Consider the following 114,079-nt stretch of genomic DNA (forward strand, 5'->3'; position numbering starts at 1 on the left):
GCTGCAAGGCGGCCGGGTTCGCCCATAGCGGAGCTATGGGCGGATTCGGCCAACGCGGCAGATGTGCGTGCCAGACGCCGGGAGCCCAGCATGATCGCCCGGACAGGACCTAAGTGGGCGAGCCGGACGAGAAGCGCCGCAGCAGCGGCGAGAGCACCAGTACCGACTTGGTGCGCTCCACGTACGGCTCGCCCGCGATCCGCTCCAGCACCCGCTCGAAGTGCCGCATGTCGGAGGCGAAGACCTGGACGACGGCGTCCGCGTCGCCGGTGACGGTCGACGCGGACACCACCTCCGGATAGCGCGACAGACCGCGGCGGATGTCCTCGGGCGAGGTGTTGTGGCGGCAGTAGAGCTCGACGAACCCCTCGGTCTCCCAGCCCATCGCCGCCGGATCCACCCGTACGGTGAAGCCGGTGATCGCGCCTTCGGCGCGCAGCCGGTCGACCCGGCGCTTGACGGCGGGTGCGGAGAGGCCGACCTCGGAGCCGATGTCCGCGTACGAGCGGCGGGCGTCCTCTGCGAGGGCGTGCACGATGCGTTCGTCGAGTTGGTTCAGTCGCACTGCGGGTGGATCACTTCTCTGCTGTGGCCAGTCGGGAGCGGCGCATGCCGTAACCGAAGTAGAACACGAGGCCCGCGACCATCCAGCCTCCGAAGACCAGCCACGTGGCGCCCGGCAGGCTGTACATCATGTAGGCGCAGAACGCGAAGCCCAGGATCGGGGTCACCGGGAACAGCGCGACCCGGAAGGTGCGCGACATGTCGGGCCTGGTGTACCGCAGGATGACGACGGCCACGTTGACCAGCGCGAACGCGAAGAGCGTGCCGATGCTGGTGGCGTTGGCCAGCTCGCCGAGCGGGATGGTGGCGGCGAGCACACCGCAGAAGACCGAGACGATCACGGTGTTGGCGCGCGGGGTTCCGGTGCGCGGGTCGACCTTGGCGAAGACCTTGGGGACCAGGCCGTCGCGCGCCATGGCGAACAGGATGCGGGTCTGGCCGTAGAGGACGGCGAAGACGACGCTGGCGATGGCCACGACCGCGCCGGCGGCCAGGACGACACTCCAGAAGCTGTGGCCGGTGACGTCCTTCATGATCTGGGCCAGGGCGGCCTCGGTGCCTTCGAAGTCCTGCCACGGCATTGCGCCGACGGCGATCAGGGCGACCAGGCAGTAGAGGACCGTGACGATCAGCAGCGACAGCATGATCGCGCGCGGCAGGTCCTTCTTGGGGTTCTTGGCTTCCTCACCGGCGGTGGAGGCCGCGTCGAAGCCGATGTACGAGAAGAACAGCGTGGCCGCGGCGGCGCTGATTCCGGTGATGCCGAGCGGGGCGAGGGGGGCGTAGTTGCCCGCCTTGATGCCGAGGAATCCGATCGCGCAGAAGAGCACCAGCGTGGCGATCTTCACGACGACCATGATCGTGTTGACCCGTGCGCTCTCCTTGGCTCCGCCCATCAGGAACACCATGGCGAGCATGATGACGACGAGGGCCGGGAGATTGATGAAGCCGCCTTCGCCGAGCGGGGCGGAGACGGTCTGCGGGATGGTGACGCCGAGGGTGCCGTCGAGCAGCTCGTTGAGGTACTCGCCCCAGCCGACGGCGACGGCGGCGACCGAGACGCCGTACTCCAGGATCAGACACCAGCCGCAGATCCACGCGACGATCTCGCCCATGGTGGCGTACGAGTACGAGTACGAGGATCCGGACACCGGGATCGAGCCGGCCAGCTCCGCGTAGGAGAGCGCCGAGAACAGCGCGGTCAGGCCGGCGATCACGAACGAGATCGCGACGGCCGGGCCGGCCAGCGGGGTGGCCTCGCCGAGGACCACGAAGATTCCGGTGCCGAGCGTGGCACCGATGCTGATCATCGTCAGCTGCCACATACCGAGCGAGCGGCGCAGGGAGCCGCCTTCGCCGTGGCCGCCCTCGGCGACGAGCTGCTCGACGGGCTTGCGCCGCATCAGCCGGGCGCCGAGCTGCGGACGCTCGGGCTCCGGTTGGGGAGAGACGGGTGGCGCTGCGCCGTGGTCCAACACTGGGGTGGCTCCTTATCGCTGCCGATCGGGCGGCGGCGACCGGGCGGCACCGGGCAGGAGGACACGGCTGACACAGCCGTGCGCGCGGGAACCGCCGAGCAGACGGTCGCCGCCACTCCACGTACAGCGTGTGAGCCTACGGGCGGGGCGTTCCGCCCGTAATGCATCAATCTTGCGCATCGGCGGACGATCATTGCGTGCTTACAGTCACGACGGCCGAACATTGTGCCCGCGCGACTGGTCGTGTCATATCTCGCGCAGACGTTCGACTATCTCGCGCAGCAGCACCGGGTCGCTCATCGCCTCGTGCGCGACGGGCGGGGAGATGCGGACCAACCCCGCCTCGACGAGGTCGACGAGCAGTACGCGGACGACGGTGAGGGGCAGATCCGCGTCGGCGGCGATCTCGGCGACCGGGCGGGGGCCGCGGCGTACCAGGGCGAACAGCGAGGTCCGGGCGTGGTCGAGCCGGGGGCGGGGAGCGGCGGCCGGTTCCACCGCGGTGACCTGGGACAGAAGATCGACGACGTGGTCGGCGGCGGGACGGGTACGCCCCCGGGTGACGGTGTACGGCCGCACCATCGGGCCGGTCTCGTCCTCGTACCAGTGATCGCTCACGGGTTGCGTGTCGGGACGGCCATATGCCGCCCCACCCGCCTGACCAGCAGCGACATCTCGTGAGCGAGCTGCCCGACATCGGTCTCGATATCGCTGAGCACGGCCAGCCTGCTGCCGTCGCCGGCCGGGGTGATGAACAGGTACGCGTCCTCCAGCATCACCATGGTCTGCCGTACGCGGCCGGCTTCGAACCGGGTGCCGGCCTCTTTCGCGAGGCTGTGGAAGCCCGCGCAGACCGCGGCGAGGTGGTCGACGTCCTCCTTGGCCATGCCTTCGGAAGCGCTGGTGGCGAGGCCGTCGGCGGTCAGCAGTACGGCCTGTCGGACGTGGTCGGTCCTGGCGAGCAGGTCGTCCAGCAGCCAGCCGAGGCCGGACCGGCCGGGGGCGCCGGGGCCGGTGTCGGCGCCCGTGCCGGAGCCCGTGCCTGTGTCGGGGCCCGTGCCGGTGTCGGCGCCCGCGTCGCCTGTGCCCCTGCCTGCGCCTGTGCCTGTGCCGGCGTCAGCCATCGTCGTCCGTCCGTTCGTCGTTCGTGCGGTGGTCGTTCGTGCGGCCGTCCTGCGCGCGGTCGTCGCGGGGGCGCGGTGGGGTGACGGGTTCGCCGCTACGGCCGCGGTCGAGCCCGCGCTGGAAGGCACCGAAGATCGAGCGCATCTCCTCCGGCGACACGTCGCGGGAGGGAGCCTCGCCCGCCACCGGAGTCGCCCGTTCGGCCCGCAACGGCGCGGCCAGCGAAGCCTGCCGCACCCGGGTGGGCAACCGCCGCACGCCCGCTCCGCCCGTGCCGGGCCGCTCCGCCACCGGTTCCTCCGTGACGCGGCCGGGTGCCTGCGGCACCGGCGCGAGCTGCCGGGGACGGGCGGGCAGGGCCCGGGTGGGCTGGGGGCCGGCCGGGGCCGCCGGCAGGTGGTCCGCCGGCCTGTCGTGGCCCGGCCCGGGGCCCGGCTCGACGGGGGCGACGGGCTCGGCGCGTTCGACGGGGGCGAGGATCGCGTGCGGCAGAAGTACCACCGCCGTGGTGCCGCCGTACGGCGAGCGGCAGAGGGTGACCCCGATGCCGTGCCGCTCGGCCAGCCGCCCGACGACGTACAGGCCCAGGCGCTCGTCCTGCGCCGGGTCGAAGTCGCCCGGCCTGGCGAGGGTCCGGTGGGCCTGCTCCAGTTCCTCCGCGTTCATGCCCAGACCACGGTCGTCGATCTCCAGGACGAAACCCTTGCGCGCCGACCCGGTCCGCATCGTGACCTGCGTGTGCGGCGGCGAGAACACCGCCGCGTTCTCGACGAGTTCCGCGACCAGGTGCACCACGTCGGCGACCGCCTCCGCGCGGATTCCCACCGCGGGCATCGGCGGCAGTACGACCCGCGGGTAGTCCTCGATCTCGCCGACCGCAGCGCCCACCACGTCCACCACCGGCACCGGGCCCCGCCACCGGCGGCCCGGCGCGGCGCCGGAGAGGATGATCAGGCCCTCCGCATGGCGTCGCATCCGGGTCGTCAGGTGGTCGATCCGGAACAGGTCCTCCAGCGTGTCCGGGTCGGTGGTCCGGCGCTCCAGGGTGTCGACCAGCTTCGCCTGCCGGTGCACCAGCGCCTGGTTGCGGCGCGCGATGTTCAGCAGTACGGCGAAGACACCGCGCCGCAGGGTCGCCTGCGTGACCGCGGCCTCGACGGCCGCCAGGCGGGCGGCGTTCAGGGCCCGGCCCACCTGGCCGATCTCGTCCGGACCCCGCTCGCCGTCACCGAAGTCCAGCGGCGGCGCCGCCGCGGCCGCGTCGACCTCCTCCCCGGCGCCGAGCCGTGCCATGACGTCGGGCAGCTGGCGGGTCGCCAGGAGATCCGCGGCGTCGCGCAGCTCCTCCAGGCGGCGGGAGATACGCCGGCCGCTGGTCATCGAGAACCAGATGGACAGTCCCACCGCCAGCAGCCCGAGCCCGCCGACGACCGCGGCCTTGATCATCTCGCGGTAGGCGAACGCCCGTCCGCGCTCCGCGGTGTGCAGAGCCGACTCTGTGCAGAGCAGCATGTACCGCTTGACCGCCCGGTCGGTCGTGGTCCGCCAGGACTCGGCGGCCATGGCCTCGCCCGCGCCGGCCGCGCCGGCCCGCAGCAGGGCGTCCTCACCGGCGGTCAGCGCCCGGTACTCGTCGCCCCGCTCGAACTCCTCGAAGAGCGCCCGCGAGTCTCCCGGCAGATCGGGGACGTACGTGCGGTGGAAGACCCGCCGGTCCTCGACCGTGGCGGTGAGCGTGTCGTACTGACGGTCCGTAAGGCTGCCTGCGGCGCGCGCCCCGGCGACGAGGGCGTCCTCGCGGGACACGAACTCCCGGACGCGGACGAGCTCGACGACGACCTGCGCCTCGCGGGCCAGCTGCCCGGCCTGCAGCGCGGTGAGCGTGGACTGTACGTCGAAGGTCGGCTCGACGACGGCCGTGTACGCGTCGACGGCGCGGTCCCAGGAGATCCGCCGGGCGATCACCTGCCCGCGCAGCCCGTCCAGCCGCGCCACGGCGTCGGCCATCGCATCCAGCGATTCCCGCTGACGGCCGGACAGGTCACCGCGCCGTTCCCGGTCGCCGATCGCCTCGCGCATCGCCTCGACGGCCCGGTCCGTGGAGCGCTGCTGCTCGGTCAGCGCCGCGACGGCGGCCTGGCCGCGCCGCTCCCCCGCCCCCAGATACTCGGCGGCGATCCGGCGTTCGATCTGGATCTGCCCGACGGCGGTGTCGACCGGGGTGCCGAAGCTCTCGTAGACGCTCTGCACCCGGACCAGGGCCCGCAGGTCTCCGGTCACCGAGACCATGGCGAAACTCCACAGCGCCATCAACGCGAGGACGGGTACGACCGTGAGGGTCACGATCCGGCCGCGGATCGTGGGACGGCGCAATCGCCGGCGCATGGACTCCCCTGAGCACATAGAGCAACTGACCGGCTACGGTTACTCGCCGGTAGGGGCAGTCAAGCTACGCGATTTGGCATGTGCAACGCAATGATCCCTGGAGTGACCACGTGTCTGTGCGTCCGGCGAGGCACCGAAGCGGCCCCGGGCGGGTAGGAGTCTGTTCCCGTGTTCGACGTCCGTCAGGAGCGACCGATGAAGTGGCTGGACCCAGAACCGTTCCTGCGCGGTGTCGCCTGGCTCGAAGACGGCCGCGCGGTGCGTGCGGACCCGGCCGATCTGGCGCGCCTGCCCTGGGACACCTGCGAGCGGTCCGCCCTCCCGATCGGGGTACGGCTGGAGTTCACCGCCGAGGACGCCGCCGCCTTGGAGATCCGCTACCGCGCCACGGTCCCGCCGGCGGCCGACGCGCTGCGCGACCTCGCCCATGTCTTCACCCTCCGGCACGGCACCCCCCGGCACGGCACCCCCCGGCACGGCGACCGCAGCGTCACCGAGGTCATCACGGAGCCGGCCGAGGAGGCGGTCGTACGGATCGAACTCCCGGCCGGCCGGGGCCCCTTCACGGTCCATCTGCCCGAGTCGCAGTCGCCCGTCGTGCTGGGCCTGCGAGCGCCGCTGGGCGGTACCCTCACCCCCGCGCCGCGGCAGCCGCGCTGGCTGGTGCACGGCGACTCCATCACGGAGGGCTGGTGGTCCACCCGCCCGGCCCACGGCTGGCCGGCCGTGGCCGGGCACGCCCTCGGCCTGGACACCGTCAACCTCGGCTACGCGGGCGCGGCGCGCGGTGAACTCGCCACGGCCGAACAGCTCGCCGCCCTTCCCGGCGACCTGATCACCCTCGCGTTCGGCACCAACTGCTGGTCCGGCGTCCCCTTCACCGCGCCACTCCTGTACGAGACGACGCGGGCCTTCCTCAGCCTCGTCCGCCGGGGTCATCCCGAGACTCCCCTGCTGCTGGTGTCCCCGGTGCTGCGCCCCGAGGCCGAGCGGACGCCGAACGTACTGGGCGCCTCGCTCGCCGGCCTGCGCGCCGCGATGGAGCGCGCCACCGCCGAGCGCATCGCCGAGGGCGACGGCAAGCTGGCGCTGCTCGGGGGCAGGGATCTGCTCCGCCCGGAGCATCTCGCGGACGGGCTCCACCCGAACGACGAGGGCCACGCCGTGCTGGCGGCGGCCGTCACCGCCGCACTGCGGAAAGCGGGCTTCGCCGGGCAGAGCGCCGCCATGGAATGCCCGTCGAAGGGTAGGTGAACCAGTGATGACTGATGAGCCGCATGTGGTGGTGAGCGCCGCACCACACCGAGACAGCGCGACGGCCCGGCAGGCCGCCGCGGACTTCGTCGCGCAGTACTGCCCGTGGGCGGACAAGGACGCGGTCCTGCTGGTGGTGAGCGAGCTGGTGGCCAACGCCGTCCGGCACACCACCGGCTGGTGGCGGCTGCATCTGCGCCTGCGCGAGCGGGAGTTGGTGGTGGAGATGGACGACTCCAGTCCCCAGCCGCCCGTCCCGCGCGATCCCGACTTCGCCGGGGGCGGCGGCTTCGGCTGGCAGATGGTGCAGCGGCTCGCGGGCCGGGTGGAGGTCAGGCCGCTGCCGGACGGCAAGCGGGTGGCGGCCATCTGGCTGCGGCCGGGCGCCTCGCTCGCGACGGGCTGAGGGCCCGCACGGGAGCGAGGAAAGGGGCGCCCTCCGGGAGGGCGCCCCTTTCCTCGGCGTCTCGTAGTACCGCAGCTGATCACTCCACGGCGAGCAGGCCCGCGCGCAGCCGCGCGGTGATGCGGGACAGCAGCCGGGACACATGCATCTGGGAGACGCCCAGTTCGGCCCCGATCTCGGCCTGCGTCATCTCGGCGCCGAAACGCATCCGCAGGATCTGCTTCTCCCGGTCGTCGAGTTCCTCGATGAGCGGCTTGAGCGCCTGGACGTTCTCCGCGATCTCCATATCCGCGTCGGGCGCGCCCAGCCGGTCGGACAGCGGCGCCGAGGCACCGTCGGCGGTGTCGTCCATCGGCATGTCGATGGAGCCGGCCGTGTAGCCGTTGCTCGCCACGATGCCTTCGATGACCTGCTCCTCGTCGAGCCCGAGGTGCGCGGCGAGTTCGGCGGTGGTCGGTGCCCGGTCGAGGTCCTGGGACATCTCGTCCGTCGCCTTGGCCAGGTCGATGCGGAGCTCCTGGAGCCGGCGCGGAACGTGCACGGCCCAGCTCGTGTCGCGGAAGAAGCGCTTGATCTCCCCCACGATGTACGGCACGGCGAAGGTGGCGAACTCCACCTCGCGGGACAGCTCGAACCGGTCGATCGCCTTGATCAGGCCGATCGTGCCGACCTGGACGATGTCGTCCATCTGTTCCGACCGGTTGCGGAAGCGGTTCGCCGCGTACCGGACGAGCGCGAGATTGAGTTCGATCAGCGTGTTCCGCGCGTACTGGTGTTCGTGGGTGCCCTCTTCGAGCTCGGCCAGCCGAGCGAAGAACAGCCTGGAGATCTCCCGTGCGTCCTTGGGAGCCACCTCCCCGGGGCTCTCCAGGTACGGCAGTTCCTGGCCCGCCAGGCTCTGGCCCAAGGTCTCCCCGTACTGGATGAGTTCGGTCGGGACTGCGCTCACCGTGGACACGATGTCCTCCCCTTCACTGAAGTCAATGCAGAGGCGCGTCTACCCCGGCTCATGCCTGGCATGCCTGCCAGTTTCGAACCGGGGTAGAAAGCGGGGCCCGGATCAGCCGGGGCCGGTCGGAGCCGATCAGTTCCAACTGGCGTGCAGCGGCTTGCCCTCGGCGTAACCGGCGGCGCTCTGAACGCCGACGACCGCCTTCTCGGCGAACTCCTCGAGCGAGCCGGCACCGGCGTACGTGCAGGACGAGCGGACGCCCGCGATGATCGAGTCGATCAGGTCCTCGACACCCGGGCGGGCCGGGTCGAGGAACATCCGCGAGGTGGAGATGCCCTCCTCGAACAGGCCCTTGCGGGCGCGGTCGTAGGCCGACTCCTCGCTGGTCCGGTTCTGCACGGCGCGGGCCGAGGCCATGCCGAACGACTCCTTGTAGAAGCGGCCGTCGGCCGACTGCTGAAGGTCGCCGGGCGACTCGTACGTACCGGCGAACCAGGAGCCGACCATCACGTTGGACGCGCCCGCGGCCAGCGCCATCGCGACATCGCGCGGGTGACGGACACCACCGTCGGCCCAGACGTGCTTGCCGAACTTCCTGGCCTCCGCGGCGCATTCGAGGACCGCGGAGAACTGCGGCCGGCCCACGCCGGTCATCATGCGGGTGGTGCACATGGCGCCGGGGCCCACACCGACCTTGATGATGTCCGCGCCGGCCTCGATGAGGTCGCGTACCCCTTCGGCGGCGACGATGTTGCCCGCCACGATCGGAACCTGCGGGTCGAGCCCGCGGACCGCCTGGACCGCGCTGAGCATCGACTCCTGGTGGCCGTGCGCGGTGTCCACGACGAGCGTGTCCACGCCGGCGTCGAGGAGCTGCTTCGCCTTGCCCGCCACATCGCCGTTGATACCGACCGCGGCGGCGATGCGCAGCTTGCCGTTCGCGTCGGTGGCCGGGGTGTACAGGGTCGCGCGCAGCGCGGCCTTGCGGGTGAGGATGCCGACGAGCCTGCCGTCCTTGTCGACGGCCGGGGCCAGCTTGCGATGCCCGGCGTCGAGCCGGTTGAAGGCCTCGCGCGGGTCGATGTCGGCGTCGATGAGCAGCAGCTCCTTCGACATGACCTCGGACAGCTGGGTGAAGCGGTCCACACCCGTCAGGTCGTGCTCGGTGACCACACCGATCGGGCGGTTCTGGTCGTCGACGACAACGCCGGCGCCATGCGCCCGCTTGTGCAGCAGGGACAGCGCGTCGGCCACGGTCTGGCCCGGCGCGAGGGTGATCGGGGTGTCGAGCACGAGGTGCCGCGTCTTGACCCAGGAGATGACATCGGTGACGACGTCGATCGGGATGTCCTGGGGGATCACGACGAGCCCGCCTCGCCGGGCGACCGTTTCAGCCATCCGGCGGCCCGCGATCGCGGTCATGTTCGCGACGACGAGGGGAATGGTGGTTCCGGTGCCGTCGGGAGCGGAGAGGTCGACGCCCTGGCGGGAACCCACCGCGGAGCGGCTCGGCACCATGAACACATCGTCGTACGTCAGGTCGTACGGAGGCTTCAGGTCATTGAGGAAACGCATTACTACTCTCTCACCTGCGGTTTTACGTGGTGGGCGGGTGGGGAGTGAGCGCGAACCCAGCTCGGTTCCGGCTGCGGCTCCTAGGCCATCATCGCCGATGTGAACAGGTCCTGGCGAGTTTCGGCCCCATCTGTGGACGTTTGGTCAAGAGGGGCCGGCCGACTTTGTGCGATCACACGGCGGCGGCCCGGCGGGAAGGGGATCCGCCGGGCCGCCGCCGATTCCCCCGAGGTCAGCGCTTTCCGGCGTCCTTGATCTTCTGGATCGCCTCACGCACGTCACCCTTGGCACGCTCGGCGCGGCCCTCGCCGGTCATCCGTTCGTTGCCCACGGCACGGCCGACGGTCTCCTTCGCCGCGCCCTTGGCCTGATCGGTCTTGGCGGCGGCCTTCTTGTCCTTGGTCACGGTCGCACTCCCTTGCGTGTCGCGCGGTCTCCTTGACGCGGTGTCGCCTGCCCGGGCCCGAACCGGGCAAACCCCTGCCGGCCGAGCTGTCACCGAACGGCTGCGCACGTGCGCGCGCTGGGTGAGGATGAATTCATGCTGCTCGCCGACGTGGCCCGGACCTCGCGGGAGATCGCGGCCACCCGCGCCCGCTCGCGGAAGACCGCCCTGCTCGCCGAGCTGTTCCGGAAGACCGAGCCGGCCGAGGCACCGCTGGTGGTCACCTACCTGGCGGGCAGGCTCCCGCAGCGCCGTACCGGCGTGGGCTGGAGCCTCCTGCGGGAGCGCCCGGCGCCCGCGTCCGAGGCCCGGCTCACCGTGCGCGAGGTGCACGGGACGCTGGACCTGATCGCGGCGGTGGCCGGCAAGGGTGCCCAGGCCGAGCGCGGACGGCTGCTCCGGGCGCTGATGGCCGCCGCGACCGAGGAGGAGCAGCGGTTCCTCCTCGGGCTGATCGGCGGCGAGCTGCGGCAGGGTGCCCTCGACGCGCAGGCCGCCGAGGGCCTGGCGGCGGCGGTCGACGCGGACCCCGCGGAGGTCAGACGGGCCGTGATGCTCGCCGGCTCGCTGGGCACGGTCGCCGAGGCGCTGCTCGCCCGCGGCCCGGTGGCGCTCGGGGACTTCCGGCTGGACGTGGGGCGGCCGGTGCAGCCGATGCTCGCGCACACCGCGAAGGACGTGGACGAGGCGCTGGACCGGCTCGGCCCGTGCGCGGTGGAGGAGAAGCTCGACGGCATCCGGATCCAGGTGCACCGGGACGGCGGGAGCGTACGGATCTTCACCCGCACGCTGGACGAACTCACCGCACGCCTCCCCGAAGTCGTCGCCGCGGCCCTGGAGTTGGAGACCGGCCGGGCGGTACTGGACGGCGAGGTGATCGCGCTCGACGAGGACGGCCGGCCGCGGCCCTTCCAGGAGGTCGCGGGCCGCGTCGGTTCGCGTCTCGATGTGGCGGGCGCCCATGCCTCGCTGCCACTCTTTCCCGTCTTCTTCGACCTGCTGTCCGAGGGCGGCCGTGACCTCCTCGGCCTGACCGCGCGGGAGCGGCACGAGGAGCTGGTCCGGGTGGCCCCCGAGCCGCGCCGGGTGCGCCGCCTGGTGGTCGAGGACCCGGCGGACGAGAAGTCCCGTGCGGCGGTACGGGAGTTCGCCGCCCGCACCCTGGAGCTCGGGCACGAGGGCGTGGTGGTGAAGGCGCTGGACTCGACGTACAGCGCGGGCCGCCGCGGAATGTCCTGGCTGAAGGTGAAGCCCGTCCACACGCTCGACCTGGTGGTCCTGGCGGCCGAGTGGGGCCACGGGCGGCGCACCGGCACGCTGTCGAACCTCCACCTCGGCGCCCGGCGCCCGGACGGCACGTTCGCGATGCTCGGCAAGACCTTCAAGGGCCTGACTGACGTCATGCTGGCCTGGCAGACGGAGCGGTTGCAGCAGCTGGCGGTGAGCCGCGAGCGCTGGGGCGTGACGGTCCGCCCCGAACTGGTGGTGGAGGTCGCCTTCGACGGTGTGCAGCGGTCCTCGCGCTATCCGGAGGGTGTGACGCTGCGCTTCGCGCGCGTGGTGCGCTACCGGGAGGACAAACCGGCGGCGGAGGCGGACTCGGTGGCGGCGGTCGTCGCGCTGCACGGAAGGTAGGGGGTGGGTGGACATGAACGATTCGCGGCTCGAGGCGGCCCGTGCGGAGGCCCGGCGGCTGACCGGCCTCGGCATCCGGGGGGTCGCCCTGACCTGGGTGGACAACGCGGGCCTCACGCGCGTCAAGGCCGTGCCGGTCGCGCGGCTCGCGCACGCGGCCGGGCGCGGGGTGGGCATGTCGCCGGTGTTCGACGTCTACCTGGTGGACGACTCCATGACCAGCAGCCCGTACATCGGCGGCCCGGACGGTGATCTGCGGCTCTTCCCCGACCTCGGCCGGGTGACGCCGCTCGCCGGGCAGCCGGGCTGGGCCTGGGCTCCGGCCGACCGGTTCGACCAGCGCGGGCACCCACACCCGGCGTGCCAGCGGCAGTTCGCGGGGCGGATGGCGGCCCGCGCCGCCGAGCGGGGCATCGAGCTGCGGATGGGCTTCGAGACGGAGTGGGTCGTCACGCGGGGTCCGGCCGGGGGTGGCGGGGAGCTGCCGTTCGCGGGCGCGGGCCCGGCGTACGGCATGGCCCGGCTGGTGGATCTGTCGGACTATCTCGGTGACGTGCTGGACGCGCTGGCCGCGCAGGGCGTCGACGTCCTGCAGATCCATCCCGAGTACGCGCCCGGCCAGTTCGAGGTGTCCGTGGCCCCGGCCGGTCCGGTGGGCGCGGCCGACCTGGCCGTACTCGTCCGCGAGACGATCCGCGCGGTGTCGGTGCGGCACGGCCTCACCGCCCTGTTCGGCCCGGTCGTGACGGCCGGTGCGGTGGGCAATGGCTGCCACGTACACCTGAGCCTGTGGCGCAACGGCAGGAATCTGTGCCGGGGCGGCGACGGCCCCTGCGGCATGACGCGGACGAGCGAGTCGTTCCTCGCCGGGGTGCTGCGCGAGTTGCCCGCGCTGCTGGCCGTCGGCGCGCCCTCCGTCGCGAGCTATCTGCGGCTGGAGCCGTCGCGTTGGGCGGGCGTGTTCCAGTGCTGGGGGCTGGAGAACCGGGAAGCCGCGCTGCGCTTCGTCGCGGGGGCGCCCGATGACCCGGCCGGGGCGAACGCCGAGGTCAAGAGCTTCGACGCGGCGGCGAACCCGTACCTGGCCGCCGGTTCGCTCATCGCCGCCGGGCTGGCGGGGATCGATGAGGAGCTGCGGCTGCCGGTCCCGGTGGCGGGCGATCCGGTCCGGCGGGGCGGGGAGCGCCGGTTGCCCACCTCGCTGCCGGAGGCGCTGGAGCACTTCACGGAGTCGGCAGTACTGCGGGAGGCGCTCGGCGATCCGCTGTTCGAGGCGATCAGCGCGGTGCGCAGCGCGGAGGTGAAGCTGTTCGACGGCGCCTCCCCGCAGGAGATCGCGGACGCCACCCGGAGGCGGTACTGATGGATCTCCCGCTGCCGCCGCTGGTGGACCACCACTGTCACGGGGTGCTGCGCGGCGACCCGGAGCCGACCGTGTTCGAGGCGTTCCTGACCGAGTCGGACGCCCCGGCCGCGCCCGGCACCACGTACTTCGACACGCAGCTGGGCTTCGCCGTACGCCGCTGGTGCCCGCCCGTCCTGGGGCTCGAACCGCACTGCCCGCCCGAGCGCTACCTCGCCCGGCGGCGTGAACTGGGCGGGCAGGAGGCCACCGGACTGCTGCTGCGGTCCTGCGGCATCGCGGAGTTCCTGGTGGACACCGGCCTGCCGGGCGATCTGACGTCCCCCGGCGAGCTGGCCGGGGCCGGCGGCGGCACCGCGCGCGAGATCGTACGGCTGGAGCTGCTCGCGGAGCGGACGGCCGACACCACCAAGGACGGCGACGCGCTGCTCGCCGCGCTGGATCGCAGGATCACGGCAGCGGCGCACACGGCCGCGGGCTTCAAGTCGGTGGCGGCGTACCGGCACGGTCTCGACCTGGCGCCCGACCCGCCCGCCCCGGCCGAGGTCCGCGAGGCCGCCGCCCGCTGGCTCGTCGGGCGCCGTGCCGGGAGCCGGCTGAGTGACCCGGTACTGCTGCGCCATCTGCTGTGGTCGGCGGCGCTGACGGGCCTGCCGCTGCAGCTGCACACCGGTTTCGGCGACCCGGATCTGCGGCTGCACCGCAGCGATCCGCTGCTGCTCACCGACTTCGTACGGGCCGTACGCCCCACCGGCTGCCGGCTGATCCTGCTGCACGGCTATCCGTACCACCGGGGTGCGGCCTACCTGGCGAGCGTCTTCCCGCACGTCTACGCCGACGTCGGCCTGGCGCTGGCCCACACCGGGGCGCGGGCCGGGGCGGTGCTCGCGGAGATGCTGGAACTGACCCCGTTCGGCAAGCTGCTGTTCTCCACCGACGGCTACGGGCTGCCCGAGGTGTACGTCGTCGGGGCGCAGCTCTTCCGCGAGGCGCTGACCCGGCTGCTCAGCGGCTGGGTCGTCAGCGGCGCCTGGTCGGCGGCCGACGCCGAGCGGGTGGGAGCGATGATCGCGGCGGAGAACGCCCGCCGCGTGTACGGCTGAGGTGGCGGCGCGGCGGCGGGGTCAGACGCCGTCCGGGTCCGCGCGCTCCAGGGCCGGGCGCGGGCCGGGGGCGGATTCGGTGAGCAGGAAGTCGGCCGCCGCGGTGTCGGTCACCAGGCTGGTGACCAGCCCGGAGCGCAGTACGGCTCCGATCGCGGCGGCCTTGCGCAGGCCCCCCGCGATCGCCACGACCTCCGGGATCCGGCGCAGCCGGTCCGCCTCCACGGTGATGCACCGCTCTCCGAGGTCACGGCCGACCCGCCGCCCTTCGGTGTCGAACAGGTGTGCGGACATCTCCGCGGCGACGCCGAGCGAGGCGTAGTGACCGCGCTCCTCGTCGGTGAGCATGTCGTGGACGGTCGAGATGCCGGGCTCCCACGAGCCGATGGAGACGGCCGCGACGGTGACCTTGTCGAAGTACTCGAAGGCGCGGGCGATGCCCGTCTGGTTGCGCAGCGCGGCGGCGGTGGCCGGGTCGGGCAGCAGCATCGGCGCGTAGATCGGGTGCGCCTCGCCGCCCGACACCTGGGCGGCGCGGCGGACGGCCTCGACCGAGCCGCGCTCGGCGGTGCCGGCGTCGTACACACCGGTCAGCTGGACGACGGTGCACGGCGGCAGGCGGTGCAGGGCGGCGGCCATGTGGATCGTCGATCTGCCCCAGGCGAGCCCGAGCACGTCGCCCTCGGCGACCAGCTCCCCCAGCAGGTCGGCGGCGACCGCGCCCAGGTTCTCCGGATCCGGCGCGTCGTCGGCGGCATCCGCCGGGGACTCGACGACGACCGCGTGGCGCAGTCCGTACCGGGCGCGCAGCGCGTCGGAGCGCTCCGCGTCCAGCTCGGCCGGCACCCGGATTTCGATCCGTACGAGATCGCGTTCGAGCGCCGTCTCCAGGACCCGGGCCACCTTGAAGCGGCTGACGCCGAACTCCTCGGCGATCTGGATCTTGGATTTGCCCTCGAGGTAGAAGCGGCGGGCCATGGCCGCCGCCTGCACCAGCTCCGCGGGTCCCATCCGCAGGGCTGACCGACCCGCCGACATAGCAGACACCGCGATCTCCTCACTGCTGTTCACACTCTGGACTCGCCGTTCATCCTGTCAGATGGGGCAAGCCTTGATCGGCCCGGTTGGGCCCCGTTCACCGAGCCGTGGCTCAGTGGTCGCACACCCAGGGAGCCGCGGCCGAGGCCTCGGTCGCCTGATTGCGCAGCATGCGGACCGCGGCGGCCGGGTCGTCCGTCCCGTACACCGCGGAGCCGGCGACGAAGACGTCCGCGCCCGCCTCGGCGCAGCGCTCGATCGTCTCGGCCGAGACCCCGCCGTCGACCTGGAGCCACAGCTCCAGTCCGTGCTTGGCGATGAGCTCCCGGGTCCGGCGGATCTTGGGAAGCATGATGTCCAGGAAGGACTGGCCCCCGAAGCCCGGCTCGACCGTCATGATCAGCAGCATGTCGAGCTCGGGGAGGAGGTCCTCGTACGGCTCGATCGGCGTCGCGGGCTTCAGCGCCATGGACGCGCGGGCCCCCTTGGCCCGGATCTCCCGGGCCAGCCGGACCGGCGCGGCCGCCGCCTCCGCGTGGAAGGTGACCGAGCCGGCCCCCGCCTCGACGTACTGCGGGGCCCACCGGTCCGGGGCCTCGATCATCAGATGGCAGTCCAGCGGTATGTCCGTGGCCCTGCTGAGCGATTCCACGACCGGCACCCCGAGGGTGAGGTTCGGCACGAAGTGGTTGTCCATCACGTCGACGTGGAGCCAGTCGGCGCCCTCGACGGCCTTCGCCTCTTCGGCCAGTCGGGAGAAGTCGGCGGAGAGGATGCTGGGATTGATCTGAACGGCCATGCCCCAAGCCTGCCATGGACGTCCGGCTTTCCCCGCCCAGGGTGTTACAGGCCGAGGGAGATGGCCACGCGGGTGAGTTCCGCCGTGCTGTTGATGTTGAGCTTGGCCCGGATGCGGCGGAGGTAGGCGTCGACCGTGTGCTTGGAGAGCCCCATGTGGCGGGCCGTCTGCAGGTAGGTGCGCCCGGCGGCGATGTGGCGCAGCGTCTCCCGCTCACGCGGAGCCAGCTCAACGGCAGGGGCTTCGGCGTGCGGCGTGGTGAGTGTGAGGCTCATGGGATTTCCTCCGACGAATCGGCCCGGTCATCACTGCTCACACCCTCGGAAGCAGGTGGACAAATGCCTGAATGCTGCGATTTGTCCGCTTGAGAAAAAGCCTGACGGGGCAACTTCATGGCCGTGTCCGCCGACTGTCACAGACGCGTCACAGGGCACCTCCGCAGCCTCAGTCCGGGGCCGAATGATGATCGAAACGGCGGGCGGTTAGCATATGAGCACCGCCTAGCTCGAAAGATGACCTGTGACTGTCAACGAGGACTCGTTCACCAACTGGAAGAACCGCGAAGAGATCGCGGAGTCGATGATCCCGATCATCGGGAAGCTGCACCGGGAGCGGGACGTCACCGTCCTGCTTCACAGCCGCTCCTTGGTGAACAAGTCGGTGGTCAGCATCCTCAAGACCCACCGATTCGCCCGGCAGATCGCCGGTGAGGAACTCTCGGTCACCGAGACACTGCCGTTCCTGCAGGCTCTCACCACGCTCGATCTCGGCCCTGCCCAGATCGACATCGGGATGCTCGCCGCGACGTACAAGAGCGACGACCGGGGCCTGTCGGTCGAGGCCTTCACCGCCGAGGCCGTCGCCGGCGCCACGGGCGCCAACAAGATCGAGCGTCGCGAGCCGCGCGACGTCGTCCTCTACGGCTTCGGCCGCATCGGCCGCCTCGTCGCCCGCCTGCTCATCGAGAAGGCCGGCTCCGGCAACGGCCTGCGCCTGCGCGCCATCGTCGTCCGCCAGGGCGGTGACCAGGACATCGTCAAGCGCGCCTCGCTGCTGCGCCGTGACTCCATCCACGGACAGTTCCAGGGCACGATCACCGTCGACGAGGCGAACAGCACGATCATCGCCAACGGCAACGCGATCAAGGTGATCTACGCGGGCGACCCGTCGGAGGTCGACTACACGGCGTACGGCATCAAGGACGCCATCCTCATCGACAACACCGGCAAGTGGCGCGACCGCGAGGGCCTGTCGACGCACCTGCGCCCCGGCATCGACAAGGTGGTCCTGACCGCGCCGGGCAAGGGCGACGTCCCCAACATCGTGCACGGCGTCAACCACGACACGATCAAGCCGGACGAGCAGATCCTGTCCTGCGCCTCCTGCACCACCAACGCGATCGTCCCGCCGCTGAAGGCGATGGCGGACGAGTACGGCGTCCTGCGCGGCCACGTGGAGACCGTCCACTCGTTCACCAACGACCAGAACCTGCTGGACAATTACCACAAGGCCGACCGCCGCGGCCGCTCGGCGCCGCTCAACATGGTCATCACCGAGACCGGTGCCGCCTCCGCCGTCGCCAAGGCACTGCCCGACCTGAAGGCGCCGATCACCGGCAGCTCGATCCGCGTCCCGGTGCCGGACGTCTCGATCGCGATCCTCAGCCTGCGGCTCGGGCGCGAGACCACCCGCGAGGAGGTCCTGGACTACCTCCGCGACGTCTCGCTGCACTCGCCGCTCAAGCGCCAGATCGACTTCACCACCGCCCCGGACGCGGTCTCCATGGACTTCGTCGGCTCGCGCCACGCCTCGATCGTCGACGCCGGCGCCACCAAGGTCGACGGCGACAACGCGATCCTCTACCTGTGGTACGACAACGAGTTCGGCTACTCCTGCCAGGTCATCCGCGTCGTCCAGCACGTCTCCGGGGTGGAGTACCCGACCTACCCGGCCCCGGTGGTCTGATCCCGGCGGACCGTCCGTAGGAGAGGAGCCCATGCCGGTCGGCATGGGCTCCTCTCCTCCCGCCCTCCGGCGGCCACCGCCTCAGCCCGTGCGCCTCAGCAGGGCGAGGTACATCGCGTCCGTGCCGTGCAGATGCGGCCACAGCTGTACGTCCGGGCCGTCGCCCAGCGCCGGTACTCCGGACATCAGCGGCCGCGCGTCGATCCACTCCGCGTCGGCCGGCTCGGGGTTGCCGCGGCCCTTCAGTACGTCCTCGACGACGATCCGCGTCTCGGCGAGGTGCGGCGAGCAGGTGACGTACCCGACGACACCGCCCACCCGGACCGCCGCCAACGCCTCGCGCAGCAGCGCGCGTTGCAGCGGCGCGAAGCCCTCCAGGTCCTCCGGACGGCGCCGCCAGCGGGCCTCCGGACGGCGGCGCAGCGCGCCGAGACCCGTACAGGGCACATCCATCAGGACCCGGTCGAAGGATCCGGGCCGCCAAGGCGGCCGGGTGCCGTCGGCGGCGATGACCTGGTAGGGACCGGGGTTGCCCGCGAGCGCCCGCTCGACCAGGCGCGCCCGGTGCGGCTGCTTCTCGGAGGCGAGCAGCGACGCGCCCCGCTGCGCGGCCAGCGCGGCCAGCAGGGCCGCCTTGCCTCCGGGGCCCGCGCAGCCGTCGAGCCAGCGCGCGTCGGACCCGTCGACCGGGGCGTTGGCGAGGGCGAGCGCGACGAGCTGGCTGCCCTCGTCCTGCACGCCCGCGCGTCCCTCGCGTACGGCGTCCAGCGCGCCCGGCTCGCCGCCCTCGGCGAGCCGTACGGCGTACGGGGACCAGCGGCCCGGCAGGCCGGAGTCATCGCCCAGCGCCTGAAGCAGTTCGTCGGCCGTGGAGCGGCCCGGCCGGGCGACCAGGGTCACCTCGGGCCGCTCGTTGTCGGCCTCCAGCAGGTCCTCGATGCCGGCCCGGCCGCCGCCGAGGGAGTCCCAGAGCGCGGAGACGACCCAGCGCGGGTGCGAGTGGACGACCGCGAGGTGCTCCTCCGCGTCCTCGTCGTAGGGCGGCGCGACCCGCTCCAGCCAGGCGTCCAGATCATCGGCGGCGATCTTCCGCAGCACCGCGTTCACGAACTTCGCCCGCCCGTCGCCGAGCACCACCCGGGCCAGCTCCACGCTGGACGACACCGCCGCGTGGGTGGGGATCCGGGTGCCGAGGAGCTGGTGGGCGCCGAGCGCCAGGACGTCCAGCACCGGCGGGTCGACCTCGCGCAGCGGCCGGTCGATGCACGCCGAGATGATCGCGTCGTACGTGCCCTGCCGGCGCAGTGTCCCGTACACCAGCTCGGTCGCGAGCGCGGCGTCGCGCGCGTCGAAACCGCCGCCCTCGCGCGCCTTGCGGAGCAGGGGCGGCAGGACGAGGTTCGCGTACGCGTCCCTCTCGTCGACGGCCCGCAGCGCCTCGAAGGCGAGGATCCGGACGGGGTCCTTCTGGGGCCGCCGGTACGGCTTGGGCTGTTTGCCGGGACGGCGACGTGGCTGGTCGTTCACGTGAAAGGTGCTCCGCGGATGGTGAACCGATGGTGTGCTCGGGTGAGAGGGGCCGAGCCCTCTCAGCGTACGTCCGCCTCGCCCAGCCGCTCACCGGGGACGATCCGTACCCCACGCGCCCAGTCGGCGGCCCGCATCGGCTTCTTGCCCTGCGGCTGGACCCAGAGCAGTTCGACGCCGTGGGAACCGGTCCCCGCGTACACGTTGTTCTTGCCCGCGGCCAGCTCGCCGGGCGCGAGACCGGTGCGCTCGGGCAGCAGTTGGAGCGAGACGAGCTTGAGCCGCTCGCCGCGGAACAGCGTCCAGGCGCCGGGCGCGGGCGTGCAGCCGCGCACCAGGCGGTCCACGCGCAGCGCCGGGGCCTGCCAGTCGACCTGGGCGTCCTCGACGTTGATCTTCGGCGCGAGCGAGATGCCCTCGGCGGGCTGCGGTACGGCCTTGAGCGCGCCGTCCTCGATGCCGTCCATGGTGGCGGCGAGCAGTCCGGCGCCCGCGAAGGCGAGCCGGGTCAGCAGGTCGCCACTGGTGTCGGTGGCCCGTACCGTCTCGGTCAGCACGCCGTACACCGGTCCGGAGTCCAGCCCCTCCTCGATGAGAAAGGTGGACGCGCCGGTCACCTCGTCCCCCGCCAGCACGGCGTGCTGGACGGGGGCCGCGCCGCGCCAGGCGGGCAGCAGCGAGAAGTGCAGGTTGACCCAGCCGCGCGCGGGGATGTCCAGGGCTGCCCTGGGGAGGAGCGCGCCGTAGGCGACGACGGGGCAGCAGTCGGGCGCGATCTCGCGCAGCCGCGCCAGGAAGTCCTCGTCGCGCGGCCGGACGGGCTTGAGCACCTCGATACCGGCCTCCTCGGCGCGCTGGGCGACCGGGCTCGCCACCAGGTGGCGGCCGCGCCCGGCGGGCGCGTCGGGCCGTGTGACCACGGCGGCGACCTCGTGCCGGCCGGAGGCGATCAGGGCGTCCAGGGCGGGGACGGCGACCTCGGGGGTGCCTGCGAAGACGAGCTTCACTGGGGGATTACCTCGCTATCTCGTACCGACGAGCAGCGCACCAGTCTAGGGGCCCCCGCCCGAGGGGGCGTACGCACACCGGTGCGCCCCTCGCATATGCCCATACGCCCCCACAGCGTGACCCCGAGGACCGCTGGAGCGTTGGGGTCAAGAGAGATTGACCCCAACGGGCCGCTGTCAGCGGCCGCATCCGTTTCAACGCCGGTTCGAGAGGCTTGTTCATGGCCGACCACGCAACCCACGACGCCCAAGCGCGGGCCAGCCTGCACCTTCTGGTGCGGGACATCGAGCGGGTCCGCCGGCAGGTGGACGCGTTGCGCACGCTCACCGCCCAGCTCGGCAACGTCTACCGTCCGCGCCGCTCCGGCCCCTCCACAGGCTTCGTCGTGTACGGCCGGGCCCCCGCCCCGACCGTCCGCCTCGCCCAGGAGCTGCGGGACAGCGTCGAGACCCTGGTGACCGCGGCCGTGGACTTCGACCGCTCGCTCGGCTTCTCGTGGGACGCGGTGGGTTCGGCGCTCGGCGTCACCAAGCAGGCGGTGCACCGCCGTTACGGGGCGCGGCGCGCGGCGGCGCCGACCGGTACGGCCGAAGTGGCCGAGCATGACGCCGAGTCGGCGGCGACGGCCACCGCGACCAGGCCGCTGCCGGTCGGCGTACCGGCGGCCCGCGCCATGCCGCCGCAGCCCGCGCTGCGCGAAGACCCCCGGGCCGGCGCCTTCCCGGGCCCCCGCAACGGCTGACACCCCGACGGCCACAGCACCCCGTCCCCTCTCCCCCGGCCGGCGTCAGCCGATGTCCGGGGGGTCGATTCTGATGCGGAGGGGGGCGGCTCCGCCGCGTGCCAGCCGGGACGCCTGCGCCGCCTTGAGGGCGGCGGCCAGGGCGGCTCCGCTGCCTGGCCGTACCCGGAGCAGCACCCGCTCCCACACCTCGCCCGGTGGTGGATCACCCGGTCCGCGAGGTCTCCCCGGGGCCGCGACCGGGAGTGGTACCGGCCCCAACACCTCGGCCTCCGACGGGAGTTCCGCCGCGGCGAGGAACTCTGTCAGGGCCTCCGGGCGGCCGGACACCGCGGCCATCCGGGATACGGGCGGGAAGCCCAGCTCGGCTCGCTCCGCGAGCTCCCGGGCCGCGTGCCCGACCGGGTCCCAGCGCACCAGCGCCTGGACCGGCCGCAGCGTCGGTTCGGCGACCACCACGACCGTGCCGCCCTCGTCCTGGCCCCGTACCAGCGACGCCGCACCGATCCAGCGCCGCAGCGCCTCCTCCCCCGCCCGCAGGTCGGGCCGCCCGAGCATGGCCCAGCCGTCGAGCAGCAGCGCGGCCGCGTAGCCGCCGTCGGCGACCGGCTCCGCACCGGGCGTACTGACCACGAGCGCGGGCCCACCCGGCACGGTGTCCAGCACATGCTCGCGCCCGGACGTACGCACCGGAACCGCGGGGAAGGCGCGCCCCAGCTCCTCCGCGGTCCTGCGGGCACCCACGATCTGCGCGCGCAGCCTGGTGCTCCCGCACTCCGGGCACGCCCGGCCGGACTCCGACCGCCCGCACCATCCGCAGCGCAAAGTCCGCTCCTCGGGCGCCTCCAGCGGGCCGGCGCAGTGCGCGCAGCGCGCGGGCGTGCGGCAGCGCTCGCAGGCCAGCCGCGGTACGTACCCCCGGCGCGGCACCTGCACCAGCACCGGACCGGTCTTCAGCCCCTCCCGCACGGTCTGCCAGGCGAGGCTCGGCAGCCGCGCGGCGCGGGCCGCCTCGTCCCGCGCCAGCTCGCCGTCGCCGACCGTACGGATCAGCGGGGCGGCGGCCCGGACCGTCTCGCGGTCGGCGGCCAGCGGCCGGGCCCAGCCCGTCTCGACCAGCTGGGCGGCCTCCACCGTGCAGGTCGTACCGCCGAGCAGGAAGCCGCACCGGTCGGTGGCCGCGCGCAGCAGCAGCACCTCCCGGGCGTGCGGCAGCGGCGCGTGCGGTTCGCTGTGGCTCGAATCCCCGTCGTCCCAGACCGCGACCAGCCCGAGGTCGCGCACCGGGGCGAACATCGCGGCCCGGGTGCCGACCACGGCCCGTACCGAGCCCCGGCGCACGGCGAGCCACTGCCGGTAGCGCTTCTCCGGGCCGGCCTCGGCGGTGAGCAGCGCGTGCCGGCCCTCGCCCAGCACCTCGGTGAGCGCGGCGTCCAGCCGCGCGGCCGTCCGCCCGTCGGGCACGACGACCAGCGCCCCCCGCCCGGAGGCCAGCGTCGCGGCAACGGCCCGGGCCATCTCCGCGGGCCAGTACGGCCCGGGAAGGGCGGTCCACACCGCCCGTGGCGCGCCGCCCCGGGCGAGCGCCTGGAGGAACGCCGGACCCTGCGCGTACCGCGCCCAGGTCGCGGGCTCGGGGGCCGGCGGCGCGGGCAGCGGCTCCGGCGAGGGCTTGGACTCGGCGCGGGAGTTGCGCGGGGGTATCGCCAGCTGCAGTACGTCGGCGAGGCTGCCCGCGTACCGGTCGGCGACCGCACGGGCGAGTGCCAGCAGTTCGGGCCCGAGGACCGGTTCCGGGGAGACGACCTGGGCCAGCGCCGCGAGCGGCCCGTCGTAGTCGGACTCGGCGCGGCGCTCGACGATGAACCCGTCGATCAGCCCGCCGCCCTCGCGGCGCCCTTCGCGCACCCGGTGCGCCCCGGCGCCGAACCGCACCCTGACCCGCACCCCGGGCTGTGCGGCCTCGTCCAGGTCCACCGGCACGGCGTAGTCGAAGTACTGGTCGAGATGGAGGACGCCCTTGTTCACCAGGACCCGGGCGACGGGCAGTTCCCCGGCCAGTGCGGCGCCCCGCCAGGTGCGCGGCTTGGCCTTGGGCACCTGCGTGCGGCGCACGGTCTCCCGGATGAGCGCAAGCTGCTCCGGCGCCCCCGCGGCGGGGGTTTCGGGCTGCTCGTCGTTGCTGCTCACAGCCAAATTCCTACCAGACGCCACTGACACGGCAGACACGTATGGCCCCGGACCGATCCCGGTCCGGGGCCATACGGCACAGCAGGTGTCGTCCGGGGCGGAAAGGCCCTACAGGCCGGCCGCCCTGCGCAGGGCGTCGACGCGGTCGGTGCGCTCCCAGGTGAAGTCCGGCAGCTCGCGGCCGAAGTGGCCGTACGCCGCGGTCTGGGCGTAGATCGGCCGCAGCAGGTCGAGGTCGCGGATGATCGCGGCCGGGCGGAGGTCGAAGACCTCGGCGATGGCGTGCTCGATCTTGTCCACCTCGACGGTGCTGGTGCCGAAGGTCTCCACGAACAGGCCCACCGGCTCGGCCTTGCCGATCGCGTACGCGACCTGGACCTCGCAGCGCGCGGCCAGGCCGGCGGCGACGACGTTCTTGGCGACCCAGCGCATCGCGTACGCAGCGCTGCGGTCCACCTTGGACGGGTCCTTGCCGGAGAACGCACCGCCGCCGTGGCGGGCCATGCCGCCGTACGTGTCGATGATGATCTTCCGGCCGGTCAGACCCGCGTCACCCATCGGGCCGCCGATCTCGAAGCGCCCGGTCGGGTTGACCAGCAGCCGGTAGCCGTCGGTGTCCAGCTTGATGCCGTCGTCGAGCAGCGCCTTCAGCTCCGGCTCCACGACGAACTCACGGATGTCGGGCGCGAGCAGCGAGTCCAGGTCGATGTCGGACGCGTGCTGCGAGGAGACGACGACGGTGTCCAGACGGACCGCCTTGTCGCCGTCGTACTCGATGGTGACCTGGGTCTTGCCGTCGGGGCGCAGGTACGGGATGGTCCCGTTCTTGCGCACCTCGGACAGCCGGCGCGAGAGCCGGTGCGCCAGGTGGATCGGCAGCGGCATCAGCGCGGGCGTCTCGTCGCAGGCGTACCCGAACATCAGGCCCTGGTCACCGGCGCCCTGCTTGTCGAGCTCGTCCTCATCGCCCTCGACGCGCTGCTCGTAGGCCGTGTCGACACCCTGGGCGATGTCCGGGGACTGCGCTCCGATGGACACCGAGACACCGCAGGAGGCGCCGTCGAAGCCCTTCTTCGAGGAGTCGTAGCCGATCTCGAGGATCTTCTCGCGGACGAGGGAGGCGATCGGCGCGTACGCCTTCGTCGTCACCTCACCGGCGATATGCACCAGACCAGTGGTGATCAGGGTCTCGACGGCGACGCGAGAGGTCGGGTCCTCGCGGAGAAGCGCGTCGAGGATCGTGTCGCTGATCTGGTCAGCGATCTTGTCGGGGTGGCCCTCGGTGACAGACTCCGAGGTGAACAGGCGGCGGGACACATCGCTCCCTGGGGTTGCAGCGGCTGCTGGCTGATCATGGGTGGACCGGCCGGAGGCTGCGCCCGGCGTGGTTCCATGACCAGTTTATCTGGCGCTTCCGTCCGGCGGACCACTCGTCTCGCTCCGTGGGAGCTCTGTGACCTGCGGCACTGCATTCTGCGATACGGCAATCCGGCCCTGCAAGGGGACGGATTGCCGTATCTGCCCGATTGAAGACGCCCGCAAGAAGGAATATGGAATTCACCCGAACCGACGCGCCACGAGGTCCCAGACCACGTCGGCGAGGGCTTCCTTGGGGCCGAACGGGACCGGTGTCTCGTCACCGTCGGCGGCGAGCACCACGGCCTCGTTCTCGGCCGAGCCGAAGGTCTTGCGCTCGCCCACCTCGTTGACGACCAGCAGGTCGCAGCCCTTGCGCCGGAGCTTGTCACGGCCGTTGGCGAGCACGTTGTCGGTCTCCGCGGCGAAGCCGACGACGACCTGGCCGGGCCGGGCCCGCTCGGCGGAGATCTCGGCGAGGATGTCGGGGTTGCGCTCCAGGACGACCGGGGCGGGTTCCTGTCCGTCCTTCTTCTTGATCTTGCCTTCGGCGTAGCTGGCGGGCCGGAAGTCGGCCACCGCGGCGGCCATCACCACGGCGTCGGCGTCGCCCGCCGCCTTCAGGACGGCCTCGCGCAGCTGGACGGCGGTGCCGACGCGTACGACGTCGGCGCCCGCCGGGTCCGGCAGTCCCGTGTTGGCCTCGATCAGGGTGACCCGGGCGCCGCGGGCGACCGCGGTACGGGCGAGGGCGTAGCCCTGCCTGCCCGAGGACCGGTTGCCCAGATAGCGCACCGGGTCGAGCGGCTCGCGGGTTCCGCCGGCGCTGATCACGACATGGCGGTCGGCCAGGTCCCGCTCGCCGGCTCCGCGGGCCAGTACCCGGCGGCAGACCTCGAAGATCTCCTCCGGGTCGGGCAGCCGGCCCTTGCCGGTGTCGACTCCGGTGAGCCGCCCGACGGCGGGCTCGATCACGACCGCGCCACGGCGGCGCAGCGTCGCGACGTTCTCCTGGGTGGCGGGGTGCTCCCACATCTCGGTGTGCATGGCCGGCGCGAAGACCACCGGGCAGCGCGCGGTCAGCAGCGTGTTGGTCAGCAGGTCGTCGGCGAGGCCGTGCGCGGCCTTGGCGAGCATGTCGGCGGTGGCCGGGGCGACCACCACCAGGTCGGCGTTCTGGCCGACGCGTACGTGCGGAACCTCGTGGACCGCGTCCCAGACCCCGGTCGAGACCGGGTGCCCCGACAGCGCGGACCATGTCGCCGCCCCGACGAACCGCAGCGCCGAGTCCGTCGGCACCACCCGTACGTCGTGCCCCGACTCGGTCAGCCGCCGCAGCAGCTCGCACGCCTTGTAGGCGGCGATACCGCCGCTCACCCCCAACACGACGCTGACGACCCTCGGCTTGTCCACTGCGTCTCCCGCTCCCGCTGGTGATGGATTCGTACACCCATCTCACACCACAGGCCCGGCAGTCGTGCTGCCGGGCCTGTGGTGAAGAACGGTGACGCCTACTGTGCCGGGCCCTCGATGGCCTCGGACGTCAGCAGACCCGCGTTGATCTCACGCAGGGAGATCGAGAGCGGCTTCTCGTGGACGTGCGTGTCAACGAGCGGACCGACGTACTCGAGCAGGCCCTCACCGAGCTGCGAGTAGTACGCGTTGATCTGACGCGCACGCTTGGCCGCGTAGATCACGAGGCTGTACTTCGAGTCAGTGGCCTCGAGCAGCTCGTCGATCGGCGGGTTGATGATGCCCTCGGGCGCAGTAATGGAAGAGGACACGCTCTACCTTCCGAAGAATGGAAAAGATCAGACAACTTCCATCAAGGCTAGCAGCTCACGGGCCACGTCCTCGACGGAGGTGTTGACCAGGGTGGTGTCGAACTCGGATTCGGCCGCGAGTTCGATCTTGGCAGCCCCGAGCCGGCGCTCGATGACCTCGGGCGCCTCGGTGCCCCGGCCGGTGAGCCGGCGGACCAGTTCGTCCCAGCTCGGCGGCGCGAGAAAGACCAGCTGGGCCTCCGGCATGGACTCCCGGACCAGCCGCGCACCCTGCAGGTCGATCTCGAGCAGCACCGGCTCGCCGGCCTCCAGACGCTCGAGCACGGCGTGCCGGGGCGTGCCGTACCGGTTGCCCGCGAACTCGGCCCACTCCAGCAGCTCACCGTTGGCGACCAGCTTGTCGAACTCCTCGTCGGTGACGAAGAAGTACTGGACGCCGTGACGCTCACCGGGGCGCGGCTTTCGGGTGGTGGCCGACACCGAGAGCCATACCTCGGGGTGGACCTTGCGCATATGCGCGACGACCGTGCTCTTCCCCACCCCGGAGGGGCCGGAGAGCACGGTCAGCCGCGGACGAACCTCTGCTGCCATGGAGCAGATTATCCAGGTTCCCAGGGGTGCCTGAGAACGTCAGGCGGCACTGCCGCCGAACTCGCGCTCCAGAGAGGCGATCTGGTTGGACCCGAGGCCGCGCACACGGCGGCTTTCGGAGATGCCGAGTCGCTCCATGATCTGCTTGGCGCGGACCTTGCCCACGCCCGGCAGGGACTCCAGGAGGGCGGAGACCTTCATCTTGCCGATGACGTCGTTCTCCTGGCCCTGCTTGATGACCTCGTGGAGGGAGGCGCCGGAGTGCTTGAGTCGATTCTTCACCTCGGCCCGCTCCCGGCGAGCCGCGGCGGCCTTTTCGAGCGCGGCTGCGCGCTGTTCAGGGGTAAGGGGCGGAAGAGCCACGCCTACGTCACCTCGGATGTCGAACTGTCGGATACGGACCGGTGAGGAACCTGGTCGCCCCACACCGGGCGAGCGACGCACACCTCACGTGCACGTTCACTCTCGACGGAGACTAGCGGCCATAGGCGCTCCAGTCAGCGAGAACGCAGTAAAAGTCCTGGTCAGCATCGATCCGGCTGTACATTTCGGGCAAAATCGCCCGGGATTCGAGCCAGGACGTCCTCAACCGGGCCGGTAACGCGCGGATGCCAGGGCCGACGGGCCCTACGCTCCGCCGACCGCCGCCCGGACCTCGTCGGCGTACCGGGCCGCCGACTCGCGCAGCGCCGCCGCGTCCGGACCGTGCCGGAGCACGCCCCGGCTCACGCTCGGCAGCACGTTGCCCACCGCGGCGCCGAAGACGCCCGGCAGGTCGGCCGGGGTCGCCCCCTGGGCGCCGATGCCCGGGGCGAGCAGCGGGCCGTTGACGGCGAGGTCCGCGCCCGCGTCGCCGAGCGTCGCGCCGACCACGGCGCCGACCGAGCCGAGCGGCTGGGCGTCCTCGTTCTCGGCGGCGATGTGGTCGAGCATCACCTGGGCCAGCGAGCGCCCGTCCGCCGCGGTCGAGCGCTGCACCTCGGCGCCCTCGGGGTTCGAGGTCAGGGCGAGGACGAAGACGCCGCAGCCACCGAGGACGGCGGCGTCCAGCGCGGGGCGCAGCGAGCCGAAACCGAGGTACGGCGAGAGGGTCACCGCGTCCGAGAACAGCGGCGAGTCCTTGTGGAGGTAGGTCTCCGCGTACGCGCCCATCGTGGAGCCGATGTCACCGCGCTTGGCGTCCATCAGGACCAGCGCACCGGCGGCCCGCGCCTCCTCGACGGCCTTCTCCAGTACGGCGATGCCGCGCGAGCCGAAGCGCTCGTAGAACGCGGACTGCGGCTTGAGGACGGCGACCCGGTCGGCCAGCGCCTCGACGACCGTCCGGGTGAAGCGCTCCAGGCCGGTGATGTCGTCGTTCAGGCCCCAGGCGGTCAGCAGCGACGCGTGCGGGTCGATGCCGACGCAGAGCGGGCCGCGGGTGTCCATGGCGTGGCGCAGCCGGGTACCGAAGGGTTCGGGAGTCACGGGGTGGCCTTTCGGGTCTGGGCGCCGACGGCCTCGGCGAGGGTGGCGTACGGGGAGGCCGCGAGCCGGGCGGCCAGTCCCTTGTGGATGGCGCGGGCCCAGAAGGGACCCTCGTAGACGAAGGCGCTGTAGCCCTGGACGAGGGTGGCGCCGGCCAGGATGCGCTGCCAGGCGTCCTCGGCGTTCTCGATGCCGCCGACCCCGACCAGCGTGATCCGGTCGCCCACGCGTCCGTACAGGCGCCGCAGGACCTCCAGGGAGCGTTCCTTGACCGGGGCGCCCGAGAGCCCGCCGGTCTCCTTGACCAGGGCCGGGCCGGAGCGCAGGCCGAGGCCGTCGCGCGCGATGGTGGTGTTGGTGGCGATGATGCCGTCCAGACCGAGCTCGACCGCGAGGTCCGCGACGGCGTCGACGTCCTCGTCCGCCAGGTCGGGCGCGATCTTGACCAGGAGCGGCACCCGGCGGTCGGTCACCGTACGGTCGGCGGCCTCCCGTACGGCGGTCAGCAGCGGGCGCAGCGACTCGGTGGCCTGCAGGTTGCGCAGGCCGGGCGTGTTCGGGGAGGACACGTTGACGACGAGGTAGTCGGCGTGGACGGCGAGGCGCTCGGTGGAGGTGACGTAGTCGCCGGCCGCCTCGGCCTCGGGGACGACCTTGGTCTTGCCGATGTTGACGCCGACCGTCGTCCGGAAGAGGGCTTTCCGGGCGGCGAGGCGCTGCGCGACGGCCGCGGAGCCCTCGTTGTTGAAGCCCATGCGGTTGATCAGCGCACGGTCGGCCACCAGGCGGAACAGCCGCTGCTTGGGGTTGCCGGGCTGCGGCAGCGCGGTGACCGTGCCGATCTCGACATGGTCGAAGCCGAGCATCGTCATCCCGTCGATCGCCACGGCGTTCTTGTCGAAGCCGGCCGCGAGACCGAACGGGCCGTGCATGCGCAGGCCCAGCGCCTCCGTACGCAGCGACTCGTAGCGGGGCGCGAGGGCGGCCGCGATGAACGTACGCAGCACCGGGACGCGGACGGCGAGGCGGATCCAGCGGAAGGCCAGGTAGTGGGCCTGCTCGGGGTCCATCCGCTTGAAGACCAGGTTGAAGAAGAGCTTGTACATGGCGTGCCTTCTGGGCGAGGGGCGGGAGTGGACATCTCGCGAAGAGGGGGACACCGCATCCGGTGTCCCCCTCGTGCGCCCTACTCCTCGCGGGCCGCGATCAGATGCTCCGCGTGTTCCTGGAGGGAACGGACGCCGACGTCTCCGCCGTTGAGCGCGTCGATGCCCTGGACGGCGGCCGCGAGGGCCTGGACCGTCGTCAGGCACGGGACCGAGCGGGCGACGGCCGCGGTGCGGATCTCGTACCCGTCGAGGCGGCCGCCGGTGCCGTACGGGGTGTTGACGATCAGGTCGACCTGGCCGTCGTGGATGAGCTGGACGATGGTCTTCTCGCCGTTCGGGCCCTCGCCCTCGCTGAGCTTGCGCACCACGGTGGCGTTGATGCCGTTGCGGCGCAGCACCTCGGCGGTGCCGGAGGTGGCGAGCAGTTCGAAGCCGTGGGCGACGAGTTCGCGCGCGGGGAAGATCATCGAGCGCTTGTCGCGGTTGGCGACCGAGATGAACGCGCGGCCCTTGGTGGGCAGCGGGCCGTACGCCCCGGCCTGCGACTTGGCGTACGCCGTGCCGAAGACCGAGTCGATGCCCATGACCTCGCCGGTGGAGCGCATCTCCGGGCCGAGGACGGTGTCCACGCCGCGCCCCTGGATGTCGCGGAAGCGGCTCCACGGCATCACGGCCTCCTTGACGGAGATCGGCGCGTCCAGCGGGAGGGTGCCGCCGTCGCCGTTCCTCGGCAGCAGGCCTTCGGCGCGCAGCTCGGCGATGGTCGCGCCCAGCGAGATACGGGCGGCGGCCTTGGCCAGCGGTACCGCGGTCGCCTTCGAGGTGAAGGGGACGGTCCGCGAGGCGCGCGGGTTGGCCTCCAGGACGTACAGGATGTCGCCGGCCATCGCGAACTGGATGTTGATCAGTCCACGGACACCGACACCGTGCGCGATGGCCTCGGTGGAGGCCCGCAGCCGCTTGATGTCGAAGCCGCCGAGGGTGATCGGGGGCAGGGCACAGGCGGAATCGCCGGAATGGATGCCGGCCTCCTCGATGTGCTCCATGACGCCGCCGAGGTAGAGCTCGGTGCCGTCGTAGAGCGCGTCGACGTCGATCTCGATCGCGTCGTCGAGGAAGCGGTCGACCAGGACCGGCCGGGTGGGGCTGATCTCGGTGGACTCGGCGATGTACGAGGAGAGGCGGGTCTCGTCGTACACGATCTCCATGCCGCGGCCGCCGAGCACGTACGACGGGCGGACCAGGACCGGGTAGCCGATCTCGTCGGCGATGGCCTTCGCCTCGTCGAACGTGGTCGCGGTGCCGTGCTTGGGTGCCGGCAGGCCCGCCTCGGCGAGTACCCGGCCGAACGCGCCGCGGTCCTCGGCGGCGTGGATCGCCTCGGGCGGGGTGCCGACGACCGGTACGCCGTTGTCCTTGAGCGCCTGCGCGAGACCCAGCGGGGTCTGGCCGCCGAGCTGGACGACGACGCCCGCGATCGGGCCGGCGAGGGACTCGGCGTGGACGATCTCCAGGACGTCCTCCAGGGTGAGCGGCTCGAAATAGAGCCGGTCGGAGGTGTCGTAGTCGGTGGAGACGGTCTCGGGGTTGCAGTTGACCATCACTGTCTCGTAGCCGGCGTCGCTGAGCGCGAAGGAGGCGTGGACACAGGAGTAGTCGAACTCGATGCCCTGGCCGATGCGGTTCGGGCCGGAGCCGAGGATGATCACGGCGGCCTTCTCGCGCGGCGCGACCTCGTTCTCCTCGTCGTACGAGGAGTAGAAGTACGGGGTCTTGGCGGCGAACTCGGCGGCGCAGGTGTCGACCGTCTTGTAGACCGGGCGGACGCCGAGGGCGTGCCGGACCTCACGGACGACGTCCTCGCGCAGGTCCCGGATCTCGGCGATCTGGGCGTCGGAGAAGCCGTGCCGCTTGGCGTCGGCGAGCAGTTCGGGGCCGAGCTTGTCGGCGCCGGCCAGCTCGTCCGCGTACTCCTTGATCAGGAAGAGCTGGTCGACGAACCACGGGTCGATCTTCGTGGCGTCGAAGATCTCCTGCGGGGTGGCGCCGGCCCGGACGGCCTGCATGACGGTGTTGATCCGGCCGTCGGTGGGGACCTTGGCGGTCTCCAGCAGTTCGGCCTTGTCGCCCGGCTCTCCGGTGAAGGAGAACTGGGAGCCCTTCTTCTCCAGCGAGCGCAGCGCTTTCTGCAGGGCCTCGGTGAAGTTGCGGCCGATGGCCATGGCCTCGCCCACCGACTTCATGGTGGTGGTGAGGCTCGCGTCGGCGAGCGGGAACTTCTCGAAGGCGAAGCGCGGCACCTTGACCACGACGTAGTCGAGGGTGGGCTCGAAGGACGCCGGGGTCTTCTCGGTGATGTCGTTGGGGATCTCGTCCAGCGTGTAGCCGACGGCGAGCCGGGCGGCGATCTTCGCGATCGGGAAGCCGGTCGCCTTCGACGCGAGCGCCGAGGACCGCGACACCCGGGGGTTCATCTCGATGACGATGATCCGGCCGTCGTCCGGGTTGACCGCGAACTGGATGTTGCAGCCGCCGGTGTCGACGCCGACCTCGCGGATGATCGCGATGCCGATGTCGCGCAGCCGCTGGTACTCGCGGTCGGTCAGGGTCATCGCCGGCGCGACGGTGATCGAGTCGCCGGTGTGCACGCCCATCGGGTCGAAGTTCTCGATGGAGCAGACGACCACGACGTTGTCGTGCTTGTCGCGCATCAGCTCCAGCTCGTACTCCTTCCAGCCGAGGATGGACTCCTCCAGGAGCACCTCGGTGGTCGGGGAGAGGGTGAGGCCCTGGCCGGCGATCCGGCGCAGCTCGTCCTCGTTGTGGGCGAAGCCGGAGCCGGCGCCGCCCATGGTGAAGGAGGGGCGGACGACGACGGGGTAGCCGCCGAGCTCCTCGACTCCCTTGAGGACGTCGTCCATGGAGTGGCAGATGACCGAGCGGGCGGACTCGCCGTAACCGATCTTGGCGTTGACGGCCTCGACGACGCCCTTGAACAGGTCGCGGTCCTCGCCCTTGTTGATCGCCTCGACGTTGGCGCCGATGAGCTCCACGCCGTACTTCTGCAGGACGCCCTGCTCGTGCATGGAGATCGCGGTGTTGAGCGCGGTCTGGCCGCCGAGGGTCGGCAGCAGCGCGTCGGGGCGCTCCTTGGCGATGATCTTCTCGACGAACTCCGGGGTGATCGGCTCGACGTACGTGGCGTCGGCGATCTCCGGGTCGGTCATGATCGTGGCCGGGTTGGAGTTGACGAGGATGACCCGCAGGCCCTCGGCCTTCAGGACCCGGCATGCCTGGGTACCGGAGTAGTCGAACTCGGCGGCCTGGCCGATGACGATCGGGCCGGAGCCGATGACCAGGACGGACTGGATATCGGTGCGCTTAGGCACGCTGGCCCTCCATGAGCTTGACGAAGCGGTCGAACAGGTACGCGGCGTCGTGCGGGCCCGCGGCCGCTTCGGGGTGGTACTGGACGCTGAATGCCGGCTGGTCGAGCAGTTGGAGGCCTTCCACCACGTTGTCGTTGAGACACACGTGGGAGACCTCGGCCCGGCCGTAGGGCGTGTCGGAGACCTTGTCGAGCGGTGCGTCGACGGCGAATCCGTGGTTGTGCGCGGTGACCTCGACCTTGCCGGTCGTACGGTCCTGGACGGGCTGGTTGATGCCGCGGTGGCCGTACTTCAGCTTGTACGTGCCGAAGCCGAGCGAGCGGCCCAGCAGCTGGTTGCCGAAGCAGATCCCGAAGAGCGGGGTCTTGCGCTCCAGGACCGCCTTGATGACGGTGAGGTCGGCGGTGGCGGGGTCGCCGGGGCCGTTGGAGAGGAACACGCCGTCGGGGTCGACCGCGTACACCTCCTCCGCGGTGGCGGTGGCGGGCAGGACGTGCACCTCGATGCCGCGCTCGGCCATCCGGTGCGGGGTCATGCCCTTGATGCCCAGGTCTATGGCGGCGACGGTGAAGCGCTTGGTGCCGATCGCGGGGACGACGTAAGCCTCCTTGGTCGCGACCTCGGCGGACAGGTTCGCGCCCACCATCTCGGCGCCCTGGCGCACCTTGGCCAGCAGCATGCCCTCGTCGGCGATGGCGTTGCCGGAGAAGATCCCGACGCGCATGGCGCCGCGCTCGCGCAGGTGGCGGGTGAGCGCGCGGGTGTCGATACCGCTGATGCCGACGACGCCCTGGGCGGTCAGCTCCTCGTCGAGGGAGCGGCGGGAGCGCCAGTTCGAGGGGATGCGGGCGGGGTCGCGTACGACGTACCCGGCGACCCAGATCTTCTTCGACTCGTCGTCCTCGTCGTTGACGCCCGTGTTGCCGACGTGCGGAGCGGTCATCACGACGACCTGGCGGTGGTACGACGGGTCGGTCAGGGTCTCCTGGTAACCGGTCATGCCGGTGTTGAAGACCGCCTCGCCGAAGGTCTCCCCCACGGCCCCGTAGGCGCGGCCGCGGAAGCTGCGGCCGTCCTCCAGTACGAGTACGGCGGGAGCCTTGCCGGCTCCCCGGGTGGAGGTGGTCATCGTGCGCCTTCCGTCGTGCTGTTCAGAGTGTTCGGTGTGCTCATCGTGCTGGTGGTGGTGATCGCCTCGACCCAGGCGGCGTGTTCGGCCGCGCGGTCGGAGCGGAAGCCGGAGTCGATCAGCCGGTCGCCGTGCTGCCAGGTGACGATCAGCAGTCCGCCCTCGGCGAGGACCTTTCCTGCGATGCCCTTGTCGAGCCTGGCCTCGCGCAGGGCCGTGGCCGGTACGAAGAAGTCGGCCGCCCCGGGGCGTACGACATCGAGTCCGGCGTCGGTCAGCGTCAGCTCGACGCGGCTGCGGGTGCCCAGGCCGTGCGCCACGATCCGGTCGAGCCACTGGCCCGCGGTCGTCGAGCCGTGGTAGCGGCCGGTCATGGTGAGCCGGGCCTCGGGCAGGCCGTCCGGCCGGGTGATCAGCTCGGGCAGGTCACCCTGCAGGGTGCCGCGCCACTTCCAGCCCTGCCGCATCAGCCAGTAGACGAGGGCGATGAAGAGCAGCAGCCCGACGACCCAGCCGATCCTTGCCGCCCAGTCCGTCACCTCCGCCGATTTCCGCTCGGCCGCGAGGTTGACCAGATTGCTCAGTGCAGGTGTCACGCCAGCTTCCCGTCCACGACCGTAGCCCGGCCCCGCAGGAAGGTGTGGGTGACGCGTCCCGGCAGCTCACGCCCCTCGTAGGGGGTGTTGCGGCTGCGAGAGGCGAAGCCCGCGGGGTCCACGAGTCCACGGTATGCCGGATCGACCAGGGTGAGGTTCGCGGGCTCACCAGCCGAGACGGGCCGGCCGTGGCCGTCCAGGCGGCCGATGGCGGCCGGGCGGAAGGACATCCGGTCGGCGACGCCGGCCCAGTCGATCAGACCGGTCTCGACCATGGTCTGCTGGACGACGGAGAGCGCGGTCTCCAGGCCCACCATGCCCATGGCGGCCGCGGCCCACTCGCAGTCCTTGTCCTCGTGCGGGTGCGGGGCGTGGTCGGTGGCGACGCAGTCGATGGTGCCGTCCGCCAGGGCCTCACGCAGGGCCATGACGTCGGTCTCGGTGCGCAGCGGCGGGTTCACCTTGTAGACCGGGTTGTACGTGCGGACGAGTTCGTCGGTCAGCAGCAGGTGGTGCGGGGTCACCTCGGCGGTGACGTTCCAGCCCTTGGACTTGGCCCAGCGGACGATCTCGACCGAGCCGGCCGTGGAGAGGTGGCAGATGTGCACGCGTGAGCCGACGTGCGCGGCGAGGAGGACATCGCGGGCGATGATCGACTCCTCGGCGACGGCCGGCCAGCCGCCGAGCCCCAGCTCGGCGGAGACGATGCCCTCGTTCATCTGGGCGCCCTCGGTGAGGCGGGGCTCCTGGGCGTGCTGGGCGACGACGCCGTCGAACGCCTTCACGTACTCCAGGGCGCGCCGCATGATCACCGCGTCGTCGACGCACTTGCCGTCGTCGGAGAAGACCTTCACGCCCGCGGCGGAGTCGTGCATGGCACCGAGCTCGGCGAGCTGCTTGCCCTCCAGGCCCACGGTGACGGCGCCGACGGGCTGCACGTCGCAGTAGCCGGACTCCCTGCCGAGCCGCCAGACCTGCTCGACGACGCCGGCGGTGTCGGCGACCGGGAAGGTGTTGGCCATGGCGTGCACGGCGGTGTAGCCGCCGACCGCGGCCGCCTTGGTCCCGGTCAGGACCGTCTCGGAGTCCTCGCGGCCCGGCTCGCGCAGGTGGGTGTGCAGGTCGACCAGGCCGGGCAGCAGGATCCGGCCGGCGGCCTCGACCACGGTGGCGTCGCCCGCTTCGATGCCCGTACCGACCTGGGCGATGGTCTCGCCGTCGATCAGGACGTCCTGCGGCTCGCCGCCGAGGACCTTCGCGCCGCGGATAAGGATCTTGCTCATGGTTACTTGTTCTCCTCAGTGCGGGCGGTGTTGGCGGTGTTCGAGACGGCGGGTTCGGCACCGCCGAGCAGCAGATACAGGACGGCCATCCGGATGCTGACGCCGTTGGCGACCTGCTCCACGGCCGTGCAGCGGTCGGAGTCCGCCACCTCGGCGGTGATCTCCATACCGCGGTTCATCGGGCCGGGGTGCATCACGACGGCGTGCTCGGGCATCCGCGCCATCCGGTCGCCGTTCAGACCGTAGCGGCGGGAGTACTCGCGCTCGGTCGGGAAGAAGGCCGCGTTCATCCGTTCGCGCTGCACCCGGAGCATCATCACCGCGTCGGACTTGGGCAGCACCTCGTCCAGGTCGTAACTGACCTCGCAGGGCCAGTTCTCGACGCCGATGGGCACCAGGGTGGGCGGCGCGACCAGGGTGACCTGGGCGCCGAGCGTGTGCAGCAGCAGGACGTTGGAGCGGGCCACCCGGCTGTGCAGGATGTCGCCGACGATGGTGATCCGGCGGCCGTCCAGGTCGCGGCCCAGTCCGGCGTCGGGGCCGACCAGCCGGCGGCGCATGGTGAAGGCGTCCAGCAGCGCCTGGGTGGGGTGCTCGTGCGTACCGTCACCGGCGTTGACGACCGCGCCGTCGATCCAGCCGGAGGTGGCGAGCCGGTAGGGGGCCCCGGAGGCGCCGTGCCGGATGACGACGGCGTCGGCGCCCATCGCCTCCAGGGTCAGCGCGGTGTCCTTGAGCGACTCGCCCTTGGAGACGGACGAGCCCTTCGCGGAGAAGTTGATGACATCGGCGGAGAGGCGCTTGGCGGCGGCCTCGAAGGAGATGCGGGTGCGCGTCGAGTCCTCGAAGAAGAGGTTGACGACAGTACGGCCGCGCAGGGTCGGCAGCTTCTTGATCGGCCGGTCGGCGACCCGGGCCATTTCCTCGGCGGTGTCGAGAATGAGAACGGCGTCGTCGCGGGTGAGATCGGCGGCCGAGATGAGGTGACGCTTCATCTGGGAGTACTCCGGGGTGAGGAGGGTGCAGGCATGCGGTCGGGCGGGCAGGCAGACGGGTACGGACCTGGATCGGCAGGTGCGTACGCGGGAGTGCTACTGCTCGCCGGCCGGGGCGGTGTGCTGCACACCGAGCAGCACGGCGTCGCGGCCGTCCTCCTCGGCGAGCTGGACCCTGACCGTCTCCCGCAACGACGTGGGGAGGTTCTTGCCGACGTAGTCGGCGCGGATCGGAAGTTCGCGGTGGCCGCGGTCGACGAGGACCGCGAGCTGTACGGCGCGGGGGCGGCCGATGTCGCCGAGCGCGTCGAGCGCGGCGCGGATGGTGCGGCCGGAGAAGAGCACGTCGTCGACGAGGACGACCAGACGTCCGTCGACGCCGTCACCGGGGATCTCGGTACGGCCCAGCGTGCGGGCGGGCCGCAGCCGCAGGTCGTCGCGGTACATGGTGATGTCGAGGGAGCCGACCGGCATCTTCCTGCCGGTGATCTCCTCGAGCTTGGCGGCGATCCGGCCGGCGAGGAACACACCGCGGGTCGGGATGCCGAGGAGCACCACGTCGTCGGCGCCCTTGGCACGTTCGACGATCTCGTGGGCGATGCGGGTCAGTACCCGCGCGATGTCGGGACCCTCGAGCACGGGGCGCGCCGCATCGGCTGTGCCTGATTCGGAGCTTGGGATGGCGTCCATACGAAACGGACCTCCTTCTCCGCCTCACGGGACGGACCTTAAAGGACGTCGGATTTACGCCACCCACCGTACCAGGGGCTTGCGCGGCGGCATCGCGCGCCCCTCGAAAGGCGCGGTGAGGAGCATTCGGCTTGACGCAGCCAAGTAACGCTGCGTAACCTCACAGTGAGTTACCAGCCGCGCGGCGGAGCCGCATGTTGTCACAGCGTCCGGGAGCGTTATGTCCAGCGAATACGCCAAGCAGCTCGGGGCCAAGCTCCGCGCCATCCGCACCCAGCAGGGCCTTTCCCTCCACGGTGTCGAGGAGAAGTCCCAGGGCCGTTGGAAGGCCGTCGTGGTCGGTTCGTACGAGCGCGGTGACCGCGCCGTGACCGTGCAGCGCCTTGCCGAGCTGGCGGACTTCTACGGTGTGCCGGTGCAGGAGCTGCTGCCGGGCACGACGCCGGGCGGCGCCGCAGAGCCGCCGCCGAAGCTCGTCCTGGACCTGGAGCGCCTCGCCCACGTCCCGCAGGAGAAGGCGGGCCCGCTCCAGCGGTACGCCGCGACGATCCAGAGCCAGCGCGGCGACTACAACGGCAAGGTGCTGTCGATCCGCCAGGACGACCTGCGCACGCTGGCCGTGATCTACGACCAGTCGCCCTCGGTCCTGACCGAGCAGCTGATCAGCTGGGGCGTGCTGGACGCGGACGCGCGCCGGGCCGTGGCCCACGACGACGCCTGATCCCTTCTTGCAGAAACGTGCCGCCGGGGCCGGCGAAGCCTTCGGGCTCCGCCGGCCCCGGCGGTTTTGCGTCCGGCGAGGGCGCGCAGGGACGGCGGAGGGCCCGCAACGCGTGCGCTGCGGGCCCTTCTTTGGCTGAACTCCGCCGACGGCTAGCCGCGGCGCAGGCTCGGCTTGAGGTCCTTGAATCGGCCCAGCAGGCCGTTCACGAACGACGGGGAGTCGTCGGTGGAGAACTCCTTGGCGAGCTGCACGGCCTCGTCGATCACCACCGCGTCGGGGGTCTCGTCGACCCACACCAGCTCGTACGCCGCGAGCCGGATGATGTTGCGGTCCACGACCGGCATGCGGTCGAGCGACCAGTCCACCGAGTAGGTGGAGATCAGGTCGTCGATGCGGTCCGCGTAGTCCGCGTACCCCTCGACGAGTTGCATCGTGAATTCGTTGACCGGCGGCTGCCGGTCGTCCGTCCGGGCATGACGGATCCAGTCCGCGAGGACCGTCTGCACGGACTCACCGCGCTGGTCGGCCTCGAAGAGGATCTGGAAGGCGCGCTTGCGGGCCTTGTTCCGGGCAGCCACGGTTAGCTGCTCACCCGGCCGAGGTAATCACCGGAGCGGGTGTCGACCTTGATCTTCTCGCCCGTCGTGATGAAGAGCGGGACGCCGATCTCGTAGCCGGTCTCGAGCGTGGCCGGCTTGCTGCCGCCCGTCGAGCGGTCGCCCTGGACGCCCGGCTCGGTGTGCTGGATGACCAGCTCCACGGCGGCCGGGAGCTCGACGTAGAGCACCTCGCCCTCGTGGGTGGCGACGCTGGCGGTGAAGCCCTCGATCAGGAAGTTGGCGGCGCTGCCGACGGACTTGCGGTCCACCATCAGCTGGTCGTACGTCTGCATGTCCATGAAGACGAAGTACTCGCCGTCCATGTACGAGAACTGCATGTCTCGACGGTCGACGGTGGCCGTCTCGACCTTCACACCGGCGTTGAACGTCTTGTCGACGACCTTGCCGGAGAGCACGTTCTTGAGCTTGGTGCGCACGAAGGCAGGGCCCTTGCCGGGCTTGACGTGCTGGAACTCGACGACGGACCAGAGCTGGCCCCCGTCGAGCTTGAGCACCATGCCGTTCTTGAGGTCGTTCGTGGAAGCCACGGTTGCGGAATCTCCTGGACTGAAGCTGGCGGGACCACGGTGCGCGCTAGAGAGCGAGCAGTTCCTTGGTCGTGATGGTGAGTAGCTCGGGTCCGCCGTCCGCCTCGGGGCGTACGACGAGCGTGTCATCGATCCGGACTCCGCCCCGGCCCGGGAGGTGGACCCCCGGTTCGACGGTGACCGGCACACAAGCGTCCAGTTTACCCATGGCAGAAGGTGCCAGCTGCGGGTCCTCGTCGATTTCGAGTCCCACACCATGTCCGGTGCATGCGGCGAGCCGCTCTCCGTGGCCCGCGGCGTCCAGTACCTGACGGGCCGCGCGGTCCACATCACGGTACGCGGCGCCCGGAGCCAGGGCCTCGCGGCCGGCCCGCTGAGCGGCGAAGACCACGTCGTACAGCTCGATCTGCCAGTCGGCCGGGGAGGTGCCGATGACGAAGGTACGGCCGATCTCGCACCGGTACCCGCGGTAGTTCGCACCGAGGCAGACGGAGAGGAAGTCGCCCTCCTCGACCCGCCGGTCGGACGGCCGGTGGCCGCCGCGACCGGAGTTCGGCCCGGTCGCGACGGAGGTCGGGAAGGCCGGACCGTCCGCGCCGTGGTCGACGAGCCGGCGCTCCAGCTCCAGGGCCAGATGGCGTTCCGTGCGCCCCACCAGGATGGATTCGAGCAGCTCGCTGAGGGCCTGGTCGGTGATCTCGGCGGCGATCCGGAGGCAGGCGATCTCCTCCTCGTCCTTGATGATCCGCTGCTGCTCGACCGCCAGGCCGAGATCGGCCAGCCGCAGCCGGGGCGCGACCGAGCCGAGGGCGCGGTGCCGCGTGACGGTGAGGTGGTGCTCCTCCACGGCGAGGGACTCGGCACCGGTGCCGGCGGCCAGGTCCGCGCCGGCGACCGCCGGGTCGCCGCCCGCGCCGGGCAGGACGGTGAGCCGCAGCTGCTCGTCGAGCCGGCCCTCGGACGCTTCGCCCGTCGGCGTATCGGTGCAGAGCAGGACGTCCTCGGCCGGGCCGAGGAGCAGGACGGCCCCGTGCGGTGAGGCGCCCGCGAGGTAGCGGACGTTGGCGGGGCGGGAGATCAGGGCGGCTGTGCTGCCGGCGGCGGCGCAACGGTCGCGCAGCTGCCCGCGGCGGACCGCGTACACCTCTGACATGTCACGAGCGTACGAGCCCCGGGCCGACTCGGCCCGGCCAGCGCGTCCGGACGGGCGGCGGGGCCGCCCGCGCTGCGGGCCCGGCTGCCGCTACCAGCTGGGCGGGGACGCGATGGCGCGGGCGAGGACGTCGTCCAGTACCCGGGCCGTCGTCTCCACGTCGCACGCCGAGTTGTCGATGATCGGGAGCCCCGAGCCGTACCACCCGGCCATCCGGCCGTGGATACGGGCGACCTCCTCGTCGCTCAGCCGCCGGTTGCCACTGCGCTCGGCATTGCGCTCGAGAACGATCTCCAGGCCCGGCAGGAGGACGACGGGCAGCAGGCCGGGGCCCACGTGGCGCTTCCAGCCGCCGAGACCGACGACCGGGCGGTCGGGGAAGACCGCGTCGTCGAGGATGCAGGAGATCCCGTTGGCGAGGAAGTTGCGGGCGGCGAAGCCGCAGGTGCGGCGGGCCAGCCGGTACTGCGCCTCGGAGTGGTCGTTCCAGCCGGCCTGCGGGTCGGCGAAACCGGAGCAGACCCATTCGCGGACGTCGTCGAGGCTGATGTGGGCCGTTGGGACCTGCCGGCTTCTGGCCCAGTGCTTGGCGACCGTCGTCTTTCCGGCTCCGGCGGGACCGATCAGCAGGACCGCGAGCGTGGTGGCCCCGGTGTCGGCATGCGTCGGCCCGCCCGGCGCGGCGGGCACCGGAACCGGCCCGCCGGGCGGCAACGGAATGTGCCCGGTGGTGTCCCGGGGCGGCGCACTCCCGCTCCACCCCGGCGCACCCGCCCCCTGCGGCACGGCAGCACCGGGATGCCCCCCGTGCGGCGGCACCTGCGGCGCGGGCGGGCCGGGCGGATGCCCCACGACCGGCTGCCCCTGCGGCGACGGCGGCCTCGGGTGCTGCCCGGTGGGCGGCGGCCCCTGCGGGCCGGCCGGGCCCGTGTTTCCCGCGGGCTGCTCCTGGTGGGTGGCCTGTGGCCATCCTGCGGGTGTGCCGTGCCCCGGCCCGTGGGGCGGTGGCAGCGGAGCCCCCATCGCGTGCTGCATCCGGTGCCACTCCGTCTCGTACAGGCAACTGGCGCTGGCCGGACCGGGATTCCCCTCATGGTCGTCCCGCCCGGTACCGAACGCTACCTTCCCCGCCCGGCGGACAGTGAACGGGCGGGGAAGTGCGAAAGTGCCCGGTCAGCCAGTCAGTTCGTCGGCGAGCGCGCGCAGCGCCAGCCGGTACGAGCCGATGCCGAAGCCGGCGACCGTGCCGCTGGCGACGGCCGCGACCACCGACGTGTGGCGGAACTCCTCACGGGCGTACGGATTCGAGATGTGCACCTCGATCAGCGGCGCGGTGCGCTGGGCCGCCGCGTCCCGCATTCCGTACGAGTAGTGGGTGAACGCCCCCGGGTTGAGAATGACCGGAATCGACCCGTCCGCCGCCTCGTGCAGCCAGCGGATCATCTGCCCCTCGTCGTTCGTCTCCCGCACCTCGACCTCGAACCCCAGCTCCTTGCCGAGGTTCTGGCACGCCTCGACGAGCCCCGCGTACGACGTCGCCCCGTACACATCCGGCTCGCGCGAGCCCAGCCGGCCCAGGTTCGGGCCGTTGAGGACGAAGACCCGCCGAGTCACCGGCGTCACTGGGACACCTCGCCGTACGCGGCGAGCAGCACCGCCGGGTCCGGGCCCTCCAGCACGGTCGGCTTCGCGAGACCGTCCAGGACGATGAAGCGCAGCAGGTCGCCTCGGGACTTCTTGTCGACCTTCATGGTCTCCAGCAGCTTGGGCCACTGGTCACCGCGATAGGTGAGCGGCAGCCCGACCGACTCCAGCACCGCGCGGTGCCGGTCGGCCGTCGCGTCGTCGAGCCGGCCGGCCAGCCGGCCGAGCTCGGCGGCGAAGACCATGCCGACCGACACGGCCGCGCCGTGCCGCCAGTTGTAGCGCTCGTTCTTCTCGATGGCGTGTGCCAGCGTGTGCCCGTAGTTGAGGATCTCGCGCAGACCGGATTCCCTGAGGTCGCTGGAGACGACCTCCGCCTTGACCCGGATGGAGCGCTCGATCAGCTCGGCGGTGTGCGGTCCGGCGGGGGTCCGGGCCGCCTCCGGGTCCGCCTCGATGAGGTCGAGGATCGCCGGGTCGGCGATGAAGCCGGCCTTGATGATCTCGGCGAGGCCGCTGACGTAGTCGTTGACCGGCAGCGAGTCCAGCGCGGCCAGGTCGCACAGCACCCCGGCGGGCGGGTGGAAGGCGCCGACGAGGTTCTTGCCCTCGGCGGTGTTGATGCCGGTCTTGCCGCCGACCGCCGCGTCCACCATGGCGAGCACCGTGGTCGGTACGGCGACCCAGCGCACCCCGCGCAGCCACGTTGCGGCGACGAAGCCCGCCAGATCGGTGGTGGCACCGCCGCCGACGCCGACGATCACATCGGTACGGGTGAAACCGGTCTGGCCCAGCGCCTTCCAGCAGTAGGCCGCGACCTCGACGGTCTTGGCCTCCTCCGCGTTCGGCAGCTGGATCGCGATGGCGTCGAAGCCCTGCGACGCCAGGTCCTCCCGGATCGCCTCGCCCGTCTCGGCGAGCGCCTCCGGGTGCAGCACCGCGACGCGCTTGGCCTTGGGTCCGATCAGGCCGGGAAGCTCACCGAGCAGCTGCCGGCCGACGAGCACCTCGTACGGAGCGGCTCCCTCGGTGCCGCCGACCTGGATGCGCGTGGGCGTGTTGTCGTCGGTCATGCGTCCGTCGGTCATGCGTCCTTCAACTCCAGTGCGTCGAGGACCGCTTGTGCGACCTCTTCGGGGGTGCGCTCGTCGGTGGCGACGACGGCGCGGGCCACCTCGTTGTAGAGCGGGCGCCGCTGCTCCATCAACCGCCGCCACTGCTGGCGGGGGTTGACGGCGAGCAGCGGGCGGGCGGTGTTCAGGCCGACCCGCTTGACCGCCTCGTTGACGTCCACGTCGAGGAAGACGACCGGCAGTCCGGTCAGCAGCGCGCGGGTGGAGGCATCGAGGATCGCCCCGCCGCCTAGGGCCAGCACACCCGTGTGCTCCTCGACCGCGGTCCGTACGGCCTGCCGCTCTCGCTCGCGGAAGTACGCCTCGCCCTCCTCCACGAAGATGTCCGAGATCGGGCGGCCCTCGGCCGCGACGATGTCGGCGTCGGTGTCCCGGTAGCCGGCGCCGAGCCGCTCGGCCAGCAGCTCGCCCACCGTGGACTTTCCGACACCCATCGGCCCGACGAGGACGACCAGCGGAGCGCTCATCGGATCTCGAGGTGGTCGAGGAAGGACCGGACGTTACGGCGGGTCTCGGGCACCGAGTCGCCGCCGAACTTCTCCGCGACCGCGTCGGCCAGCACCAGGGCGACCATCGCCTCGGCGACGATGCCGGCGGCCGGCACGGCGCACACGTCGGAGCGCTGGTGGTGGGCCTGGGTGGCCTCGCCGGTGGCGACGTCGACGGTGGCCAGTGCGCGCGGCACGGTCGCGATGGGCTTCATCGCGGCCCGTACGCGCAGCAGCTCGCCGGTGGTCAGACCGCCCTCGGTGCCGCCGGAGCGGCCGGAGGTACGGCGGATGCCGTCGTCGGTGGAGACGATCTCGTCGTGCGCCTTCGAGCCCGGCACCCGGGCCAGCTCGAACCCGTCGCCGACCTCGACGCCCTTGATGGCCTGGATGCCCATGAGGGCGGCGGCCAGCCGGGCGTCCAGGCGCCGGTCCCAGTGCACGTGCGAGCCGAGGCCCACCGGCACGCCGTACGCCAGCACCTCGACGACACCGCCGAGCGTGTCGCCGTCCTTGTGGGCCTGGTCGATCTCCGCGACCATCGCCTTGCTCGCGTCCGCGTCCAGGCAGCGCACCGGGTCGGCGTCGAGCTTGTCGACGTCGGCCGGGGTGGGAAGGACGCCGTACGGGGCCTTGGCCGCGGCCAGCTCCACGACGTGCGAGACGATCTCGATCCCGGCCGTCTCCTTGAGGTACGAACGGGCGACCGCGCCCAGCGCGACCCGGGCCGCCGTCTCCCGGGCGCTCGCGCGCTCCAGGATCGGCCGGGCCTCGTCGAAGCCGTACTTCTGCATGCCGGCGAGGTCGGCGTGACCGGGGCGGGGACGGGTCAGCGGCGCGTTGCGCGCGAGGCCGTCGAGGATCTCGGGGTCGACGGGGTCGGCCGCCATCACCTGTTCCCACTTGGGCCACTCGGTGTTGCCCACCATGATCGCGACCGGCGAGCCGAGGCTCAGCCCGTGCCGCACGCCGCCGAGGAAGGTGACCTCGTCCTGCTCGAACTTCATCCGCGCGCCACGGCCATAGCCGAGGCGCCGCCGGGCAAGCGCGTCCGCCACCATCCCGGTGGTGATCGGCACGCCGGCGGGGAGACCCTCCAGCGTCGCGACGAGTGCGGGGCCGTGCGACTCTCCCGCGGTCAGCCAGCGCAACCTGCTCAACGGTGCTCCTCATGTTCGCGCCTGGAACTGCGACGGCGCGACCGGGTGCGCGGCCCTGGCCCGCCACCACTGATCCTCCCACGTCCGGACGCATGTCCCGGTCGTCGGTCCAGCAGTCGGACGCCCGTGGACACCCGAGGCCGCCCGGCAGGCCACCCCGAGGCGTCAGGCGGAGTCGCCGCCGCGACGCTGCTGGGGAGCGTACGCACCGAGGAAGTCGGCACCGCTGGGCTCCGCGCGCTGGGCCTGCTGAGCGGGCCGGCCGGGCTGCGGAGACCGCGCGGCGCGACGCGCGGCGCGGCGCCGCCCGAGCTTGCGGGCCCAGCCGACGACGACGGCGAGGATCAGCAGGGAGAGGAGCGGGATCTCCAGCCAGTCCGGCAGGAAGCCGATGACGGCCTCGAGGACGTTCCTGAAGACGCCGTTGACGACGCCGTCGAAGATGCTCGAGGCGATGGATGCCTGCGGCAAACCGGTTTCCATAAGTGTTCTCTCCCCCTGCGATGCCGGACGGCGGAGATCCTAGCGGGCCTCGAGCGCCTGTTCGCCGGCCCTGCGCATCGCCGCCAGCGGCGCGGGCCGGCCTGTCATCTGCTGCACCTGGAGCACCGCCTGGTGGACCAGGAGGTCGAGTCCGCCGACCACCGCGCCGCCCCGCCGCGACCAGGCCGCCGCCAGGGCGGTCGGCCACGGGTCGTACAGCACGTCGAACAGCGTGCCGGGCGCGTCCGGCACCGCCGCCGCCAGCGCGTCCGTCGTGCCGGCCGGGGTGGTGGCGACGACCAGCGGGGCGCGGAGCGCCTCGGCCGCGTCCGCCCAGTCGGCGGTACGCACGCCGACGCCGAGCCGCTCGCCCCACTGCCGCATCTCGTCGGCGCGGGCCCGGCTGCGTACGTACGCGGTGACCTCGCCCGTACAGATGCGGGAGAGCGCGGCGAGCGCGGAGGAGGCCGTCGCGCCGGCGCCGAGGACGGCGGCCGCCTCGACCTTCTCCACGCCACGCTCGCGCAGCGCGGCGATCATGCCGGGGATGTCGGTGTTGTCGCCGACCCGCCGCCCGTCGTCGGTGAGAACGACGGTGTTGACCGCCTCGACGGACGCGGCGGTGTCGCTGATCCCGTCGAGCAGCGGGATGACCGCGCGCTTGAGCGGCATGGTCAGCGAGAGCCCGGCCCAGGTCTCGTCGAGCCGCTCGAAGAAGCCGGGGAGGCCGGCCTCGTCGACCTCGAACCGGTCGTACGACCAGTCGGCCAGGCCCAGCTCCGCGTACGCGGCGCGATGCAGCACCGGCGAGAGGGAATGGGCGATGGGCGAGCCCAGTACAGCGGCCCGGTGAGCTGACATTGTTCTAGTCGCCATTCTTCTGTCGCTCGTTGAACTGCTCGACGAGCTTTTCGTGTTCGGCCAGCGTCCTGGTGAATTTCGTCGTGTCTCCGTCGACGGACACAAAGAACATCCAGCCGCCCTTGTCCGGCGCCAGCGCGGCGGTCAGCGCGTCCTCGCCCGGATTTCCGATCGGCCCGGGGGTGAGCCCCTTGTAGAAGTACGTGTTGTACGGGTCGTCGTGGTTCCGGATCTCCTCGACGGAAATATTGATCTTGCTCTGGTTCTTCAGGTAATTGAAGGAGGAGTCGAACTCGAGCTTCTGATTGGTAACCGTGTTCGTCGCCTTGAGCCGGTTGTAGACGACCTCGGACATCTTCCTGAAGTCGTCGTGGGTCTTGCCCTCGGCCTGGACGAGGCTCGCGACCGTGATGACCTGCAACGGGGAGTCGAGACCGAGCTCCTCGGCCTTCGCTTCGAGATTCAGGGAACCGTATTTCTCGGTGGCCCGCGAGACCATCTGCTGGAGCACTTTCTCCGGCTTCGTCGATTTTCCGACGTCGTAGCGGGAGGGGAAGAGGAAGCCTTCGAGCGGGTCCTTGATCTTGCCGTTGTCGTCCGCCCAGGAGGGCAGGCCGAGGTTTTTCGCCTTCGCTTTCGCGACATTTCTGGTGGTACCGGGCTTCAGGCCCAATTGGGCGTCGATCGCCTTGTAGATCTCGATGTTCCGCATACCTTCACGAATGATCAGACCACTGCGGCTCGCCGGGTCGATCATCAGTGCGACGGCCGCCCTGGCGGACATCTCCTTCTTGAGGGAGTACACGCCGGGCTGGATCAGCTTGCCCTTTTCGTCCGCCGTCTGGGCCGCGACGAACGCGCCGACGCTCTTGACGACGCCCTTCTGCTTCAGGATGTTGCCGATGTCGGTGCCGCTCGCGCCGTTGGGGATCTCGACCTCGACCTCGCCGGCGCCCTCGCCCGCGTAGTCCGCGGGCTCGCCGAACCGGCCCTGCAGGAAGTGGTAGCCGTAGTAGCCGGCCCCGCCGACCCCGCCCACCAAAACCAGCGCGACCACCAGGCAGGCAACGCCGTTGCGGCTCTTCTTCGGCTTCGAGCCCCGGCCGGCGCCCCCGCCGCCCCGGCCGCGTCGCCCCTCGCGCGGATCGTCGTACCCGCCGTCGTCCCGGCCGTCGCCGCCCGCGAAGAACGGGTGCTCCTCCGGCTCGTCCGGCGCTTCCGGCTGCCACTCGGGACTCTGCTCCGGGACGGTGCCCCGGCGGCCGGGGGGCTGCGGCGGGGGGTACGCGTCCGGGGTTCCGTACAGGTCGGGCGTCTCGCCCGGGTAGCCGCCGGGCTGCTGGGCGTACGGGTCGGCCGCGCCGGCGCCGTAGGGGACGGCGACCGGGTTCTGGCCGGTCTCCCAGCCGCCGTTGTACTGCGGGTCCTGCTGCTGCTCGGGATAGGGCGGGCCCTGCTGGCCGGGGTACGGACCCTGCTGGCCGGGGTACGAACCCTGCTGCCCGGGATACGGACTCTGCTGCCCGGCGTACTGGCCCTGCGGGTCTGCGTACTGCGACTGCGGCGGGTACTGCTGCTGCGGCCGGTCGCCGTACGGACCCTGGCCGTCGGCGGCCTGGTGTCCTCTCCATCCCAGGTCCCCGTACAAGGGGTCCTCGGGATGCCACGGTTCGGAGCCTGCGCCCCGGCCATACTCAGTCATCGATCCCCTAGAGCCGCGAGACGGGCTGCCGGGGGCCGCTGGGCAGGTGTGCCACGGCCTCCGGTCCACCTCTTTCCTATGCGGCCGCTGTTCGAACACCGCCGCATGGCGCGGAACGTTACCGTACCGCGATCAGACAACCACTTCGACGCCCTCGCCGGGTGCGGTGCCTGACGCCCGTTCGGACTCCAGAGCGTTCTGAAGGATCACCACAGCGGCAGCCTGGTCAATGACAGAACGGCCCTTCTTGGACTTCACGCCCGAGGCGCGCAGTCCCTGACTGGCCGTCACTGTGGTCATCCTCTCGTCCACCAGTCTGACCGGAACCGGTTTGATGCCCCGGGCCAACTCCTGTGCGAAGGCACGGACCTTGACCGCGGCCGGCCCTTCGCCACCGCTGAGTGAGCGGGGCAGGCCGACCACGACCTCGATCGGTTCGTACTCCTCCACGAGCTGCCGCAGCCGCCGGTGGGCGGCCGGGACGTCACGCCCCGGCACGGTCTCCACCGGCGTGGCGAGGACTCCGGAGGGGTCGCACGAGGCGACCCCGATCCGGGCGTCCCCGACGTCGATCGCCAGCCGGCGGCCGATGCGCATGGTCATCGTCAGGCCGTCTCGGCGACGAGCCGCTCGACGGCGGCCACGGCATCGCCGATGGCCTCCGGGTTCTGGCCGCCGCCCTGGGCGACGTCGGGCTTGCCGCCGCCGCCACCGCCGAGGGTCTTGGCCGCCGTGCGGACCAGGTCGCCGGCCTTGAGACCTCGCTCGCGGGCGGCCTCGTTGGTGGCGATGACGGTCAGCGGACGGCCACCGGCCGTGGTGAACAGGGCGACGACGGCCGGGCGGTCGCCTTGAATGCGGCCGCGCACGTCCAAGACGAGCCTGCGCAGGTCGTCGGCTCCCGTGCCGTCCGGCACCTGGCCGGTGACCACGGCGACGCCGTGGACGTCCTTGGCGCCCGCGGCCAGGCCGGCGGCGGCCTGGAGGACCTTCTCTGCGCGGAACTTCTCGATCTCCTTCTCGGCGTCCTTGAGCTTGGCGAGCATCCCGGCGATCTTCTCCGGCAGCTCCTCGGAACGGCCCTTGACCAGCTCCTGGAGCTGCGCGACGACCGTGTGCTCACGGGCGAGGAAGCTGTACGCGTCCACGCCGACCAGGGCCTCGATGCGCCGTACGCCCGAGCCGATGGAGGACTCGCCGAGCAGCTTGACCAGCCCCAGCTGGGCGGTGTTGTGCACATGCGTGCCGCCGCACAGCTCCTTGGAGAAGTCCCCGATGGTGACCACGCGTACGCGCTCGCCGTACTTCTCGCCGAACTCGGCGATGGCGCCCTGCTTCTTGGCCTCGTCGATGCTCATGACCTCGGCCTGGACGTCGAGCTCCCGCGCGAGGACTTCGTTGATCTTCTGCTCGACATCGCTGAGGACCGTGCCGGGCACGGCGTTCGGCGAGCCGAAGTCGAAGCGGAAACGGCCCGGCGAGTTCTCCGAGCCGGCCTGGGCGGCCGTCGGGCCGAGGGCGTCGCGCAGCGCCTGGTGCGTGAGGTGGGTGGCGCTGTGGGCGCGGGCGATGGCGCGGCGGCGCCGGATGTCGATGGCGGCGTAGGCGGGGGCGCCGACCGTCACCTCGCCGACCTGGACCGAGCCCTTGTGCACGCTGACGCCGGGAACCGGCTGCTGGACGTCGCGGACCTGGATGACGGCGCCGGAGTCGAGCTTGATCCGGCCCTGGTCGGCGAGCTGGCCGCCGCCCTCGGCGTAGAACGGGGTGCGGTCGAGGACGACCTCGACCTCGTCGCCCTCGGTGGCGGCCGGCGACGGCACACCGTCGACGAGCAGGCCGACGATGGTCGACTCACCCTCGGTGGAGGTGTAGCCGGTGAACTCGGTGGCTCCGGAGCCGTCGGCGACCGCGCGGTAGGCGGACAGGTCGGCGTGACCGGTCTTCTTGGCCCTGGCGTCGGCCTTGGCGCGCTCCCGCTGCTCCTTCATGAGCCGGCGGAAGCCGTCCTCGTCCACGGAGAGGCCCTGTTCGGCGGCCATCTCCAGGGTGAGGTCGATCGGGAAGCCCCAGGTGTCGTGGAGCAGGAACGCCTTGTCGCCGGCGAGGACCTGGCCGCCGGCGGCCTTGGTGTCGCTGACGGCGGTGTCGAGGATGTTGGTGCCGGCCTTCAGGGTCTTGAGGAAGGCGGCCTCCTCGGCGAGCGCGACGGTCTCGATGCGCTTGCGCTCGGTGATCAGCTCCGGGTACTGCTCGCCCATGGAGTTGATGACCGTGTCGACCAGCTCGGCGACGACCGGGCCGGTGGCGCCGAGCAGACGCATGTTGCGGATGGCGCGGCGCATGATGCGGCGCAGTACGTAGCCGCGGCCCTCGTTGCCGGGGGTGACGCCGTCGCCGATGAGCATTACCGAGGTGCGCATGTGGTCGGTGACGACGCGCAGGGAGACGTCCGAGGCGTGGTCGGCGCCGTAGCGGACGCCGGTCAGTTCGGTGGCCTTGTCGATGACGACCTGCGAGGTGTCGATCTCGTACATGTTCTGTACGTCCTGCAGGATCATCGCCAGCCGCTCGAGGCCGAGGCCGGTGTCGATGTTCTTGGAGGGCAGGTCGCCGAGGATCGGGAAGTCCTCCTTGCCCTCGCCGGCGCCGCGCTCGTACTGCATGAAGACCAGGTTCCAGATCTCCACGTACCGCTCGTCGTTGACGGCCGGGCCGCCCTCGACGCCGAACTCGGGGCCGCGGTCGTAGTTGATCTCGGAGCAGGGTCCGCACGGGCCGGGGACGCCCATGGACCAGAAGTTGTCCTTCTTGCCCAGGCGCTGGATGCGCTCGGCCGGTACGCCGATGACGTCGCGCCAGATCTGCTCGGCCTCGTCGTCGTCCAGGTAGACGGTGATCCACAGGCGCTCGGGGTCGAGCCCGTAGCCGCCGTCCGCCACGGAGCTGGTCAGCAGCTCCCAGGCGTACGTGATCGCGCCTTCCTTGAAGTAGTCGCCGAAGGAGAAGTTGCCGCACATCTGGAAGAAGGTGCCGTGCCGGGTGGTCTTGCCGACCTCTTCGATGTCCGGTGTACGGACGCACTTCTGCACACTGGTGGCGCGCGGGGCCGGCGGCTTGGTCTCGCCGAGGAAGTACGGCTTGAAGGGGACCATGCCCGCGGGAACCAGCAGCAGCGTCGGGTCGTCCGCGATCAGCGACGCCGACGGCACGACCTTGTGCCCACGCTCCTCGAAGAAGCGCAGCCAGCGGCGGCGGATTTCAGCCGACTCCATCAGTGGTCCTCATTCCGGTTGTACGAGTGCTTCGGGTGCTTCGTCTTCGGGTGTTTCGAGTGCTTCGGGTACGCCAGGGCCGCGACGCGGCGCGGCGCGTCGAGCTCATGGACGTCGGCGGCCTGGAGGCCCAGCGCGTCGTTGAGCTCGTCCTCGCGCTGCGCCATCCCCGCCTTGACGTCGAGGGCGAAGTCCTTGAGCCGGTGGCCCGCCTCGATGGCCTTCTCGGCGGCCTGCGCGGCGAGACTCTCCGGGGTCAGCTGCCTGAGCTTGCGGTTGACCTTGGTGGTGGCCCATACGCCGGCTGCTGCGCCGGCGGTGAACCAGAACGTACGGCGGAACATCGCTGCGTCAGTCCTTAGATCCGCGGAAGCCTCGGCCGGTCCTCTTCGCCCGCCGGGCCGACGGCACGGTGCGGCCGACGATCACCGTACGACGGGACGGCTGCGGCGGCACCTCTTTGCGGCCCAGCGCCTTGCGCACGCCATAGCCGAAGGCGGCGACCTTGACCAGCGGGCCGCCGAAGGTGGAGGCCACGGTGGTGGAGAGTGCCGAGGCGTTGGAGGTGACTTCCTGGACGTCCGAGGCGATGGCGTCGACCCGGTCGAGCTGGGTCTGCGCGGAACGCACGGTCGCGGAGGCGTCGGCGAGCAGCGGGACGGCCTGTTCGGTCACGTCCGCCACCAGCTTGGTGGTCGCCTTGAGCGTCTGGGCCAGCCTCGCCAGCGCCACGGCGAGGAACGAGACCAGGATCGCCCAGAAGACGGCCACAAGGATCCCGGCCACCTCTCCACCGGACACGTTGCACCGCTCCCTGCACGTCGAAGTCGTCCCCCGACCCTATCGCGCCGAGGGTCCGGGACCGTACCGCATTCCGGGGCCGGGCGGCGGCAGTTGTCCGGTTGGATTGTACGCAGTGCGTACGGACCAGTACCGTCCGTGTGCCATGCGAAGGACCAACCTCCCCGCCGAGTTGAACGGGTTCGTCGGCCGCGCGGGCGAACTGGCGGAGCTGGGGCCGCGGCTGGCGCAATCCCGGCTGGTCACGGTCACCGGGGTCGGCGGCGTGGGCAAGTCGCGGTTCGCCGCCCGGGCCGCCCGTGATCTGCGGGAGCGCTTCTGCGACGGCGTCTGGCTGGCCGAGCTGTCGGAGGTCCGCGACGCGGAGCTGCTCGATCACGCGCTGGTCGAGGCGCTCGGCCTGACCGACCACACCACCCGGGGGCCGAGGTCCGTACTGCTCGACCATCTCGCCGGGCGTGAACTCCTGCTTGTGCTCGACGGATTCGAGCATCTGCTGGACGCCTGTGCCGGGCTGGTGCGGGAGCTGCTGCGGCGGGCGCCTCGGCTGACCGTGCTGGCCGTCGGCCGGCGGCCGCTGTGCGTGGACGGTGAGCAGGCCTTCCCGCTCGCGCCGCTGCCCGCCGACGACGCGGCCCGGCTGCTCCGCGCGCGGGCCGCGGCCGTGCTGCCGGGCTTCGAGGTGACGTCCGCGAACCGAGCGGCAGTACGGGAACTGTGCGAGCGGCTGGACGGGATCCCGCTCGCCCTGGAGCTGGCCGCGGGGCGGCTGCGCACGCTCTCGGTCGAGCAGGTGCTGGACCGGCTGGGCGACCGGTTCCAGCTGCTCACCGGCACCAACCGCGGGGCCCTGCCGCGCCACCAGGCACTGCGTACGACGATCGGCTGGAGCCATGAGCTGTGCACACCGCCGGAGCGGCTGCTGTGGGCACGGCTGTCGGTGTTCGCCGGCCAGTTCGACCTGGAAGCCGCCGCCTACGTCTGCGGCGGATCCGGCCTGACGCCGGACGGCGTGCTCGACGTACTGGGCGAACTGCTCGCGCAGTCGCTGCTGGTCCGGCACGACTCGCCCACGGGGGTGCGCTACCGGATGCTCGACACCGTCCGGGCGTACGGAACGGGCTGGCTGGAGGCGCTGGGTGAGGCCGGGCGCGTGCGGCGCAGGCACCGCGACTGGTACATGGGCCTGGCCACCATGTGCGAACTGGACTGGTTCAGTCCGCGCCAGGCCGAGGTGGCGGCCCGTATCGACACGGAGCTGCCCAATCTGCGTCTCGCCCTGGAGTGCTGCCTGGAGCATCCGGACGAGGCGCATCTGGGCCAGTACCTGGCCGGCACGCTCTGGTTCTACTGGGCGGGCTGTGGCCGTCTCTCCGAGGGGAGGCACTGGCTGGACCGCAGTCTGGAGGCGGCGTCCGGCCACGACGCCTCACGGCTCAAGGCCTTGTGGGTGCTCGGCTATGTGGCCGCGTTGCAGGGCGACAGCGTGGCGGCGATGGGCGCGCTGTACGAGTGCCGGGACGAGGCTGTCCGTACGGACAACCCGGTGGCCGCCGCCTACGCCGTCCACCGCATGGGGTGTCTGGCCCTCGTCTCCGACGACATGGAGCGCGCCGGGGAGCTGCTGGAGGCGGCTCTCGCCCAGTACCGCGAGGTGGGCGAGCTGAACAGCAATGTGCTGATGGGCCAGGTGGAGCTGGCGATGTCGCTGCTCTTCCGGGGCGACCTCGACTCGGCGGTGGCGCTGTGCGAGGAGGTCCGGGAGATCTGCGAGGAACGCGGAGAGCTCTGGACCCGCGCCTACGCGCTCCATGTGCTGGCGTACGCGGCGTGGACGCGCGGCGATCAGGCCGAGGCCCGCACGCTGCTCTCGCAGTGCATCGCCATCAACCACACGTTCCACGATCTGGTGGGCCTGGTCCTGGCGGTCGAGCTGCTGGCCCTGGTGACGGCCGGCGAGGGCGACCCGGCGGAGGCGGCGGTGCTCCAGGGCGCGGCCGAGCCGGTGTGGGACTCGGTGGGACTGCCGCTGTTCGGCTCGGGGTACTTCGGCTCCCCGCGGGCTCTGTGCGAGCAGCAGGCGGGGCAGGTGCTGGGCGCCGAGCGGTACGCGGAGTGTGTACGGGAGGGCCGCGCGCTGGGGCTGGAGTCGCTGGTGGAGCGGGCGCTGCGGGTGCCGGGGAGGCCGGCCGTACCGCTCGACGTTCCGCCTGCCCGGCGCGGTGGTCCGGCGCCGGACACGCGGAAGCCCGCCGACTCCCCCACCGCGCAGGGCGGCGGGGAGACGGCGGGCTGACCAGTCTGAGTGGCTGTGTCCGCGTCAGCGGGCGTAGTACTCGACGACGAGCTGCTCGTCGCAGATGACCGGGATTTCCTTGCGGTTCGGGTCGCGGTCCAGGCGGAAGGCCAGGGCCTTCAGGTTCACCTGGAGGTAGCGCGGGGTCTCGCCGTCGCCGGCGTAGCCACCCTCGCGGGCCACCTGGAAGGGGTGCTTGTCGCGGCTGCGCTCGCGGACCGTCACGACGTCGTCGGGACGGACGCGGAAGGACGGCTTGTCGACCTTGCCGCCGTTGACCTGGATGTGGCCGTGGACGACCATCTGGCGGGCCTGGTAGATGGTGCGGGCGATGCCCGAACGCAGGACCAGGGCGTCGAGACGGCGCTCGAGCTCGACGACCAGCGCCTCGCCCGTCTTGCCCTCGGCCTTCTTGGCGCGGTCGTAGGCACGCGCCATCTGGCGCTCGCTGATGTCGTACTGGGCGCGCAGACGCTGCTTCTCGAGCAGACGGACCTTGTAGTCCGAGTTCTGCTTGCGGCCACGGCCGTGCTCGCCCGGCGGGTAGGGGCGGGCTTCGAAGTACTTGACAGCCTTCGGCGTCAGCGCGATACCGAGCGCGCGAGACTTCTTGACCTTGGGACGCGACTGGTTAGGCACGTTCTCCAGACCTCCGTTGTAGGTTAGGTTAGGCTCACCTTACTCAAGGAGATCGCATGTCTCGCCCTGGGAACACCAAGCGCATCACGGACAGCACAAAGAACACCGACGCTTCTGAGAGCGTCGAGGCGACGGAGGTCCGATCAGCTCATGGTCAGCCGCGTCCCAGCGGGCTTGAAATCACCCGGATGCCGTCAGCAGCCGAGCGCACACGAACTCTCGTACAGAGTACATGCTCAGCTGTACTGCTCATTACCGGGCTGGACGGCGCACGCCCGGACCAGCTGATGCCGGCCACGCGGAGCGTGGGGCGGGACGGCGAGGTGTACCTGGAGTTTCCTGCCGACTCCCCCGCGGTGCGCGCCGCCACCCACGCGCAGGACGACGAGCTGGCCGCCGTGCTGGAGATCACCGATGTCGCGCCGGTCTCCGTCCCCCACCGTATCCGCGGCCGGGCCTGGATCTCCGGCTGGCTCACCCAGGCACCCGGCATGGCCCAGCCCGGCCGGATGATGCTGCGGCTGGAGGTGGGCGAGGCATCGGTGGACGACCTCTGGGGCGCGGCGGAGATCGAGCCCGACGAGTTCGCCCGCGCGGCCGCCGATCCCCTGGTCGCGCACGAGGCCGAGCGGCTCCAGCATCTGCACGCCGCGCACAGCGACCAGGTGCAGGAACTGTGCGGGCTGCTGGGCGACCGGGAGTACGGCACGTACCCGCCGGCCCGGCGCGCGGTGCCGCTGGCGCTGGACCGGTTCGGACTGCGGGTGCGGTTCTCCGGCGACGGGTGCTTCGACGCGCGGTTCGACTTCCCCGAGCCGGTACGCGACATCACCGGCCTGCGCCGGGCGATGCACCGGCTCTTCGAGGCGGCCTCGCACTAGGGCCGCTCCGCGGGCTGGGCCCTGTCCGCGGGCCGGCTCGTGTCGCCCTGCAGCCGTTCGCGGACCTTCTCCACCACGTCCGCGTACCGCGCTTCCGCGCCGTACCGCGTGGGCTCGTAGTACCGCTTGCCGTGCACCGCGTCCGGTGCGTACTGCTGGGCCGCGATCGCGCCCGGTACGTCGTGCGGGTACACGTACCCCTGGGCATGGCCGAGCTTGGCCGCGCCCTTGTAGTGACCGTCGCGCAGATGCGGCGGGACCGGGCCCGCGAGCCCGCCCCGCACATCGGCGAGCGCCGCACCGATCGCGGTGGTGGCGGTGTTCGACTTGGGCGCCAGCGCCAGCGCGATGGTGGCGTGGCTGAGGGTCAGGGCCGCCTCGGGGAAGCCGATCAGCGCGACCGCCTGAGCGGCGGCGACCGCCGTCGGGAGCGCGGTCGGATCGGCCAGGCCGATGTCCTCGCTGGCCGAGATCATCAGCCGCCGGGCGATGAACCGCGGGTCCTCCCCCGCCTCGATCATGCGGGCCAGGTAGTGCAGCGCCGCGTCCACGTCCGAGCCCCGGATGGACTTGATCAGCGCGCTCGCCACGTCGTAGTGCTGGTCGCCGTCGCGGTCGTACTTCACCGCGGCCCGGTCGACCGCCTCCTCGACTGTCCGCAGGGTGATCTCCTGCTCGCCCTGGGAGATGGCCGAGCCCGCCCCCGCTTCCAGGGCCGTGAGCGCCCGGCGGGCGTCGCCCCCCGCGATCCGCAGCAGGTGTGCCTCCGCGTCCGCGGGCAGGGTGACGGCTCCGCCGAGGCCGCGCGGCTCGGCGAGCGCCCGGTGCAGCAGCGCGCGCAGGTCCTCGTCGGTGAGCGGTTCGAGCGTGAGCAGGAGCGAGCGGGAGAGCAGCGGGGAGATGATCGAGAAGTACGGGTTCTCGGTGGTCGCCGCGATCAGCGTGACCCAGCGGTTCTCGACCGCGGGCAGCAGCGAGTCCTGCTGCGCCTTGCTGAACCGGTGGATCTCGTCCAGGAAGAGGACCGTCTCCTTGCCGAAGCCGCCCGCCGCGCGGCGGGCACCGTCGATGACGGCGCGCACCTCCTTGACCCCGGCGGTGATCGCGGAGAGTTCCACGAAGCGCTTCTGGGTGGCCTGGCTGACGACGTACGCCAAAGTCGTCTTCCCGGTGCCTGGCGGCCCCCAGAGGATGACCGACGAGGGGCCCACCGGCCCGCCGCCCTCCCCCACCAGCCGGCGCAGCGGCGCACCGGGCTTCAGGAGGTGCTGCTGGCCCACGACCTCGTCGAGGATGCGCGGACGCATCCGTACAGCGAGAGGAGTGCTGGACGGATCCTTCTCCTGGCGGTCCTCTGCGGCGGCGGTGAACAGGTCGGGTTCCACGCGTGAAGCCTATGCCAGCCCACTGACAGCGCAGCCGGCTGCCGATCGGCTGATGGACTCAGCTGGTCCAGAAGTCCCACCAGCGGGTCAGGATCAGCATGCCGATGATGCCGACCCAGACCACCGGCACGACCCAGTGGAACTCCAGCAGTCCGCTGCGCAGACCGGCGGGAACCTTGATGAAGCCGTGCCTGATGTTGTGCAGGGTGACGTAACAGAACATCACGATGGTGGCGACCCAGGCCAGACAGCACCACAGGCACAGCGCGCTGATGGTGTACAGCGACTGGTACTGGAGCCAGGTGCAGAACCCGACACCGAACAGCGTGCCCGCGTTCAGCCCGAGCCAGAACCACCGCCGGTAACGCGCCCCCGCCAACAGCCCCATCCCGACGGCGACCACCACCGCGTAGGTGACCAGCCCCAGCATCGGGTTGGGGAACCCGAACGCCGACGCCTGCTCGCTCTCCATGATGTTGCCGCAGGAAACCACCGGATTCAGACTGCACCCCGGCACGAAGCCCGGCTCCTCCAGCAGCTTGAACTTGTCGATCGTGATGACCCAGGAAGCGAGCAGCCCCGCCGCACCGGAGATCACCAGCAGCCAGGCGAACGCCCGCCCGGCACCGACCGAACGCCCGGTCCCCTCGTCAGCCGCAGTCGTCGTCATATCGCCGTTCCGTCGCTCCCGTAGGCCCCAGGCCCTGTCCGGCCAGGGCCATTCTGCCGCACCGCCCGGTTCGCCGGGCATAAGCACACAGGGGCCCGGACCGTCGGGCGACGGTCCGGGCCCCTGGTGTCTGGTCCGCTCTCGCGTCAGGCGAGCTTCGCCCGGATCTCGGCGACCAGCGCGTCCAGCGCGACCGGCGTCTGCTCGCCGCTCTCCATGTCCTTGAGCTGGACCACGCCGTCAGCGAGGTCGCGCTCACCCGCGACGACGGTGAAGCGCGCGCCGGAACGGTTGGCGTTCTTCATCGCACCCTTCAGACCCTTGCCGCCGTACGCGAAGTCGGCCGCGACCCCGGCCCTGCGCAGCTCGGTGACCACGCCGAAGAGCAGCCGGCGGGCCTCCTCGCCCAGCGCCACGGCGAACACGCTAGTGGCGGCGGGGAGTTCGAGCGTGATGCCCTCGGCCTCCAGCGCCAGCACCGTACGGTCCACGCCGAGCGCCCAGCCCACCGACGGAAGCGCCGGGCCGCCGATCATCTCGGACAGACCGTCGTAGCGGCCGCCGCCGCCCACCGCCGACTGCGACCCCAGTCCGTCGTGGACGAACTCGAACGTCGTCCGGGTGTAGTAGTCGAGGCCGCGCACGAGCTTCTCGTCGTCCTCGTAGGCCACGCCGGCCGCGCCCAGCAGCTCGCGCACCTCCTCGTGGTACGCCTTGCACGCGTCGCAGAGGTAGTCGCGCAGCATCGGCGCGCCGGCCAGCTGCTTCTGCACCTCGGACCGCTTGTCGTCGAGGATGCGCAGCGGGTTGATGTCGATGCGGCGCCGGGTGTCCTCGTCCAGCTCCAGCCCGCGCAGGAAGTCCTGCAGGGCCGACCGGTAGACGGGGCGGCACTCCTTGTCGCCCAGCGAGTTCAGCAGGATACGGAAGGTGCGCAGCCCGAGCGAGCGGTACGCCTGGTCGGCCAGGATGATCAGCTCGGCGTCCAGCGCCGGGTCCTCGGCTCCGATCGCCTCGGCGCCGACCTGCGAGAAGTGCCTGTACCGGCCCTTCTGCGGCTTCTCGTAGCGGTAGTACGACCCCGAGTACCAGAGCTTGACCGGCAGGTTGCCGAGCTTGTGCAGGTTGGCCTCCAGCGCCGCGCGGAGCACGGACGCGGTGCCTTCGGGCCGCAGCGCCAGCTGATCGCCGCCCTTGGTCTCGAAGGCGTACATCTCCTTGGAGACGATGTCGGTCGATTCACCGACACCGCGCGAGAAGAGTTCGACGTTCTCGAAGCCGGGCGTCTCGATGTACCCGTAGCCGGAGTTCTTCAGGGGGGCGGCGATCGCCTCGCGCACCGCGAGGTACTTCGCGGAGTCGGGAGGGAGCAGGTCGTACGTGCCCTTGGGGGCCTGAAAAGTGCTCACAGGAAGTCTCTCGTCACATTCCTCGTCGGGGAGCGGCGGGCGCGCCGTCTCCGAGGCCGGCGGCCACCTCGCGCAGATACGGGTTGGTGGCGCGCTCGCGGCCGATGGTGGTCTGGGGACCGTGGCCGGACAGCACCACGGTCGAGTCGTCGAGCGGCAGGCACACACGCGCCAGCGACACGAGCATCTCGTCCATGTCGCCGCCCGGCAGGTCGGTGCGTCCGACGGAGCCGGCGAAGAGCAGGTCGCCCGAGAAGAAGACCTGCGGGATGTCCGCGGCCTCGGGCATCCGGAACGTCACCGACCCCTTGGTATGGCCGGGCGCGTGCGCGACGGTGAACTCCATGCCCGCGAGCTTCAACAGCGCTCCGTCGGTCAGCTCCCGCACGTCGTCGGGCTCCCCCACGGTCAGCTCGCCCATCAGCGGCATCCCGATGGAGCGGCCGAGGGACTTCTCCGGGTCGCTCATCATGTACCGGTCGGCGGGGTGGATCCACGCCGGTACGTCATGTGCTCCACACACCGGCACCACCGAGGCGACATGGTCGATGTGGCCATGGGTGAGGACGACCGCGACGGGCTTGAGCCGATGCTTCCTGAGTGCTTCCTCGACTCCCTGGGCGGCCTGGTGGCCCGGGTCGATGATCACGCACTCCTCGCCTGCGGCGGGGGCGACCAGGTAACAGTTGGTCCCCCAGGCCCCGGCGGGGAACCCGGCAATGAGCACGATCGTCCTTAAGTGTTGTCCGGAACCGTGTCCGGAATGAGCCGTCCGGCACGGTCGTCGGGCGGGGATTGCAGCAGATCAGAGCCTACCGGCGCGGCTCATCACACAGCGAACCCATATACGGTACGGCCCGGACAGCGGTACCCGATACGTACAAGGAGACGAACCCGGTGGTCACCAGCGATCAGCGGCGGCGGCAGCTCGCCAGGGACAAGTTCGAGCGTCAGCAGCAGCGCAGGGCGGAGAACCGCCGCAAGGCGCGCCGGCGCAACGCGGTCATCGCCTCGGCCCTGGCCGTGGTTCTGGCGGCCGGTGCCGCGGCGGCCGCAGCCGGTGCCTTCGACGGCGGGACGGACGAGACCCCCGCCGCCGCGCCGTCCCCCTCGGTGAGCGAGTCGAAGTCGTCGGAGCCCCCGATGACGATCGACAAGAAGGCGAAGTACACCTTCGCCATCGAGACGAACCAGGGCCAAATCAAGATCGCCATGGACGCCGCGAAGACCCCGCACACGGTGAACTCCTTCAAGTCGCTCGCGGACAAGGGCTTCTTCGACGGAACGAAGTGTCACCGCCTGACCACCGGCGGCATCTTCGTCCTGCAATGCGGCGACCCGACGGGCAACGGCTCCGGCGGTCCCGGCTACACGATCCCGGACGAGAACCTGGACGGCCTCGGCAAGGCGGGCGCGGACGGCAAGGTGACGTACCCGGCCGGCACGGTCGCCATGGCGAACACCGGGCAGCCCGGCTCCGGCGGCAGCCAGTTCTTCCTGGTGTACAAGGACAGCAAGCTGCCCCCTACGTACACACCGTTCGGCACCATGGACGCGGCGGGTCTGAAGGCCGTCAACGACGTGGCCGAGGCCGGCGTCGCGGGCGGGGCACCGGACGGGCCGCCGAAGAAGCCCGTCACCATCGATAAGGCGGCCGTGAGCAAGTCCTGAGGATGCGATTTTCGGTCGCGCTGGATGCGGACAGCCGACCCGACGTTCGCCTATGTTGGCGTTGTGCAGGGCGGGCGTTGCCCGCCCCAGGAAACTGTGGACGATGCCCAGGGGGTGGCAAACCCCCTCGCCGGCATCATGTGGAGGAGGCGCTGTGAGCAGCGACCCGTGGGGCCGCGTCGACGAGACGGGCACCGTGTACGTGCGTACTGCCGATGGCGAGAAGGTCGTCGGATCGTGGCAGGCCGGAACTCCCGAGGAGGCGCTGGCCTACTTCGAGCGCAAGTACGAAGGCCTGGTCGTGGAGATCGGCCTCCTCGAACGACGGGTACGGACCACCGACCTGTCGGCCAAGGACGCGACGACCGCCATCGAGCATCTGCGCCAGCAGGTCGACGAGCACCACGCCGTCGGCGATCTCGACGCGCTGCGGCAGCGTCTGGACAAGCTCGTCGCGACCGTCGACTCGCGCCGCGAGGAGCGCAAGGCCCAGAAGGCGAAGCAGACCGACGAGGCCAAGCACGCCAAGGAGGCGCTGGTCGCCGAGGCCGAGGAACTGGCCCAGAGCGAGCAGTGGCGGGCCGCCGGTGAGCGGCTGCGCGCGCTGGTGGACACCTGGAAGGGCCTGCCCCGGCTCGACCGGAAGTCCGACGACGAGCTGTGGCACCGCTTCTCCCACGCCCGGTCGGCCTTCTCCAAGCGGCGCAAGGCCCACTTCGCCTCGCTCGACGCGCAGCGCGAGGAGGCCCGTAAGGCCAAGGAGAAGATGGTCGCGGAGGCCGAGTCGCTGTCCGGCTCGACCGACTGGGGCCCGACGGCGGCGCGCTACCGCGAGCTGATGACGGAGTGGAAGGCGGCGGGCCGCGCCCAGCGCGAGGCCGAGGACGGACTGTGGAACCGCTTCCGCGGCGCCCAGGACGTCTTCTTCGCCGCGCGCAGCGAGGTCTTCGCGGAGCGCGACGCCGAGCAGTCCGAGAACCTCAAGCTCAAGGAGGAGCTCGCGGCCGAGGCCGAGAAGCTCGTGCCGGTGACGGACCTGAAGGCGGCCCGTGCCGCGTTCCGCGGCATCAACGAGCGCTGGGAGGCCATCGGCCACGTACCGCGCGACGCCCGGCCGAAGATCGAGGGCCGGATGCACGCCGTGGAGCGGGCCATCCAGGAGTCCGAGGAAGCCGAGTGGCGGCGGACGAACCCGGAGGCGCGGGCGCGTGCCGCCGGCCTGACGGGCCAGCTCCAGGCGGCCGTGGACAAGCTGCGGACGCAGGTCGACGCGGCGCGCGCGGCGGGGAACAACGCCAAGGCCGACAAGCTGGCCAGGGAGCTCGAGGGCCGGCAGGCGCTGCTGGACCAGGCGCTGAAGGGCCTGGAGGAGTTCGGCGGCTGAGGCTGAGGTTCCAGCACTACAGCGGCGGCCCCGGTACGGAGTTCCGTACCGGGGCCGCCCCTTTCCGCGACGCTGCTACGGGCGGCGGGCCGAGGTGACGCGGTAGACGTCGTACACGCCCTCCACGCCCCGGACCGCCTTCAGGACATGGCCGAGGTGCTTGGGGTCGCCCATCTCGAAGGTGAACCGAGAAGTCGCCACCCGGTCGCGTGAGGTCTGCACGGCCGCCGAGAGGATGTTGACATGCTGGTCGGACAGCACGCGGGTGACGTCCGAGAGCAGCCGGGACCGGTCCAGCGCCTCGACCTGTATGGCGACCAGGAAGACCGAGGACTGGGTCGGCGCCCACTCGACCTCGAGGATGCGCTCCGGCTGCTGCGAGAGCGAGTCGACGTTCACGCAGTCGGCGCGGTGGACGGAGACGCCACTGCCGCGGGTGACGAAGCCGATGATCGGGTCGCCGGGTACGGGCGTACAGCAGCGGGCCAGCTTGACCCACACGTCGTCGACGCCCTTGACGACCACGCCGGGGTCGGCGTTGGCCCGGCGCTTGCTGCGGCCGCGTACCGGGACCGCCGTCTCGGCGATGTCCTCGTTGGCGGCGTCCTCGCCGCCGAGGGCCTGCACCAGTTTCTGGACGACGCCCTGCGCCGCGACATGGCCCTCGCCGATCGCCGCGTACAGGGAGGAGATGTCGGGGTAGCGCATCTCGTGCGCGAGCGTGACCAGGGAGTCGCCGGTCAGGATCCGCTGGATCGGCAGGTTCTGCTTGCGCATGGCGCGCGCGATGGCGTCCTTGCCCTGCTCGATCGCCTCGTCGCGGCGCTCCTTGGAGAACCAGCCGCGGATCTTGTTGCGGGCGCGCGGGGACTTGACGAAGCCGAGCCAGTCGCGGGACGGGCCCGCGCCGACGGCCTTGGAGGTGAAGACCTCGACCAAGTCACCGTTGTCCAGGGTTGATTCGAGCGGCACCAGCCGCCCGTTGACCCGCGCTCCTATGGTGCGGTGGCCGACCTCGGTGTGGACCGCGTACGCGAAGTCGACAGGGGTGGCGCCGGCGGGCAGCGCTATGACGTCGCCCTTGGGGGTGAAGACGAAGACCTCGTTGCGGGAGAGGTCGAAGCGCAGGGACTCCAGGAACTCGCCCGGGTCCTCGGTCTCCTTCTGCCAGTCCAGCAACTGCCGCAGCCAGGCCATGTCGTTGACGGTGTCCTGGCCGGCGCTGCCCTTGGCGGCCCGGGGCACGTCGGTGCGTACCTTGGAGCTGCCGGCGACGGTCTCCTGCTTGTACTTCCAGTGCGCGGCGATGCCGTACTCGGCGCGGCGGTGCATGTCGAACGTACGGATCTGCAGCTCGACCGGCTTGCCGCTGGGCCCGATGACCGTCGTGTGCAGCGACTGGTACATGTTGAACTTGGGCATCGCGATGTAGTCCTTGAACCGCCCCGGCACCGGATTCCACCGGGCGTGCACGGTGCCGAGCGCCGCGTAGCAGTCGCGGACGGTGTCGACGAGGACGCGGATGCCCACCAGGTCGTAGATCTCGGCGAAGTCGCGGCCTCGCACGATCATCTTCTGGTAGACGCTGTAGTAGTGCTTCGGCCGGCCGGTGACGGTGGCCTTGATCCGGGCGGCGCGCAGATCGGACTGGACCTCGTCGGTGACGACGGCGAGGTACTCGTCGCGCTTGGGCGCCCGCTCGGCGACGAGCCGCACGATCTCGTCGTACATCTTGGGGTAGAGGATCGCGAAGGCGAGGTCCTCCAGTTCCCACTTGATGGTGTTCATGCCCAGCCGGTGGGCCAGGGGCGCGTAGATCTCGAGCGTCTCGCGGGCCTTCTTCTCCTGCTTCTCCCGCTTGAGATAACGCATGGTGCGCATGTTGTGCAGGCGGTCGGCGAGCTTGATGACCAGGACGCGCGGGTCCTTGGCCATGGCGACGACCATCTTGCGTACGGTCTCCGCCTGCGCGGCCTCGCCGAACTTGACCTTGTCCAGCTTGGTGACGCCGTCGACGAGCAGGGCGACCTGGTCGCCGAAGTCGCGGCGCAGGGTGTCGAGCCCGTACTCGGTGTCCTCGACGGTGTCGTGCAGCAGCCCGGCCATCAGGGTCGCCGGGTCCATGCCCAGCTCGGCCAGGATGGTGGTCACGGCCAGCGGGTGGGTGATGTACGGGTCGCCGCTCTTGCGCTTCTGGCCGCGGTGCCAGCGCTCGGCGACCTGGTACGCCTTCTCGATCTGGCGCAGCGTGGCGGTCTCGATCTTGGAGTCGTTGCTGCGCACTATCCGCAGCAGCGGTTCGAGGACCGGGTTGTACGGGCTGGAGCGCTGGACGCCGAGACGGGCGAGCCGGGCGCGCACCCGGTTGGACGAACCGCCGGAGCGGGGCGCCGGGCCGGACGCGGGCTTCGCGGGCACGGGCTTCGCCGGGGGGACGGGCTGGGCCGCAGAGACCGGGAGCGGAGGCTGGGAGGCCGAGCCGTTGGACTGCGTGGCGGGCGGCGGCGTGGGCTTCTCGGCGGGCTGCTTCGCGCTGTCCTGGGGCATGGCGGCGGACGCCGCGGCCTTGTCGGCCGACTGGTCGGGCTGCGCGGCGGCGGCCAGTGGCTGGACCTCGTCTGGCAAGAGCGCTCCTCGTGCGGATCCGGGTCCCCCGGTCAGGTCCGGATAGCCCATGGTATCGATCCCTGGCGCGAAGCTCGTCCCCGGCCGGTGGGAGAGGGGACGAAGAACGGCGGCCACCCGGATTTCTCCGGGTGGCCGCCGCCCCTGTGCGTGTACCGCTCAGACCGTGATCAGGGCCTCCAGCGGCGCTCCGCGCAGGGCCTGCTCCAGCCTGGCGCGGCCGCCGAGGAAGCCGAGTTCCATCAGCACCGCCACGCCCGCGACCTCGGCCCCGGCCCGCCGGATCAGTTCCAGCGAGGCCTCGGCCGTGCCTCCGGTGGCCAGGACGTCGTCGATGACCATGACGCGGTCGCCCGCGGCCAGGTCCTCGGCGTGCACCTCGATCTCGGCGGTGCCGTACTCCAGCTCGTACGACTGAGTGAGCGTGGCCCCCGGGAGCTTGCCCGCCTTGCGCACCGGGATGAACCCGATGCCCGCGCGGACGGCGACCGGTGCGGCCAGTATGAAGCCGCGCGCCTCCAGACCGACGATCTTCGTTGCGCCGTGCCGGACGCTGAGCTCGGTGAGCGCGTCCGTCAGCGCCGTGAAGGCGGCCGGGTCGGCGAGCAGGGGCGTGATGTCCTTGAACATCACCCCCGGCTTCGGATGGTCGGCGACATCACGAATCCGGGCGAGCAGCAGCTCCCTGGTGTCGACGGTCACCGGCGCCTGCCCGACGGCCGGCCGCGGCCGTGGCCCCGGGGGCCAACCACGGCGCCCGCCGCGGGCGCGTCACCGGGCTCCTCGCCCCCGTGTCCGGCCGCACCGTCGGCCGCGTCCGGGTCCGACTCGCCCTTGGCGGCAGCGGCGGCCCGCCTGGCGAGCACCCGCTTCTTCAGGGCCTTCATCTGCGGGTCGCGTTCCTTGAGGTCGGCGACCAGCGGGGTGGCGATGAAGATCGAGGAGTACGCACCGGCCGCGAGGCCGACGAACAGCGAGAGCGAGATGTCGTTGAGCATGCCCGCGCCAAGGAAGCCGCCGCCGATGAACAGCAGGCCGGCGACCGGCAGCAGCGCCACGACGGTCGTGTTGATGGAACGCACCAGGGTGCCGTTGAGGCTGCGGTTTGCGATCTCGCTGTAGGTGAAGCGGGTCTGCTTGGTGATGTCCTTCGACCCCTCCTTGAGACCGTCGAAGACGACGACGGTGTCGTAGAGGGAGTAACCGAGGATCGTCAGCAGACCGATCACGGTGCCCGGGGTGACCTCGAAGCCGACCAGGGCGTAGATCCCGACCGTGATGGTGAGGTCGTGGATCAGCGCGATCAGTGCGGCGACCGCCATGCGCCATTCGAAGGCGATGGCGAGGTAGATCACCACGAGGATCATGAACACGCCGAGGCCGGTCCAGGCCTTGTTGGCGATCTGCTCACCCCAGCTGGGGCCGACGAGGTCGGCGGCGATGTCCTGCGCCCGGACATTGAGGGTGCCGGCCAGGTCCTTGCGGACCTCACCGGCGGCGTCGGTGTCCAGACCGCTGATCTGGATCCGCATACTGCCGTCGCCCAGCTGCTGGACGATCGCGTCGTGGCCGGAGGCCTGCTCCGCCTCCTCCTGCACCCGGGAGACGGAGAGGTCCGTCTTGGGCGTGGTGAGGACGGCGCCGCCCTTGAACTCGATGCCCATGTTGAGGCCCTGTACGGCCAGGGCGACGATGGCGGTGATGGTGATCAGGATCGAGACGCCGTACCAGAGCTTCCGCTTGCCGACGAAGTCGTAACCGACTTCGCCCTGGTAGAGCCGGTGGCCGAGGCTGCCGAGTCGCGACATCTCACGCCTCCTTCGGGTCGACGGGGGCGGAGACACGGCGGGAGCGGCGCAGCGGGGGCTGCACGCCCAGGCGCCTCGGGTCCAGTCCGGACCACGGATGACCGCTGGAGAAGAACTTCGTCCGGGCCATGAGGGTCATCACCGGCTTGGTGAAGAGGAACACGACCACGACGTCGAGCAGGGTGGTGAGTCCGAGCGTGAACGCGAAGCCCTGCACCTTGCCGACGGTTACGACGAACAGCACCGCGGCGGCCAGGAAGGACACGAAGTCGGAGACCAGGATGGTGCGCCGGGCGCGCGGCCAGGCCCGCTCGACGGCCGGACGCAGCGTGCGTCCCTCGCGGATCTCGTCACGGATGCGCTCGAAGTACACGATGAACGAGTCCGCGGTGATACCGATCGCGACGATCGCACCGCAGACGGCCGGCAGGTTCAGGGCGAAGCCGATGCCCTTGCCGAGCAGCGACATGATCGTGTAGGTGAGGATCGCGGAGGCGAGGAGGCTGACGATCGCGATGAACGCGAGACCGCGGTAGTAGGCCACCAGGTAGATCACGACCAGCGCGAGGCCGATGGCACCGGCGATCAGGCCTGCCTTCAGCTGCTCACCGCCGAGCGCGGCGGTGACGGTGTTGACGCTGTCCTCCTCGAAGGAGAGCGGCAGGGCACCGTAGGACAGGATGTTGCCCAGCTCTTCGGCCGACTGCTGGTTGAAGCTGCCGGAGATCTCGGCGCTGCCGCCCGTCAGGGCCTGGCTGACGGACGGGTCGGAGACGACCTCACCGTCGAGGACGATCGCGAACTGGTTCTGCGGGGGCTGCTGGGCGGCCAGCTTGCCCGTGATGTCGGCGAACTTCTTCGCGCCCTTGTCCGTGAAGTCCATCTGGACGATCCACATGGCGCGCTGCTGGTCGAACACGCCCTTGGCGTCGTCGACGTCGGTGCCGTTGACCTCGGCCGGGCCCAGGATGTACTTCTGCCACTCGCCGACCGTGTTCTTACCGCAGGCCACGATGGTGTCGGTTTCCTTGGTGCCCTGACTGACCTGTGCTCGGGAGGCCTTCTTGGTGCAGTCGACGGCGGCGAACTGCTTCTGCAGCTTGTCCACTGCGGCAGCCTCGGAAGGGTTGGGCGTGGGGGCCGCGGCAGCGTCGGGCTTCTTCGACTCGCTGCTCTTGGGCGTCGGGGTGGCGTCGTCCTTCAGCGCGTCGGTGACGGCGCGGCCCTGGGTGGTCGGGGTCGGCGTCGGAGTGGCCGTGGAGGTGGCCTTCTCTTCGGAGCCCTTGTCCTTGCTCCCCTTGTCCTCGGCCTTAGGCGTGCCCGAGGAGGCACTCGGCGACGGCTCGGGGGCCTTCTGGGGAGCGCCGGGAGCGATCGTCAGCACCGGGCGGAAGAACAGCTGAGCGGTCGTGCCGACCTGCTTGCGGGCCTGTTCTTCGTTCGTTCCCTTGGGGATGTTGACGATGATGTGCTCGCGGCCCTGCGTCTGGACCTCGGCCTCGGACACGCCCAGACCATTGACACGGCGCTCGATGATGCCGACCGCGGTGTTCATGTTGGTCTCGTTGATCGCGTCGGGCTTGCCCGGCTCGCTCTTGGCCTTGAGCGTGATCGTCGTACCGCCTGCCAGATCGATGCCCAGGCGGGGCGTCGTCTGCCCGGAGATGAACATCCCCGCGGTGAGCGCCACCATGACGATCAGGATCAACGCCAGGGCACGCCCCGGCCTGCCCTGAGCCCCCGTGGACCCCCGGCCCTTCTTCGGTGCTGCCACCTTCTCGTTTCTCCCTGTCCAACCGCCGGCGCCGGGTGGGTGCCCTGGCGGCCACGAAGTGTTGTGGGGACCTGCCCCCGCAGAAGAAAGCACTCACGGGGGATCGTGGCAGGCGCCGGTGGGCGCTCCACGATCCCCGGTCGTGACTACTTGGCGTCGGTCTCGCCGTCGGCCTTGCCGTCCTTCTTCCCAGGCTCCACGTCGTCCGCCTCGGCCTTCTTGCCCAGGTCGATACGGGTGTCGTCGGCAGGGTCGGCCGAGTCGGTCAGCGTCGAAGCGTCGTCCGGTACGACAGGGCCGTCGATCGTGAGGTCCTCGTCGGTGCCGTGGACGATGCGGTTGTACTCCGCGTCCTCCAGGACGGCGCCGATGGAGTTCTTCGCGTAGATCGCGTGAACGCCGGGAGCCACCTCGAGGTGGAGCGTGTCGTCGTGGACCTCCTTGACGGTGGCGTACATACCGCCGATGGTCCGGACGCCGGCGCCGGGCTGGATCTGGTCGCGCATGTGGGCGGCAGCCTGCTGCTTCTTCTTGGCGGACCGGGTCATCAGAATCATGGCGCCGATGAGCACGATGAACGGGAGGAAAGTCAGGATATCCACGGGACGGGGTTTCCTTCGCACGACCGCTTGATGTGCGGCCTGATCTTCGGGGGTGGGCACGCCGCCTTGGCGGTCGGTATCGGCGGAGTCTAAGCGAGTCCGCACGGATGGAACAACGCCCAGCATGGCACCGGGGTTCCTGCCCCCGCGAGCCTCCGCGCCGTCACGCCCCGAACAGGCCCTGTTGTCCGCTTGCTCCTGCGCTGTGCTGCGGCGGAACCAGTCCGAGGTGGGCCCAGGCGGCCGGGGTCGCCACCCGCCCCCGGGGAGTACGGGCGAGCAGGCCCTCCCGTACCAGGAAGGGCTCCGCGACCTCCTCGACGGTCTCCCGCTCCTCCCCCACGGCCACCGCCAGCGTGGACAGGCCCACCGGACCGCCGCCGAAGAGCTTGAGCAGGGCTTCGAGCACCGCCCGGTCCAGCCGGTCCAGCCCCCGGTCGTCGACCTCGTACACCCGCAGGGCCGTCTCCGCCACGTCACGGGTAATGACACCGTCCACCTTGACCTGGGCGTAGTCCCGCACCCGGCGCAGCAGGCGGTTGGCGATGCGCGGCGTGCCCCGGGAGCGGCCGGCGATCTCGGCGGCGCCGTCCGCCTCGATGTCGACGTCGAGCAGCCGGGCCGAGCGGTGGATGACGCGCTCCAGCTCGGCCGGCGCGTAGAACTCCATGTGCCCGGTGAAGCCGAAGCGGTCGCGCAGCGGCGGGGGGAGCAGTCCGGCCCTGGTGGTGGCGCCGACCAGGGTGAAGGACGGCAGCTCCAGGGGAATGGCGGTGGCACCGGGGCCCTTGCCGACGATGACGTCGACCCGGAAGTCCTCCATCGCCATGTACAGCATTTCCTCCGCCGGGCGGGACATCCGGTGGATCTCGTCGAGGAAGAGCACCTCCCCCTCCTGGAGGGAGGAGAGGATCGCCGCGAGGTCCCCGGCGTGCTGGATGGCGGGGCCCGAGGTGATCCGGATCGGGGCGCCCATCTCGGCGGCGATGATCATCGAGAGGGTCGTCTTGCCGAGGCCCGGCGCTCCGGAGAGCAGGACGTGGTCGGCGGTACCGCCCCGCTGGCGCGCGGCGCGCAGCACCAGGTCGAGCTGCTGGCGGACCTTCTCCTGGCCGACGAACTCGTCGAGGTCCTTCGGCCGCAGTGCCGCTTCGACCGCGGTGTCCTCGCCGTCGGCGTCGGCGCCGACCAGCCGGTCGGCGCTCTCGGGGGCGGTGTCGTCCCAGTTCACTGCTGCTCGCCTCGTTGGTTCGTGATCATGTCAGCGGGTCCGGTTCAGGGTCTGCAGGGCCGCCCGCAGCAGCTGCGGGACAGGCGGGGCCGAGCCTTCGGCCATAGCGGCCTCGGCCTGCGGAGTGACCGCCTCGACGGCCTCGTCCGCCTCCCGCGTCGCGTACCCGAGGCCGATCAGGGCCGCGTGCAGCTGCTCGCTCCAGGGCGCGGGACCCCGCGCGGCGGCCCGCTGGGCCCCCACCAGAGCACCGGTGCCGAGCGGCTCACCCAGGCGGTCCTTCAGCTCCAGCAACAGCTTCTGGGCGCCCTTCTTCCCGATGCCCGGGACGGCGGTCAGCGCCTTCTCGTCCCCGGTGGAGACGGCGATGCGCAGCGCGTCCGGGCGGTGTACGGCCAGCATCGCCTGGGCGAGGCGGGGGCCGACGCCGCTGGCGGTCTGGAGCAGCTCGAAGACCTGCCGCTCGTCGTCGTCGGCGAAGCCGTACAGGGTGAGCGAGTCCTCCCGTACGACGAGGGAGGTGGCGAGCCGGGCGTCCTGACCGATCCGCAGCGTCGAGAGGGTGTCGGGGGTGCACTGGACGGCCATGCCGATGCCCCCGACCTCGATCACGGCGGTGGTCGGCGCGAGGGCCGCGACCGGGCCCGAGACAAAGGCGATCATGCGGTACGGCCTTTCGTCGTGTACGTCGTGCGGTGTGCGGCGACGGCCTGCTGGAGGCGGTTCTGCGCGGGTGCCCGCCAGATGTGGCAGATGGCGAGCGCGAGGGCGTCGGCGGCGTCGGCCGGCTTGGGCGGCGCGTCCAGCCGGAGCAGCCGGGTCACCATGGCTCCGACCTGCTCCTTGCCGGCCCGGCCGCTGCCGGTGACGGCGGCCTTGACCTCGCTGGGGGTGTGCAGGGCGACGGGGAGGCCACGGCGCGCGGCGCAGAGCATGGCGACGGCGCTGGCCTGGGCGGTGCCCATGACCGTACGCACATTGTGCTGGCTGAACACCCGCTCCACCGCGACCAGTTCGGGCCGGTGCTCGTCGAGCCAGGCCTCCAGGCCCTGTTCGATGGCGACGAGCCGTGCACCGATGTCCGCGTCGGCGGGCGTCCGTACCACCCCCACACCGAGCATCTTCAGCGGCCGGCCCGCGACACCCTCGACCACCCCGATACCGCACCGGGTCAGCCCCGGATCCACGCCCAGTACGCGCACCGCGCCCCTCCCCTCACGCCGTTCGACCATGTGTTCCTGCCCCGGGGGCGGAGCCCCTGATCAGGACAGTATCGGCTCCCACTGACACAACGCGGACGGGCCGACAGGGTGCATGTCCCCGTCGGCCCGTCCGCGTACGCCGTGCTGAGCGCCCGTCAGGCGTCGACCTTCTCCATGACCTCGTCCGAGACGTCGAAATTGGCGAACACGTTCTGCACGTCGTCGCTGTCCTCAAGCGCGTCGATCAGCTTGAAGATCTTGCGCGCGCCCTCTTCGTCGAGCTCGACCTGCATGGTGGGCAGGAAGTTGGCCTCGGCCGAGTCGTAGTCGATGCCCGCCTCCTGGAGGGCGGTGCGGACCGCGACCATGTCGGTGGCCTCGCTGACGACTTCGTACGACTCACCCAGGTCGTTGACCTCTTCGGCGCCGGCGTCCAGGACCGCGCCGAGGACGTCGTCCTCGGTCAGCTCGCCCTTGGGGACGATCACGACGCCCTTGCGGTTGAAGAGGTACGAGACGGAACCCGGGTCGGCCATGGAGCCGCCGTTGCGGGTCATCGCCACACGTACGTCCGACGCGGCGCGGTTGCGGTTGTCGGTGAGGCACTCGATGAGCACCGCCACACCGTTCGGGCCGTAACCCTCGTACATGATCGTCTGGTAGTCGACGCCGCCCGCTTCGAGACCGCCACCGCGCTTGACCGCGGAGTCGATGTTCTTGTTGGGGACGGAGCTCTTCTTCGCCTTCTGGATGGCGTCGACGAGCGTCGGGTTGCCCTCGGGGTCGACGCCGCCGGTGCGGGCCGCGACCTCGATGTTCTTGATCAGCTTCGCGAAGAGCTTGCCGCGCTTGGCATCGATCACGGCCTTCTTGTGCTTCGTCGTAGCCCATTTAGAGTGGCCGGACATCCGCCTGTCTCCTTCGCGTAACCAATAACTGCTCTGCGTTCGCCAGAGATCCTACCGGGATCCCCTCAGGAACCCGCGCGCACCATGTCCACGAAGTAGGCGTGGACGCGGTGGTCGCCGGTGAGTTCCGGGTGGAACGAGGTGGCGAGCACATGGCCCTGGCGGACGGCGACCGTGTGGCCGTCGTACGTGGCGAGAACGTCGACCGCGCCGCCCACCGACTCCACCCAGGGAGCGCGGATGAAGACGCCTTCGACCGGGCCGCCCTCGATGCCGGCGAACTCGATGGCCGCCTCGAAGGACTCGTTCTGACGCCCGAAGGCGTTGCGGCGGACGATCATGTCGACGCCGCCCAGGGTCTCCTGGTCGTCCCGGCCGTCCAGCAGCTTGTCGGCGAGCATGATCATGCCGGCACAGGTGCCGTACACGGGCATGCCGGCCCGTACGCGCTCCCGCAGCGGCTCCAGCAGGCCGAAGAGCACGGCGAGCTTGGACATGGTCGTGGACTCGCCGCCGGGGATGACGAGGGCGTCGACCTCGGCGAGTTCCTCGGGGCGCCGGACCGGCCTGGCCACGGCGTCCGCCGCGGCCAGGGCGATCAGGTGCTCCCGTACATCGCCCTGGAGAGCCAGGACACCAATGACGGGAGTGGTCATTACCAGCCCCGGTTGGCGTAGCGCTCGGTCTCGGGCAGGGTGTCGCAGTTGATGCCGACCATGGCCTCGCCCAGGTTGCGGGAGGCGTCCGCGATGATCTTCGGGTCGTCGTAGAAGGTGGTGGCCTTCACGATGGCCGCGGCACGCTTGGCCGGGTCGCCGGACTTGAAGATGCCCGAGCCGACGAAGACGCCCTCGGCACCCAGCTGACGCATCAGCGCGGCGTCGGCGGGGGTGGCGACGCCACCGGCGGAGAACAGCACGACCGGCAGCTTGCCGAGCTCGGCGACCTCCTTGACGATCTCGTACGGGGCGCGGAGCTCCTTGGCGGCGGCGTAGAGCTCGTTGTTGTCGTAGCCGCGCAGCTTGGCGATCTCGTTCTTGATCTGGCGCAGGTGGCGGACCGCCTCGACGACGTTGCCGGTGCCGGCCTCACCCTTCGAGCGGATCATGGCCGCGCCCTCGGCGATGCGGCGCAGGGCCTCGCCCAGGTTGGTCGCGCCACAGACGAACGGGGTGGTGAAGGCCCACTTGTCGGAGTGGTTGACCTCATCCGCGGGCGTGAGGACCTCGGACTCGTCGATGTAGTCGACACCGAGCGCCTGGAGGACCTGGGCCTCGACGAAGTGGCCGATGCGGGACTTCGCCATGACCGGGATGGATACCGCGCCGATGATCTCTTCGATCATGTTCGGGTCGGACATGCGCGCCACGCCGCCGTCCTTGCGGATGTCGGCGGGGACCCGCTCCAGGGCCATGACGGCGACGGCGCCCGCGTCCTCGGCGATCTTCGCCTGCTCGGCGTTGACCACGTCCATGATCACGCCGCCCTTGAGCTGCTCGGCCATGCCGCGCTTCACGCGGGCGGTGCCGGTCTCGGGGGCCTGAGGGGTGGTGGGAAGCGTGCTGGACACGGTTTGACCTCGCTCGGTGATGAAAAGGGGTACGTCCTACTGCATCACCGAGGAAACCCTTTTGGACCAGTCCACTGCAAGGGCCAATAGTGAGCCGGTGGATCGTTTACGTGCCCGGACGGTCGGCCAGGGCCGCGGGCGGCACGTCGTCCATCTCGAACGCGAGCGGGAACGGGGCGTGCCCGGCCAGCCGGAACCAGCGCACCTTGCGGTGCCGGCGCAGGGCGCGGGTGGCCCGTACCGAGTCGTTGTGGAAGCGCCGCGCCATGGGTACGCGGCGCACCGCCGCGGCCAGTTCGTTCGCGGCGTCCTCGCCGCCCGGGGCCTCCTTGACGGCCGCCACCTGGTCCGCCTCCGCGAACACCGCGCGCAGCGCCTGGCTGAGCTCGCTCTCGGCGACCTCGCGGTGCTCCTCCTCGGCCTGGCGGGCGGCGTGCGCGGCCTGGTACAGCACGATCGAGGCGGCCGGATCGAGTACGCCGGCCGTGGCGACCTCCTGGGCGACCGAGGCGCGCCGCAGCAGCTGCGCGTCGAGGGCGGCGCGGGAGGCGTCGATGCGCGCGTGCAGCCGGTCGAGCCGGCCGGCGGTCCAGCTGAGGTACAGGCCGATCGCGAAGAGGCCGACGGCAATCCAGACAAGGGTTTCGATCACGAGCGCCAAGGTTACTTCGGGGGCGGTGGCGGGGTACCGGTGCCTATTGCGCGCCCGGGGGCGGGGGTGCGCGGCTTCCTGGCGGTCGCGGGGTGCCTGTGCCGTTTTGTGCGCCCGGGGGCGGGGTGCCGGGGGCGGGCCGCTCCGGGGTGCCGTTCTGGACTGTACGATTTACGGCGCCTCGGCGGCGGCGAGAAGTGCTCCAGCGGTCCGCGCCACAAATCGCACTTCTACGTCCAGAACAGCACCCCTGCGCGTCCCACCCCCTCCCGCCGGGCCAGGGGCGGGCGGCGGCGGGCCTCAACGAGCCGGGCGGGGGTGACGGCGGGAGGGGGTCGGGGTCGGAGGGAGTGGTGTCCGGGACGTAGAAGTGCGATTTGTGGCGCAGGACCCCGGTCACCGGATTCACCCCCGCTGAACGCGCCGTAAATCGTACAGTCCCGGACGCCGCTCCCGGAGGCCCCGGCCCCCGGCCCCCGGCACCACAACGCACCCCGGCCCGCCCCCCCTCGCCGGAGGCGGTCAGGCCAGGCCGAGCCTCGCGCGGAAGCCCGTGCGGTCGTCCTCCGCCACCGACGCCGCGCCGTCCGTCACCGTCTCGTACACCGCCAGAATGTCCGCCCCCACCGTCGACCAGTCGAAGCGCCGCACATGCGCACTGCCCCGCTCGCTCAGCTCCGCGCGACGCCCCGCGTCGCCCAGCAGCCGCACCGCCGCCGCCGCCAGCGCATCCGCGTCCTCGTTGGCGAACAGCTCCCCCGCCGCGCCCTGGTCCAGCACCTGCGCAAACGCGTCCAGGTCGGAAGCCAGCACCGGCGCGCCCGCCGACAGCGCCTCGACCAGGATGATCCCGAAGCTCTCGCCGCCGGTGTTGGGGGCCACGTACACATCGACGCTGCGCAGCAGCCGCGCCTTGTCCTCGTCGCTCACCATGCCGAGGAACTCGACGCGCTCGCGCATCTCCTTCGGGAGCGAGGCCACCGCCTCCTCCTCGTCGCCCCGGCCGGCCACCAGCAGCCGCGCCCGCGGACACTCGGCGAGGATCTTCGGCAGGGCCGCCATCAGCACCGGCAGGCCCTTGCGGGGCTCGTCGATGCGCCCTATGAAGCCCAGCGTGCCGCCCTGCCACTCCGCCTTGGGCTCGGCCTTGGCGAAGAAGTCGACGTCGACGCCGTTGGGGATGACGACCGCGTCGCCGCCGAGGTGTTCGACGAGCGTGCGCCGCGCGTACTCGCTCACCGCGATCCGCGCGTTGATCTTCTCCAGCGCCGGCTGGAGGATCGGGTACGCCGCGATCATCGCCCGCGACCGCGGATTGGAGGTGTGGAACGTCGCGACGATCGGCCCCTGCGCGGCCCAGCAGGTCAGCAGCCCCAGCGACGGTGACGCCGGCTCATGGATGTGGATCACGTCGAACGTGCCGTCGTTCAGCCAGCGCCGCACCCGCGCGGCGGACAGGAAACCGAAGTTGAGCCGGGCCACCGAGCCGTTGTACGGGACGGGGACGGCCCGGCCCGCCGAGACGACGTACGGCGGCAGCGGGGTGTCGTCGTCGGCCGGGGCCAGGACGGACACCTCGTGCCCGAGCCGGATGAGATGGTCGGCCAAGTCCCGGATGTGGAACTGCACGCCGCCCGGTACGTCCCAGGAGTACGGGCAGACGATGCCGATCTTCACTGTTCATCCCCCCGAGGGTCGAGATCGGCGAGCCAGAGCCGCTGCAGCATGTGCCAGTCCTCCGGGTGCTCGGCGATCCCGCGGGCAAAGGCGTCTGCCAGTGCCTGTGTCATGACGGACGCCTTTTCGGCCCGGGTACCTGTCCCGGGCACCTCCACGGGCGGGTGGACCTGCCCCCGCATGCCGGATTCGTCGTACCAGAGCGTCGCCGGGAACAGCAGGGCGCCGGTCTGCTGGGCCAGCAGCGCAGGACCGGCCGGCATCCGGGCGGCCTCGCCGAAGAACGTCACCTCGACGCCCGTCGCGGACAGGTCGCGGTCGGCGACCAGGCAGATCAGACCGCCCGAGCGGAGCCGGCGGGCCAGCGCGCCGAACGCGCTGCCCGCGTTGTGCGGCAGTACCTCCATGCCGAGGCTCTCGCGGTAGGCGACGAAGCGGTCGTACAGCGTCTCCGGCTTGAGCCGTTCGGCGACCGTGGCGAACGGCACCCCGAGGTGGGTGGTGACCCACGCGCCCGCGAGGTCCCAGTTGGCCAGGTGCGGCAGCGCGAGGATCACGCCGCGGCCCGAGGCCAGGCCGTCCAGGACGAGATGCATGTCCTTGACCTCGACGCTCGTCCCGATGCGCTCCTTGCTCCACACCGGCAGCCGGAACGACTCCATCCAGTACCGCATGTACGAGCGCATGCCGGCCCTGGACAGCTCCGCCAGGCGCTCTGGCGTGGCGTCCGGCACCACGCGCGCCAGGTTGGACTCCAGGCGCAGCACGCTGGTGCCGCGCCGCTTCCACGCCGTGTCCGCGATGCGCCGGCCCAGGGCCGTGGCGACCGGCTCGGGGAGCTTCCGGACCGTGCTCCAGCCGAGCCCGTACAGTCCGTCGGTCAGCCGGTCCCGCATCATGTCGCCTCGCTCCCCTGACCGGCGCCGGGGCCGGCCCCGGTCGCCGCGTCGGCCTCGGCCGCCTCACGGCGTACCGTGACGACCCGCTGCCCGAGTGTCACGAGGCTGCCCACCGCCACGATCCACAGCGCGATCGGCAGCAGGACGTCGATCCCCGGTACACCGAAATTGTGCAGCCCGGCGAGCCCGGCCGCGACAAGCGTGATGACCAGCCGCTCGGCCCGCTCCACCAGCCCGTTGACGGCGACGGGCAGGCCGATCGCCTCGCCGCGGGCCTTGGTGTACGAGACGACCTGTCCGCTGGCGAGGCAGAAGATGGCGACGGCGCACAGCAGGTTGTCGTCACCGCCGCCCGCGTACCAGAGGGCCAGTGCGCCGAAAATGGCCGCGTCGGCGACCCGGTCGAGGGTCGAGTCGAGGAAGGCGCCCCAGCGGCTGGAGACTCCTGCCTGGCGCGCCATGTTGCCGTCGACCAGGTCGGAGAAGACGAACAGCGTGATGACGATGGTGCCCCAGAAGAATTCCCCTCTCGGGAAGAAGACCAGCGCACCCGCCATCACTCCGCCGGTTCCGACGAGGGTGACCGCGTCGGGGCTGACCCCGAGGCGAAGCAGCAGTGCGGCGAACGGTGTGAGAACACGCGTGAAGAATGCACGCGCGTACTTGTTCAGCATGGCCTTCCCGGAGGGTCGCTGGGCCGCGCGGCCACTCCGGCCACCGGCTGGCCCATCGTAGTCACGCCCCCGCCGGTCCATCGCGGGGTACCCGCAGGTTCGCGTCACGTACGACGTATGGACGCACTGTGACGGGAGTGCCAAGCTCGAAGGACCGCGGGCGTCGCCGGAGCCGCCACGGCCGTCGCGTCTCCCCCGGGTCCGCGCCCACCCTCCTCACCGTGCAACGAACCGGGAGGCAAGACTCATGGGCGACAAGACGAGTGCACACCCCGGAGCCGCCGGCAGGGCGGCTACGGCCGACCAGCCCTCCGAGGTACGGAACGTGGTGCTGGTCGGCCACAGCGGCTCGGGAAAGACGACTCTGGTCGAGGCTCTCGCCCTGGCGGCGGGAGCAGTCAACAGGGCAGGCCGGGTCGAGGACGGCGCGACCGTCTCCGACTACGACGACATCGAGCACCGCCAGCAGCGGTCGGTGCAGCTGTCCCTGGTCCCCGTCCAATGGGGCGGAATCAAGATCAACCTTCTGGACACCCCCGGATACGCCGACTTCGTCGGTGAACTCAGGGCCGGTCTGCGGGCAGCGGACGCGGCCCTTTTCGTCATCTCCGCCTCCGACGGCGTCGACGGGGCGACGCGGATGGTGTGGGACGAGTGCGCCGCGGTGGGCATGCCGCGGGCCATCGTGGTCACCCATCTCGAGGCAGCACGGTCCGACTACGAGCAGATGACCGCGGTCTGCGGCCAGATGTTCGGCGACGACGACCCCGACGCCGTCCTCCCTCTCTACCTGCCGCTGTACGGCACAGAGGGACCGGACGGGCACGCTCCGGTCGCCGGCCTGATGGGCCTGCTCTCACAGAAGGTCTTCGACTACTCCTCCGGCGAGCGCACGGAGACCGCGCCCGATCCGGAGCAGCTGGCTCTGATCGAAGGCGCCCGCAACCGGCTGATCGAGGGGATCATCGCCGAGAGCGAGGACGAGGGCCTCATGGACCGCTATCTCGGCGGCGAGGACATCGACCTCAAGACCCTCATCGACGATCTGGAGCGGGCTGTCGCACGCGGCACGTTCCACCCGGTGCTCGCCGCCGCGCCCGCCGTCAACGGCTCCAAGCAGGGCCTGGGCACGGTCGAGCTGCTGGAGCTGATCACCGGCGGCTTCCCGACCCCGCTGGAGCGCGAGAGCCCGGTGGTGACCACCCCGCAGGGCACGCCGCGTCCGCCGATCAGCTGCGACCCCGACGGTCCGCTGGTGGCCGAGGTGGTCAAGACCTCGTCCGATCCCTACGTGGGCCGGGTCTCGCTGGTACGCGTCTTCTCCGGCACCCTGCGCCCGGACGAGACGGTGCACGTGTCGGGGCACGGGCTGGAGGACCGGGGACACGAGGACCACGACGTCGACGAACGGATCGGCGCGCTCTCCTCACCCTTCGGCAAGCAGCAGCGGCAGCTCGCGCGGTGCATCGCGGGCGACCTCGCCTGCGTCGCCAAACTGGGCCGCGCGGAGACCGGTGACACGCTTTCCGCGAAGGACGACCCGCTGCTGATGGAGCCCTGGGTGATGCCGGATCCGCTGCTGCCGCTGGCGATCCAGGCCCACAGCAAGCCGGACGAGGACAAGCTCTCCCAGGGGCTCTCTCGACTGGTCGCCGAGGATCCGACGATGCGGCTGGAGCAGAACCAGGACACCCACCAGGTGGTGCTGTGGTGCCTGGGCGAGGCGCATATGGACGTGGCGCTGGAGCGGCTGCGCAGCCGGTACGGGGTCCAGGTGGACGTCGTCCCGCACAAGGTATCGCTGCGTGAGACGTTCGGCGACAAGGCCGCGGGCCGGGGCCGGCACGTCAAGCAGTCGGGCGGCCACGGCCAGTACGCGATCTGCGAGATCGAGGTGGAGCCGCTGCCTCCGGGCTCGGGCGTCGAGTTCGTCGACAAGGTGGTGGGCGGAGCGGTCCCGCGGCAGTTCATCCCGTCCGTGGAGAAGGGCGTACGCAGCCAGGCCGCGCGCGGCGTGGCTGCGGGCCATCCGCTGGTGGACGTCCGGATCACCCTGGTGGACGGCAAGTCCCACTCGGTGGACTCCTCCGACGCGGCCTTCCAGACGGCGGGCGCGCTGGCCCTGCGGGAGGCCGCCGCCGACGCGAAGATCCACCTGCTGGAACCGGTGGCGGAAGTGGCCGTGATGGTGCCCGACGAGTACGTCGGCCCGGTGATGAGTGACCTGTCGGGCCGGCGCGGCCGGGTGGTCGGGACCGAACAGGCGGGCGGCGGACGGACGCTCGTACGGGCAGAGGTGCCGGAGATCGAGATCGGCCGGTACGCGGTGGACCTCCGCTCGGTCTCGCACGGTACCGGGCGGTTCAACCGCTCGTACGCCCGCCACGAGCCCATGCCGCCGCAGTTGTCGGCGAAGATCCGCGAACAGGCGGAGAAGGGTACGTAGTTGACCGGTGCCGCCCGCCGGCCCGGTCAACCCCGGGCCGGCGGGCGCTATTTGGCTGTCCCCTGACGAATGCGGTGTGTCACCGTTACGCTGAGGTCGCAGCTCAGCAGGTGTGCCGGGAGCGGCGACGGGGAAAGGGCCGCTGGAGTGGCGTGCGGCGAGTGGGGGCAGCAGTGGCGAACGACGTATTCGACTTCAGGCCCGGGGCGCAGGTTCCGCTCTCGGGCTCGGCCGGCCAGACCGCGGCGACGCATGCCCTCGCCTCGGCCGCGTACCGCGACACCAAGGTCGAGGAGATACTCAAGGCCAACAACGAGTGGCACGCCTCCACCCTGAAGAAGGGCCGGCTCTCGCTCTTCGAGCCGAACCTCGGCGAGGCCTTCTCCCGGGCGGTGCAGGTACGGATGCTGGGCGGCGCGCGCAAGCCGCTGATCCAGTCCTTCGGCACCGAGCCGCAGGCCGTCGTCGAGCACTGCCTGGCCGCCACCCGCATCCGCAAGGAGCGCGACAAGAAGCTCACCCTCGTGATGGTGGTGTGCGGGCTGCTGTTCCTGCCCGGACTCCTGGTGTGGCTGGCCATGTTCCAGCTGCGGCGCACCATCGCGGGCGCCAAGGACCGGCGGGCCGGCGCGCTGGGCACGGCGCTGCTGGTCGCGTTCGGCGCCCTCGTCGTGATCTTCCTGATCTGGCTGCCGTTCGGCGGATTCTGGGCGTACTACCTGCGCGGGATGGTCGTCGCGCCCGTCGTGGGATGGCTGCTGGCGAAACAGATCAGCGAGTCGACCGCGAAGGACATGCGGGCCCGCTGGGACAGTCTGCTGGCGGGCGGCGGTGTGGGCGCCAAGATCCCCGAGGCCGTACCGGGCAACCCGGACGAGACCGCGGCCGAGCAGCTGCGCCAGGGCCTGGCGAAGCTCACCGCGGAGGACCAGAGCAACTCCGTCTTCTACGCCGGCCCCAAGGGGATACTCGGCATGGGCACGCGCTGGGGCAGCTGGCAGCTCGCCGAGGAACTGCTGCCGCGCGAGCCGGGTGCGGAGATCCATCCGTTCCGCAGCTGGGACATCATCCGGGCGGTACACGACCAGCTGCGGATGCTGGAGCGCGGGCCGCTGCACACCGGCGGCTTCCCGGTCCCCTCGATCAAGCACTGGATCGTGTCGCCGGTCGGCGAGAACGCCAAGGAGGTGGCCCGGCCCGTCGGACAGGACGTGGACACCTTCCAGGTCAAGGGCCACGAGATACAGCGGATATGCAACGAGCAGCAGTTCGGCAGCGGCAACCGGCACTACCTGGGTGTGCAGTTCACGCTGTGGGACGGCCAGTTGGTCATCACCATGCTGATCACCGTCACCGTGCTGCACCAGACCCTGCGTGTCGAGGTCACCGGGCACGCGCTCGGCCCGGTGCACCCCCTCTTCACCACCAAGCCGGAGCCCAAGACGGTCGAGGTCAACAAGACCGTCCGGTTCTGGGAGACCACCGAGAAGCACCTGCCGCTGGTGGACGCCACAGAGGTCGTACGCCTCGCCGTCCGCGCCCCGCTCACCTGGTTCCCGCCGATGCTGGACCACTTCGGCGGCAAGCTGATCCTGCCGGAGCCCTTCGGCCTGCGGCACGCCTGGGCCGAGAAGCCCTGGCGTCACCGCTTCATGGCCGACGACGCGATCCGCACGGCGGCGCCGGTGCTGCGAGTGGTGCACGCCGCCGCGATGCGGGTCCTGGAGGAGAACGGCGTGGACACCGAGCGCTTCACCAACCGCTCGATGATCCTCAGCGGCCTGGTCCAGGACGCGGCGCCGCGGAACGCGGACGCGTACGACGCGTAGCGCGCGGGCGCGCAGCGGTCGGGGCGGCTCGGCGGATCAGGCCGGCCAGGCGCCGGCCAGCATCCGCCGGGTGTCGGCGAGGAGTTGGGGCAGGATCTTGGTGTGCCCGACCACCGGCATGAAGTTCGTGTCGCCGCCCCAGCGCGGCACGATGTGCTGGTGGAGGTGGGCGGCGATGCCGGCCCCGGCCGCCGCGCCCTGGTTCATGCCGATGTTGAAGCCGTGCGCGCCCGAGGCGGTGCGCAGAGCGACCATGGCCCGCTTGGTGAGATCAGCCAGCTCGGCCGTCTCCAGGTCGTCCAGCTCGGTGTAGTCGGCGACGTGCCGGTACGGGACCACCATCAGGTGGCCGCCGTTGTACGGGTAGAGGTTCAGCACCGCGTAGACGTGCTTGCCCCGGGCGATGACCAGCCCGTCCTCGTCCGACATCTCGGGGATCGCGCAGAACGGGCAGCCGTCGCCGGCCTCCGGGCCGGTCGGCTTGTTCTCACCCTGGATGTACGCCATCCGGTGGGGCGTCCACAGGCGCTGGAACGCGTCCGGGGTCCCGACTCCGATCTGCTGCTCCGGCTCAATCGTCATGCTGTGCAGCATATGACTTCGCCCGTACGCGGCGTGTCGCCGGGGTTGGCGCACGTTCGGGTACGGCGATGCTGGCCCGATGCATGTCCCTGACCCCGACAGCCGGCAGCTGCGCTGGGAGCAGCGCACCGAGATGCCGCTCCTCGCGGCCGCGCTCCTGTTCCTGGGCGGCTATGCCATGCGCGTGCTGGCACCGGAGTCTGCCACGGCCCTGCGGGACCTCGGACTCGCTCTGATCCTGCTGACCTGGGCGTTGTTCGTCGCGGACTACGCGGTGCGGCTGGGGCTGAGCGGGCGGGGGCCGCGCTTCGTCCGGACGCAGTGGCTGGACACGCTGGTGCTGGTGCTGCCTCTGTTGCGCCCGTTGCGCATGGTGAAGGTCTATACGGCGGTGCAGCGACGGCGCGGCAGGCCCCGGCTGAGTCTGCACGCCCGGGTGATCACCTACGCCGGGCTGTCGGCCGTCCTGCTCGGCTTCTCCGGCTCACTCGCGGTCTACCAGCAGGAACGCCCCGCGCCGGACGCCACCATCCGTACCTTCGGCGACGCGTTGTGGTGGACCTGCTCGACGCTGACCACGGTCGGGTACGGGGATGTGGCCCCGGTGACCGCGCTGGGCCGGGTGATCGCGGTGGGCCTGATGACGTGCGGGCTGGCCCTGCTGGGGGCGGTGACCGGCTCGTTCTCGTCCTGGCTGCTCCAGGTCTTCGGCCGGGAGGACGAGAAAGAGCCCCCGGCGGCTTGATGCTCGCCGGTGGCTCCTTGCCGTAGAGGCCCTTGCCGTACGGGCCCCTGCCCTACGTCCTACAACTGGACCCGGTCCTCGACCACCTTGGCGATCTTGGCGATGGCCTCGTCGACCGGGATGCCGTTCTCCTGCGAGCCGTCGCGGTAGCGGAAAGAGACCGCGCCGTTGGCCACGTCCTCGTCACCGGCGATGACCATGAACGGAACCTTCTGCTTCTGGGCGTTGCGGATCTTCTTCTGCATACGGTCCGAGGAGGCGTCCAGCTCGAAGCGCAGCCCCTTGGCCTTCGCCTTCGCGCCGAACTCCGCCAGGTGCGGCACGTGCGCGTCGCCGATCGGGATGCCGACCGCCTGGACCGGCGCCAGCCACGCCGGGAACGCGCCCGCGTAGTGCTCCAGCAGCACCGCGAAGAACCGCTCGATCGAACCGAACAGCGCGCGGTGGATCATGACCGGCCGCTGCTTGGTTCCGTCCGGGCCGGTGTACTCCAGGTCGAAGCGCTCCGGGAGGTTGAAGTCGAGCTGGACCGTGGACATCTGCCAGGTCCTGCCAATGGCGTCCTTGGTCTGGACCGAGATCTTGGGACCGTAGAATGCGGCGCCGCCCGGGTCCGGGACCAGCGGGAGGCCCTGCTTCTCGGCCACCTTGCGCAGCGTCTCGGTGGCCTCCTCCCACACCTCGTCGGAGCCGACGAACTTCTCCGGGTCCTTGGTGGAGAGCTCCAGGTAGAAGTCGGTCAGGCCGTAGTCGCGCAGCAGGTTCAGCATGAAGGTCAGCGTCGAGTCGAGCTCGTCCGCCATCTGCTCCTTGGTGCAGTAGATGTGCGCGTCGTCCTGGGTGAAGCCGCGGGCCCGGGTCAGGCCGTGCACCACGCCCGACTTCTCGTACCGGTACACGGTCCCGAACTCGAAGAGGCGCAGGGGCAGTTCACGGTAGGACCGGCCCCGCGCGTCGAAGATCAGGTTGTGCATCGGGCAGTTCATGGGCTTGAGGTAGTAGTCCACGCCCTCGTCGAGCTGCATGGGCGGGTACATGCCGTCGGCGTACCAGTCCAGGTGGCCCGAGGTCTCGAACAACTTCCCCTTGGTGGCGTGCGGGGTGTAGACGAACTCGTACCCCTCCTCCTCGTGCCGGCGTCGCGAGTAGTCCTCCATGACCTTGCGGATGACACCGCCCTTGGGGTGGAAGACCGCGAGGCCCGAACCAATCTGCTCGGGAATGGAGAAGAGGTCCAGCTCGGAGCCCAGCTTGCGGTGGTCGCGCTTCTCGGCCTCGGCGAGGAACTCCAGGTGCGCCTTGAGCTCATCCTTGGAGGGCCACGCGGTGCCGTAGATGCGCTGCAGCATCGGGTTCTTCTCGCTGCCGCGCCAGTACGCGGCGGCGTTGCGCATCAGCTTGAACGCCGGGATGTTGCGGGTGGTCGGCAGGTGCGGGCCGCGGCAGAGGTCCTTCCAGCACAGGTCGCCGGTCTTTGCGTCGAGGTTGTCGTAGATGGTCAGCTCGCCGGCACCCACCTCGACGTCCGCGCCGTCGTCGTGCGAGGCCGAGCCCTTGAGACCGATCAGCTCCAGCTTGTACGGCTCGTCCGCGAGCTCCTCGCGGGCCGCCTCGTCGGTGACCACGCGCCGCGAGAAGCGCTGTCCCCGCTTCTGGATCTCCTGCATCTTCTTCTCGATGGCCTTGAGGTCCTCGGGGGTGAACGGCTTCTCCACGTCGAAGTCGTAGTAGAAACCGTCCCGGACCGGCGGGCCGATGCCGAGCTTCGCCTCGGGGAAGAGCTCCTGCACGGCCTGCGCCATGACGTGCGCGGTGGAGTGCCGCAGGATGTTCAGGCCGTCCTCGGAGGAGATCTCGACGGGCTCGACGACCTCGCCCTCACCGATCTCGTACGCGAGGTCCTTCAGCTCGCCCGCGATCCGCGCGGCGACGATGGTGCGCTCGCCGGCGAAGAGCTCGGCCGCCGTGGTGCCCGTGGTCACCACGCGCTCTTCCCGCTCGGAATCGCGTTGGATGATCACACGGACGTCTGACACCGGTCTCTCCTGACTGAGGGGGTGCGACAGCGGACACTGCGCGCCTGAATCGTACCGAGCCGCAAGGGTGCCTCGCGAAACGGTTTGCGCTGCGCACGGTGGCCCGGACGCCGCAGCGGTCAGTCGTCCTCCGTGCAGGCCTCCTCGAAGAAGTCCAGGTTCTCCTGGAGCGACTTCATCAGGCGGTCGCGCTCGACCTCGTCCAGGCGCACCGGCATCACCCCGGAGGGGTCCGTCAGCCGCCGGAAGCCGCCGCGGCTTTCCAGTCTGCCGCTCAGCCGGATCGGCAGGCCGACCAGGTGCGCGTGGCCGGCGATCCGGTACGCCTCCTCGTCGAGCACCGTCCGGACGTGTGGGATCTCCGCACCGGCCAGCACCCGCAGGCGTACCGTCCCGCCGCCGCGCGGGGCCGAGCGGCGCATCCGTATCACCGTGCCCGCGATCCGGACCGGTACGGACGGCTCTCCCGCCCGGTAGCGCGCCCCTGCGAGCCGGAGCGCGGGCAGGTCTCCGGGCGAGAACTCCACCGGCTCCGGCCGGGCCGCGCAGCCGTCGGGCACGCCCGCCGCGGGCGCCCACTCCAGCGCGATGCCGGCCCCCTCCGAGCCGCGGACGAGCGCGATGACCGCCTCGGTCAGCTCCCGGCACACCCCCGCCTCGACGGCCGCGTCGAAGGCCTCCATGCCGCCGGTCGCCCGCTGGTAGTCGGCGGCCTCGCGAGCGGCGTGCAAGGCGTGGTGCAGCCTGATCACGGCCGCCCGTCCTGTCTCCACCGGTACGAACGCGGTCAGCCGGCGCCCGCCCGGCGCGGGGCCCACCAGTACGCCCTCCAGCGCGCTCTCCGCCTGCCGCCGGTGGCGCGCCCCGTAGTACGCGGCGCGCGCCCGGGCCGCGAGCGCGCCGGCCAGCAGTGTCCGGCGGGCCGCCGCGCGCAGGTGTTCCTCCGCGGTCCAGGAGGACGCGCCGGACGGGCCCGGCGGTACATCGCGCCACCAGCGGATCTCGTCGCTGGGGACGCTCAGTCCGACCAGAACGTCCCGTGCGGACGGCACCGCGCTGCGGCGCAGCGCGGTGAGCGCCTCGCCGAGCAGGTCCTCGCTGTCGGGGAACGCCCTGCTCTCCGGTACGAGCAGGCTCGTACCGCCCAGGCCGCCGCCCGGCGGTGTCCACCGCGCGTACCGCCCGGCCGCTCCCCCGCGTCGCTGCCAGCCGTGCCGGTCGAGCAGCGCACCGAGCACGGCGGGGTCCACCTGCGCGGCCTCGGCAGGATGCGGAGTCGCATGCGAATGCGGATGCGAATGCGGTCGGGTGCCGAACGGCAGTGTTTCGTCGACGGGCTCGTCGAACGGCCGGTGCATCAGGGTCTCCCTCCCACCCCGACCCGGGTCATGATCTCGCAGAGCGCCCGGTCGTCGAATATCCGCGAGGTCGGGATGCGCACGGTGGTCCTGCGCCTGCCCGTCACCGGGTGGCCGGCCAGGTTGGTCCAGTAACAGCAGTGCCGCAGGTCCAGGCCGTCGTGTCCGGCGCGCAGCCAGTCGTCCTGGGACCGCGGTACGAGCATCACGACCAGGATCTTGTGCACCGAGACCGGCGTGCGGGCGAGCTTCACCAGGTGCTCGTTGTCGAGCGTGAAGGAGAAGGCCGGTCCTGCCGGGCGCGGCGGGATCTGGTACGTGCACTTGAGCTGCACCTTGATCGTCACTTCGTCGTCGACCGTGTGCCCGGGAGCGCTGTGGCTCACGTGCCAGTCGATGCCGTTGTCCGGAAACGGCTGGGAGAGCGAACAGCCCGCGGCAGCCGCGACCGCGTGCAGGTAGCCCACCTGGAGGGTCTCCATGCAGGCGGTGGTGGCGAGTCCGCCGCGCAGCGGTGTGATCCGCTCGGGCAGCAGCCCACCCGATTCGGGCTGCGCGAGCGCCATGGCTCCGATTGCCTTCCGGGCCGTCGTACCGATCGATTTCTTTCATGAGTGGCCGTCAACTGAGCGGGCTCTCACCTGTGTTGTCTCCGCAGCGGGTGGCCCGCAAACGGCGTACGGCGCAAACAGCCCGGGTATCACCGAATCGGGCAGGGGGACGCACGCCATCTGCCAAACGGGTGCGAGGAGTTCGGACATGACGTGCTGGTACGAGGGACCCCTGGCCGCGTTCGACACCGAGACCACCGGAGTGGATGTCGAGGAGGACCGCATCGTTTCGGCTGCCGTCGTCGTGCAGGACACGGCGGGCGCCCGGCTCCGCGCCACCCGGTGGCTGGTCAACCCGGGGATACCGGTTCCCCCCGGAGCGACGGAAGTTCACGGCCTGACGGATGCGCATCTGCAGCGCAACGGGCGCTGGCCCGCCCCCGTGGTCGAGGAGATAGCCAGGTCGCTCGCCGAGCAGACCGCCGCGGGGCGGCCGCTCGTGGTGATGAACGCGCCCTTCGATCTGACTTTGCTGGACCGGGAGTTGAGGCGCCACCGCGCCTCGTCGCTCGCCCGGTACCTGGACAACCGCCCGCTGTACGTCCTCGATCCCCGCGTGCTGGACAAGCATCTGGACCGCTACCGCAAGGGGCGCCGCACGCTCACCGATCTCTGCGCGCACTACGGGGTGGAGCTGGACGGCGCGCACGACGCGGCCGCCGACGCCGTCGCCTCGCTGGAGGTCGTACGGGCGGTGGGGCGCCGGTTCGCGGCGCGCCTGGAACGGCTCACGCCGGCCGAGCTGCACACGCTCCAGGCCGTGTGGCACGCGGCCCAGGCGCGTGGCCTCCAGGCCTGGTTCGCCCGCAACGGGTCGGAGGAGGCGGTGGACCCGCACTGGCCACTGCGCCCCGACCTGCCTGCCGCCGCGTGACCCGCCGGCAGGGGGTGAACGCAAGTGAGGCCGGTCCGTCTGCTGACGGACCGGCCTCTCCCGGTGGGCGATACTGGGTTCGAACCAGTGACCTCTTCGGTGTGAACGAAGCGCTCTCCCACTGAGCTAATCGCCCGGGAACGCACTGAACCATACAGGTGCGGGCGGGTTTCCTTCAAACCGGATTCCCGGTCACCGGCAACTTCCGTACTCGTCCGTACTCACCGCGGATCTGAGTATCCGCGCCCATACCTGTGCCGGGTGACCGGGGCCACACTCCAGCCATGGAGAACGTGCCGCCACCCGCCGAGGAACTGGCGATCCTCGACCGCGAGCTGGTTCAAATCGAAGCTCGCCGCGCCCAGTTGCTGGCCCGCAGAGCCTGGCTGCTCAGTGTGCTGCGGGCTCCCGCGCCGCAGCCCTTCGCCCCGCGGCCCTTCGGGCCACCACGGACCGCTGCCCGCGAGTCCGCTCCGCCGAACGTCCAGAACGTGCTGCTCACGCTCGGGGCCGTCCTGCTGACGATCGCCGCGATCGCCTTCACGGTGGTCAGCTGGGGCCACTTGGGCATCGGCGGCCGTGCGGCGGTGCTCGGCGCGGTGACGGTCGCCACCCTGTCGGCGCCGGTGGCTCTGCTCCGCCGTGGGCTCACCTCGACGGCCGAGTCGGTGGCGGCCCTCGGCCTGGCGCTGATGGTCCTGGACGCGTACGCGCTGCACCGGGTGGCCCTGCCGGACACGGACGGCGTCGGCTACGCGGCCGTCGTCTCGACCGGCCTGGCGCTGCTGTGGTCGGCGTACGGCATGGCCCTCGGCCGGCTGCGGCTCCCGCTGCCGGTGGCCGTGGTCACCGCGCAGCTGCCGCTCGTGCTCTGGGCCGTCGCGGCCGGCGCCGGACCGCTGCTGTTGACCTGGGCCGTGCTCGCGACGGCCACCCTCGACACGGCGATCGCGCTGTGGGGGAAGGGCGCCCCGGTACGGGCCATCGCCTGCGCCGGCGCCTGGGTGGCGGGTGCCTGGGCGGTGCTCGGCGCCGGCTGGATGTCGGTGGACGCCGGGACGACCGCCGACGCGGTGGCGCCGGGCCTGCTGCTGCTCGCGGCCGCGGCGCTGGCGCTGTTCGCGGCCTGGCGTGCGCCGTCCGCCGAGGCCCCGCGGAAGGAACTGAGCACCGGCGCCGCGGCCGTGGCGGGTCTCGCCGCGGTCGCCGCGGTCGGCGGCGTGCTGCGGACGGACCTCGCCGACGCGTGGACGGTACTGGCGTACCTGCTGCCCGCGGTGGCCCTGCCGGCCGTCGTACGCACCTCACTGCCGTCCCCGGTACGGCTGGGCCTCGCGGGCGCGTCCGGAGCGGTGCACGCGGCGGCGCTCCTGTGGGCCGTGCCGGCGGTGGCCCTCGCCGTGCTGGGCCCGGCCGAACAGGTCGACCCCGTGTGGTCCGGAGCCCCCGGTGACGCGCGGGAAGCACTGGGTACCGAGGCGGCGTGGGCCGGCATGACCGCCGCGCCCGTGGTGCTGCTGATCGTCGCGGGCGTCCTGACGGCCGTGCACCGGGCCGCACCCGCGGAGCGTACCTGGCGCCCCGCGACGGCGTGCGGCGCGCTGGTCCTGGTCTGGGCGGCGGCGTTCGCCCTCCCGCCGGCCCTGGAGCTCCCGTACGCGGCGGGCGCGGCGATCCAGCTCCTGCTGACGGCGGCGGCGCTGGCGGCAGCGATCCGCCTGAGCGCCTCGCCGGCACCGACGGCCCGGGCCACGCCTGCGGCGCAGCAGCCCGCCGCCCCGGCGCGCCCCGGCGTCCCGCCGACCGCCCCGCCCAAGCCCGCGGGTCCGCCGCACGGCGGCGTCCCGGCGGGCGCCGGGGCCCAAGCCCACGTCCCTGGGGGCGCTGCCGCTCCCGAGGGCCCGGCGCGCGCCTGGTCGGCGGCCGTGCCACCCGCCGGTGGCCATGCGGCGGCAGGTGGCGGCGCCTCCTGGCTGCGGGGGTCCGGCGGGGTCGTGGCCCTCGGGGCGCTCGGGTGTGCTCTGGTGGGGGCGATCAGCGTCTCGCTGCTGTCCCTGGCGGCCCGTCCGGCCACGTTCGCCGTGCTCGGCGCCCTGTTCGTCCTGTTCACCGGCGCCGCGGCGGTGAGCGTCCAGCGCCTCACGCAGGCGGTGTGCGCGTGCGCCGCGGTGGCGTTCGCGACCGGGCTCGTGGCGGCCGTCGCGGCCGCCCTGGACTTCGCTCCGCACCACGTGGGGCTCGCGGTTCTCACGATCCCCGCAGCGGCGGCCCTGCTCGCCCACGGGCTCGGCGAGCACCCCGCCCGGCAGCCCGTCGAGATCACCGGCGGGATCGCCGCCCTGCTCGCGGTACGCCTCGCCGTCGAGGACGCCCCCACCCTCGCGCTGGTCCTCGCGCTGTGCGGTGTCATCTGTGCGGGCACCGCGCTGCGTGCGGACCGCCGGCCGGCCGGGTACGCCGCCGCGGTGCTGTTCGTCCTGGCCACCTGGGTGCGGCTGGCGGCCTCGGAGGTGGTCACCCCCGAGGCGTACACGCTGCCCGTCACCGTGCCCGCCCTGGTCATCGGGTGGCTGCGGCGCCGCCGCGACCCCGAGGCGTCCTCCTGGACCGCGTACGGCCCCGGGCTGGCCGCGACCCTGCTGCCGAGCCTGATCGCCGCCTGGGGCGACAGCCACTGGCTGCGTCCGCTGCTGCTCGGCGTGGCGGCCCTGGCCGTCACCTTGGCCGGCGCCAGGCTGCGGCTCCAGGCCCTGCTGGTGCTGGGCGGCGCGGCGCTCGCGCTGGTCGCGCTGCACGAGCTGGCCCCGTACGTCGTCCAGGTGGTCGGCGCCCTTCCCCGCTGGCTGCCGCCGGCCCTGGCCGGCCTGCTCCTGCTCGGCGTGGGCGCCACGTACGAGCAGCGGCTGCGCGACGCGCGCAGGCTGCGGGACTCGCTGGGCCGGATGCGCTGACCGGCGGCGCCGCGCGCCGGGAGCGGAAACGCCGAGAGCCCGGAGACTCTTGAGTCTCCGGGCTCTCGGTCCGGGTGGGCGATACTGGGTTCGAACCAGTGACCTCTTCGGTGTGAACGAAGCGCTCTCCCACTGAGCTAATCGCCCGGGCGCAGGCCACACATTACCCCATGTCAGCGGCTGCCCCGGACCCGTCCGGATCACTCGTCGATGTTCCACGGCATCGCGATGCCGAACTCCCAGACATAGATACCGACCAGTACGGCGACGATGACGAGACCGACCGTCGTGAGGGCGATGTTGCGCCGGCGGACCTTCGGATCGAGCGCTTTCTGTGCCGCTTCGGTCACTTTGCGTTTCGTCCAGCGCAGGACGAGCTGCGCCCAGACGAACTCGGTGGCCCAGATCGCCATGCCACCGAAGATCACCAGCCAGCCCGGACCTGGCAACGGCAGCATGATCACACCCGCGACCACGACCCCGAGTCCGACGACGAAGACCCCGACCTGCCAGCTCAGATGCAGGGTCCGCCGGGCCTGGATGAACTCCGGTGCCCGCGAACCGAGCTCCGGCTCGGCGTTCGTGTCACTCGTCGTGGCGCTGCTGCTACGCCCGTCACTCCCCGTATCCATGGCGCCCAAACTACCCGACACCGTCCAGCCACCGGAATGGCCGTAAAGCACGAGAAAGCACTCCTCCGTAAGAGGGACCTGAAGACCCGCAAAACGGTCAGAGGGGTTTACAACGGCACCGTAGGTGGCATGTCGATTTCGCCGACGTGCGAATCCCCGAGCGCACACTGAGCGAAAGGCCCTGGCGCTTATGAACACCACGGTCAGCTGCGAGCTGCACCTGCGCCTCGTTGTGTCGAGCGAGTCATCACTGCCTGTACCCGCGGGCCTGCGGTATGACACGGCCGATCCCTATGCCGTGCACGCCACCTTCCACACCGGAGCCGAGGAAACCGTCGAATGGGTGTTTGCCCGCGACCTCCTCGCGGAGGGCCTGCATCGGCCCACCGGAACCGGAGACGTCCGGGTCTGGCCGTCCCGTAGCCATGGCCAGGGCGTCGTCTGCATCGCCCTGAGCTCCCCGGAAGGAGAAGCCTTGCTCGAGGCCCCCGCGCGGGCCCTGGAGTCGTTCCTGAAGCGGACCGACGCCGCTGTGCCACCCGGCACCGAGCACCGTCATTTCGATCTCGACACAGAGCTTTCGCACATCCTGGCCGAGAGCTGAGCCAGCGCGAGAGCTGCCCGACACCGTCCGACTCGGGGAGACGGTGCGGGCCGCACAACCGCATACAGCAGACACCGGAGCTGTCTCCGCGGAATCCACCGTGGGGACGGCTCCGGTGCGCTTTCTGGCGAGCCGCTAAAGTCGGCCAGCATCGGCGGGCACCCGCCCGCGCAGGCCAGGGAGCGAAACCGTGCTGATCCCCCACGACACCCGTCGCGCGCTCGACGTCGTTGTCGATCTGGTGAACACCGCACCGGAGACCGACCAGCCCGACGGGCTCTCGCACATCGAGGCACTGAACGAGTTCGTACGACTGCACAAGATCAGCGACGTCGGCGTGCTGGGCGCCCGCGACCTGGCTGCGGTCCGGGCCGTACGCGCACGCTTCGCGCAGGCCTTCGCCGCCACCGACGCCCGGGCCGCGGCCGAGCTGATCAACGAGCTGGTCGCAGCGGCCGGAACCACTCCGCAGCTCACCGACCATGACGGCTACGACTGGCACGTGCACTACTTCGCGCCCGGCGCCTCCGTCGGCGACCACCTCGCGGCCGACTGCGGGATGGCCCTGGCCTTCATCGTGGTCTCCGGCGAGCAGGAGCGGCTGCGCCGGTGCGAGGCACCGGACTGCCGGCGGGCCTTCGTGGACCTGTCGCGCAACCGTTCGCGCCGGTACTGCGACAGCCGCACCTGCGGCAACCGGCTGCATGTGGCCGCGTACCGGGCCCGTCGCAAGGAAGCCGCGGAGTGAGCGGGCGGCTCCGGCAGGCCGGCGTCCCTCACAGCAGATAGAGATCGTGCATCGCCGCGATCAGGAGCAGGGAGCCGATCACCCCGAGGAAGATCATCAGGGGCGGCTGGGAGAGCGCGAAGAGGCAACCGCGCTGCTCGTCGGTGGGTACGGGGGGCTCGCCCCGGGATGTGTCCAGCATCTCCGGGGCATGATGGCGCAGCGCCCGGACGCGCCGCGGTCAACACGCCCAGTGGGCAGGGCCGTTCGTCAGATTCCGTGCTTCTTCAAGATCGCTTCGATGTCGGAGAAATCCTCGTCCTGTGCCGCGGCCTGCCCGGACTCGGTCGTGGTCCCGGACCTGGAACCGGTCTTGGACTTGGCCCTGGTTTTGGCGGCGGACTCGGCGCCCGTGGCCCGGCCCGGCCCGAGCGAGGGCGCCGACGCGGCCGGCGCGACCGCGTCCCGGCGGGCGGCCGCAGCCGCCTTGCGCTCCTTACGTGAGCCGCCGCCGCGGCGCTCCACGGCGCGCGTGGTCATCAGGAGCAGCCAGGCGAGGCCCAGGAGCCCGAAGCCCGCCCAGACGGAGGGGTTGAAGACCAGGTCGGCGACCCAGTCGATCGCGCCGACCATCACCAGGGCGATGGGCACCAGCGCGTACGCGGCGATCCGCGTCGCGGCCAGGAAACGCTTGCGGTACGCCGTCAGCGCGGCGAGGCCCAGGCCGGCCGCGGACACCGCGGAACAAATGGTCTCGGCGAGCATCCGGTCCTCCTGCGGTGGGGGCTCTGTCCCTCCATCCTGCACCGCCCACCGGCGCACAAGCCACGATCCGGTACGAGGTCAGGGAGATCTCGGGGGTGCGGTCCTCCCCAGGTCCCGCTCGGGGCGCCGGTCGGGGTGCCGGTCGAGGCGTACGACCCGGTTGGGTAGCGGACACGAGGGCTGGGAGACTGTGCGCATGAGCGACTCCAGCCCCGGCCGTCCCGACCGTCCCGTCCTCGATGTGTGGTGCGAGCTGCAGTGCTCCGACTGCCGCAGCGCCCTGGAGGATCTGCGCGCGCTGCGGGAGCGCTACGGCGACCGGCTGGAGGTACGCCTGCGGCACTTCCCCCTCGAGAAGCACAAGCACGCCTTCGCCGCCGCGCAGGCCGCCGAGGAGGCCGCGGAGCAGGGGCAGGGCTGGCCCTACGCCGAGGCGGTGCTCGCGCGCACCGAGGAACTGGCCGGCAGGGGCGAGCCGTTCCTGCTGGAGGTTGCGCGCGAACTGGGGCTGGACGCCGAGGAGTTCGACACCGCGCTGATCGACGGGCGGCACATTCTGACCGTCGACGCGGACCAGGCGGAGGGCAAGGCGATCGGGGTCACCGGGACCCCGACCTACGTCATCGGTGGCGAGCGGCTGGACGGCGGCAAGAGCCAGGAAGGGCTGCGCGCGCGGATCGAGGAGATCGCCGACCGGCTGCTGGCCGGCTGAAGCGCCTCGGACCGCACGGACAGGCCCTTAAAGCAGCTGCTTGTACAGGTGGTAGTCGGTCGTCTCGTAACCGAGTGAGTCGTAGAGGCGCACCGCCGGGGTGTTGTCGGCGAACACGCTGAGGCCCAGCTCGGCCCCTCCGGCGGCCCGTGTCACCCGCTCGGCCAGCAGCATCAGCGACCGCCCGTGTCCCCGGCCCCGGTGCTCGGCGTCCACCTCGACGCTGAAGACGTACGCCCCGGGCATGCCGGGGCGCACCGGGCGCAGCGCGACCCACAGGATGCCCACCCGTGTCCCGTCGCGCAGCAGGACCCCCAGGTAGGTGTCCGGCGTACGTTCGCCCTCGGGCAGCGTCGAGGCGTGGTCGGACCGCGACTTCGCCCGTGCCTGGTCCTCCGGGATGCCACGCCCGACGAGGTTGCGTACGTAGTCCTGCTGGGTGTGCTCGATCCAGACCGCGTACTCCGCCGCGCTCATCGGCCGTCCCTCGCAGCCGGCCGGGAGCGGGGGCGGTTCGGCGGGCAGGCGTTTGAGCATGCTGCGGTTGCGGACGACGTAGCCGAGGGCCGAGGCCAGGTTCCGGGCGGCCTCGGCGGGTGCCGGGATGGAGACTTCCACCCGGGTGCAGCCCCATCCGCGCAGCACCTCCTCGGCGGCCAGCGCCGCGACGGTGGCGCGGCCGCGCCGCCGGTCCCGCTCATCGATGTGCAGGGACACGATGCGCCCGACCGAGGCGCCGAACCGGGGGTCGGTACCGAGCTCGATCACGCCGACCGGGCGGCTGTTCACGCACACCCGGTACTGCCGCGACTTCGCACCGTCGGCGCCGTGCTGTATCGGCCCGGTGGGCCGCAGGGTGGTGGTCATCAGGGGGGTTCTACCCCGAACGACGCACGGCGTCATCCGTATTACGGGGCCGGATCGGGTCCGGGTTACGGATCCGGGCTACGGATCTGGGTTACGGGTCCAGATCCGACCCGGCGCGCTCGTCGAAGATGCGCATGGCCTTCGCGGTGACCGGTCCCGGTGCGCCGGGCAGCTCGCGCCCGTCGACCCGGTGGACCGCCTGCACATCGCGCAGCGTCGAGGTCAGGAAGATCTCCTCGGCCCGCTCCAGCACGTCCAGCGGCATGTCGGTCTCGCGGGCACCCGTCCAGTCCACGGCCAGGGCGCGGGTGATGCCGGCGAGGCAGCCGGAGGCGACGGGCGGTGTGTGCAGTTCGCCGTCGAGGACGACGAACACATTGGAGCCGGTGCCCTCGCAGAGCTGCCCGACCGTGTTGGCGAACAGCGCCTCGGACGCGCCGCGCTCGTGCGCGCGGGCGAGCGCGACGACGTTCTCGGCGTACGACGTGGTCTTGAGGCCGGTCAGCGCGCCGCGCTCGTTCCGGGTCCACGGCACGGTGATCACCGCGGTGCTGTCCGGCCGCCGCTTGGTCTCGCCCAGCGCGACGACCAGCGTGGGGCCGGTGTCACCCCGGTCCGAGCCGAGCGGGGACAGGCCGCCGGTGTAGGTGATGCGCAGCCGGCCGAGCGCCATCGGGTTGGCGTCCAGGACCGCCGCGCAGGCCCGGCGTACCTCGTCGAGGTCGGGTTCGGGCAGTCCCAGGCCGTGCGCGGACCGGGCCAGCCGGTCCAGGTGGCGCGTGACGGCGAAGGCCTTGCCGTCCACCGCCTTCAGCGTCTCGAAAACGCCGTCGCCCACGGTGAGCCCGTGATCGAACACGGACACCCGTGCGCCTTCGGCGTCCTGCAGTGTTCCGTCGAGCCAGATCTTCACCGTAGGGTCCCTCCACTCGCCTCGTACGCTCCCGACGCTACCGCGAGCAGCCGGGCGGCCTTCAGTTCGGTCTCGTCCCATTCACGCTCCGGGTCCGAACCCCAGGTGATGCCGGCGCCGGTACCGAAGCGCAACTTCGGTCCGCCCACCGCTTCCCGGTCGATCCAGAAGGTCCGGATGCCCACGGCCAGCTCGCCGGTGCCGCGGTCGGCGTCGACCCAGCCGATGCCGCCGCAGTAGGGACCGCGGGGGGCCGTTTCGAGGGCCTCGATGATCCGCAGGGCGCTGGACTTGGGCGCGCCGGTGACCGAACCGGGCGGGAAGGCCGCGGCCAGCAGCCCGGCCCAGCCGGCGCCGGCGGCGAGTTCGCCGCGGACGGTGGAAACGAGGTGGACGAGCCCGGGATGGGCCTCCACGGCGCAGAGTTGCGGGACGGTAACGGAACCGGTGGCGCACACCCGCCCGAGATCGTTGCGGACCAGGTCCACGATCATCACGTTCTCGGCGTGGTCCTTCTCCAGCAGGTCTTCGGCGGTGCGGCCGGTGCCCTTGATGGGACCGGACTCGACCACGCGACCGGTCCGCCGCAGGAACAGCTCGGGCGAGGCGGTGGCGATCTCCACGCCGTGCGCCCTCAGGCGAATCGTTCCGGCAAAGGGGGCGGGGTTGCCCCGGGCGAGCAGCTGGGTCAGCGTGTCGACATCGGCGGTGGCGGGCTCGGGCAGCGGCGCGGACAGCACGCGGCACAGGTTGGCCTGGTAGACGTCACCGGCCGCGATGTGGGTACGTATGCGCCGTACGCCGGCGGTGTACGCGGCACGGTCCAGGGACGAGGTCCAGTCGTCGGCGGCCGGACCGGCCCAGGCGCCGGGCACCGGATCGGGTACCGGCTCGGCACGTACATCCCCGAAGCGGGCACAGGTCAGCCCGCCCTCGAAGTCGGCGGCCACCGCCCAGAAGCCGCTGGAGTCGAGGGCGGTGGGATCACTGGTGACATCGCGGAGATCGGTCGCGACGAGGCCGCCGAAGCGGGCCATCGGGGGGAGGTCGTGCACGGCTGTGAGTCTAGGGCGGGTGAAGACGCGGTGCCGGAGAGGCACCGGTGAGCTGCCGATGGGGTGCCGGAGAGGTGCTCATGCGGTGCTGATGCGGTGCGGATGAGCTGCGGATGAGCTGCTGGGGAGCTCCGCCGGGCCGAACGCAGCGCAGCACGCTGGGGAAACGCGTTTTTGAGCTGGCCCGGGAATCCGCTAGAGTTCAACACGTCGCCGGGGAACGCAAGCGCCCCGGGCCAACGGCACCTGCGGACGTGGCTCAGTTGGTAGAGCATCACCTTGCCAAGGTGAGGGTCGCGAGTTCGAATCTCGTCGTCCGCTCGAAGTGGGGGATCTTTCCCGGACCCCCGCGCTCTGTGGTGGAGTGGCCGAGAGGCGAGGCAACGGCCTGCAAAGCCGTCTACACGGGTTCAAATCCCGTCTCCACCTCCACGGACGATTAGCTCAGCGGGAGAGCGCTTCCCTGACACGGAAGAGGTCACTGGTTCAATCCCAGTATCGTCCACTGGATCCCCGGTCGCCGGGTGTCCGTCTCGCGCGATTAGCTCAGCGGGAGAGCGCTTCCCTGACACGGAAGAGGTCACTGGTTCAATCCCAGTATCGCGCACGCAGTACGCAGCACCGCAGTACACGCAGCACCCGCAGCACAGTCCCGCGCGATTAGCTCAGCGGGAGAGCGCTTCCCTGACACGGAAGAGGTCACTGGTTCAATCCCAGTATCGCGCACCACCGAAAAGCCCCCAGCCGTCTCCACGGCCGGGGGCTTTCCTGTTCAGGAGGAGAAGAGCATCCGGCCGAAGCCCTTCTGGCGGTGGTGACCGTGGTGGCCGCCGTGACCCCCGTGGCCGCCGTGCTGGGGGGCGCCCCAGGCGGGGCCGGAGGCGGCCGGGTAGGCCTGCGGGGCGGGCGGAGCCGGCGGAGCCTGCTGCGTCCACTGCGATTCGAGGCGGGTCAGCGCCTCCAGCTCGCCGTAGTCGAGGAAGATCCCGCGACAGCCGCTGCACTGCTCGATCTGGACGCCGTTGCGGTTGTACGTGTGCATCGCTGCATGGCACTTGGGGCACTGCATGTCGGCTCAACTCCTCGCCGTCGGGTCGGCATCGCCGGATGCATGCCCGGCGACGCGGTGTTCACCCTACGATGACGCCTCGAACTCCAACTCGGGCGGGAGTGACGCGATTCGGACACAGGCGGCGATCATCAGCTCTTCCACCTCGTCCGGCGCACGGTCCTCCGCGGCGGCCTTGGCCAGGGCGAGGGCGGCCGTCTGTACGGTCAAGGCGCGGGCGGGAACGTCCAGTTCGGGCCAGGGATCGCCGTCGGGGCGTACCGCGGGTCCGCCGGCCTCCCGGTACGCGCCGAGGAAGCGCAGCCAGATCTCGGGGGCGAGCAGGCCGGCCGCGTACCAGGCGGCCGGGCGGGCCAGGTCCCAGGCCGGGTCGCCGAGGCCCATGTCGTCGATGTCGATCAGCAGCCAGGGGCCGTCGGGGGCGGGGTGCCGGACGAGCTGGCCGAGGTGCAGGTCCCCGTGGCAGAGGACGTCCGCGCGGGGGGCGGGGGCCTCGTCGCGGGCCCAGGGCGGGAGCCGCCGCCAGGCGGCCAGTACGGGCGCGCCGGCGGGGTGGGCGGCGGCGGAGTGGGCGGCGGCGCCGGCGGCCGTCATCCGCCGGATCGCGCGGGCGGCCTTCGCGGGGCCGCGCATCTGCGGGAGCGGGCCGGGCAGTTCGCCCGGAGGCGTGGCGTGCAGCCGGGCGAGCAGCCGAGCCGCGTCCTCCCAGGGGGCGGCTTCCGGGTGCTCGGGGTCGACGGGGGTGCCGTACGGCCAGGCCGTGACCGGGCGCCCGTGCAGTACGGCGGACAGGGCGCCCTCGCGGGCGAGTACGGGCAGCGGGGGCAGCAGGATCCCGTCGAGCCGGGGGGCGGCGGCGAGGCGGATCCGTACGCCGAGGGCCGCGCGGTCGGTGTCCGGGGCGTGCGCCTTGACCACGACTCCCCCGCGGTGGACCACGGTGCCGTCGGGGCGGTCGGTGAGCGTGTGCGGTGCGGGGGACGCGGGGGCCGCGTCTGTGCGGCGGGGTGTGGGTACAGCTGCGGCGAACGCGGCGAGTTCTTCGGCGAGCGGTGCGCGCACGGTCTTCCCCCTGGGCGGTGCGGTGCGGGCGGAGCCGCCCGCGGGGATCGTACGCGTCAGCCCTCGCGGCCGGCCGCGGGGCCGTGCGAGGTGGACCCACCCCTCGGCGCTCGCCGGTACGGCGCCGTCTCCGCCCGCGGGCCGGTGGGCGGAACGCCCGCCTGGGGCGGGCACCTGCCCCACCCCGCCCACCCGTTCGGCCAGAGCGAGAACAGCACCGTTTCCCGCGAGCGGCCCGGCACCATCGGCGGCCGCACGCCCATGGACGGCACCCCCGGCCCGCGGCGTACACCGACACCATCAGCGGCCACGGGCCCGTGCGCGGAACGCCCGCCTGCGGCGGGCACCTGCCCCACCCCGCCCACCCGTTCGACCAGAGCGAGAACGGCACCGTTTCCCGCGAGCGGCCCGGCACCATCGGCGGCCGCACGCCCATGGACGGCACCCCCGGCCCGCGGCGTACACCAGAGCGAGAACGGCACCGTTTCCCGCGAGCGGCCCGGCACCATCGGCGGCCGCACGCCCATGGACGGCACCCCCGCCTGCGGCGGGCCGCGCACCGCCCTGGGCCGTGGGGCGGGAAAGGGTTTGCCCGCGCAGCTCCCCAGCTGCGCGGGCAAACCCTTTCCTGCCGTCCGCCGCACCCCCGTCCCCACGGGGCTGATGGGCCGATGTCCCCGGCCCGGGCCGCTCTCCCGGGCCCGGGGCGCCGCTCAGCGCCCCAGCATCACGCCCACGGACGACGCATGTGTGACCACCGCTTCCCAGCCGCCGAAGACGACCACGAGCAGGGTCGCCAGGGGAAGGACCATCGCCGCCGCCACCAGGGGGTGGCGAGTGCCGGACGGGCGGCCGCCGAACGCGGCGTACGCCTTGCGTCCCTGCGTGCGGATCATGCTCCGCGATGCCGTGTCCGCCATGGTCCCTCTCCTGTCGTTCTGAGTGCGGCGGGCGTCTGACCTCGGGGGACGAGTGCTGCACCCGCCGCATGACTTCAACGTTAGGGGCGGGGCGAGGCCCGGGCGTCATGCCCTCGTACCGATTCCCGGGCCTCCCGGAGGATGACGGGCACCCCGCCCGACTACTCCCCTGGGTGGAGACGCGGTCCTAGGACCTGGGGTCTTCCCGGAGGGGATCCTCCGGGGAGTCGTCCCTGGGCACCGGCTGCTCGACCAGAGCCAGCACCCGGTTCGCCATGAACCGCGCCGTCCGCACCGGCGTCCCGGTCCGGGTGACTTCGCTCACTTCCACGACTCCCCTGCGCACCGCCGTCTCCACCCGGCGCCCCGCCCGGCTTGCCACCACTTCGTACGTACGCGTCGTGTCTCCCGCGTCCACGACTATCTCCACACGATCGCCCTTCATTTCCCAATCCCCCTTCTGCGACGGACCTTTGAGATCTCGCACGGGTGAGGGGAGAGCCGGCCGGCGCTTCCCTGACCACCCCTCAAGTTTCCCACCCGGCACTGACAATCGGCCGAGTGACGAGGGCGCGGCCTCTCCGCACACCGGGCCGATGGTCCGTAAGCTGTGCCACGTCAAACGGACCGGGCAGCGGGGATGGACATGGCGATGATGCGGCTCCGGCGCGAGGACCCGCGTGTCGTCGGCTCGTTCAGGCTTCACCGGCGGCTGGGCGCGGGCGGCATGGGCGTCGTCTACCTCGGTTCCGACCGGCGGGGCCAGCGAGTCGCACTCAAGGTGATCCGGCCGGACCTGGCGGAGGATCAGGAGTTCCGGTCGCGGTTCGCCCGCGAGGTCTCGGCGGCCCGGCGGATCCGCGGCGGCTGTACGGCCCGGCTGGTGGCCGCCGATCTCGAGGCGGACCGGCCGTGGTTCGCGACGCAGTACGTCCCCGGCCCGTCGCTGCACGACAAGGTGGCCGACGAGGGCCCGCTGCCGGCCGCCCAGGTGGCCTCGATCGGCGCGGCCCTCTCCGAGGGCCTGGTGGCCGTCCACGAGGCCGGGGTGGTGCACCGTGACCTCAAGCCCTCGAACATCCTGCTCTCGCCCAAGGGCCCCCGGATCATCGACTTCGGCATCGCCTGGGCCACGGGCGCCAGCACGCTGACCCATGTGGGTACGGCGGTGGGCTCGCCCGGGTTTCTCGCCCCGGAGCAGGTCCGCGGGGCCCTGGTGACCCCGGCCACGGACGTGTTCGCGCTGGGCGCCACCCTCGCGTACGCGGCGACCGCGGACTCGCCCTTCGGGCACGGCAGTTCCGAGGTCATGCTCTACCGGGTCGTGCACGAGGAGCCGCAGCTGTACGGCGTACCGGACGCGCTGGCCCCGCTCGTGCGGGCCTGCCTGGCCAAGGACCCCGAGGAGCGGCCGACCACCCTGCAACTGTCCATGCGGCTCAAGGAGATCGCGGCCCGGGAGGCGCAGGGCCTGTCGGAGACCCGTCCGCCCGCGCAGCGGAGCGAGGCGGACCGGCCGACCGGGCGGCTCGCCGAGCACGCCGACCGGCCCACCCAGCAGAGCGAGCGGCGCACGGCGGGGACCCCCACGCCCCGGGCGTCGCAGCCCCCGCGTCCGTCCTCGTCACGCGCGGCCTCGCCGCGGGCCGCCTCACCTCGCGGCGCGGCCTCGCCCCGCGCGGCATCGCCCCGGCCGTCGTCGTCGCGCCACACCGGCTCCCGCCCGGCGGCGCAGCGCAACGCCACCCGCCCCGGGGCGCGTACGAACGGCCGGCCCGCTCCCCGTACCGCCTCCGGTAGCCGGCGTCCGGCGGGGCCGAACCGGCGCCTGCTGCGCCAGCGGCTGATCGTGTTCGTCGTGGTGACGCTGATCGTGGCGCTGGGGATCGCCGCGGCGCAGCAGCTCTGAGCGCTCCGGCCCTAGGGGATGTCGTCAAAGTCCCGCCTGACCCGCGGCGCTCCCCCAGCTACCGCTGGGAGGTGCCCCCAGGCACGGCACCTCGCTGCGTTGTCGGAGTCATCCAAGTACGTCCAGTACGAGGATGACCCTCCGCCTTGCGATGCACCGCACCAGACGCCGCGGGTCCCGCCCTCCGGGCGGACGGCGCTACTTTGACGACACCCCCTAGGCCCTGTCAGGTTCAGCCCTGCGGGCGGCCGGTCGCCACCGCGTAGAACGCGACGGCCGCGGCCGCCCCCACATTGAGCGAGTCCACGCCGTGCGCCATCGGGATGCGGACCCACTCGTCCGCCGCCATCAGCGCCTGCGTGGACAGCCCGTCGCCCTCCGCGCCGAGCATGAGGGCGACGCGGTCGAGGCTGTGCGGGGCGGCGTCCTCGATGGGTGAGGCCTTCTCGTCCGGCGTGAGGGCGAGGAGCTTGAAGCCCGCTTCCCGGACGGCGTCGAGACCCTTGGGCCATGCTTCGAGGCGCGCGTACGGGACGGAGAAGACCGCGCCCATGGAGACCTTGACCGAACGCCGGTAGAGCGGGTCAGCGCAGTCCGGCGAGAGCAGTACGGCGTCCATGCCGAGGGCGGCCGCGCTGCGGAAGATGGCGCCGATGTTGGTGTGGTCGTTGACCGCCTCCATGACCACCACCCGGCGGGCCGCCGCGAGGAGTTCGGCGGCCGTCGGCAGCGGTTTGCGCTGCATCGAGGCCAGGGCGCCGCGGTGGACGTGGTAGCCGGTGACCCGCTCGGCGAGGTCGGGGCTGACCGCGTACACCGGCGCCGGGACCTCGTCGATGACGTCGCGCATCACGTCGACCCACTTGGCCGAGAGCAGCATCGACCGCATCTCGTAACCGGCGTGCTTGGCCCGTCTGATGACCTTCTCGCCCTCGGCGATGAACAGGCCTTCGGCGGGCTCGCGCTTGCGCCGGAGCTCGACGTCGGTCAGCCCCGTGTAGTCACGCAGGCGCGGGTCGTCGGGGTCTTCGATGGTGATGAGATCGGCCACAGGGTGATACTGCCTTGTCCTGGGTGGGGTGCCAACGGCTGGGGACGAGATCTGTTACCGGCGGTTACTCGCGTGGGTCGTGCCGGTCGGGCCGGTCGGGCCGGTGGGGCGGGTCGCGCCGGTTGCGCTTGCGCTGATCGCGCTACCCCCGCTGATCGCGCCCCGGGCCGACGGCCACGACCTCGCCGATGACGATGACCGCCGGCGGGCGGATCTCCTCGGCCCTGACCGTGTCGGCGACGGTGGCCAGCGTCGCGTCCACCCGGCGCTGCGCGGCGGTCGTGCCCTCCTGGATGACCGCGACGGGTGTCTCGGGCGAGCGGCCGTGCGCGGTCAGCGCCGCGGCGATCGCGCCGATCCGCTCGACCGCCATCAGCAGGACCAGAGTCCCGCGGAGCTTGGCGAGCGCCGTCCAGTCGACCAGCGAGCGCGGGTCGTCGGGCGCGACATGGCCGCTGACGACGGTGAACTCGTGGGCGACGCCCCGGTGGGTGACCGGGATGCCGGCCGCGCCGGGAACGCTGATCGAGCTGGAGATGCCGGGGACCACGGTGCACGGGATGCCGGCCTCGGCGAGCGCCTCCGCCTCCTCCATGCCGCGCCCGAAGACGAACGGGTCGCCGCCCTTGAGGCGGACCACCGCCTTGCCCGCCTTCGCGTGCTCGATGAGCGCGTGGTTGATGGCCTCCTGGGCCATGAAACGGCCGTACGGGATCTTCGCGGCGTCGATCACCTCGACGTGCGGCGGGAGCTCGTCGAGCAGGTCGCGCGGGCCGAGACGGTCCGCGATGACGACGTCCGCCTCGGCGAGCAGGCGGCGACCGCGCACAGTGATCAGGTCCGGGTCGCCCGGCCCGCCGCCGACCAGGGCGACTCCGGGCGTCCGGGTGCGGTGGTGGGGCGCCGAGAGGGTGCCGTCGCGCAGGCCCTCGACGATCGCGTCCCGGACTGCGGCGGAGCGGCGGGGGTCGCGGCCGGTGAGCACGGCGACGGTCACGCCCTCGCTGCGGCCGGTCGCCGGGGTCCAGGCGGTGGCCGCGTCGGCGTCGTCGCTGCGTACGCACCAGGTCCGGGTGCGCTCGGCCTCGGCGGAGGCCCGGGTGTTCGCTTCCGTGTCGCCCGTCGCGACCAGGGCGTACCAGGCGTCGGCGAGGTCGCCCTCCGCGTACGGGCGCCGCTCCCAGCGGATCTCGCCGGCCTCGGCCATCGCTTCGACGGAGGGGGTCGCGGACGGCGATACGAGGACGATGTCGGCGCCGGCCGCGATGAGCGCCGGGAGGCGGCGCTGGGCGACCTGGCCGCCGCCGATCACGACGACGCGCCGGCCGGACAGACGCAGTCCGACGGGGTAGGCGGGGTGCGGGTCGCCTGGGGCGGCGTTCGCGGTCATGACGTGCGGCTCCTCGTGCGGTCTTGCGTGTACGGGGCCGCTGCGTCGGTGGAGCGGCGCTGGTGGGGGCGGTGCGGGGCCCCGCGCCCACCTTACGGGCCGGGGGGCCGGTGTTCACCGGGGGTGGCGGGGCGGTTCGCCTCCGGCGCGATTCGCCTCCGGCGCGGGGCGCGGTGTGTTGTGGTGCGGGGCGCCTCCGGCGTGGGGGGCGGTGCGGTGCCGGTGCCGGGCGCGGTGCGGGGCGCCCCCGGTGCGGGGTGCTGGGTGCGCCTCTGGTGGGGGGTGCCCGGGGTGTTGTGGTGCCGGGGGCCGGGGCCTCCGGGAGCGGCGTTCGGGACTGTACGATTTACGGCGCGTTCAGCCGGGTCGGCTTGGGTGCCCAGGGCCCTGCGCCACAAATCGCACTTCTACGTCCCGAACACCACTCCCTCCGACCCCGTCCCCCTGCGTCTCACTTTTCCGTCACGCCCGCCGAGTCGAACGTCGCCACCTCGTGCATCGCACGCGCCGCGCTCTGGACCACCGGGAGGGCGAGCAGCGCGCCCGTACCCTCGCCGAGGCGCAGGTCGAGGTCGATGAGGGGGCGCAGGCCCAGTTTGTTGAGCGCCGCTACGTGGCCGGGCTCGGCGCTGCGGTGGCCGGCGATGCAGGCGGCGAGGGCTTCCGGGGCGATCGCACGGGCGACCAGGGCTGCCGCGCCGGCGCTGACGCCGTCGAGGACCACCGGGGTGCGCAGCGAGGCGCCGCCGAGGAGGAGGCCGACGATCGCGGCGTGTTCGAGGCCGCCGACCGCTGCCAGGACGCCGATCGGGTCGGCCGGGTCCGGCTGGTGCAGGTCCAGCGCACGGCGTACAACGTCGACCTTGCGGGCGTGCATCTCGTCGTTGATGCCGGTGCCGCGGCCGGTGACCTCGGCCGGGTCCAGGTCGGTGTAGACGGAGATCAGGGCCGCCGACACGGTGGTGTTGGCGATGCCCATCTCGCCGGTGAGCAGGGCCTTGTTCCCGGCGGCCACCAGGTCCCGGGCGGTCTCGATGCCGACCTCGATGGCGGAGAGGACCTCTTCGCGGGTGAGGGCCGGGCCGGTGGTGAAGTCGGAGGTTCCCGGGCGTACCTTGCGCGGGAGAAGGCCCGGGGTGGCGGGCAGGTCGCCCGCGACGCCGACGTCGATGACGCACACCTCGGCGCCGACCTGGTTGGCGAAGGCGTTGCAGACCGCGCCGCCGCCGAGGAAGTTGGCGACCATCTGGGAGGTCACTTCCTGGGGCCAGGCGGTGACTCCCTGGGCGTGCACGCCGTGGTCGCCGGCGAAGATCGCGACGGCGGCGGGCTCGGGGATCGGCGGGGGGCACATCCGGGAGAGCCCGCTGAGCTGCGCGGAGATGATCTCCAGCATGCCGAGCGCGCCGGCCGGCTTGGTCATCCGCTTCTGGCGTTCCCAGGCCTCGCCGAGTGCCTTGGCGTCGAGGGGGCGGATGTTGGAGATGGTCTCCTGGAGCAGGTCGTGCGGCTCCTCGCCGGGCAGGGCGCGGCGGCCGTACGTCTCCTCGTGGACGACCCAGGCCAGCGGGCGGCGCTTGGACCAGCCCGCCTGCATCAGCTCGGGCTCCTCCGGGAACTCGTCGACGTACCCCACGCAGAGGTAGGCGACGACTTCGAGGTGCTCGGGGAGACCGAGCGCGCGGACCATCTCGCGCTCGTCGAAGAAGCTGACCCAGCCGACGCCGAGGCCCTCGGCGCGGGCGGCGAGCCAGAGGTTCTCGACGGCGAGGGCGGAGGAGTACGGCGCCATCTGCGGCTGGGTGTGCCGGCCCAGGGTGTGGCGGCCACCGCGGGTGGGGTCGGCGGTGACGACGATGTTCACGGGGGTGTCGAGGATGGCCTCGATCTTCAGTTCCTTGAACTGCTTGGCACGGCCCTTGGGCAACGACTTGGCGTATGTCTCGCGCTGGCGGGTGGCCAGTTCGTGCATCGTCCGGCGGGTCTCGGCGGAGCGGATGACGACGAAGTCCCAGGGCTGGGAGTGGCCGACGCTGGGTGCGGTGTGGGCCGCCTCCAGCACGCGGAGCAGTACCTCGTGCGGGATGGGGTCGGTACGGAAGCCGTTGCGGATGTCGCGGCGTTCGCGCATCACGCGCAGGACGGCCTCGCGCTCGGCGTCGTCGTAGCCGGGAGCGGCCGCAGCGGGACGCGTCGCCGCCTCGGGGGCGGGGGCGGGGGCTACGACTTCGGGTGCGGGTGCGGGCGTTGCCGCTGCGACGTCGGGGGTGGGAACTGCGGCTTCCGGCCTGGCGAGGGGCTCCGCCTCGGGCACGGCCACTGCCGCTTCCGGGCCGGTGGCGGCCTGCGGCTCGGCTACGGGAACCGCGGCTTCCGGACCGGCATCGGGCTGCCCCTCGGGCACGGAAACTGCGATCTCTGGCCCGGTGACGGCCTGCGGTTCGGATACGGCGACCGCGGCTTCCTGCCCTGCGACGGGCTCCGCCTCGGGGGCCACGGCCTCGGCCCCCGGCGCCGGTACGCCCGCTTCCCGAGCGGGCACGGACTCCGCCTCGGGTGCGACGGGCTCCGCCTCGAGTACGGGAATTGCGGCTTCCGGTCCGACGACGGGCTGCCCCTCGGCTGCCGAGGGCTCGTCCGGCGCCGGTACGACGCCTTCCGGACCGGCCACGGGCTCCGCCTCGGGCACGGCCACAGCCGCTTCCGGACCAGCCACGGGCTGCGGCTCGACTACGGGAACCGCGGCTTCCGGACCGGCAACGGGCTGCCCCTCGGCTGCCGAGGGCTCGTCCGGCGACGGTACGACGCCTTCCGGACCGGGGAAGGGCTCCGCCTCGGGCACGGCCACAGCCGCCTCTGGACCGGCGACGGGCTCCGCCTCGGGGGCCACGGCTTCCGGACCGGGGAGGGGCTCCACCTCGGGTACGGCCGCCTCCGGACCGGCCGCGGGGTGCCCCTCGGCTGCCGAGGGCTCGGCTCCCGGTGCCGGTACGACGGCTTCCGGACCGGGCACGGGCTCCGCCTCGGGCAGGGCCACTGCCGCCTCCGGACCGGCGACCGGCTGTGGCTCGGGTACCGAAGGCTCGGCTTCCGGGCCGGTGGCCGGGTCCGGCGCGGGTACGGCGGCCGGGGCCAGCGCTGCGGCTTCGGGTTCGGTTGCGGCGAGCTCAGGGATCCCGGCCGGCTCCGGGGCCGGCCGGGTCGCCTGCGGTTCCTCGGGCGCCGCCTCGGCAGCCGGGGCCGGCAGCGGGACGACCGTTTCTGCTGAGACCGGCTGCGGGCTCCACGGCGTGCCCGCCTGCGGCGGGATCTCGCCCAGCTGCGGGCCCGGCAGGACGGCCCCGTCACCGCGTGGCACGTCGAGGTACTCGGGGCCCGGCTGCCGCACCGCGGCGGGGCCGCGGTCCGCGAGCGAGCGCACCACGCCGCCGGTGGCCTCGGGTAGCGGCGGGCCCATGTGCAGCGGCCGCCGCGCGGGGGCGGGCGCCGACGCCGGGGGCGCCACGGGCGGCGGGACGCGTACGCCGCCGAGGTCGACCGAGCCGGAGTCGCGGCCACCGGTCTCGTGCGCGTCGGGCTGCGCGGCCGGGGCCGGCGCGGCGATCACCGCCGCGGGCACGGGCTGCGGGTCGCTCCACGCGCCCTGCGCGCTCGGCATCAGCAGCAGGTCGTCGTCCTCGGTGTGGCTCTCCGCCGGGTCGAGGAAGGTGTACGCGCCTGGAGCGGAGATGCCCGGCTGGTCCACCATGCCCGCGTTCTCCGGCATTCCCTCGCCCGGAACCTGGCCGGTGTCAGTCATGCGTACCCCTCGCCCATCGGTTGTGCTCCTTCGACCAGCTCGCCCGGGCGCCCGATCGCGGCACACAAGGTGCCCGTCATGAAGAACGAGCGTGTGCGCCGCGCGGCACGAACCCCCGCCGACATGAGTCATTGTCGCGGCCGTTCGCCGCCGTGGCACCCCTATGTGTCACGGCCCGCTGTGGACTGCGCCACGTCGCGCGTCCTCCGGTCCCGCCGTACCACACAGACACCCAAAACGGGCGCACTATTAGGACATTGGCGAACGAAGCCCCGAACGCCCCCCAGGCGGTACAACGATCGGCCAGCCTACCCCGCGCGGTGCGACGAGAGGATCACGGGGCGCGATCCTGGCGCCGTCCCGAGAGCAGGAAGGCCACCGCGCGCTCGCGTTCGGACCAGGTGCGGGTGTCGAGGTCGACGGACTGCAACAGGGCGCATTCGACGGCGTAGCCGCTCTCGGCGAGGGTCCGGCCGATCGCCTCGGCCTCGTCGCGGGTCGAGGCGTGAGTGACGATCCGCTCGGGGCGGCGGTCCGCGCACGCGGACACCACGGGGACGCCTCCGCCGCCGATGCGTACGACATCGGGTTCGGGCAGGTCCTCCAGGACGTGTGGGGCGCGGCCGTGGACGACCTGGAGCTGGACCTGGGCCTGGCGGGCGGCGGAGGCCATCCAGGAGCAGGCGCCGGAGTCCTGGTCGACCGCGATGACGGCGGCGCCGAACCGGGCCGCCTCCACGGCGAGCGCTCCGCTGCCCGCGCCGATGTCCCAGACGAGGTCGCCGGTGCGCGGGCCGAGGCGGGCGAGTTGGGCCGCGCGCAGCTGGATCGATTCGCCTTCGGCCGGTACGGACTCCCCCGGCTCGGCGGGCAGGGCCCAGCCGCGCTCCGCGGACGGGCCGGCCGCCTCCTGGCCGGCGATCCAGCCGGCATCCCGGTCCACGGCGCTGCCGCCGCCTCCGATGACGATGACGACGTTGGGGTCGCGCCAGGTGTGGTCGGCGGCCTTGTCCGAGGTGAGGACGGTGACCTGCTCCCGTTCGGTGCCGAGTTCCTCGCAGATCACGAAGGTGCGGTGGACGCCTTCGAGCAGCAGGGCGAGCTCGGCGGGGCCGGCGCCCGGCGAGGTGAGGACGGCGACCTTGGTGTGCGCCCGGCAGACGTTCACGGCGCGGCGGAGCGTACGGGGGTGGGCGACGACGATGTGGGCGTCGTCCCATGGCATTCCGGCGCGGGCGAACGCCGCGGCCACGGAGGAGACCGCGGGGACGACCTCGACCTCGAGCCCGTGTTCGGGGGCGCGCAGGGTGCGTACGACACCGAAGAAGCCGGGGTCGCCGTCCGCGAGGACCACGACACTGCCGCGGTGTCCGGCGATCCGGCGGGCGGCCAGGCCCACGCTGCCGAGGCGGATCCGTTCCGCGGAGGCGGGCACTTCGGGGAGCGCGAGGTGGTGGGCGGCGCCGGCCACCAGGGTGGCGGCCGAGAGGGCGGACCTGGCGGCTGCGGTCAGGGGCGAACCGTCCCAGCCGATCACCGTGACCCGGTCGGCCATCGTCGTCAGTCTCCTGGGTGTGTCACACGGGGCAGCCCGCGCGGGCCGCGGGCACGGTGAGACTACCTGGTCATCGGTTCAGTTCCAGTCGGTGTATCCGGCGTACCCGCCGGCGTCCGCCATCTCGTCGGACACGCCGTCGAGGTCCTCGGGGAGCAGGCTCCAGACGATGAGGTCGGTGCGCAGATCGGTCCAGCTGCCGTCCTCCGTCTGCGTACGCGCTATCCAGGCGTTGCGCAGGACGCCCTCGCTGATGCAGCCGATCTTCTGGGCGACCTGCTGGGAGGCGGTGTTGTCGGCGGCGGTGCGCAGTTCCAGGCGCTCGAACCGCTGGTCCCGGAAGAGCCAGTGGGCGACGGCGAGCGCCGATTCGGAGGCGTAACCCTCGCCGCGCGCCCAGGGCGCGGTGACGTAGGAGATCTCGGTGGACCGGCAGCGCCAGTCGGTGTTGCGGAGACGGACGATGCCGACGAGCCGCTGGGTGAGGAACTCGGTCACCGCGAAAACGATTCCCCGCCCCTCGGTGCGTTCGTCGTGGGCGAGCCGGGTGGCCCAGTCGTGGGCGTGCGCCCGGGTGTAGGGGTACGGGACCGAGGTCCAGGCGGTGACGAGTTCGTCGTTCATCATCTCGGCGAGCGCCATGACGTCCGACTCCTCGAAGGGGCGCATCACCAACCGGTCCGTGCTGATGGAGATGTCCGGAAAGGTGGTAGTCATGCGCAGCTCCATGCCAGAGACCGTGTACGGGCCGTAAAGGCACAGCATGCAGCATCGGTCCGCGGATGCGCATGGCCGGGTGGACGCGCGAAGGCCCCGCGCACCGGGCCGGGTGCGCGGGGCCTTCGCCCGTAAGGGCCGTACGGGCGTCAGGACTTGACGGCGCCGAAGGCGGGGATGACAGAGCCGTCACCGAACTTGCTCTCGATGAACTTCTTGACCTCGGCGGAGTTGAGGAGCTTGGCGAGCTTCGCGATCCGCGGGTCGTTCTCGTTCCCCTCCTTGACGGCAAGGAAGTTGGCGTACGGGTTGCCCTCGCCCTTCTCCAGGGCGAGCGCGTCCGTGGAGGGCTTGAGCTGGGCGCCGATGGCGAAGTTGCCGTTGATCACCGCGGCGTCGAAACCGCCGAGGCGGGGGGCGATCTGGGCGGCCTCCAGCTCGGTGAACTTCAGGCCCTTGTCGTCCTTGATGTCGGCGAGGGTGGCGTTGCTGCCGGCGCCTGCCTTCAGCTCGATCACACCGTTGTCGGCGAGCAGCTTGAGCGCGCGGCCCTCGTTCGTGGCGTCGTTGGGGACGGCCACCGTCTGGCCGGACTTCAGCTCGCTGAGCTTGTCGACCTTCTTGGAGTAGAGGCCGAGCGGCTCGATCTCGACATTGACGACCGGCACGATGTGCGTGTTGTTCTTCTTGTTGAAGTCGTCGAGGTACGGCTTGTGCTGGAAGAAGTTGGCGTCGACGTCACCGTGCTCGGTGGCCTTGTTCGGCTGGACGTAGTCGTCGAAGACCTTGACGTCCAGCTTGAGCCCCTCCTTGGCCGCGAGGTTGTCCTTGACGTACTCGAGGATGATGGCGTGCGGGGTGGGGCTGGCGGCGACGGTGAGGGTGGCGGCCGGGTCGGCCTGCTTGCCGGCGGTCGTCTCCTTCTTGGGGTCGGAGGGCGCGCTGCACGCACCGAGGCCGAGGGTCAGGGCGGCGGCGGCCGCGAGGGATGCGTTGATCTTTACCGAGGTACGCACGAAGAGTGCCTTTCTTGCGGGTTGAACTGTCCGGCAAAGGGTCCGGACATGGTGGGTCAGGAGGTCTTGGCGCGCGTCGGCCGGAGGGGCCGCCGGGTCCCGAAGAGCCGGGCCCCCGCTGCCGCGGGGCGGCCGGAGCGGTGGGCCAGGCGCCGGACGACGAGGTCGCCGGCGAGCTGTACGACCGTCACGAGGACGACCAGCAGGAGGATGTTGGCGATCATCCAGCTGCTCTCGAAGCGGAGGTAGCCACGGGTGTACGCGAGGCTGCCGAGGCCGCCGCCGCCGACCGCGCCGGCCATCGCGGAGTACCCGATGAGCGTGATCACGGTGGTGGTGACGCCGGCGATCAGGGAGGGCAGTGACTGGGGCAGCAGCACCTTGAAGACGGTGGTCCACGTCCCGCCGCCCATCGACTGGACGGCTTCGACCAGGCCGTGGTCCACCTCGCGGATGGCGGTCTCGGCGAGCCGGGCGAAGAACGGGACGGCGCCGATGGCCAGCGGCACGACGAAGGCAGTGGGGCCGCTGACCTGGTTGGTGACCCAGGCGGAGAACGGGATCAGGACGATCATCAGGATGAAGAACGGCAGCGAGCGGCCGATGTTCACGATCGCTCCGACGACCTTGTTCACGGCGGTGTTCCGCAGCAGTCCGCCGCGGTCGGTGAGGATCAGCAGGATGCCGAGCGGGAGTCCGCCGAGCACCGCGTAGAAGGTGGACCAGCCGACCATGTAGAGGGTGTCCAGGGTGGCGTTGACCAGTTCGGGCCGCATCTCGGACCAGTTCACTTGGCACCTTCCTTCTCACTGTCGGCGATGTCGACCTGGAGGCCCTGTTCGCGCAGGAAGCCGATCGGCACGACGTTCTCCTCGAAGCGGCCGGGGAGTTCGATCCGCATGCGGCCGACCTGCTTGCCGCCGACGGTGTCCATCGCGGCGCCGAGAATCGATATGTCGATGTTGTAGGTACGGGAGAGCTGCGAGATGACCGGCTGGGTCGCGGCCTCGCCGTGGAAGGTGACGTCGACGACCGTACGGTCGTCGCCGGAGGCCGCTCCGCTGACCGGGAAGAGTGCGTGGGCCAGCTCGGAGCCGGGGGTGCCGAGCAGTTCGGCGACCGTGCCGGACTCGGTGATCCGCCCGTTCCTCATCAGCGCGGCCGAGTCGCAGACCGTCTTGACGACGTCCATCTCGTGCGTGATGAGCAGGACGGTCAGGCCGAGCTGCTGGTTGAGGGCGCGCAGCAGCTGGAGGATCGAGCGGGTGGTCTCGGGGTCGAGGGCGCTGGTCGCCTCGTCGGAGAGCAGCACCTTGGGGTCGCCGGCCAGTGCGCGGGCGATGCCGACCCGCTGCTTCTGGCCGCCGGAGAGTTGTGCCGGGTGGGCCCTGGCCTTGTCGGCGAGACCGACCA

At 71.7% G+C, this 114,079-nt stretch carries 105 protein-coding genes and 7 tRNA genes (1 of these 112 cut by a window edge); 26 read left to right on the forward strand and 86 right to left on the reverse strand.

What is annotated here, in order from left to right; translation table 11 throughout:
• Positions 1-109: 109 nt before the first annotated feature.
• The 5 genes from ACWV17_RS00005 to ACWV17_RS00025 all read right to left on the reverse strand — a co-directional run bounded on the left by ACWV17_RS00005 (position 110) and on the right by ACWV17_RS00025 (position 5,552).
• Complete coding sequence (locus ACWV17_RS00005; RefSeq protein ID WP_455357949.1) at positions 110-565, reverse strand: Lrp/AsnC family transcriptional regulator; 456 nt, start codon at positions 563-565, stop codon at positions 110-112.
• A 10-nt stretch (positions 566-575) separates the two neighbouring features.
• Positions 576-2,042, reverse strand: a complete 1,467-nt coding sequence (locus ACWV17_RS00010; RefSeq protein ID WP_455357950.1) for an amino acid permease — start codon at positions 2,040-2,042, stop codon at positions 576-578.
• A gap of 246 nt (positions 2,043-2,288) precedes the next feature.
• Positions 2,289-2,660, reverse strand: a complete 372-nt coding sequence (locus tag ACWV17_RS00015) for a DUF742 domain-containing protein (protein ID WP_455357951.1) — start codon at positions 2,658-2,660, stop codon at positions 2,289-2,291.
• Positions 2,657-3,166, reverse strand: a complete 510-nt coding sequence (locus ACWV17_RS00020; RefSeq protein ID WP_455357952.1) for a roadblock/LC7 domain-containing protein — start codon at positions 3,164-3,166, stop codon at positions 2,657-2,659. The genes ACWV17_RS00015 and ACWV17_RS00020 overlap by 4 nt, the downstream gene beginning before the upstream one ends.
• Positions 3,159-5,552: a nitrate- and nitrite sensing domain-containing protein gene (locus ACWV17_RS00025; protein ID WP_455357953.1), complete on the reverse strand. Its 2,394-nt coding sequence runs from the start codon at positions 5,550-5,552 to the stop codon at positions 3,159-3,161. Before ACWV17_RS00025 ends, ACWV17_RS00020 begins: the two co-directional genes overlap by 8 nt.
• Before the next feature lie 195 nt (positions 5,553-5,747).
• Here ACWV17_RS00025 and ACWV17_RS00030 point away from each other — a divergent pair, with 195 nt between their 5' ends.
• Positions 5,748-6,806 (forward strand): GDSL-type esterase/lipase family protein, encoded by a 1,059-nt coding sequence (locus ACWV17_RS00030; RefSeq protein WP_455357954.1) that lies wholly within the window; start codon positions 5,748-5,750, stop codon positions 6,804-6,806.
• A 7-nt stretch (positions 6,807-6,813) separates the two neighbouring features.
• Entirely contained in the window at positions 6,814-7,212 is a 399-nt protein-coding gene (locus tag ACWV17_RS00035) for an ATP-binding protein (RefSeq protein WP_455354991.1), read from the forward strand.
• Positions 7,213-7,291: 79 nt separating this feature from the next.
• Here ACWV17_RS00035 and ACWV17_RS00040 read toward each other — a convergent pair whose 3' ends face one another.
• The 3 genes from ACWV17_RS00040 to ACWV17_RS00050 form a co-directional block, all read right to left on the reverse strand.
• Positions 7,292-8,170: an RNA polymerase sigma factor SigF gene (locus ACWV17_RS00040; protein WP_455354990.1), complete on the reverse strand. Its 879-nt coding sequence runs from the start codon at positions 8,168-8,170 to the stop codon at positions 7,292-7,294.
• 126 nt (positions 8,171-8,296) lie between these two features.
• Positions 8,297-9,739 carry a GuaB1 family IMP dehydrogenase-related protein gene (locus ACWV17_RS00045; protein WP_455354989.1) on the reverse strand — a complete coding sequence of 481 codons (1,443 nt, stop codon included), beginning with the start codon at positions 9,737-9,739 and terminating at the stop codon, positions 8,297-8,299.
• A 232-nt stretch (positions 9,740-9,971) separates the two neighbouring features.
• Positions 9,972-10,145 (reverse strand): CsbD family protein, encoded by a 174-nt coding sequence (locus ACWV17_RS00050; protein WP_455354988.1) that lies wholly within the window; start codon positions 10,143-10,145, stop codon positions 9,972-9,974.
• A 135-nt stretch (positions 10,146-10,280) separates the two neighbouring features.
• Between ACWV17_RS00050 and ACWV17_RS00055 the strand changes: the two genes are divergently transcribed.
• Genes ACWV17_RS00055 through ACWV17_RS00065 form a run of 3 tightly spaced genes read left to right on the forward strand, consistent with a single transcriptional unit; the run spans position 10,281 to position 14,285 of the window.
• Positions 10,281-11,819: an ATP-dependent DNA ligase gene (locus tag ACWV17_RS00055; RefSeq protein WP_455357955.1), complete on the forward strand. Its 1,539-nt coding sequence runs from the start codon at positions 10,281-10,283 to the stop codon at positions 11,817-11,819.
• Between the two features lie 13 nt (positions 11,820-11,832).
• Complete coding sequence (locus tag ACWV17_RS00060; protein WP_455357956.1) at positions 11,833-13,182, forward strand: glutamine synthetase family protein; 1,350 nt, start codon at positions 11,833-11,835, stop codon at positions 13,180-13,182.
• Positions 13,182-14,285, forward strand: coding sequence for an amidohydrolase family protein (locus ACWV17_RS00065; protein ID WP_455357957.1), 1,104 nt, complete (start codon positions 13,182-13,184; stop codon positions 14,283-14,285). Before ACWV17_RS00060 ends, ACWV17_RS00065 begins: the two co-directional genes overlap by 1 nt.
• A 21-nt stretch (positions 14,286-14,306) precedes the next feature.
• On the opposite strand, the gene ACWV17_RS00070 is transcribed toward ACWV17_RS00065, so the two are convergent.
• From ACWV17_RS00070 to ACWV17_RS00080, 3 genes are all read right to left on the reverse strand, one after another.
• Positions 14,307-15,323, reverse strand: coding sequence for a sugar-binding transcriptional regulator (locus ACWV17_RS00070; protein WP_455355055.1), 1,017 nt, complete (start codon positions 15,321-15,323; stop codon positions 14,307-14,309).
• A gap of 112 nt (positions 15,324-15,435) precedes the next feature.
• The gene (rpe, locus tag ACWV17_RS00075) at positions 15,436-16,122 is read right to left on the reverse strand and encodes a ribulose-phosphate 3-epimerase (RefSeq protein ID WP_455354984.1); all 687 of its coding nucleotides are present in this window, start codon (positions 16,120-16,122) and stop codon (positions 15,436-15,438) included.
• Positions 16,123-16,166: 44 nt separating this feature from the next.
• On the reverse strand, positions 16,167-16,397 hold the full coding sequence (locus ACWV17_RS00080) for a response regulator transcription factor (RefSeq protein WP_455354983.1): 231 nt from the start codon (positions 16,395-16,397) through the stop codon (positions 16,167-16,169).
• A gap of 244 nt (positions 16,398-16,641) precedes the next feature.
• On the opposite strand from ACWV17_RS00080, the gene ACWV17_RS00085 reads away from it, so the two are divergent.
• A complete protein-coding gene (locus ACWV17_RS00085) occupies positions 16,642-18,087 on the forward strand; it encodes a glyceraldehyde-3-phosphate dehydrogenase (RefSeq protein ID WP_455354982.1) in 1,446 nt (481 codons plus the stop codon).
• Between the two features lie 81 nt (positions 18,088-18,168).
• Here the strand turns inward: ACWV17_RS00085 and ACWV17_RS00090 are convergent, their stop codons facing one another.
• Complete coding sequence (locus ACWV17_RS00090) at positions 18,169-19,614, reverse strand: RsmB/NOP family class I SAM-dependent RNA methyltransferase (protein ID WP_455357958.1); 1,446 nt, start codon at positions 19,612-19,614, stop codon at positions 18,169-18,171.
• Positions 19,615-19,676: 62 nt separating this feature from the next.
• Positions 19,677-20,621 carry a methionyl-tRNA formyltransferase gene (fmt, locus tag ACWV17_RS00095; protein ID WP_455357959.1) on the reverse strand — a complete coding sequence of 315 codons (945 nt, stop codon included), beginning with the start codon at positions 20,619-20,621 and terminating at the stop codon, positions 19,677-19,679.
• Between the two features lie 221 nt (positions 20,622-20,842).
• Here fmt and ACWV17_RS00100 point away from each other — a divergent pair, with 221 nt between their 5' ends.
• Entirely contained in the window at positions 20,843-21,364 is a 522-nt protein-coding gene (locus ACWV17_RS00100) for a hypothetical protein (protein WP_455354979.1), read from the forward strand.
• A 45-nt stretch (positions 21,365-21,409) separates the two neighbouring features.
• Here the strand turns inward: ACWV17_RS00100 and ACWV17_RS00105 are convergent, their stop codons facing one another.
• The 14 genes from ACWV17_RS00105 to pyrR all read right to left on the reverse strand — a co-directional run bounded on the left by ACWV17_RS00105 (position 21,410) and on the right by pyrR (position 37,943).
• Positions 21,410-23,554, reverse strand: coding sequence for a primosomal protein N' (locus ACWV17_RS00105; protein WP_455357960.1), 2,145 nt, complete (start codon positions 23,552-23,554; stop codon positions 21,410-21,412).
• A gap of 108 nt (positions 23,555-23,662) precedes the next feature.
• The gene (gene metK, locus ACWV17_RS00110; RefSeq protein WP_455354977.1) at positions 23,663-24,871 is read right to left on the reverse strand and encodes a methionine adenosyltransferase; all 1,209 of its coding nucleotides are present in this window, start codon (positions 24,869-24,871) and stop codon (positions 23,663-23,665) included.
• 240 nt (positions 24,872-25,111) lie between these two features.
• The gene (gene coaBC, locus ACWV17_RS00115) at positions 25,112-26,323 is read right to left on the reverse strand and encodes a bifunctional phosphopantothenoylcysteine decarboxylase/phosphopantothenate--cysteine ligase CoaBC (RefSeq protein WP_455357961.1); all 1,212 of its coding nucleotides are present in this window, start codon (positions 26,321-26,323) and stop codon (positions 25,112-25,114) included.
• 98 nt (positions 26,324-26,421) lie between these two features.
• Positions 26,422-26,694: a DNA-directed RNA polymerase subunit omega gene (rpoZ, locus tag ACWV17_RS00120; protein ID WP_039649019.1), complete on the reverse strand. Its 273-nt coding sequence runs from the start codon at positions 26,692-26,694 to the stop codon at positions 26,422-26,424.
• 27 nt (positions 26,695-26,721) lie between these two features.
• Positions 26,722-27,285, reverse strand: coding sequence for a guanylate kinase (gene gmk, locus ACWV17_RS00125; protein WP_455354975.1), 564 nt, complete (start codon positions 27,283-27,285; stop codon positions 26,722-26,724).
• A 39-nt stretch (positions 27,286-27,324) separates the two neighbouring features.
• Complete coding sequence (locus ACWV17_RS00130) at positions 27,325-27,648, reverse strand: integration host factor (RefSeq protein WP_014157387.1); 324 nt, start codon at positions 27,646-27,648, stop codon at positions 27,325-27,327.
• 264 nt (positions 27,649-27,912) lie between these two features.
• On the reverse strand, positions 27,913-28,752 hold the full coding sequence (pyrF, locus tag ACWV17_RS00135; protein WP_455357962.1) for an orotidine-5'-phosphate decarboxylase: 840 nt from the start codon (positions 28,750-28,752) through the stop codon (positions 27,913-27,915).
• Positions 28,749-29,858, reverse strand: coding sequence for a quinone-dependent dihydroorotate dehydrogenase (locus ACWV17_RS00140; protein WP_455357963.1), 1,110 nt, complete (start codon positions 29,856-29,858; stop codon positions 28,749-28,751). The genes pyrF and ACWV17_RS00140 overlap by 4 nt, the downstream gene beginning before the upstream one ends.
• Before the next feature lie 80 nt (positions 29,859-29,938).
• Positions 29,939-33,250, reverse strand: coding sequence for a carbamoyl-phosphate synthase large subunit (gene carB / locus ACWV17_RS00145; RefSeq protein WP_455357964.1), 3,312 nt, complete (start codon positions 33,248-33,250; stop codon positions 29,939-29,941).
• Positions 33,243-34,379: a glutamine-hydrolyzing carbamoyl-phosphate synthase small subunit gene (gene carA, locus ACWV17_RS00150; protein WP_455354971.1), complete on the reverse strand. Its 1,137-nt coding sequence runs from the start codon at positions 34,377-34,379 to the stop codon at positions 33,243-33,245. The genes carB and carA overlap by 8 nt, the downstream gene beginning before the upstream one ends.
• On the reverse strand, positions 34,376-34,975 hold the full coding sequence (locus ACWV17_RS00155; RefSeq protein WP_455354970.1) for a PH-like domain-containing protein: 600 nt from the start codon (positions 34,973-34,975) through the stop codon (positions 34,376-34,378). Before ACWV17_RS00155 ends, carA begins: the two co-directional genes overlap by 4 nt.
• On the reverse strand, positions 34,972-36,258 hold the full coding sequence (locus ACWV17_RS00160) for a dihydroorotase (RefSeq protein ID WP_455354969.1): 1,287 nt from the start codon (positions 36,256-36,258) through the stop codon (positions 34,972-34,974). Before ACWV17_RS00160 ends, ACWV17_RS00155 begins: the two co-directional genes overlap by 4 nt.
• Before the next feature lie 2 nt (positions 36,259-36,260).
• Positions 36,261-37,253 (reverse strand): aspartate carbamoyltransferase catalytic subunit, encoded by a 993-nt coding sequence (locus tag ACWV17_RS00165; RefSeq protein WP_455354968.1) that lies wholly within the window; start codon positions 37,251-37,253, stop codon positions 36,261-36,263.
• A gap of 96 nt (positions 37,254-37,349) precedes the next feature.
• The gene (gene pyrR, locus ACWV17_RS00170) at positions 37,350-37,943 is read right to left on the reverse strand and encodes a bifunctional pyr operon transcriptional regulator/uracil phosphoribosyltransferase PyrR (RefSeq protein WP_455357965.1); all 594 of its coding nucleotides are present in this window, start codon (positions 37,941-37,943) and stop codon (positions 37,350-37,352) included.
• Positions 37,944-38,163: 220 nt separating this feature from the next.
• Here pyrR and bldD point away from each other — a divergent pair, with 220 nt between their 5' ends.
• Positions 38,164-38,664, forward strand: a complete 501-nt coding sequence (gene bldD / locus ACWV17_RS00175) for a transcriptional regulator BldD (RefSeq protein ID WP_455357966.1) — start codon at positions 38,164-38,166, stop codon at positions 38,662-38,664.
• 152 nt (positions 38,665-38,816) lie between these two features.
• Here the strand turns inward: bldD and nusB are convergent, their stop codons facing one another.
• The 15 genes from nusB to ACWV17_RS00250 all read right to left on the reverse strand — a co-directional run bounded on the left by nusB (position 38,817) and on the right by ACWV17_RS00250 (position 52,514).
• On the reverse strand, positions 38,817-39,245 hold the full coding sequence (gene nusB / locus ACWV17_RS00180; RefSeq protein WP_455357967.1) for a transcription antitermination factor NusB: 429 nt from the start codon (positions 39,243-39,245) through the stop codon (positions 38,817-38,819).
• A 2-nt stretch (positions 39,246-39,247) separates the two neighbouring features.
• A complete protein-coding gene (gene efp / locus ACWV17_RS00185) occupies positions 39,248-39,814 on the reverse strand; it encodes an elongation factor P (RefSeq protein WP_455354964.1) in 567 nt (188 codons plus the stop codon).
• Between the two features lie 46 nt (positions 39,815-39,860).
• A complete protein-coding gene (locus ACWV17_RS00190; protein ID WP_455354963.1) occupies positions 39,861-40,967 on the reverse strand; it encodes an aminopeptidase P family protein in 1,107 nt (368 codons plus the stop codon).
• A 90-nt stretch (positions 40,968-41,057) separates the two neighbouring features.
• Complete coding sequence (locus tag ACWV17_RS00195) at positions 41,058-42,002, reverse strand: Pro-rich N-terminal domain-containing protein (RefSeq protein WP_455357968.1); 945 nt, start codon at positions 42,000-42,002, stop codon at positions 41,058-41,060.
• Between the two features lie 138 nt (positions 42,003-42,140).
• Positions 42,141-42,581, reverse strand: a complete 441-nt coding sequence (aroQ, locus tag ACWV17_RS00200; RefSeq protein ID WP_455355054.1) for a type II 3-dehydroquinate dehydratase — start codon at positions 42,579-42,581, stop codon at positions 42,141-42,143.
• A gap of 5 nt (positions 42,582-42,586) precedes the next feature.
• Complete coding sequence (gene aroB, locus ACWV17_RS00205; protein WP_455358134.1) at positions 42,587-43,684, reverse strand: 3-dehydroquinate synthase; 1,098 nt, start codon at positions 43,682-43,684, stop codon at positions 42,587-42,589.
• An 11-nt stretch (positions 43,685-43,695) separates the two neighbouring features.
• Positions 43,696-44,211 (reverse strand): shikimate kinase, encoded by a 516-nt coding sequence (locus ACWV17_RS00210; RefSeq protein WP_455357969.1) that lies wholly within the window; start codon positions 44,209-44,211, stop codon positions 43,696-43,698.
• Positions 44,208-45,392: a chorismate synthase gene (gene aroC, locus ACWV17_RS00215; RefSeq protein ID WP_455357970.1), complete on the reverse strand. Its 1,185-nt coding sequence runs from the start codon at positions 45,390-45,392 to the stop codon at positions 44,208-44,210. The genes ACWV17_RS00210 and aroC overlap by 4 nt, the downstream gene beginning before the upstream one ends.
• A gap of 165 nt (positions 45,393-45,557) precedes the next feature.
• Positions 45,558-45,863: a hypothetical protein gene (locus tag ACWV17_RS00220; protein WP_455357971.1), complete on the reverse strand. Its 306-nt coding sequence runs from the start codon at positions 45,861-45,863 to the stop codon at positions 45,558-45,560.
• Positions 45,864-45,914: 51 nt separating this feature from the next.
• A complete protein-coding gene (locus tag ACWV17_RS00225) occupies positions 45,915-46,736 on the reverse strand; it encodes a shikimate dehydrogenase (protein ID WP_455357972.1) in 822 nt (273 codons plus the stop codon).
• A gap of 4 nt (positions 46,737-46,740) precedes the next feature.
• Positions 46,741-48,438, reverse strand: coding sequence for an endolytic transglycosylase MltG (gene mltG / locus ACWV17_RS00230; protein WP_455357973.1), 1,698 nt, complete (start codon positions 48,436-48,438; stop codon positions 46,741-46,743).
• 132 nt (positions 48,439-48,570) lie between these two features.
• Complete coding sequence (gene ruvX / locus ACWV17_RS00235) at positions 48,571-49,041, reverse strand: Holliday junction resolvase RuvX (RefSeq protein WP_455354956.1); 471 nt, start codon at positions 49,039-49,041, stop codon at positions 48,571-48,573.
• Positions 49,042-49,043: 2 nt separating this feature from the next.
• A complete protein-coding gene (gene alaS, locus ACWV17_RS00240) occupies positions 49,044-51,713 on the reverse strand; it encodes an alanine--tRNA ligase (protein ID WP_455354955.1) in 2,670 nt (889 codons plus the stop codon).
• Positions 51,713-52,057, reverse strand: a complete 345-nt coding sequence (locus ACWV17_RS00245; RefSeq protein WP_455357974.1) for a DUF6167 family protein — start codon at positions 52,055-52,057, stop codon at positions 51,713-51,715. The genes alaS and ACWV17_RS00245 overlap by 1 nt, the downstream gene beginning before the upstream one ends.
• 7 nt (positions 52,058-52,064) lie before the next feature.
• Positions 52,065-52,514, reverse strand: coding sequence for a DUF948 domain-containing protein (locus tag ACWV17_RS00250; RefSeq protein ID WP_455354953.1), 450 nt, complete (start codon positions 52,512-52,514; stop codon positions 52,065-52,067).
• 145 nt (positions 52,515-52,659) lie between these two features.
• Between ACWV17_RS00250 and ACWV17_RS00255 the strand changes: the two genes are divergently transcribed.
• Entirely contained in the window at positions 52,660-54,810 is a 2,151-nt protein-coding gene (locus ACWV17_RS00255; RefSeq protein ID WP_455357975.1) for an ATP-binding protein, read from the forward strand.
• A gap of 24 nt (positions 54,811-54,834) precedes the next feature.
• Here the strand turns inward: ACWV17_RS00255 and rpsD are convergent, their stop codons facing one another.
• Positions 54,835-55,449: a 30S ribosomal protein S4 gene (gene rpsD, locus ACWV17_RS00260; protein ID WP_455357976.1), complete on the reverse strand. Its 615-nt coding sequence runs from the start codon at positions 55,447-55,449 to the stop codon at positions 54,835-54,837.
• Between the two features lie 188 nt (positions 55,450-55,637).
• On the opposite strand from rpsD, the gene ACWV17_RS00265 reads away from it, so the two are divergent.
• A complete protein-coding gene (locus ACWV17_RS00265; protein WP_455357977.1) occupies positions 55,638-56,330 on the forward strand; it encodes a DUF2470 domain-containing protein in 693 nt (230 codons plus the stop codon).
• Here the strand turns inward: ACWV17_RS00265 and ACWV17_RS00270 are convergent.
• From ACWV17_RS00270 to ACWV17_RS00285, 4 genes are all read right to left on the reverse strand, one after another.
• Positions 56,327-57,715, reverse strand: coding sequence for a replication-associated recombination protein A (locus ACWV17_RS00270; protein WP_455357978.1), 1,389 nt, complete (start codon positions 57,713-57,715; stop codon positions 56,327-56,329). The two genes, ACWV17_RS00265 and ACWV17_RS00270, sit on opposite strands and share 4 nt — an antisense overlap.
• Positions 57,716-57,773: 58 nt before the next feature.
• A complete protein-coding gene (locus tag ACWV17_RS00275) occupies positions 57,774-58,385 on the reverse strand; it encodes a vitamin K epoxide reductase family protein (protein ID WP_455357979.1) in 612 nt (203 codons plus the stop codon).
• Between the two features lie 146 nt (positions 58,386-58,531).
• Complete coding sequence (hisS, locus tag ACWV17_RS00280; RefSeq protein WP_455357980.1) at positions 58,532-59,794, reverse strand: histidine--tRNA ligase; 1,263 nt, start codon at positions 59,792-59,794, stop codon at positions 58,532-58,534.
• Between the two features lie 13 nt (positions 59,795-59,807).
• Positions 59,808-60,521: an MBL fold metallo-hydrolase gene (locus ACWV17_RS00285; RefSeq protein WP_455357981.1), complete on the reverse strand. Its 714-nt coding sequence runs from the start codon at positions 60,519-60,521 to the stop codon at positions 59,808-59,810.
• A 170-nt stretch (positions 60,522-60,691) separates the two neighbouring features.
• Between ACWV17_RS00285 and ACWV17_RS00290 the strand changes: the two genes are divergently transcribed.
• Together ACWV17_RS00290 and ACWV17_RS00295 are read left to right on the forward strand one after the other, a co-directional pair.
• On the forward strand, positions 60,692-61,465 hold the full coding sequence (locus ACWV17_RS00290) for a peptidylprolyl isomerase (RefSeq protein WP_455357982.1): 774 nt from the start codon (positions 60,692-60,694) through the stop codon (positions 61,463-61,465).
• A gap of 154 nt (positions 61,466-61,619) precedes the next feature.
• Positions 61,620-62,849 carry a DUF349 domain-containing protein gene (locus tag ACWV17_RS00295; RefSeq protein WP_455357983.1) on the forward strand — a complete coding sequence of 410 codons (1,230 nt, stop codon included), beginning with the start codon at positions 61,620-61,622 and terminating at the stop codon, positions 62,847-62,849.
• Between the two features lie 75 nt (positions 62,850-62,924).
• On the opposite strand, the gene ACWV17_RS00300 is transcribed toward ACWV17_RS00295, so the two are convergent.
• From ACWV17_RS00300 to pgsA, 15 genes are all read right to left on the reverse strand, one after another.
• Positions 62,925-65,474, reverse strand: coding sequence for a RelA/SpoT family protein (locus ACWV17_RS00300; protein WP_455357984.1), 2,550 nt, complete (start codon positions 65,472-65,474; stop codon positions 62,925-62,927).
• A 159-nt stretch (positions 65,475-65,633) separates the two neighbouring features.
• Positions 65,634-66,176: an adenine phosphoribosyltransferase gene (locus ACWV17_RS00305; protein WP_455357985.1), complete on the reverse strand. Its 543-nt coding sequence runs from the start codon at positions 66,174-66,176 to the stop codon at positions 65,634-65,636.
• Positions 66,173-67,282 carry a protein translocase subunit SecF gene (gene secF, locus ACWV17_RS00310; protein WP_455357986.1) on the reverse strand — a complete coding sequence of 370 codons (1,110 nt, stop codon included), beginning with the start codon at positions 67,280-67,282 and terminating at the stop codon, positions 66,173-66,175. The genes ACWV17_RS00305 and secF overlap by 4 nt, the downstream gene beginning before the upstream one ends.
• 1 nt (position 67,283) lies before the next feature.
• On the reverse strand, positions 67,284-69,056 hold the full coding sequence (secD, locus tag ACWV17_RS00315; RefSeq protein WP_455357987.1) for a protein translocase subunit SecD: 1,773 nt from the start codon (positions 69,054-69,056) through the stop codon (positions 67,284-67,286).
• Positions 69,057-69,202: 146 nt separating this feature from the next.
• Positions 69,203-69,658 carry a preprotein translocase subunit YajC gene (gene yajC / locus ACWV17_RS00320; protein ID WP_455354940.1) on the reverse strand — a complete coding sequence of 152 codons (456 nt, stop codon included), beginning with the start codon at positions 69,656-69,658 and terminating at the stop codon, positions 69,203-69,205.
• A 163-nt stretch (positions 69,659-69,821) separates the two neighbouring features.
• The gene (ruvB, locus tag ACWV17_RS00325) at positions 69,822-70,889 is read right to left on the reverse strand and encodes a Holliday junction branch migration DNA helicase RuvB (RefSeq protein WP_455354939.1); all 1,068 of its coding nucleotides are present in this window, start codon (positions 70,887-70,889) and stop codon (positions 69,822-69,824) included.
• Positions 70,890-70,919: 30 nt separating this feature from the next.
• The gene (gene ruvA, locus ACWV17_RS00330) at positions 70,920-71,552 is read right to left on the reverse strand and encodes a Holliday junction branch migration protein RuvA (protein WP_455354938.1); all 633 of its coding nucleotides are present in this window, start codon (positions 71,550-71,552) and stop codon (positions 70,920-70,922) included.
• Positions 71,549-72,091: a crossover junction endodeoxyribonuclease RuvC gene (gene ruvC / locus ACWV17_RS00335; protein ID WP_455358135.1), complete on the reverse strand. Its 543-nt coding sequence runs from the start codon at positions 72,089-72,091 to the stop codon at positions 71,549-71,551. Before ruvC ends, ruvA begins: the two co-directional genes overlap by 4 nt.
• A gap of 155 nt (positions 72,092-72,246) precedes the next feature.
• Positions 72,247-72,999 carry a YebC/PmpR family DNA-binding transcriptional regulator gene (locus ACWV17_RS00340; RefSeq protein ID WP_455354937.1) on the reverse strand — a complete coding sequence of 251 codons (753 nt, stop codon included), beginning with the start codon at positions 72,997-72,999 and terminating at the stop codon, positions 72,247-72,249.
• Positions 73,000-73,064: 65 nt separating this feature from the next.
• Positions 73,065-73,655, reverse strand: a complete 591-nt coding sequence (pdxT, locus tag ACWV17_RS00345) for a pyridoxal 5'-phosphate synthase glutaminase subunit PdxT (RefSeq protein ID WP_455357988.1) — start codon at positions 73,653-73,655, stop codon at positions 73,065-73,067.
• A complete protein-coding gene (gene pdxS, locus ACWV17_RS00350) occupies positions 73,655-74,569 on the reverse strand; it encodes a pyridoxal 5'-phosphate synthase lyase subunit PdxS (RefSeq protein WP_455354935.1) in 915 nt (304 codons plus the stop codon). The genes pdxT and pdxS overlap by 1 nt, the downstream gene beginning before the upstream one ends.
• Positions 74,570-74,675: 106 nt before the next feature.
• The gene (locus tag ACWV17_RS00355) at positions 74,676-75,221 is read right to left on the reverse strand and encodes a hypothetical protein (protein ID WP_455354934.1); all 546 of its coding nucleotides are present in this window, start codon (positions 75,219-75,221) and stop codon (positions 74,676-74,678) included.
• Positions 75,222-75,743: 522 nt separating this feature from the next.
• Complete coding sequence (locus tag ACWV17_RS00360; protein ID WP_455357989.1) at positions 75,744-76,898, reverse strand: glycosyltransferase family 4 protein; 1,155 nt, start codon at positions 76,896-76,898, stop codon at positions 75,744-75,746.
• The gene (locus ACWV17_RS00365) at positions 76,895-77,797 is read right to left on the reverse strand and encodes a phosphatidylinositol mannoside acyltransferase (RefSeq protein ID WP_455357990.1); all 903 of its coding nucleotides are present in this window, start codon (positions 77,795-77,797) and stop codon (positions 76,895-76,897) included. Before ACWV17_RS00365 ends, ACWV17_RS00360 begins: the two co-directional genes overlap by 4 nt.
• Positions 77,794-78,471 carry a phosphatidylinositol phosphate synthase gene (gene pgsA, locus ACWV17_RS00370; protein WP_455355174.1) on the reverse strand — a complete coding sequence of 226 codons (678 nt, stop codon included), beginning with the start codon at positions 78,469-78,471 and terminating at the stop codon, positions 77,794-77,796. The genes ACWV17_RS00365 and pgsA overlap by 4 nt, the downstream gene beginning before the upstream one ends.
• Before the next feature lie 247 nt (positions 78,472-78,718).
• On the opposite strand from pgsA, the gene ACWV17_RS00375 reads away from it, so the two are divergent.
• Together ACWV17_RS00375 and ACWV17_RS00380 are read left to right on the forward strand one after the other, a co-directional pair.
• A complete protein-coding gene (locus tag ACWV17_RS00375) occupies positions 78,719-80,917 on the forward strand; it encodes an elongation factor G-like protein EF-G2 (RefSeq protein WP_455355173.1) in 2,199 nt (732 codons plus the stop codon).
• Between the two features lie 173 nt (positions 80,918-81,090).
• Complete coding sequence (locus ACWV17_RS00380) at positions 81,091-82,746, forward strand: hypothetical protein (protein WP_455355172.1); 1,656 nt, start codon at positions 81,091-81,093, stop codon at positions 82,744-82,746.
• A gap of 36 nt (positions 82,747-82,782) precedes the next feature.
• On the opposite strand, the gene ACWV17_RS00385 is transcribed toward ACWV17_RS00380, so the two are convergent.
• Complete coding sequence (locus ACWV17_RS00385; RefSeq protein WP_455355171.1) at positions 82,783-83,340, reverse strand: HIT family protein; 558 nt, start codon at positions 83,338-83,340, stop codon at positions 82,783-82,785.
• A 67-nt stretch (positions 83,341-83,407) separates the two neighbouring features.
• On the opposite strand from ACWV17_RS00385, the gene ACWV17_RS00390 reads away from it, so the two are divergent.
• Positions 83,408-84,073, forward strand: coding sequence for a potassium channel family protein (locus ACWV17_RS00390; RefSeq protein WP_455357991.1), 666 nt, complete (start codon positions 83,408-83,410; stop codon positions 84,071-84,073).
• Positions 84,074-84,132: 59 nt separating this feature from the next.
• Here the strand turns inward: ACWV17_RS00390 and thrS are convergent, their stop codons facing one another.
• From thrS to ACWV17_RS00405, 3 genes are all read right to left on the reverse strand, one after another.
• Complete coding sequence (gene thrS / locus ACWV17_RS00395; RefSeq protein WP_455357992.1) at positions 84,133-86,109, reverse strand: threonine--tRNA ligase; 1,977 nt, start codon at positions 86,107-86,109, stop codon at positions 84,133-84,135.
• A gap of 119 nt (positions 86,110-86,228) precedes the next feature.
• Positions 86,229-87,470: a hypothetical protein gene (locus ACWV17_RS00400; protein ID WP_455358136.1), complete on the reverse strand. Its 1,242-nt coding sequence runs from the start codon at positions 87,468-87,470 to the stop codon at positions 86,229-86,231.
• On the reverse strand, positions 87,467-88,033 hold the full coding sequence (locus ACWV17_RS00405; RefSeq protein WP_455355168.1) for a DUF4365 domain-containing protein: 567 nt from the start codon (positions 88,031-88,033) through the stop codon (positions 87,467-87,469). The genes ACWV17_RS00400 and ACWV17_RS00405 overlap by 4 nt, the downstream gene beginning before the upstream one ends.
• Positions 88,034-88,226: 193 nt before the next feature.
• Between ACWV17_RS00405 and ACWV17_RS00410 the strand changes: the two genes are divergently transcribed.
• Entirely contained in the window at positions 88,227-88,952 is a 726-nt protein-coding gene (locus tag ACWV17_RS00410) for an exonuclease domain-containing protein (protein WP_455357993.1), read from the forward strand.
• Positions 88,953-89,016: 64 nt separating this feature from the next.
• On the opposite strand, the gene ACWV17_RS00415 is transcribed toward ACWV17_RS00410, so the two are convergent.
• A tRNA-Val gene (locus ACWV17_RS00415) sits at positions 89,017-89,088 on the reverse strand.
• A gap of 148 nt (positions 89,089-89,236) precedes the next feature.
• Between ACWV17_RS00415 and ACWV17_RS00420 the strand changes: the two genes are divergently transcribed.
• Complete coding sequence (locus ACWV17_RS00420; RefSeq protein ID WP_455357994.1) at positions 89,237-91,903, forward strand: SCO7613 C-terminal domain-containing membrane protein; 2,667 nt, start codon at positions 89,237-89,239, stop codon at positions 91,901-91,903.
• Positions 91,904-91,978: 75 nt separating this feature from the next.
• Here ACWV17_RS00420 and ACWV17_RS00425 read toward each other — a convergent pair.
• Together ACWV17_RS00425 and ACWV17_RS00430 are read right to left on the reverse strand one after the other, a co-directional pair.
• Positions 91,979-92,050, reverse strand: a tRNA-Val gene (locus ACWV17_RS00425).
• A 53-nt stretch (positions 92,051-92,103) separates the two neighbouring features.
• Positions 92,104-92,535, reverse strand: a complete 432-nt coding sequence (locus tag ACWV17_RS00430) for a TIGR02611 family protein (protein WP_455355165.1) — start codon at positions 92,533-92,535, stop codon at positions 92,104-92,106.
• Between the two features lie 190 nt (positions 92,536-92,725).
• Here ACWV17_RS00430 and ACWV17_RS00435 point away from each other — a divergent pair, with 190 nt between their 5' ends.
• Both ACWV17_RS00435 and ACWV17_RS00440 read left to right on the forward strand, forming a co-directional pair.
• Positions 92,726-93,139, forward strand: a complete 414-nt coding sequence (locus ACWV17_RS00435; protein ID WP_003959770.1) for an SsgA family sporulation/cell division regulator — start codon at positions 92,726-92,728, stop codon at positions 93,137-93,139.
• 190 nt (positions 93,140-93,329) lie between these two features.
• A complete protein-coding gene (locus ACWV17_RS00440; RefSeq protein WP_455355164.1) occupies positions 93,330-93,887 on the forward strand; it encodes a CGNR zinc finger domain-containing protein in 558 nt (185 codons plus the stop codon).
• A 28-nt stretch (positions 93,888-93,915) separates the two neighbouring features.
• Here the strand turns inward: ACWV17_RS00440 and ACWV17_RS00445 are convergent, their stop codons facing one another.
• Together ACWV17_RS00445 and ACWV17_RS00450 are read right to left on the reverse strand one after the other, a co-directional pair.
• Positions 93,916-94,068, reverse strand: a complete 153-nt coding sequence (locus tag ACWV17_RS00445) for a hypothetical protein (RefSeq protein ID WP_455355163.1) — start codon at positions 94,066-94,068, stop codon at positions 93,916-93,918.
• A 68-nt stretch (positions 94,069-94,136) separates the two neighbouring features.
• A complete protein-coding gene (locus ACWV17_RS00450) occupies positions 94,137-94,631 on the reverse strand; it encodes a hypothetical protein (RefSeq protein ID WP_455355162.1) in 495 nt (164 codons plus the stop codon).
• Between the two features lie 196 nt (positions 94,632-94,827).
• Between ACWV17_RS00450 and ACWV17_RS00455 the strand changes: the two genes are divergently transcribed.
• Complete coding sequence (locus tag ACWV17_RS00455) at positions 94,828-95,343, forward strand: DsbA family protein (protein ID WP_455355161.1); 516 nt, start codon at positions 94,828-94,830, stop codon at positions 95,341-95,343.
• Between the two features lie 27 nt (positions 95,344-95,370).
• Here the strand turns inward: ACWV17_RS00455 and ACWV17_RS00460 are convergent, their stop codons facing one another.
• The 3 genes from ACWV17_RS00460 to ACWV17_RS00470 form a co-directional block, all read right to left on the reverse strand.
• Positions 95,371-96,210 (reverse strand): GNAT family N-acetyltransferase, encoded by an 840-nt coding sequence (locus ACWV17_RS00460; protein WP_455357995.1) that lies wholly within the window; start codon positions 96,208-96,210, stop codon positions 95,371-95,373.
• Between the two features lie 91 nt (positions 96,211-96,301).
• The gene (locus ACWV17_RS00465) at positions 96,302-97,123 is read right to left on the reverse strand and encodes an aminotransferase class IV (RefSeq protein ID WP_455357996.1); all 822 of its coding nucleotides are present in this window, start codon (positions 97,121-97,123) and stop codon (positions 96,302-96,304) included.
• Entirely contained in the window at positions 97,120-98,178 is a 1,059-nt protein-coding gene (locus ACWV17_RS00470; RefSeq protein WP_455357997.1) for a chorismate-binding protein, read from the reverse strand. Before ACWV17_RS00470 ends, ACWV17_RS00465 begins: the two co-directional genes overlap by 4 nt.
• Before the next feature lie 248 nt (positions 98,179-98,426).
• Between ACWV17_RS00470 and ACWV17_RS00475 the strand changes: the two genes are divergently transcribed.
• The 5 genes from ACWV17_RS00475 (at position 98,427) to ACWV17_RS00495 (ending at position 98,907) form a co-directional block, all read left to right on the forward strand.
• Positions 98,427-98,499 (forward strand) — tRNA-Gly (locus ACWV17_RS00475).
• A gap of 37 nt (positions 98,500-98,536) precedes the next feature.
• Positions 98,537-98,610, forward strand: a tRNA-Cys gene (locus tag ACWV17_RS00480).
• A 1-nt stretch (position 98,611) separates the two neighbouring features.
• A tRNA-Val gene (locus ACWV17_RS00485) sits at positions 98,612-98,683 on the forward strand.
• A gap of 30 nt (positions 98,684-98,713) precedes the next feature.
• Positions 98,714-98,785, forward strand: a tRNA-Val gene (locus ACWV17_RS00490).
• 47 nt (positions 98,786-98,832) lie between these two features.
• Positions 98,833-98,907: transfer RNA gene (locus tag ACWV17_RS00495), tRNA-Val, on the forward strand.
• Positions 98,908-98,950: 43 nt separating this feature from the next.
• Here the strand turns inward: ACWV17_RS00495 and ACWV17_RS00500 are convergent.
• The 4 genes from ACWV17_RS00500 to ACWV17_RS00515 all read right to left on the reverse strand — a co-directional run bounded on the left by ACWV17_RS00500 (position 98,951) and on the right by ACWV17_RS00515 (position 101,674).
• Positions 98,951-99,247 carry a TFIIB-type zinc ribbon-containing protein gene (locus tag ACWV17_RS00500; RefSeq protein ID WP_455355157.1) on the reverse strand — a complete coding sequence of 99 codons (297 nt, stop codon included), beginning with the start codon at positions 99,245-99,247 and terminating at the stop codon, positions 98,951-98,953.
• 66 nt (positions 99,248-99,313) lie between these two features.
• Positions 99,314-100,309, reverse strand: coding sequence for a phosphotransferase family protein (locus ACWV17_RS00505; protein ID WP_455357998.1), 996 nt, complete (start codon positions 100,307-100,309; stop codon positions 99,314-99,316).
• A 713-nt stretch (positions 100,310-101,022) separates the two neighbouring features.
• Positions 101,023-101,229 (reverse strand): hypothetical protein, encoded by a 207-nt coding sequence (locus ACWV17_RS00510; protein WP_455355155.1) that lies wholly within the window; start codon positions 101,227-101,229, stop codon positions 101,023-101,025.
• Positions 101,230-101,416: 187 nt separating this feature from the next.
• Positions 101,417-101,674 (reverse strand): hypothetical protein, encoded by a 258-nt coding sequence (locus ACWV17_RS00515; RefSeq protein ID WP_455355154.1) that lies wholly within the window; start codon positions 101,672-101,674, stop codon positions 101,417-101,419.
• Positions 101,675-101,869: 195 nt separating this feature from the next.
• Here ACWV17_RS00515 and ACWV17_RS00520 point away from each other — a divergent pair, with 195 nt between their 5' ends.
• Positions 101,870-103,138, forward strand: a complete 1,269-nt coding sequence (locus tag ACWV17_RS00520) for a protein kinase domain-containing protein (RefSeq protein ID WP_455355188.1) — start codon at positions 101,870-101,872, stop codon at positions 103,136-103,138.
• Between the two features lie 232 nt (positions 103,139-103,370).
• Here the strand turns inward: ACWV17_RS00520 and ACWV17_RS00525 are convergent, their stop codons facing one another.
• The 8 genes from ACWV17_RS00525 to ACWV17_RS00560 form a co-directional block, all read right to left on the reverse strand.
• Positions 103,371-104,189 carry a TrmH family RNA methyltransferase gene (locus ACWV17_RS00525; protein WP_455357999.1) on the reverse strand — a complete coding sequence of 273 codons (819 nt, stop codon included), beginning with the start codon at positions 104,187-104,189 and terminating at the stop codon, positions 103,371-103,373.
• A 142-nt stretch (positions 104,190-104,331) separates the two neighbouring features.
• Positions 104,332-105,579 (reverse strand): uroporphyrinogen-III C-methyltransferase, encoded by a 1,248-nt coding sequence (gene cobA / locus ACWV17_RS00530; RefSeq protein ID WP_455358000.1) that lies wholly within the window; start codon positions 105,577-105,579, stop codon positions 104,332-104,334.
• A gap of 451 nt (positions 105,580-106,030) precedes the next feature.
• Positions 106,031-109,378 (reverse strand): nicotinate-nucleotide--dimethylbenzimidazole phosphoribosyltransferase, encoded by a 3,348-nt coding sequence (cobT, locus tag ACWV17_RS00535; protein ID WP_455358001.1) that lies wholly within the window; start codon positions 109,376-109,378, stop codon positions 106,031-106,033.
• A 334-nt stretch (positions 109,379-109,712) separates the two neighbouring features.
• Positions 109,713-110,933 carry a precorrin-6y C5,15-methyltransferase (decarboxylating) subunit CbiE gene (gene cbiE / locus ACWV17_RS00540; RefSeq protein ID WP_455358002.1) on the reverse strand — a complete coding sequence of 407 codons (1,221 nt, stop codon included), beginning with the start codon at positions 110,931-110,933 and terminating at the stop codon, positions 109,713-109,715.
• A 78-nt stretch (positions 110,934-111,011) separates the two neighbouring features.
• Entirely contained in the window at positions 111,012-111,650 is a 639-nt protein-coding gene (locus ACWV17_RS00545; protein WP_455358003.1) for a GNAT family N-acetyltransferase, read from the reverse strand.
• A 149-nt stretch (positions 111,651-111,799) separates the two neighbouring features.
• Positions 111,800-112,666: a MetQ/NlpA family ABC transporter substrate-binding protein gene (locus ACWV17_RS00550; RefSeq protein ID WP_455358004.1), complete on the reverse strand. Its 867-nt coding sequence runs from the start codon at positions 112,664-112,666 to the stop codon at positions 111,800-111,802.
• Positions 112,667-112,722: 56 nt separating this feature from the next.
• Positions 112,723-113,457, reverse strand: a complete 735-nt coding sequence (locus tag ACWV17_RS00555) for a methionine ABC transporter permease (RefSeq protein ID WP_455358005.1) — start codon at positions 113,455-113,457, stop codon at positions 112,723-112,725.
• On the reverse strand, positions 113,454-114,079 hold the 3' portion of the coding sequence (locus ACWV17_RS00560) for a methionine ABC transporter ATP-binding protein (protein WP_455358006.1). It continues 445 nt past the right edge of the window; 626 of the gene's 1,071 nt are visible here — the last part of the coding sequence; the start codon falls outside the window, past its right edge — the gene reads right to left on this strand; the stop codon is at positions 113,454-113,456. The genes ACWV17_RS00555 and ACWV17_RS00560 overlap by 4 nt, the downstream gene beginning before the upstream one ends.

It is taken from the genome of Streptomyces mabaensis (assembly GCF_053763515.1).

Bases quoted from the DNA above. Each gene is read 5' to 3' on its own strand.
- ACWV17_RS00065 (WP_455357957.1), top strand. From the start codon at position 13,182: ATGGATCTCCCGCTGCCGCCGCTGGTGGACCACCACTGTCACGGGGTG.
- ACWV17_RS00160 (WP_455354969.1), bottom strand. From the start codon at position 36,258: ATGAGCAAGATCCTTATCCGCGGCGCGAAGGTCCTCGGCGGCGAGCCG.
- ACWV17_RS00195 (WP_455357968.1), bottom strand. From the start codon at position 42,002: ATGCAGCACGCGATGGGGGCTCCGCTGCCACCGCCCCACGGGCCGGGG.
- ruvX (WP_455354956.1), bottom strand. From the start codon at position 49,041: ATGACCATGCGCATCGGCCGCCGGCTGGCGATCGACGTCGGGGACGCC.
- ACWV17_RS00225 (WP_455357972.1), bottom strand. From the start codon at position 46,736: ATGTCAGCTCACCGGGCCGCTGTACTGGGCTCGCCCATCGCCCATTCC.
- ruvA (WP_455354938.1), bottom strand. From the start codon at position 71,552: ATGATCGCCTTTGTCTCGGGCCCGGTCGCGGCCCTCGCGCCGACCACC.
- ACWV17_RS00245 (WP_455357974.1), bottom strand. From the start codon at position 52,057: ATGTTCCGCCGTACGTTCTGGTTCACCGCCGGCGCAGCAGCCGGCGTA.
- ACWV17_RS00420 (WP_455357994.1), top strand. From the start codon at position 89,237: ATGGAGAACGTGCCGCCACCCGCCGAGGAACTGGCGATCCTCGACCGC.
- ACWV17_RS00255 (WP_455357975.1), top strand. From the start codon at position 52,660: ATGCGAAGGACCAACCTCCCCGCCGAGTTGAACGGGTTCGTCGGCCGC.
- ACWV17_RS00545 (WP_455358003.1), bottom strand. From the start codon at position 111,650: ATGACTACCACCTTTCCGGACATCTCCATCAGCACGGACCGGTTGGTG.
- ACWV17_RS00450 (WP_455355162.1), bottom strand. From the start codon at position 94,631: ATGCTCGCCGAGACCATTTGTTCCGCGGTGTCCGCGGCCGGCCTGGGC.
- secF (WP_455357986.1), bottom strand. From the start codon at position 67,282: ATGTCGCGACTCGGCAGCCTCGGCCACCGGCTCTACCAGGGCGAAGTC.
- ACWV17_RS00100 (WP_455354979.1), top strand. From the start codon at position 20,843: ATGGCCGACCACGCAACCCACGACGCCCAAGCGCGGGCCAGCCTGCAC.
- ACWV17_RS00390 (WP_455357991.1), top strand. From the start codon at position 83,408: ATGCATGTCCCTGACCCCGACAGCCGGCAGCTGCGCTGGGAGCAGCGC.
- pgsA (WP_455355174.1), bottom strand. From the start codon at position 78,471: ATGCTGAACAAGTACGCGCGTGCATTCTTCACGCGTGTTCTCACACCG.
- cobT (WP_455358001.1), bottom strand. From the start codon at position 109,378: ATGACTGACACCGGCCAGGTTCCGGGCGAGGGAATGCCGGAGAACGCG.
- pyrR (WP_455357965.1), bottom strand. From the start codon at position 37,943: ATGGACGCCATCCCAAGCTCCGAATCAGGCACAGCCGATGCGGCGCGC.
- gmk (WP_455354975.1), bottom strand. From the start codon at position 27,285: ATGGCAGCAGAGGTTCGTCCGCGGCTGACCGTGCTCTCCGGCCCCTCC.
- ACWV17_RS00385 (WP_455355171.1), bottom strand. From the start codon at position 83,340: ATGCTGCACAGCATGACGATTGAGCCGGAGCAGCAGATCGGAGTCGGG.
- ACWV17_RS00515 (WP_455355154.1), bottom strand. From the start codon at position 101,674: ATGAAGGGCGATCGTGTGGAGATAGTCGTGGACGCGGGAGACACGACG.
- ACWV17_RS00165 (WP_455354968.1), bottom strand. From the start codon at position 37,253: ATGAAGCGTCACCTCATCTCGGCCGCCGATCTCACCCGCGACGACGCC.
- cbiE (WP_455358002.1), bottom strand. From the start codon at position 110,933: ATGGCCGACCGGGTCACGGTGATCGGCTGGGACGGTTCGCCCCTGACC.
- ACWV17_RS00460 (WP_455357995.1), bottom strand. From the start codon at position 96,210: ATGACCACCACCCTGCGGCCCACCGGGCCGATACAGCACGGCGCCGAC.
- ACWV17_RS00455 (WP_455355161.1), top strand. From the start codon at position 94,828: ATGAGCGACTCCAGCCCCGGCCGTCCCGACCGTCCCGTCCTCGATGTG.
- ACWV17_RS00265 (WP_455357977.1), top strand. From the start codon at position 55,638: ATGCCGTCAGCAGCCGAGCGCACACGAACTCTCGTACAGAGTACATGC.
- ACWV17_RS00045 (WP_455354989.1), bottom strand. From the start codon at position 9,739: ATGCGTTTCCTCAATGACCTGAAGCCTCCGTACGACCTGACGTACGAC.
- ACWV17_RS00340 (WP_455354937.1), bottom strand. From the start codon at position 72,999: ATGTCCGGCCACTCTAAATGGGCTACGACGAAGCACAAGAAGGCCGTG.
- ACWV17_RS00430 (WP_455355165.1), bottom strand. From the start codon at position 92,535: ATGGATACGGGGAGTGACGGGCGTAGCAGCAGCGCCACGACGAGTGAC.
- cobA (WP_455358000.1), bottom strand. From the start codon at position 105,579: ATGACCGCGAACGCCGCCCCAGGCGACCCGCACCCCGCCTACCCCGTC.
- ACWV17_RS00405 (WP_455355168.1), bottom strand. From the start codon at position 88,033: ATGGCGCTCGCGCAGCCCGAATCGGGTGGGCTGCTGCCCGAGCGGATC.
- rpe (WP_455354984.1), bottom strand. From the start codon at position 16,122: ATGGCCGTTCAGATCAATCCCAGCATCCTCTCCGCCGACTTCTCCCGA.
- ACWV17_RS00060 (WP_455357956.1), top strand. From the start codon at position 11,833: ATGAACGATTCGCGGCTCGAGGCGGCCCGTGCGGAGGCCCGGCGGCTG.
- ACWV17_RS00020 (WP_455357952.1), bottom strand. From the start codon at position 3,166: ATGGCTGACGCCGGCACAGGCACAGGCGCAGGCAGGGGCACAGGCGAC.
- aroB (WP_455358134.1), bottom strand. From the start codon at position 43,684: ATGACCGACGACAACACGCCCACGCGCATCCAGGTCGGCGGCACCGAG.
- ACWV17_RS00510 (WP_455355155.1), bottom strand. From the start codon at position 101,229: ATGGCGGACACGGCATCGCGGAGCATGATCCGCACGCAGGGACGCAAG.
- ACWV17_RS00500 (WP_455355157.1), bottom strand. From the start codon at position 99,247: ATGCAGTGCCCCAAGTGCCATGCAGCGATGCACACGTACAACCGCAAC.
- ACWV17_RS00035 (WP_455354991.1), top strand. From the start codon at position 6,814: ATGACTGATGAGCCGCATGTGGTGGTGAGCGCCGCACCACACCGAGAC.
- ACWV17_RS00275 (WP_455357979.1), bottom strand. From the start codon at position 58,385: ATGACGACGACTGCGGCTGACGAGGGGACCGGGCGTTCGGTCGGTGCC.
- ACWV17_RS00445 (WP_455355163.1), bottom strand. From the start codon at position 94,068: ATGCTGGACACATCCCGGGGCGAGCCCCCCGTACCCACCGACGAGCAG.
- alaS (WP_455354955.1), bottom strand. From the start codon at position 51,713: ATGGAGTCGGCTGAAATCCGCCGCCGCTGGCTGCGCTTCTTCGAGGAG.
- ACWV17_RS00210 (WP_455357969.1), bottom strand. From the start codon at position 44,211: ATGAGCGCTCCGCTGGTCGTCCTCGTCGGGCCGATGGGTGTCGGAAAG.
- mltG (WP_455357973.1), bottom strand. From the start codon at position 48,438: ATGACTGAGTATGGCCGGGGCGCAGGCTCCGAACCGTGGCATCCCGAG.
- ACWV17_RS00365 (WP_455357990.1), bottom strand. From the start codon at position 77,797: ATGATGCGGGACCGGCTGACCGACGGACTGTACGGGCTCGGCTGGAGC.
- ACWV17_RS00140 (WP_455357963.1), bottom strand. From the start codon at position 29,858: ATGTACAAGCTCTTCTTCAACCTGGTCTTCAAGCGGATGGACCCCGAG.
- ACWV17_RS00080 (WP_455354983.1), bottom strand. From the start codon at position 16,397: ATGAGCCTCACACTCACCACGCCGCACGCCGAAGCCCCTGCCGTTGAG.
- bldD (WP_455357966.1), top strand. From the start codon at position 38,164: ATGTCCAGCGAATACGCCAAGCAGCTCGGGGCCAAGCTCCGCGCCATC.
- ACWV17_RS00435 (WP_003959770.1), top strand. From the start codon at position 92,726: ATGAACACCACGGTCAGCTGCGAGCTGCACCTGCGCCTCGTTGTGTCG.
- pdxT (WP_455357988.1), bottom strand. From the start codon at position 73,655: ATGACCACTCCCGTCATTGGTGTCCTGGCTCTCCAGGGCGATGTACGG.
- ACWV17_RS00410 (WP_455357993.1), top strand. From the start codon at position 88,227: ATGACGTGCTGGTACGAGGGACCCCTGGCCGCGTTCGACACCGAGACC.
- ACWV17_RS00375 (WP_455355173.1), top strand. From the start codon at position 78,719: ATGGGCGACAAGACGAGTGCACACCCCGGAGCCGCCGGCAGGGCGGCT.
- carA (WP_455354971.1), bottom strand. From the start codon at position 34,379: ATGACCACCTCCACCCGGGGAGCCGGCAAGGCTCCCGCCGTACTCGTA.
- ACWV17_RS00055 (WP_455357955.1), top strand. From the start codon at position 10,281: ATGCTGCTCGCCGACGTGGCCCGGACCTCGCGGGAGATCGCGGCCACC.
- ACWV17_RS00030 (WP_455357954.1), top strand. From the start codon at position 5,748: ATGAAGTGGCTGGACCCAGAACCGTTCCTGCGCGGTGTCGCCTGGCTC.
- ACWV17_RS00070 (WP_455355055.1), bottom strand. From the start codon at position 15,323: ATGTCGGCGGGTCGGTCAGCCCTGCGGATGGGACCCGCGGAGCTGGTG.
- ACWV17_RS00025 (WP_455357953.1), bottom strand. From the start codon at position 5,552: ATGCGCCGGCGATTGCGCCGTCCCACGATCCGCGGCCGGATCGTGACC.
- ACWV17_RS00190 (WP_455354963.1), bottom strand. From the start codon at position 40,967: ATGTCAGAGGTGTACGCGGTCCGCCGCGGGCAGCTGCGCGACCGTTGC.
- ACWV17_RS00520 (WP_455355188.1), top strand. From the start codon at position 101,870: ATGGACATGGCGATGATGCGGCTCCGGCGCGAGGACCCGCGTGTCGTC.